Origin of the sequence: Brevundimonas sp. ZS04, from assembly GCF_001956865.1 — a bacterium.
Lineage (GTDB): Bacteria > Pseudomonadota > Alphaproteobacteria > Caulobacterales > Caulobacteraceae > Brevundimonas > Brevundimonas diminuta.
Genome location: NZ_MTHE01000002.1, coordinates 109,487 through 219,663 on the forward strand (window position 1 = coordinate 109,487; position 110,177 = coordinate 219,663).

The 110,177-nt window shown below is 68.9% G+C and carries 112 protein-coding genes, 1 tRNA gene and 2 pseudogenes (2 of these 115 running past the window's edge); 51 read left to right on the plus strand and 64 right to left on the minus strand.

From position 1 onward, the window contains the following. From BJP32_RS03595 to BJP32_RS17040, 10 genes are all read right to left on the minus strand, one after another. Positions 1-162 carry the start of a terminase gpA endonuclease subunit gene (locus BJP32_RS03595; RefSeq protein WP_076222937.1) on the minus strand. 1,950 nt of this gene lie to the left of the window's left edge, so 162 of the gene's 2,112 nt are visible here — the first part of the coding sequence; it begins with the start codon at positions 160-162; its stop codon lies off the left edge, out of view. A 1-nt stretch (position 163) separates the two neighbouring features. After that, positions 164-739: a hypothetical protein gene (locus tag BJP32_RS03600; RefSeq protein ID WP_076222939.1), complete on the minus strand. Its 576-nt coding sequence runs from the start codon at positions 737-739 to the stop codon at positions 164-166. A 231-nt stretch (positions 740-970) separates the two neighbouring features. Then, a complete protein-coding gene (locus BJP32_RS03605) occupies positions 971-1,543 on the minus strand; it encodes a transcription termination/antitermination NusG family protein (RefSeq protein WP_076222941.1) in 573 nt (190 codons plus the stop codon). Between the two features lie 216 nt (positions 1,544-1,759). Beyond that, entirely contained in the window at positions 1,760-3,619 is a 1,860-nt protein-coding gene (locus BJP32_RS03610; RefSeq protein ID WP_076222942.1) for a hypothetical protein, read from the minus strand. After that, positions 3,616-4,923 carry a CHC2 zinc finger domain-containing protein gene (locus BJP32_RS03615; protein WP_076222944.1) on the minus strand — a complete coding sequence of 436 codons (1,308 nt, stop codon included), beginning with the start codon at positions 4,921-4,923 and terminating at the stop codon, positions 3,616-3,618. The genes BJP32_RS03610 and BJP32_RS03615 overlap by 4 nt, the downstream gene beginning before the upstream one ends. Continuing rightward, a complete protein-coding gene (locus BJP32_RS03620) occupies positions 4,920-5,621 on the minus strand; it encodes a DNA methyltransferase (RefSeq protein WP_076222946.1) in 702 nt (233 codons plus the stop codon). The genes BJP32_RS03615 and BJP32_RS03620 overlap by 4 nt, the downstream gene beginning before the upstream one ends. Continuing rightward, a complete protein-coding gene (locus tag BJP32_RS03625) occupies positions 5,618-6,019 on the minus strand; it encodes a winged helix-turn-helix domain-containing protein (RefSeq protein WP_198935256.1) in 402 nt (133 codons plus the stop codon). Before BJP32_RS03625 ends, BJP32_RS03620 begins: the two co-directional genes overlap by 4 nt. Beyond that, complete coding sequence (locus BJP32_RS03630) at positions 6,000-6,842, minus strand: DUF6551 family protein (RefSeq protein WP_083673863.1); 843 nt, start codon at positions 6,840-6,842, stop codon at positions 6,000-6,002. The genes BJP32_RS03625 and BJP32_RS03630 overlap by 20 nt, the downstream gene beginning before the upstream one ends. 145 nt (positions 6,843-6,987) lie before the next feature. Further along, positions 6,988-7,350 carry a hypothetical protein gene (locus BJP32_RS03635; protein ID WP_076222948.1) on the minus strand — a complete coding sequence of 121 codons (363 nt, stop codon included), beginning with the start codon at positions 7,348-7,350 and terminating at the stop codon, positions 6,988-6,990. Next, positions 7,347-7,883 (minus strand): hypothetical protein, encoded by a 537-nt coding sequence (locus BJP32_RS17040; RefSeq protein ID WP_143255409.1) that lies wholly within the window; start codon positions 7,881-7,883, stop codon positions 7,347-7,349. The genes BJP32_RS03635 and BJP32_RS17040 overlap by 4 nt, the downstream gene beginning before the upstream one ends. A 422-nt stretch (positions 7,884-8,305) precedes the next feature. Here BJP32_RS17040 and BJP32_RS03645 point away from each other — a divergent pair, with 422 nt between their 5' ends. Then, positions 8,306-9,064: a helix-turn-helix domain-containing protein gene (locus BJP32_RS03645; protein ID WP_232623986.1), complete on the plus strand. Its 759-nt coding sequence runs from the start codon at positions 8,306-8,308 to the stop codon at positions 9,062-9,064. Here the strand turns inward: BJP32_RS03645 and BJP32_RS03650 are convergent. Beyond that, positions 9,061-9,426 (minus strand): hypothetical protein, encoded by a 366-nt coding sequence (locus BJP32_RS03650; RefSeq protein WP_128718997.1) that lies wholly within the window; start codon positions 9,424-9,426, stop codon positions 9,061-9,063. The genes BJP32_RS03645 and BJP32_RS03650 overlap by 4 nt on opposite strands. Before the next feature lie 332 nt (positions 9,427-9,758). Here BJP32_RS03650 and BJP32_RS03655 point away from each other — a divergent pair, with 332 nt between their 5' ends. Continuing rightward, the gene (locus BJP32_RS03655; protein ID WP_143255411.1) at positions 9,759-10,202 is read left to right on the plus strand and encodes a hypothetical protein; all 444 of its coding nucleotides are present in this window, start codon (positions 9,759-9,761) and stop codon (positions 10,200-10,202) included. A gap of 155 nt (positions 10,203-10,357) precedes the next feature. Here BJP32_RS03655 and BJP32_RS17050 read toward each other — a convergent pair whose 3' ends face one another. Further along, positions 10,358-10,567, minus strand: coding sequence for a hypothetical protein (locus tag BJP32_RS17050; RefSeq protein ID WP_143255412.1), 210 nt, complete (start codon positions 10,565-10,567; stop codon positions 10,358-10,360). Between the two features lie 95 nt (positions 10,568-10,662). Between BJP32_RS17050 and BJP32_RS03665 the strand changes: the two genes are divergently transcribed. The 15 genes and pseudogenes from BJP32_RS03665 (at position 10,663) to BJP32_RS03730 (ending at position 17,941) form a co-directional block, all read left to right on the plus strand. Further along, positions 10,663-11,064 carry a hypothetical protein gene (locus tag BJP32_RS03665; protein ID WP_143255413.1) on the plus strand — a complete coding sequence of 134 codons (402 nt, stop codon included), beginning with the start codon at positions 10,663-10,665 and terminating at the stop codon, positions 11,062-11,064. After that, entirely contained in the window at positions 11,061-11,273 is a 213-nt protein-coding gene (locus BJP32_RS03670) for a hypothetical protein (RefSeq protein WP_076222961.1), read from the plus strand. The genes BJP32_RS03665 and BJP32_RS03670 overlap by 4 nt, the downstream gene beginning before the upstream one ends. Beyond that, the gene (locus BJP32_RS17305) at positions 11,273-11,434 is read left to right on the plus strand and encodes a hypothetical protein (protein WP_158043291.1); all 162 of its coding nucleotides are present in this window, start codon (positions 11,273-11,275) and stop codon (positions 11,432-11,434) included. The genes BJP32_RS03670 and BJP32_RS17305 overlap by 1 nt, the downstream gene beginning before the upstream one ends. A gap of 1,807 nt (positions 11,435-13,241) precedes the next feature. Further along, positions 13,242-13,481 (plus strand): annotated as a pseudogene (locus tag BJP32_RS17590) (MucR family transcriptional regulator); the annotation flags it as partial. Positions 13,482-13,540: 59 nt separating this feature from the next. Next, positions 13,541-13,771 (plus strand): hypothetical protein, encoded by a 231-nt coding sequence (locus BJP32_RS03685; protein WP_143255415.1) that lies wholly within the window; start codon positions 13,541-13,543, stop codon positions 13,769-13,771. Further along, entirely contained in the window at positions 13,768-14,187 is a 420-nt protein-coding gene (locus BJP32_RS03690) for a hypothetical protein (RefSeq protein ID WP_083673864.1), read from the plus strand. Before BJP32_RS03685 ends, BJP32_RS03690 begins: the two co-directional genes overlap by 4 nt. Then, the gene (locus tag BJP32_RS16885) at positions 14,184-14,624 is read left to right on the plus strand and encodes a TetR/AcrR family transcriptional regulator (protein WP_233126694.1); all 441 of its coding nucleotides are present in this window, start codon (positions 14,184-14,186) and stop codon (positions 14,622-14,624) included. The genes BJP32_RS03690 and BJP32_RS16885 overlap by 4 nt, the downstream gene beginning before the upstream one ends. After that, complete coding sequence (locus BJP32_RS03700) at positions 14,617-14,943, plus strand: hypothetical protein (RefSeq protein ID WP_076222964.1); 327 nt, start codon at positions 14,617-14,619, stop codon at positions 14,941-14,943. The genes BJP32_RS16885 and BJP32_RS03700 overlap by 8 nt, the downstream gene beginning before the upstream one ends. Continuing rightward, positions 14,940-15,092, plus strand: a complete 153-nt coding sequence (locus BJP32_RS17475) for a hypothetical protein (protein WP_198935257.1) — start codon at positions 14,940-14,942, stop codon at positions 15,090-15,092. Before BJP32_RS03700 ends, BJP32_RS17475 begins: the two co-directional genes overlap by 4 nt. Further along, a complete protein-coding gene (locus tag BJP32_RS03705; RefSeq protein WP_076222966.1) occupies positions 15,089-15,841 on the plus strand; it encodes a hypothetical protein in 753 nt (250 codons plus the stop codon). The genes BJP32_RS17475 and BJP32_RS03705 overlap by 4 nt, the downstream gene beginning before the upstream one ends. Next, the gene (locus BJP32_RS03710; protein ID WP_076222968.1) at positions 15,834-16,688 is read left to right on the plus strand and encodes a hypothetical protein; all 855 of its coding nucleotides are present in this window, start codon (positions 15,834-15,836) and stop codon (positions 16,686-16,688) included. The genes BJP32_RS03705 and BJP32_RS03710 overlap by 8 nt, the downstream gene beginning before the upstream one ends. Beyond that, a complete protein-coding gene (locus BJP32_RS03715; protein ID WP_076222970.1) occupies positions 16,688-16,969 on the plus strand; it encodes a hypothetical protein in 282 nt (93 codons plus the stop codon). The genes BJP32_RS03710 and BJP32_RS03715 overlap by 1 nt, the downstream gene beginning before the upstream one ends. Beyond that, positions 16,966-17,184 (plus strand): hypothetical protein, encoded by a 219-nt coding sequence (locus BJP32_RS03720; protein WP_076222972.1) that lies wholly within the window; start codon positions 16,966-16,968, stop codon positions 17,182-17,184. Before BJP32_RS03715 ends, BJP32_RS03720 begins: the two co-directional genes overlap by 4 nt. After that, a complete protein-coding gene (locus tag BJP32_RS03725; protein ID WP_076222974.1) occupies positions 17,181-17,618 on the plus strand; it encodes a hypothetical protein in 438 nt (145 codons plus the stop codon). The genes BJP32_RS03720 and BJP32_RS03725 overlap by 4 nt, the downstream gene beginning before the upstream one ends. Beyond that, the gene (locus tag BJP32_RS03730) at positions 17,615-17,941 is read left to right on the plus strand and encodes a hypothetical protein (protein ID WP_143255416.1); all 327 of its coding nucleotides are present in this window, start codon (positions 17,615-17,617) and stop codon (positions 17,939-17,941) included. Before BJP32_RS03725 ends, BJP32_RS03730 begins: the two co-directional genes overlap by 4 nt. On the opposite strand, the gene BJP32_RS03735 is transcribed toward BJP32_RS03730, so the two are convergent. Then, positions 17,938-18,213, minus strand: a complete 276-nt coding sequence (locus BJP32_RS03735; RefSeq protein ID WP_046652501.1) for a hypothetical protein — start codon at positions 18,211-18,213, stop codon at positions 17,938-17,940. The two genes, BJP32_RS03730 and BJP32_RS03735, sit on opposite strands and share 4 nt — an antisense overlap. A gap of 305 nt (positions 18,214-18,518) precedes the next feature. Between BJP32_RS03735 and BJP32_RS17880 the strand changes: the two genes are divergently transcribed. After that, positions 18,519-20,147, plus strand: coding sequence for a recombinase family protein (locus tag BJP32_RS17880; RefSeq protein ID WP_369822379.1), 1,629 nt, complete (start codon positions 18,519-18,521; stop codon positions 20,145-20,147). On the opposite strand, the gene BJP32_RS03755 is transcribed toward BJP32_RS17880, so the two are convergent. Then, positions 20,104-20,180 (minus strand) — tRNA-Met (locus BJP32_RS03755). The two genes, BJP32_RS17880 and BJP32_RS03755, sit on opposite strands and share 44 nt — an antisense overlap. 199 nt (positions 20,181-20,379) lie before the next feature. On the opposite strand from BJP32_RS03755, the gene BJP32_RS03760 reads away from it, so the two are divergent. The 3 genes from BJP32_RS03760 (at position 20,380) to BJP32_RS03770 (ending at position 25,321) form a co-directional block, all read left to right on the plus strand. Further along, positions 20,380-21,612 (plus strand): PQQ-dependent sugar dehydrogenase, encoded by a 1,233-nt coding sequence (locus BJP32_RS03760; protein WP_083673878.1) that lies wholly within the window; start codon positions 20,380-20,382, stop codon positions 21,610-21,612. 293 nt (positions 21,613-21,905) lie between these two features. Next, positions 21,906-23,111, plus strand: a complete 1,206-nt coding sequence (locus tag BJP32_RS03765; protein WP_003166334.1) for an acetyl-CoA C-acetyltransferase — start codon at positions 21,906-21,908, stop codon at positions 23,109-23,111. Between the two features lie 17 nt (positions 23,112-23,128). Continuing rightward, on the plus strand, positions 23,129-25,321 hold the full coding sequence (locus BJP32_RS03770) for a 3-hydroxyacyl-CoA dehydrogenase NAD-binding domain-containing protein (RefSeq protein WP_076222978.1): 2,193 nt from the start codon (positions 23,129-23,131) through the stop codon (positions 25,319-25,321). A gap of 148 nt (positions 25,322-25,469) precedes the next feature. Here BJP32_RS03770 and BJP32_RS03775 read toward each other — a convergent pair whose 3' ends face one another. The 3 genes from BJP32_RS03775 to BJP32_RS03785 form a co-directional block, all read right to left on the minus strand. Then, a complete protein-coding gene (locus BJP32_RS03775) occupies positions 25,470-26,288 on the minus strand; it encodes a TIGR02186 family protein (RefSeq protein WP_076222980.1) in 819 nt (272 codons plus the stop codon). Beyond that, a complete protein-coding gene (locus tag BJP32_RS03780; RefSeq protein ID WP_040346327.1) occupies positions 26,288-27,211 on the minus strand; it encodes a sulfite exporter TauE/SafE family protein in 924 nt (307 codons plus the stop codon). Before BJP32_RS03780 ends, BJP32_RS03775 begins: the two co-directional genes overlap by 1 nt. A 116-nt stretch (positions 27,212-27,327) precedes the next feature. Continuing rightward, positions 27,328-30,120: a tetratricopeptide repeat protein gene (locus tag BJP32_RS03785; protein ID WP_233126700.1), complete on the minus strand. Its 2,793-nt coding sequence runs from the start codon at positions 30,118-30,120 to the stop codon at positions 27,328-27,330. A gap of 244 nt (positions 30,121-30,364) precedes the next feature. Between BJP32_RS03785 and BJP32_RS03790 the strand changes: the two genes are divergently transcribed. Continuing rightward, the gene (locus BJP32_RS03790; protein WP_003166340.1) at positions 30,365-30,583 is read left to right on the plus strand and encodes a hypothetical protein; all 219 of its coding nucleotides are present in this window, start codon (positions 30,365-30,367) and stop codon (positions 30,581-30,583) included. A 64-nt stretch (positions 30,584-30,647) separates the two neighbouring features. Beyond that, positions 30,648-31,154, plus strand: a complete 507-nt coding sequence (locus BJP32_RS03795) for a pyridoxamine 5'-phosphate oxidase family protein (protein WP_076222984.1) — start codon at positions 30,648-30,650, stop codon at positions 31,152-31,154. A gap of 42 nt (positions 31,155-31,196) precedes the next feature. Here the strand turns inward: BJP32_RS03795 and argF are convergent, their stop codons facing one another. The 4 genes from argF to BJP32_RS03815 all read right to left on the minus strand — a co-directional run bounded on the left by argF (position 31,197) and on the right by BJP32_RS03815 (position 35,419). Further along, the gene (argF, locus tag BJP32_RS03800) at positions 31,197-32,120 is read right to left on the minus strand and encodes an ornithine carbamoyltransferase (protein ID WP_233126702.1); all 924 of its coding nucleotides are present in this window, start codon (positions 32,118-32,120) and stop codon (positions 31,197-31,199) included. A 148-nt stretch (positions 32,121-32,268) separates the two neighbouring features. After that, entirely contained in the window at positions 32,269-33,444 is a 1,176-nt protein-coding gene (locus BJP32_RS03805; RefSeq protein WP_046652833.1) for an aspartate aminotransferase family protein, read from the minus strand. A gap of 134 nt (positions 33,445-33,578) precedes the next feature. Then, entirely contained in the window at positions 33,579-34,493 is a 915-nt protein-coding gene (locus BJP32_RS03810) for a M20/M25/M40 family metallo-hydrolase (protein ID WP_076222988.1), read from the minus strand. Positions 34,494-34,579: 86 nt separating this feature from the next. Next, entirely contained in the window at positions 34,580-35,419 is an 840-nt protein-coding gene (locus BJP32_RS03815) for an ABC transporter permease (RefSeq protein ID WP_076222990.1), read from the minus strand. Positions 35,420-35,654: 235 nt separating this feature from the next. On the opposite strand from BJP32_RS03815, the gene BJP32_RS03820 reads away from it, so the two are divergent. The 3 genes from BJP32_RS03820 to BJP32_RS03830 all read left to right on the plus strand — a co-directional run bounded on the left by BJP32_RS03820 (position 35,655) and on the right by BJP32_RS03830 (position 38,524). Further along, positions 35,655-36,197 carry a GcrA family cell cycle regulator gene (locus BJP32_RS03820; RefSeq protein WP_076222992.1) on the plus strand — a complete coding sequence of 181 codons (543 nt, stop codon included), beginning with the start codon at positions 35,655-35,657 and terminating at the stop codon, positions 36,195-36,197. Positions 36,198-36,561: 364 nt separating this feature from the next. After that, the gene (gene soxR / locus BJP32_RS03825; protein ID WP_003166347.1) at positions 36,562-37,011 is read left to right on the plus strand and encodes a redox-sensitive transcriptional activator SoxR; all 450 of its coding nucleotides are present in this window, start codon (positions 36,562-36,564) and stop codon (positions 37,009-37,011) included. Positions 37,012-37,096: 85 nt separating this feature from the next. Continuing rightward, positions 37,097-38,524, plus strand: a complete 1,428-nt coding sequence (locus BJP32_RS03830) for an MFS transporter (protein ID WP_046652511.1) — start codon at positions 37,097-37,099, stop codon at positions 38,522-38,524. Here the strand turns inward: BJP32_RS03830 and apaG are convergent. Beyond that, entirely contained in the window at positions 38,521-38,928 is a 408-nt protein-coding gene (gene apaG / locus BJP32_RS03835; RefSeq protein WP_046652513.1) for a Co2+/Mg2+ efflux protein ApaG, read from the minus strand. The two genes, BJP32_RS03830 and apaG, sit on opposite strands and share 4 nt — an antisense overlap. 93 nt (positions 38,929-39,021) lie before the next feature. Between apaG and BJP32_RS03840 the strand changes: the two genes are divergently transcribed. Beyond that, positions 39,022-40,059 (plus strand): 2'-deoxycytidine 5'-triphosphate deaminase, encoded by a 1,038-nt coding sequence (locus BJP32_RS03840; RefSeq protein WP_003166349.1) that lies wholly within the window; start codon positions 39,022-39,024, stop codon positions 40,057-40,059. 192 nt (positions 40,060-40,251) lie between these two features. On the opposite strand, the gene BJP32_RS03845 is transcribed toward BJP32_RS03840, so the two are convergent. Both BJP32_RS03845 and BJP32_RS03850 read right to left on the minus strand, forming a co-directional pair. Further along, positions 40,252-41,520: an MFS transporter gene (locus tag BJP32_RS03845; protein WP_046652514.1), complete on the minus strand. Its 1,269-nt coding sequence runs from the start codon at positions 41,518-41,520 to the stop codon at positions 40,252-40,254. Next, positions 41,517-42,005, minus strand: a complete 489-nt coding sequence (locus tag BJP32_RS03850; RefSeq protein ID WP_046652515.1) for a cupin domain-containing protein — start codon at positions 42,003-42,005, stop codon at positions 41,517-41,519. Before BJP32_RS03850 ends, BJP32_RS03845 begins: the two co-directional genes overlap by 4 nt. Before the next feature lie 50 nt (positions 42,006-42,055). On the opposite strand from BJP32_RS03850, the gene dapE reads away from it, so the two are divergent. The 3 genes from dapE (at position 42,056) to BJP32_RS03865 (ending at position 44,681) form a co-directional block, all read left to right on the plus strand. Beyond that, positions 42,056-43,249, plus strand: coding sequence for a succinyl-diaminopimelate desuccinylase (gene dapE, locus BJP32_RS03855; RefSeq protein WP_046652516.1), 1,194 nt, complete (start codon positions 42,056-42,058; stop codon positions 43,247-43,249). 78 nt (positions 43,250-43,327) lie between these two features. Further along, positions 43,328-43,774: a carboxymuconolactone decarboxylase family protein gene (locus BJP32_RS03860; protein WP_046652517.1), complete on the plus strand. Its 447-nt coding sequence runs from the start codon at positions 43,328-43,330 to the stop codon at positions 43,772-43,774. A 4-nt stretch (positions 43,775-43,778) separates the two neighbouring features. Further along, positions 43,779-44,681, plus strand: coding sequence for a sigma-70 family RNA polymerase sigma factor (locus BJP32_RS03865; RefSeq protein ID WP_076222994.1), 903 nt, complete (start codon positions 43,779-43,781; stop codon positions 44,679-44,681). Here BJP32_RS03865 and BJP32_RS03870 read toward each other — a convergent pair. From BJP32_RS03870 to BJP32_RS03880, 3 genes are read right to left on the minus strand one after another with little or no spacing between them, the layout of a single operon-like run. Further along, a complete protein-coding gene (locus BJP32_RS03870; RefSeq protein ID WP_046652521.1) occupies positions 44,678-45,136 on the minus strand; it encodes a YbaK/EbsC family protein in 459 nt (152 codons plus the stop codon). The two genes, BJP32_RS03865 and BJP32_RS03870, sit on opposite strands and share 4 nt — an antisense overlap. Further along, complete coding sequence (locus tag BJP32_RS03875; protein ID WP_046652522.1) at positions 45,133-45,348, minus strand: hypothetical protein; 216 nt, start codon at positions 45,346-45,348, stop codon at positions 45,133-45,135. Before BJP32_RS03875 ends, BJP32_RS03870 begins: the two co-directional genes overlap by 4 nt. Position 45,349: 1 nt before the next feature. Then, entirely contained in the window at positions 45,350-45,691 is a 342-nt protein-coding gene (locus tag BJP32_RS03880) for a RidA family protein (protein WP_003166358.1), read from the minus strand. A gap of 115 nt (positions 45,692-45,806) precedes the next feature. Here BJP32_RS03880 and BJP32_RS03885 point away from each other — a divergent pair, with 115 nt between their 5' ends. Next, positions 45,807-46,241 (plus strand): SRPBCC domain-containing protein, encoded by a 435-nt coding sequence (locus BJP32_RS03885; protein WP_046652523.1) that lies wholly within the window; start codon positions 45,807-45,809, stop codon positions 46,239-46,241. 14 nt (positions 46,242-46,255) lie between these two features. Here BJP32_RS03885 and BJP32_RS03890 read toward each other — a convergent pair whose 3' ends face one another. The 9 genes from BJP32_RS03890 to BJP32_RS03930 form a co-directional block, all read right to left on the minus strand. After that, on the minus strand, positions 46,256-47,248 hold the full coding sequence (locus BJP32_RS03890) for a type II secretion system F family protein (RefSeq protein ID WP_003166360.1): 993 nt from the start codon (positions 47,246-47,248) through the stop codon (positions 46,256-46,258). A gap of 16 nt (positions 47,249-47,264) precedes the next feature. Next, positions 47,265-48,248, minus strand: coding sequence for a type II secretion system F family protein (locus BJP32_RS03895; protein WP_143255417.1), 984 nt, complete (start codon positions 48,246-48,248; stop codon positions 47,265-47,267). Between the two features lie 5 nt (positions 48,249-48,253). After that, positions 48,254-49,840, minus strand: coding sequence for a CpaF family protein (locus tag BJP32_RS03900; RefSeq protein WP_076222996.1), 1,587 nt, complete (start codon positions 49,838-49,840; stop codon positions 48,254-48,256). A 4-nt stretch (positions 49,841-49,844) separates the two neighbouring features. Beyond that, complete coding sequence (locus BJP32_RS03905; protein WP_076222997.1) at positions 49,845-51,368, minus strand: AAA family ATPase; 1,524 nt, start codon at positions 51,366-51,368, stop codon at positions 49,845-49,847. Further along, entirely contained in the window at positions 51,365-52,045 is a 681-nt protein-coding gene (locus tag BJP32_RS03910) for a CpaD family pilus assembly protein (RefSeq protein ID WP_076222998.1), read from the minus strand. Before BJP32_RS03910 ends, BJP32_RS03905 begins: the two co-directional genes overlap by 4 nt. A 5-nt stretch (positions 52,046-52,050) precedes the next feature. After that, a complete protein-coding gene (locus BJP32_RS03915) occupies positions 52,051-53,598 on the minus strand; it encodes a type II and III secretion system protein family protein (RefSeq protein WP_233126704.1) in 1,548 nt (515 codons plus the stop codon). A gap of 17 nt (positions 53,599-53,615) precedes the next feature. Continuing rightward, entirely contained in the window at positions 53,616-54,548 is a 933-nt protein-coding gene (gene cpaB / locus BJP32_RS03920; RefSeq protein ID WP_076223000.1) for a Flp pilus assembly protein CpaB, read from the minus strand. A gap of 121 nt (positions 54,549-54,669) precedes the next feature. Then, positions 54,670-55,182, minus strand: a complete 513-nt coding sequence (locus BJP32_RS03925) for a prepilin peptidase (RefSeq protein ID WP_046652528.1) — start codon at positions 55,180-55,182, stop codon at positions 54,670-54,672. Between the two features lie 118 nt (positions 55,183-55,300). Next, the gene (locus BJP32_RS03930) at positions 55,301-55,483 is read right to left on the minus strand and encodes a Flp family type IVb pilin (protein ID WP_046652529.1); all 183 of its coding nucleotides are present in this window, start codon (positions 55,481-55,483) and stop codon (positions 55,301-55,303) included. A gap of 282 nt (positions 55,484-55,765) precedes the next feature. On the opposite strand from BJP32_RS03930, the gene BJP32_RS03935 reads away from it, so the two are divergent. Genes BJP32_RS03935 through BJP32_RS03945 form a run of 3 tightly spaced genes read left to right on the plus strand, consistent with a single transcriptional unit; the run spans position 55,766 to position 57,262 of the window. Continuing rightward, positions 55,766-56,155: a pilus assembly protein N-terminal domain-containing protein gene (locus tag BJP32_RS03935; protein ID WP_046652530.1), complete on the plus strand. Its 390-nt coding sequence runs from the start codon at positions 55,766-55,768 to the stop codon at positions 56,153-56,155. Positions 56,156-56,159: 4 nt separating this feature from the next. Next, positions 56,160-56,687 carry a TadE/TadG family type IV pilus assembly protein gene (locus BJP32_RS03940; protein ID WP_046652531.1) on the plus strand — a complete coding sequence of 176 codons (528 nt, stop codon included), beginning with the start codon at positions 56,160-56,162 and terminating at the stop codon, positions 56,685-56,687. Further along, entirely contained in the window at positions 56,684-57,262 is a 579-nt protein-coding gene (locus tag BJP32_RS03945; protein WP_046652532.1) for a TadE/TadG family type IV pilus assembly protein, read from the plus strand. Before BJP32_RS03940 ends, BJP32_RS03945 begins: the two co-directional genes overlap by 4 nt. On the opposite strand, the gene BJP32_RS03950 is transcribed toward BJP32_RS03945, so the two are convergent. From BJP32_RS03950 to BJP32_RS17850, 8 genes are all read right to left on the minus strand, one after another. Beyond that, on the minus strand, positions 57,259-58,335 hold the full coding sequence (locus BJP32_RS03950; protein ID WP_083673880.1) for an anthranilate synthase component I family protein: 1,077 nt from the start codon (positions 58,333-58,335) through the stop codon (positions 57,259-57,261). The genes BJP32_RS03945 and BJP32_RS03950 overlap by 4 nt on opposite strands. A 248-nt stretch (positions 58,336-58,583) precedes the next feature. Next, a complete protein-coding gene (locus tag BJP32_RS03955) occupies positions 58,584-59,360 on the minus strand; it encodes a tyrosine-protein phosphatase (RefSeq protein ID WP_076223004.1) in 777 nt (258 codons plus the stop codon). 43 nt (positions 59,361-59,403) lie between these two features. Beyond that, a complete protein-coding gene (locus tag BJP32_RS03960; RefSeq protein WP_076223006.1) occupies positions 59,404-59,733 on the minus strand; it encodes a transcriptional regulator in 330 nt (109 codons plus the stop codon). Position 59,734: 1 nt separating this feature from the next. Further along, on the minus strand, positions 59,735-60,361 hold the full coding sequence (locus tag BJP32_RS03965) for a hypothetical protein (protein WP_076223008.1): 627 nt from the start codon (positions 60,359-60,361) through the stop codon (positions 59,735-59,737). A gap of 157 nt (positions 60,362-60,518) precedes the next feature. Continuing rightward, the gene (locus BJP32_RS03970) at positions 60,519-61,964 is read right to left on the minus strand and encodes an AMP nucleosidase (RefSeq protein WP_076223010.1); all 1,446 of its coding nucleotides are present in this window, start codon (positions 61,962-61,964) and stop codon (positions 60,519-60,521) included. Positions 61,965-62,039: 75 nt separating this feature from the next. Next, positions 62,040-62,690, minus strand: coding sequence for an alpha/beta hydrolase fold domain-containing protein (locus BJP32_RS03975; protein ID WP_076223012.1), 651 nt, complete (start codon positions 62,688-62,690; stop codon positions 62,040-62,042). Positions 62,691-62,754: 64 nt separating this feature from the next. Further along, positions 62,755-64,875, minus strand: a complete 2,121-nt coding sequence (locus BJP32_RS03980) for a S9 family peptidase (protein WP_076223014.1) — start codon at positions 64,873-64,875, stop codon at positions 62,755-62,757. Between the two features lie 88 nt (positions 64,876-64,963). Beyond that, positions 64,964-67,060: a S9 family peptidase gene (locus tag BJP32_RS17850; RefSeq protein WP_076223016.1), complete on the minus strand. Its 2,097-nt coding sequence runs from the start codon at positions 67,058-67,060 to the stop codon at positions 64,964-64,966. 69 nt (positions 67,061-67,129) lie between these two features. On the opposite strand from BJP32_RS17850, the gene BJP32_RS03990 reads away from it, so the two are divergent. From BJP32_RS03990 to trxA, 7 genes are all read left to right on the plus strand, one after another. Beyond that, positions 67,130-68,008, plus strand: a complete 879-nt coding sequence (locus BJP32_RS03990) for a GNAT family N-acetyltransferase (protein WP_076223018.1) — start codon at positions 67,130-67,132, stop codon at positions 68,006-68,008. Positions 68,009-68,018: 10 nt separating this feature from the next. Further along, entirely contained in the window at positions 68,019-68,522 is a 504-nt protein-coding gene (tsaE, locus tag BJP32_RS03995; protein ID WP_003166381.1) for a tRNA (adenosine(37)-N6)-threonylcarbamoyltransferase complex ATPase subunit type 1 TsaE, read from the plus strand. Beyond that, on the plus strand, positions 68,515-69,603 hold the full coding sequence (amgK, locus tag BJP32_RS04000) for an N-acetylmuramate/N-acetylglucosamine kinase AmgK (RefSeq protein WP_076223020.1): 1,089 nt from the start codon (positions 68,515-68,517) through the stop codon (positions 69,601-69,603). The genes tsaE and amgK overlap by 8 nt, the downstream gene beginning before the upstream one ends. Then, positions 69,600-70,313: an N-acetylmuramate alpha-1-phosphate uridylyltransferase MurU gene (gene murU, locus BJP32_RS04005; protein WP_076223022.1), complete on the plus strand. Its 714-nt coding sequence runs from the start codon at positions 69,600-69,602 to the stop codon at positions 70,311-70,313. The genes amgK and murU overlap by 4 nt, the downstream gene beginning before the upstream one ends. Before the next feature lie 2 nt (positions 70,314-70,315). Further along, positions 70,316-73,390: a double-strand break repair protein AddB gene (gene addB, locus BJP32_RS04010; protein ID WP_076223024.1), complete on the plus strand. Its 3,075-nt coding sequence runs from the start codon at positions 70,316-70,318 to the stop codon at positions 73,388-73,390. Next, positions 73,387-76,815, plus strand: a complete 3,429-nt coding sequence (gene addA, locus BJP32_RS04015; RefSeq protein WP_046652548.1) for a double-strand break repair helicase AddA — start codon at positions 73,387-73,389, stop codon at positions 76,813-76,815. The genes addB and addA overlap by 4 nt, the downstream gene beginning before the upstream one ends. A 123-nt stretch (positions 76,816-76,938) precedes the next feature. Then, positions 76,939-77,271, plus strand: coding sequence for a thioredoxin (gene trxA / locus BJP32_RS04020; protein ID WP_003166386.1), 333 nt, complete (start codon positions 76,939-76,941; stop codon positions 77,269-77,271). A gap of 157 nt (positions 77,272-77,428) precedes the next feature. Here trxA and BJP32_RS04025 read toward each other — a convergent pair whose 3' ends face one another. From BJP32_RS04025 to BJP32_RS04060, 8 genes are all read right to left on the minus strand, one after another. Further along, complete coding sequence (locus BJP32_RS04025; protein ID WP_046652549.1) at positions 77,429-78,715, minus strand: folylpolyglutamate synthase/dihydrofolate synthase family protein; 1,287 nt, start codon at positions 78,713-78,715, stop codon at positions 77,429-77,431. Between the two features lie 11 nt (positions 78,716-78,726). Next, positions 78,727-79,626, minus strand: coding sequence for an acetyl-CoA carboxylase carboxyltransferase subunit beta (locus BJP32_RS04030; protein ID WP_046652550.1), 900 nt, complete (start codon positions 79,624-79,626; stop codon positions 78,727-78,729). Between the two features lie 11 nt (positions 79,627-79,637). Then, positions 79,638-80,480, minus strand: a complete 843-nt coding sequence (trpA, locus tag BJP32_RS04035; RefSeq protein WP_003166389.1) for a tryptophan synthase subunit alpha — start codon at positions 80,478-80,480, stop codon at positions 79,638-79,640. Next, positions 80,477-80,986, minus strand: coding sequence for a hypothetical protein (locus BJP32_RS04040; RefSeq protein WP_040346344.1), 510 nt, complete (start codon positions 80,984-80,986; stop codon positions 80,477-80,479). The genes trpA and BJP32_RS04040 overlap by 4 nt, the downstream gene beginning before the upstream one ends. Next, entirely contained in the window at positions 80,986-82,200 is a 1,215-nt protein-coding gene (gene trpB, locus BJP32_RS04045) for a tryptophan synthase subunit beta (RefSeq protein WP_198935258.1), read from the minus strand. The genes BJP32_RS04040 and trpB overlap by 1 nt, the downstream gene beginning before the upstream one ends. A 43-nt stretch (positions 82,201-82,243) precedes the next feature. Next, the gene (locus BJP32_RS04050) at positions 82,244-82,882 is read right to left on the minus strand and encodes a phosphoribosylanthranilate isomerase (protein WP_076223028.1); all 639 of its coding nucleotides are present in this window, start codon (positions 82,880-82,882) and stop codon (positions 82,244-82,246) included. Positions 82,883-83,027: 145 nt separating this feature from the next. After that, positions 83,028-83,768: a pseudouridine synthase gene (locus tag BJP32_RS04055; RefSeq protein WP_076223030.1), complete on the minus strand. Its 741-nt coding sequence runs from the start codon at positions 83,766-83,768 to the stop codon at positions 83,028-83,030. A 46-nt stretch (positions 83,769-83,814) separates the two neighbouring features. Next, the gene (locus BJP32_RS04060; protein WP_076223032.1) at positions 83,815-84,714 is read right to left on the minus strand and encodes a class I SAM-dependent methyltransferase; all 900 of its coding nucleotides are present in this window, start codon (positions 84,712-84,714) and stop codon (positions 83,815-83,817) included. Positions 84,715-84,796: 82 nt separating this feature from the next. Here BJP32_RS04060 and recQ point away from each other — a divergent pair, with 82 nt between their 5' ends. After that, complete coding sequence (recQ, locus tag BJP32_RS04065; protein ID WP_076223035.1) at positions 84,797-86,665, plus strand: DNA helicase RecQ; 1,869 nt, start codon at positions 84,797-84,799, stop codon at positions 86,663-86,665. 83 nt (positions 86,666-86,748) lie between these two features. Continuing rightward, positions 86,749-88,251: a S41 family peptidase gene (locus BJP32_RS04070; protein ID WP_083673882.1), complete on the plus strand. Its 1,503-nt coding sequence runs from the start codon at positions 86,749-86,751 to the stop codon at positions 88,249-88,251. 4 nt (positions 88,252-88,255) lie between these two features. Here the strand turns inward: BJP32_RS04070 and BJP32_RS04075 are convergent, their stop codons facing one another. After that, positions 88,256-89,182 (minus strand): alpha/beta fold hydrolase, encoded by a 927-nt coding sequence (locus BJP32_RS04075; RefSeq protein ID WP_076223126.1) that lies wholly within the window; start codon positions 89,180-89,182, stop codon positions 88,256-88,258. A 115-nt stretch (positions 89,183-89,297) separates the two neighbouring features. Between BJP32_RS04075 and BJP32_RS04080 the strand changes: the two genes are divergently transcribed. Together BJP32_RS04080 and BJP32_RS04085 are read left to right on the plus strand one after the other, a co-directional pair. Further along, positions 89,298-89,732: a hypothetical protein gene (locus BJP32_RS04080; RefSeq protein WP_076223037.1), complete on the plus strand. Its 435-nt coding sequence runs from the start codon at positions 89,298-89,300 to the stop codon at positions 89,730-89,732. A gap of 164 nt (positions 89,733-89,896) precedes the next feature. Then, positions 89,897-91,261: a diguanylate cyclase gene (locus BJP32_RS04085; RefSeq protein ID WP_076223039.1), complete on the plus strand. Its 1,365-nt coding sequence runs from the start codon at positions 89,897-89,899 to the stop codon at positions 91,259-91,261. A 24-nt stretch (positions 91,262-91,285) separates the two neighbouring features. On the opposite strand, the gene gyrB is transcribed toward BJP32_RS04085, so the two are convergent. The 8 genes from gyrB to mutM form a co-directional block, all read right to left on the minus strand. Then, positions 91,286-93,715: a DNA topoisomerase (ATP-hydrolyzing) subunit B gene (gyrB, locus tag BJP32_RS04090; protein WP_076223041.1), complete on the minus strand. Its 2,430-nt coding sequence runs from the start codon at positions 93,713-93,715 to the stop codon at positions 91,286-91,288. Positions 93,716-93,851: 136 nt separating this feature from the next. After that, complete coding sequence (gene recF, locus BJP32_RS04095) at positions 93,852-94,982, minus strand: DNA replication/repair protein RecF (RefSeq protein WP_076223043.1); 1,131 nt, start codon at positions 94,980-94,982, stop codon at positions 93,852-93,854. A 59-nt stretch (positions 94,983-95,041) separates the two neighbouring features. Further along, positions 95,042-95,323 carry a GIY-YIG nuclease family protein gene (locus BJP32_RS04100; protein ID WP_076223045.1) on the minus strand — a complete coding sequence of 94 codons (282 nt, stop codon included), beginning with the start codon at positions 95,321-95,323 and terminating at the stop codon, positions 95,042-95,044. A gap of 77 nt (positions 95,324-95,400) precedes the next feature. After that, entirely contained in the window at positions 95,401-96,519 is a 1,119-nt protein-coding gene (gene dnaN, locus BJP32_RS04105) for a DNA polymerase III subunit beta (RefSeq protein ID WP_003166402.1), read from the minus strand. Between the two features lie 208 nt (positions 96,520-96,727). Further along, on the minus strand, positions 96,728-98,146 hold the full coding sequence (dnaA, locus tag BJP32_RS04110; protein WP_223850629.1) for a chromosomal replication initiator protein DnaA: 1,419 nt from the start codon (positions 98,144-98,146) through the stop codon (positions 96,728-96,730). A gap of 514 nt (positions 98,147-98,660) precedes the next feature. Then, positions 98,661-98,930 (minus strand): 30S ribosomal protein S20, encoded by a 270-nt coding sequence (gene rpsT, locus BJP32_RS04115; protein WP_040346357.1) that lies wholly within the window; start codon positions 98,928-98,930, stop codon positions 98,661-98,663. Positions 98,931-99,096: 166 nt separating this feature from the next. Continuing rightward, on the minus strand, positions 99,097-99,882 hold the full coding sequence (locus BJP32_RS04120; protein ID WP_076223047.1) for an enoyl-CoA hydratase: 786 nt from the start codon (positions 99,880-99,882) through the stop codon (positions 99,097-99,099). A 64-nt stretch (positions 99,883-99,946) separates the two neighbouring features. Further along, on the minus strand, positions 99,947-100,810 hold the full coding sequence (gene mutM, locus BJP32_RS04125) for a bifunctional DNA-formamidopyrimidine glycosylase/DNA-(apurinic or apyrimidinic site) lyase (protein ID WP_046652563.1): 864 nt from the start codon (positions 100,808-100,810) through the stop codon (positions 99,947-99,949). 104 nt (positions 100,811-100,914) lie between these two features. Between mutM and BJP32_RS04130 the strand changes: the two genes are divergently transcribed. After that, positions 100,915-102,963 (plus strand): OPT family oligopeptide transporter, encoded by a 2,049-nt coding sequence (locus BJP32_RS04130; RefSeq protein WP_076223049.1) that lies wholly within the window; start codon positions 100,915-100,917, stop codon positions 102,961-102,963. Between the two features lie 6 nt (positions 102,964-102,969). Here the strand turns inward: BJP32_RS04130 and BJP32_RS04135 are convergent, their stop codons facing one another. Further along, positions 102,970-103,851, minus strand: a complete 882-nt coding sequence (locus tag BJP32_RS04135; protein WP_046652565.1) for a LysR substrate-binding domain-containing protein — start codon at positions 103,849-103,851, stop codon at positions 102,970-102,972. 81 nt (positions 103,852-103,932) lie between these two features. Between BJP32_RS04135 and BJP32_RS04140 the strand changes: the two genes are divergently transcribed. Both BJP32_RS04140 and typA read left to right on the plus strand, forming a co-directional pair. Continuing rightward, positions 103,933-104,979: a YeiH family protein gene (locus BJP32_RS04140; protein ID WP_046652566.1), complete on the plus strand. Its 1,047-nt coding sequence runs from the start codon at positions 103,933-103,935 to the stop codon at positions 104,977-104,979. A gap of 154 nt (positions 104,980-105,133) precedes the next feature. Next, positions 105,134-106,966 carry a translational GTPase TypA gene (gene typA / locus BJP32_RS04145; protein WP_003166411.1) on the plus strand — a complete coding sequence of 611 codons (1,833 nt, stop codon included), beginning with the start codon at positions 105,134-105,136 and terminating at the stop codon, positions 106,964-106,966. A 62-nt stretch (positions 106,967-107,028) separates the two neighbouring features. On the opposite strand, the gene BJP32_RS04150 is transcribed toward typA, so the two are convergent. Continuing rightward, positions 107,029-108,693 carry a GNAT family N-acetyltransferase gene (locus BJP32_RS04150; protein WP_083673868.1) on the minus strand — a complete coding sequence of 555 codons (1,665 nt, stop codon included), beginning with the start codon at positions 108,691-108,693 and terminating at the stop codon, positions 107,029-107,031. Between the two features lie 130 nt (positions 108,694-108,823). On the opposite strand from BJP32_RS04150, the gene BJP32_RS04155 reads away from it, so the two are divergent. Further along, on the plus strand, positions 108,824-109,285 hold the full coding sequence (locus tag BJP32_RS04155) for a hypothetical protein (RefSeq protein ID WP_003166413.1): 462 nt from the start codon (positions 108,824-108,826) through the stop codon (positions 109,283-109,285). Between the two features lie 70 nt (positions 109,286-109,355). On the opposite strand, the gene BJP32_RS04160 is transcribed toward BJP32_RS04155, so the two are convergent. Next, positions 109,356-109,613: a GlsB/YeaQ/YmgE family stress response membrane protein gene (locus BJP32_RS04160; RefSeq protein ID WP_040346361.1), complete on the minus strand. Its 258-nt coding sequence runs from the start codon at positions 109,611-109,613 to the stop codon at positions 109,356-109,358. A gap of 157 nt (positions 109,614-109,770) precedes the next feature. Between BJP32_RS04160 and BJP32_RS04165 the strand changes: the two are divergent. Next, positions 109,771-109,992 (plus strand): annotated as a pseudogene (locus BJP32_RS04165) (helix-turn-helix domain-containing protein); the annotation flags it as partial. Between the two features lie 127 nt (positions 109,993-110,119). Further along, positions 110,120-110,177 carry the start of a histidinol-phosphatase gene (gene hisN / locus BJP32_RS04170; protein ID WP_076223051.1) on the plus strand. 725 nt of this gene lie beyond the right edge of the window, so only the first 58 of its 783 coding nucleotides appear in the window; the start codon lies at positions 110,120-110,122; its stop codon lies off the right edge, out of view.

A 110,177-nucleotide genomic window follows, 5' to 3' on the forward strand; every position in this document is an offset into this window, starting at 1 on the left:
CAACTCGCCTTCGCGCGTCGTTCCCGTTTCGCCGGGGATGTTGACCCGCCCTTCGGCCCAGGCGCTGATCATCTGATCGGGGGCAGGCGTCACAGCCGTCGCCATGGCCATGACCAGCGACGCCGCCTGCCGCGCCAGCTCGGCGCTGCTGAATAGGCTCATGTCAGGCCGCCGCCAGCTCGTCTTCCGTGAAGCCGCCCGCCAGCTTGGTCAGCTCGGTCACAAGGTTGTTCAGCAGCTTCTGGTCTGCCTGTTTCAACACATGCTCGGCCTGGCGGACGTCGTTCATGCCGGCCACCTCAGTGGCCAGGGTGCGCCGACGGCGCTCCAGCGCCTGGGTGAAGGCGACGCCCATGGCCTCGATCGCCATCGTCACCGCCGCCTTCGACAGAAGCTCGCCCTTCCGCTCAGCCAGGTCGAGTTCGAGCTTTTCCTCTTCCAGCGCGCGCTTCCGAGATCCCGCCGGGCCCGCAGGCGCCGCCGACGGCGCTTCCGCCACCTGACGGCTGTCCTGGACCGAGAGGGATTCGCCGCGCGCGCGGATCAGGGCGTCGTAGTCGACCTCTTTGACGCGCCCTTGAGGATCGCGCCGGACAGGCAGGTCCTCATTCCGCGCGATGAAGCGGGAGATCGAGGATTTGTTGATCGGTCGCCCGGCTTTGGCTTCCAGCGCCGCCGCCTCGCTGACGCTGACCCAGCGCCGTGACGATCCACCATCGAGCAGGAAGGGCTCTGTCATGCCGTTGCGCTCCCTGTTGCGTCAGCAACGCCCGTTGCACCCCTCGAAACATCGCTCACTAGGGAACGAAAACGCTCTGCCCCACCGCATAGGGTCAGAAATGGGGGGAAGGACCCAAGGCCCGCCTAGCCGCGACACAAGTCATTGAAAGGCAATGAAAAACCCGCCCGGGCGGAGCCTTGGGCGGGTGGGTCGGAACGGGCTGAGGCTGGACGGCTACCGCACTGCGCGTCATTCGTCTGACGGCAGTGCAATGATCTGGCGCGAATCACGCCCTAGCAGGGTGAATACGACTGCCGCTCTGTCGCCGTCAACCATCTCTTCGAAGACGAGATCGTAGTCAGCTGTCGGCCCAGCCAGGCGCAGTTTGTCGCCGCGCTTGTATCGGCAGGCCTTTGGAGCGCCCTTTTCGTTGTCATTACGAGGACGCTGCAACACCACCAGCCCATTGACCTCGCGGGCCTTCATCTCGGTGATGAAGCGGCTGGGGATGGGACAGGGCCGAGCCGTCTCACCGACGCCGCGCGTGATCACCTCCGTCACGCCCATGGTCGAGTAGACCGCACGCCAACGGTCCTGGTCGAGATCCATCTCGATGAACAGGTAGCGCGGGATCATCGGTCGAGGCGACGGCGCCACGCCGTTCCGAACGCGGGCCCGGGCGGGAGGCGGCACCAGCGGCAGATAGACGTTGAAGCCCTGCTGCTCCAGCTGATACCGGGCGTGTCGTTCCTGATGGGCGTGGGTCACCACGACATACCAGGCCTTGCCGGTTTGGGCGGATAGAGCGGTCGACGCGGTCACTTCTGCAGCCCCTTTGCTTTGGTTTCGGGCGTCCCACGGCGTACCGGCTGAACGTCCCACTTATCTTTTTGAGAACAATCGATAAAAACAGAGATGGGACGCGCGGGACGCATGGGACGCACCTGTGGCGTCGTGCGCTCCCGCATGTGCGCCCCCGCATGGGGCCGGGGTCGCGTCCCATGCGTCCCGGTGTCCCATGCCCGGCTCAAAGCCCGATCAGTCATGGCTTTCACCGTGGGACGCAGGGCGGGACGCGCGGTCGCTTGGGGCGTCCCAAACAGGCGCTTCGAACGGCGTCACCTCCGCCGGATCAGCCCCCAATCCGACCGGCCTCTCTAGCCAGGGGGTCAGGGGGACGGCCAAGGCGCGGCTCTGGTGCATCCCGAACCTCACAGGTGTCGGCAGCGGTCGCGGCGCATAGGCCTCGCCCAGGTCCGCCAGGTGCTCCAGAACCCCGCGCCAGTTGGCGTAATGCGTCCCCGCCAGCGCCCGCGCGAGGGCCGGATGGTTGGTCGAGATCAGCAACCATGGGCCCGGCCGCTCATGGGCGCCGTGCCCATTCTCGATCTTCAGACCGAAGGTCTTCAGGACCTTCTCGTGGAAGCCCGGGCTTTCCAGCTGCTCCTGGATCATCTCGCCGATGGTCAGGTGGCGGTCCTTGGAATGCTGGCCCGAGTTGATGGCCCATATCCGCGACAGACACGCCTGCCCCGGGTTCTGCGCCGCCGAAGTCTCTTCCCGGTTTCGGATCAGGGCCGACCATCTGGCGACCTCCTCCCGCGCCGTCTCGATCGTGAGAGCCTCATCGTGCAGCAGCAGCCGTCGCCCGGCGGCCAGCGCCGCCACCAGATCGGCCGCCCGGGGCGTCTGCCCGCTCTCCCCCAGCGCAGCCTTCAGCAGGCTGACGTCCGCCCGGTATCGCTTGGCCTCGCGCACGGCGCGCGCCAGCAGGCGCGGCGAGATCTCCCGCGCCCAATCAATCGCCTCCTTCAACTTTTCGTCGGCCCCGCCCTTGGCCTTGCCCAAAAGCCTCAACCGCACCTCGACCACCCGAGTGGCCATGGCGTCGCCCAGCTGCACCGGCAGAATGCTGGCCAGATAGGCCGACCCCACGGCGGTCTGTCCCGCCGTGCGCCCGCCCGTGTCGCCCTGTCGACGGGTCGATCCCTCGCCGGTCGACATGCGGCGCAGCACCTCCAGCGCCTTCTCAACCGGTCCCTGCCCGTCGACGCTGGGCTCCGCCTCGTCCAGGTAGAGCGCCCGCGCCTCCCCCGATAGGCCGTTGCGCAGGCCCGCTTCCGAGAAGCTATCCAACAGGTCGCCGGCGTTCGCGCTGCCCGCCGCCTGCAGCAGGCGCGACAGCGTCGTCTTGCCGGCCCCGGCTCCGCCGCTGACGCTGGCGTGCGGCCTGAACGGCGGGATGGCGCCCAGAAGCGCCGTGCCCTGCCACCCGAACAGGGCGTCCGCTTCGCTAAGACCCTCGGGATCGCGAGGATCCAGCGGCGCGAAGTTCCACAGATTCATCAACTCGCGCAGCTTCTCGCCCTCGGCGATCGTCGCGGGCTTTCCCGGCCTGGGGGCCGGGGGGCGCAGCAGCCACAGCGGCCCTCGAGCCTGGGCCCCGGTCCTCAGGGCCTCCGCCACCGATTCCCAATCGCTCTCGCCGAAGGGCCATCGGCCGACCGCGTCGCCGGCGTGGACGACGGGCCCGTCGACGGTAGACCACACCCCGTACCCGCGCTGCGGTCGATCGCTGTCCCACCGGCCGGCTTTCCGACATCGATCGACAAACCACTGCGCCGCCATGTCGCGCTGAAGCTTGCCGTCGTTATCGCGCCATTGGGCCAGGAACACCCGCCCTTCCAGGCTGACGAAAAGGTCCGTCTTCAGCATTCCCGCGATCTTGGACGCCGGCTCTCGCCGCAACTCGCCTTCCGGCAGGGCGAAATGCACATAGCCGCCCTCGAAGCCCAACGGGATCACCGGGCAGTCCTCGACCTTCGGCTCGATCCAGACGGCGCCGGACTTGGATTCGCTGTCCGGTTCGGCGTCTTCCAGCACATAGGAATCGTTCATGCGGCTACGCCCCCAGATACGCTCGCAGCGGCTTCGGCCGCCTTGATCACTTGATTGAAGTCCATGCCGATCGGCGGGCGCGACACGCGCACCTGCGTCGGGCTTTCGTCGCTCAGGCGGCGGCTCCAGTTGGCGCGGGCCAGGGCGCCGCTGACGCGCGCCCGCTCGGCGCTGTCGCGGACCGCCTCGACCATCCGCTTCTGCTGGCGGCCGCTGCGGCCCTTGACCGTCACCGGGCTCATGTCGCCGTCGACGGCGATGTCGATCAGGCCCCACGGGTTCGCCGGATCTTCCGGCCAGGTGAACCCGGGCCTCAGAGGATCGGCCCGGATGCGCCAGATATCCCGCGCCCCGTCCTTGTCGATCGCCTCAAACCCGCTCAGCCGGTCCAGCGACCCCGCCGCCACGGCGCGCACCGACCGGCTCAGCGGCCCGGCCAGCATCATGGCCCGCGACGCGGCGTTCTCGACGCCCTCCGCCACGACCAGGGGGCCCGGGGCGTCCGGTCGCGTCAGCCACAGCCCGCCGGGCAGCACATAGCCCTCGATGTCGCCATGCCTGTCCGGCCGAGGCGGCCCCGCCAGTCCGTCGCGGCGCGCCAGCACGAAATGTCCCTGCGGGCCCAGCATCCGCTTCGACGGCGTCCGATGGGTCTTTCCGCGCCCGTTGGGGGCCAGATAGGTGCAATGCACGCCGCCGGTCGGGCCCAGCTCGGTCATGACCAGGATCACCATCGCCGGCAGGAAGACGCCCCGCTCTGGGTGACCGCTATGCCAGGTCCGGGGATTGAACCCGACCAGCGCCAGCATCCGCGCCGCGACCGGCCCTCGGATGCCCCGCGCCTCTTCCAGATAGACCTGCACCAGCGATCCGGCGGCGGGTTCGCGCTCGCGCCAGATCTTGCGCGCCATCTCCAACCGCCATGCGGCGTCGGCCAGGGCCTCGGCCTCCGCCTCCTTCGCCGCCTGCGCACGGCGTGCGCGCGACGCCTCGCTCTCGGGCTTCAGCTCCCCGCCCAGCAGGCGACGCGCCGCGTCGGCCATGGTATCATCGCCGCCCGAGAACAGCCGATGCTCCAGATCGATCACATCGCCGCCGCGCGGGTCGCAGGAATAGCACTTCCAGCGCCGCCCATCGGCCGACACGCGGAACGGCGCCAACTTGCTCTTGGCCCCGCATTCATTCAGCGGACAGACGCCCCGATAGCCCTTGCCGGTCTTGCGCAGCTTGCACTTGGGCGCCCGGATCGCGATCTCCTCGCACCGGACCGCCGCTCGCGCCCTGTCGAACAGCTCGTCGCTCATGCCCGCACCTCTGACAGGCCCTCTGCGGCTCTGACCGCCGTCTCGATCCGGGCGCAGGCGGTATCGAAATGCTTCGGATCGATCTCGACCCCGGTGAACCTCAGGCCGCGCTTGATCGCCGCCACTCCGGTCGAGCCGCTGCCCATGAACGGGTCGCACACGGCCTCGGCGTTGATGGTGGCCAGCACCTTGTCCATGACCGGCTCGGGCTTGACCGTCGGATGATCGACGCCGGTGAAGCGACCGCTTTCGCTCAGGATCCAGCGCGCCTTGTCGGCCAGCGACCCGATCGGATGCGCGCCCGCCAGCCAGGCGTGAACCCAGAACTCCGTGTCCGGCCGATAGTGCTTGTTCGCCACCGGCATGGGGTTCGTCTTGTGCCAGGCGCAGACCACGGTCCGATGGAACCGCGCCGCCAGACGCGGCAGCAGCTGCGGCAGCTGATCGTTGTGACAGAACACCGCCACCGACCGAAAATTTGCTGGCGAACAGATCCGATCGTCAAATCCCTGATCCAGCCCCGCCGCCGCGATCCGGTCCATGTTCGGCCGGGCCTTGCGGAACCTGCCCGCCCCTCGCGTGTCGAACGCATACGGCGGATCGAAAACCCCCGCGTCCTGGGGTCCTAGGGACCGCACCACCTCATACCCGTCGCCCAGGTACAGCGTCGCCGGGCCGATGACCTCGACCCGGCTCATGCCGCCGCCCCGCGCGAGGCCTCGATCTGTCGTCGCGCCTCGGCCTTGTTCGCCGGCGTCATGAAATAGCCGACGCCCCAGCGGGTGCCGATCTCGATCCCGAACGGTTTCAGCTTCCGCCGGATGTGGCAGACGAAGACGTCCACGATCTTCATTTCGGGCTCGTCATCGCCCCGGTCGCGGTACAGCGCCGCCATCGCGGCGTCTTTCGTCAGCACCTCCCGCTCCAGCAGCGCGCCGAACAGCCGCGCCTGCTGAACGGTCAGCCCCCATTCAAGCGGCGGCAGGACGCACAGCCCCATCGCCTCTTCCAGTTCCTGAATGCGGTCTTCCAGGCGCACGATCGTCGCCTGCAGCGCGGCCTCCCGCGCGGAGAACTCAGCCGGCTCTACGACCACGCCGCTTCCCCTTCCGGTAAAGAACGATCGCCAGCGCCTTCCACACCGGCGTCTTGTGCGTGGCCGCGAACACGGCCGCCTCCTGCTCCGCCGCCTCGCCCAGCGCCAGCATGGCGTTCGCCACCCCGTCCGCGTCGATGTCCTCGCGGTACTCCTCGTCGTGCAGCAGCGTCTCGACGGCCTTGATCTGCCCCGCCGTCAACGGCCGCGCCCGCCCTTTCACCAGGGCCTCCAGCACGATCCGCGCCCGCATGGCGCCGCGCCGGTTGATCAGGGCACCGACCGCCCGCACCGCCACCGTGTCCCCGATGGCCCAGACCCCGTTGCCCGGCGTGGAGCGCAGCATCTTCACGCCCGCTCGCGCACAGACCTGATCGATCGTCAGGGCTTCCTCGTCGCCGGCGGCCGCCGCCGCGAAATGCATCTGCATCGGCGTGATGTTCAGCCGGTCGCGGTTGTGGCCGATGAAGCTGTGGGCCCGCTCCGTCCGGCTGGCCGCCTCGACCACCATCACCGGAATGGTCGTCACCGCTGGATGGCTGCACGCCGCGATCGCCGTATGCTGGCCGTCGATCACCTCCAGCCCGCGCTCCGTCCGGGCGCAGACCGGCGGCTTGAACCGCCGCCAGTCCCAGCGGGCGCAGATCTTGCGCACCAGCTTGATGGACCGCTCCGACAGGTTGCGCTGATACCCCTCGTCGATCAGCAGCGTTCCCGGATCCGCCCATTCGAAAACGGGCGCCGCCGTCTCCGCCATGCCGGCCTCGACGCCCGACAGATTGATCGCCTTCACGCCCCTCAACGGGCTTGACCCGCCTGTCATCGCGCCCTCTCCCTCGGCTCGGCTCGGCTCGGCTCGGCTCGGCTCGGCTCGGCTCGGCTCGGCTCGGCTCGGCTCATCAGTTCGGCCCGGCACAGGGCCACATAGCGATCATCGGCGCGGCGAAACGCCTGGCTGCCCGGTTCCATCATCCGTCGATGTCCTTCCGTTCGCGGCGTCCGGCCGCGCCTCGATGTCCGGCCAGCGCCTCGCGCGCGGCCTCGGCCGCCGCCTTCAGCGGCCCCTGCAGATCCCGACGGCCGGCCGTGGTCTCGGCGCAGTACCGGCGCGACAGACGCGACAGCTGCACGCATGGGTTCGATTTGGTGACCACGCCCGGCGCGCAGGCGTTCTTGGCTTCATTCGCCACGCGGGCCAGCGCCGTCGTCGGCTTGCTGGGAGCCGCCGCCGCTGCGGCCTCGGCCTGGGCGATCAGCTCGTTCCAGCAGGCCTCGTCATTGGCCGTCATCCGGCCGTCGGGCCCGCCACGCAGATTGCCGAAGCGGCTCATGGACGCCTCCGCCGCTTCGTCGCCGCCGGAGCGCTGGTCTCCGACGGCGACTCGGCCTTCTCTCGCAAGCGCCAACCTGGAGAGAGAAGACGATGACGCCCGACGCCGTTCTGACGATCGAAAAGGCGCTTGAGACCCACGGCCGCCTGATCACCGCGCAAGGCGAGCGCCTGAACCAACTCGCGCGCATGGTGATGGATGACGCACGCGAACGGCATGCGCTTGAGCGCGTACTTCAAGCCCTTGCCGCTCAGGTCGCAGCAGACGCCCAGGACCCGCTGAAGTTTCTGGATGAAGTCCGAACCAAGGCCTTGGCGCCCATGGCCGGCGTAGATCTGACCGACGCCCGCGAAGCGATCGAACGCGTCTTGGCCAAGGTCGAGGGCAGCTTGACCGGCCCCCAGCTCTAGGGCTTCAAACGCTGCGATTTCCCGCCGTCGACGCTGGTCGATGCGCCGCCATTCGCGTTCATGCGCCTCCGCCTCCGCTTCCAGCTGAACGGTCCGGGCCTTGATCCTGCGGGGGGCGCTCATGGGCGGGCCTCCGGCTCGAGATCCCCAACAGAGGCGGGCAGAGGTCGGCCAGACAGTTCTGGTGGATACCAATCGGCTGCGACCACCTCCCCCCGTGTCCAGGAGATCGCATCGGCGATCTGATCTTCCTTCGGAATGATCCGCTTCGGATGGCCGAATGGAAGCAGATAGCGGCTCGCGGCTTGACGTGAGATCCCCCAACGCTCGCCCAAAGCCATCGCGCCTAGCCCTCGGTCTCGAAGCCAGCGATCCATTTTGGGGCGAGTTTTAAGGGGCAGATGGGCGGCCATTGGCGACCTCGTGATTCGGTTCGCCAAGGAGAAAGAAACTTATTCGGTGATTTTTGCAACCGTTTGGTTTAGTCGTTTTCAGCTATGCCGTCGCTCGCGCTCATCCAGCCGGTACATCATCCTCGTAGGACTATGTCCAAGGTGGTTGATAATTCCGGGAACAATGACGCCGCTGCCCTTCTGGGACGCGCGCTGGCCGTTTTGCGCCGTCGGGCCGGCCTAAGTCAGGCTGCTGCTGGGCAAAGAGCCAATATGTCCGGCCAAGGCTGGGCGAAGTATGAAAACGGCCAAGCCCCGAGCATCTTTTACCCAGAGAACCAGCGCCGCCTGACGGCCGCCGTCGACGCGACGCCAGCCGACTTGGAGAAAGAGCGCCTCGGGCTTTCAGGAAGCCCGCAGACCAGCAACGTAGTCGACTTCCGCAAGTGGGTTGATAACGAGCGCGCTCAAACCCTGCCGATCCGCGATCGCGTCCAGGCCGGCGCATGGCTTATGGCGGATGACACCTCACAGGCGGAACCGAAGCAGTATCCCTTTGCCCGAGACCCCCGGTTCCCTTACGCCGATCAGTGGCTATCCGAGGTAATAGGCGACTCTGTCGATCGCCTCGGAATATTCGAAGGCGATCTCGTTCACTGCGTCGACTTCGAAGGTGCAGGCATTGGCCTTCAGAGCGGGCAAATCGTTGAGATTGAACGGCTGCGCTTTGGCGGATCCGAACGCGAACTCAGCATCAAACAGGTTGAACTGACCGCCAATGGCCCGCTGCTGTGGCCGCGCTCTTCCAATCCTCGCTGGCAAGCCCCTCTTGGCATGACAGATGGAGCCGAAGACGACGAGGTCCTCGTTCGCATCCGAGGCCTCATCGTCCAGTCCATTCGGCGTTTCTAGCGCCCTTGAGCGGCGTCAAGCACCATCCGCTCTAACGTCCCGTTGCTGTTGCAAGTGACGGTCACGAGCGGATCGTTTGCGAACTGCCGCATCTCAGTGATGCGGGTATTAACAGTCACCTGCGTCCCAGATCCCTGAGGCTTGACGAAGACGTTCAGATCTACCGCCTGCCGAACAGGCACCTCCAGGGGCGCAGCACCGCAGCTCGCCCATGCAGCCACGGTGCTATCCCCCCTAGGCGAGGTAATCATGCGCTCCGCGGCAACGATGCCGCTGTCCTTCTCGATGGTCTTGATGGACAGATTGTTCGCAGCGAAGAACTCCACCACGCGCTCCCAGACAGCGTCTTTCCCTTCCGGCACGACGCGACTCTTCGGGAAGTCGTAAACCTCGGGCGCTGTAGCGCACGAGGCGAGAGCCGCCCCTAGCGTTGCCAGCAAAATAATTGACCGCCCCACCCGCATGCTCCTTGCGTTGAAATAACGACGTACACCTAAACACTTAGCTACACCAACTCGCAACCCTTTGGTCTGCGCTCGCGCCACCACAACGTTGCGGTTTAAACGACGCGGTTGACATCCCAACTGTTTGGTTGAACTGTTGAGTTGTCCCGCGCCGTTCGGTTGGGTTTCCCCCAGCTCCCTCCCGGCGCTCTTCCGTTCAGGCGCGGGGCGTCCCTTTGGAGGAGCGCCCCATGGCTCACGGAATATTCCAACCGTCCACCGCCCCGACGACAACTTCGGACGCGCACGCCGTGCGCGCCTCGACCGCCCACGATTTCTCGGGCGCCGTGCCCGTCGTCAGCATCGATGACGAACTGCTGGACATCATCGCCCTGCTGCACACGGCGCCGATCCGGTCCTTCGACCTGTCGACGGCGGCGGTCATCACCGGCCCCTTCATTGAGGGCCGCGTCTGCATCCGCATGGACGGCCGGTCCTGGTCCCTGCCCACCGTGTCCTGTTCCGTTCTCGCCCTGCTGGTTCGTCTGGAGCGGTCCCTGCGCGCCTGCGACCTCTTCGCGGACGCCTTCAACGCCGCCGTCGTCCAGGCCGAGGCCAAGGTCGACGCCGTCAACGCCTGGTCCGCCCGGGTGCGTCCCGGCGCGCCTGCGTCGGATCAGGAGGCGTTGGCATGAACAGCCTCCGCTACAGCGTCCCCCGCCTGCTGACCCAGAGCGCCCTCGAGTCCGATATCCGCAAGGCCGATCTCTACCGCTTCCTGAACCGCGAGGGGGGCAAACGCCTGCCCGGCATTGAGGGATACAAGCGATGCGAGGTTTTCAGGACCGGCTCATACGCCGTCTTCGGCCTGATCGAAGAGATAGCCCTCGGCAGCGCCGCGTATGCGGTGCGGCACGGTGTCTGGCCAGTCGGGAAAATGCGTGAGCGCCCGGTCGCGGAAATCCGGTGCGAGGGTTTCACCTGCGGCGATCAGGGCGGCGATCGCCCGTTCGGCGGCCTGGAGCTGCTCGCCCGGCCTGAGGGTGAAGACGTCGTCCATCCGCTTCTCTCCTGTGCGTGGAACCGCAGAGAGAAAAGCGAGTCGGAGGCGGGGCAAACCTCGGCCCCGACCCGCCCGCAAGGCGGAGCATGCTGATGACGTCCGCCCTTTCTTTTGCCGACGCCTCCGCCATGCGCGCCGCGCTGGCGGGAAACGACGAAGGCCCTCTGGTCGTCATCGAACTGCGCCCGCCATGCCCTTCCGAACGGATCGAGATCTCGGGCGGCTTCGACGGTCCCGACCCGATCCACGTCGTAAAATCCCTGTGCCGGGCCCTCGAATGCGGGCCCGGGGCTCTCCTCGCCGTCGAGGATCCGAACGCCCGCGGCCTGCGCGGCGACGCCGCCCGCTGCTACGTCCTGAACGCCGCTGAACAACGCGTCGCCCGCATCTGCGGCCTCAGCTTCGCCTATGTGAACGTCGCCGCCTCGGCCCTGGTCAACCGCAACTGGCGGCCCGGCCAAAATCGGGAAATGGGCGTGAGGGCGGACGCATGATTCCGGCAGCCCTCTGCTTCGCCGGCCTCGGAGCCCTGGCCTGCGCCCTGACCAAGGAGGGGCTGAAAGCCTCAGCCCTGGCCGGGATGAACTTCGACATCCTGCGGCGCGCCCGCCACGCCGGTCGCCTCTTGGTCCGCGCCTTCATCCTGCATGGGGTCGCGCTCGCCGCCGCCGCCATGGCGGGCTTCATCCTGGGACGCGCCTGATGCCTACCCGGCCACGCCGCACCGGCCCCGTCCTGACCGACGCCGCGCGCGAAGCCTTCGCCGCCGCCCTGGTCATCCTTCTGGCTCTCGCCTTCGCCGGCGCCGCCCTCGAGCGGACCGGACCGGCCCAACCTCTTCCCGATCATTACCGGATCCGCTGACATGGCTTCTTCCGCCCCACGCGAAATGCGCAAGCCCGACTTCCCGGGCATTGTCTACAGCTACACTGACGTCCTGCGTCTGCTGCGCGACCAACCGCACGGCGACGCCGGACACCTGGCCGGCCTGACCGGCCGCGTGCCGTCGAACGTCCGTCGCGACATGCGCAAACTGATCGATGCCCAGGTGGTCGAGCACGACGGCGCCTGCTGGCTTCTGACTGACAGGGGCCGCCAATGGGTCGCAGGCCAGGACGTGGCCGAGGGCCTGACCTCGGCCGAGGACGCGATCGACCGCTGGCCCATCGACAAGTGCGTGCCGAACCCCGCGAACCGCACCGTCAATCCGTCCTCCATTCCCGATATGGCGGATCAGATCGAGGGCGCAGGCGACATCCTCCAGCGGCTTACGCTAACGCCGGTTCGCGCTGACGGCACCCGAATGATCCTTATCGGAGAGCGACGCTGGCGAGGGGCGAGCTTGCTTCGGGACGAAGGCCGCTTGCCGACCGCCTTGGTCGAGGGACTGCCTTTCGACGAGCGGGAGGCAACCGAAGGCGAGGCCGCTCTTATCGCGGTTATTGAGAACAGCGGCCGCGAGGACATGACCCCTTGGGACGACGCGCTCATGCTGGCGCGGGCGGCGAAAGGCCTCGGCATCACCAACGGCTCCGAGCTGGCGCGTCGTGCCGGTCGGGTGCGTGAGGGCTCGCGTGGTGGGATGCGAGACGTCCAGGACAAGCTACGCTTGGTTCGGGAGGCGACGCCCGAACAAATCGCCGCCTATCAGGCCAACGGGTCTTGGGACGACTTCCGCGACAAGGTTTTCAAACGCGGCGCCTATGCGCCTCATCGCGAACCCAGCAAGCCGACGCCGCTCGAGCAGGCCATCGAGGACGCGCCGGAGACGGACCAGAGCCTCGCCTGGTTGGCCGATCAGAAGCGACGCCTCTGGCCCTTCCTCGACGCGCTCACGCCGAAGCAGCTGCTGGTTCTCGTTGAGGTCGGAGATCTGATCGCCCGCACCAATCTCAAGACCTCGAGATACGAAGCGGCCTGCGGCGACAGCTATCCCGATGCGACGAAATGCGCCCGGCATCTGGTCGAGAACGCCGGGCTGGGATTCACCCATTTCCAAGGCAACCACACCGTGACCTTGGCCGACGCCACCTGGGACTGGCTGATCGAAAAGGGCCTGATCCGCGAGCTGGCAGGCGCTGACGATCATCGCCTCGGCCTTCTGCGCCAAGAGGCGCTCGGCATCGGCGCTGAAGCCAAGCTGCGTCAATCCGGTCGCTATTGGGCCGAATGGCTGAACCTTGATCCGGCCACGCAAGAAACGGCAAAGCCCGTCCCCACTGGCCCCCACGTCGTCAACGGCATCGACTACGGCAACGCCACCCGGGCCCAGGAAGCCCGCTACGCCGCCGGCATCCTCCAGCGCCCGGCCGCCAACTACGGCGCGTCTTCGCGCAGCAAGACGCCGGCGCTGTCGGCCGAGCCCGGCTCCGAAGAGACGCTGCCGGCGACGACGATCGAACTGCTCCCGGCAACGGCCCGCGAAGAACTGGCGGAACAGCGCCTCGAGCGTCTCGGCGCGGCCCTGCAGGTCCTGAGCGACCGGCTGGAGCCTTTGCTCGCCGTCCTCCGGGGCGATCGCACTGAGGACGGCCTGATCACCATCGAGACCGACGACGCCGACTACTACGACCGGGAGATCTCAGAGGCCTGCGCCTGGGCCGAAGACGCCCTGGCCGAGAGCACCACGGTCTTCGAGGGCCAGGGCGAAGAGATCGCGCGCCCCGACATCGGTGCCCCGGCCGTACCGATCCGCAAGTCGATCACGCCCGACTTCATCGTCTGCCTCGAAGACGGCCGAAAGTTCAAGTCGCTGAAGCGCCACCTGCGCACCCGCTACAACCTCTCGCCGGAGGAGTATCGCCGGCGCTGGGGTCTCCCGGCCGACTACCCCATGGTCGCGCCCAACTACGCCAAGGCCCGCGAAGATCTCGCCCGCCAGATGGGCGTGAGCCGGGCGGGGGCGCGCTGATGTCCGCCGTTCTGGAAACCTGCCTCGCCCGCGCTCACCGCGCGCTGAAGCGCCCCTTGATGATGATCGCCGTCGCTCCTCGTCAAGACGGGTCATACACGCTTCAGTTCGCCCACGCCGATCTTCAGCGAGCCCATGTCGCGGCCATGGCCCTCGACCTGATGCGATCGCTGGCGGACGACATCAACGCTTCCGCCTGCTCGGACTGCGCGTCCTGTCGGGCCCGCCAGCACCAGCTGCAGATCGCGATCGCCGCTCTCGAGGCGACCGAAGCCGGGCTGTCGCAATGACGCGCCGCCCCTGGATCGAAGGCGCGGCCCTGCTGGCCGCCCATCACCGCTCCGCCCCGGCGCCCAGACCTCTCAACCGCAGGAGCTATCCCGTGTCCCCCGACGTCCGCTTCGCCCTGCTCAGGGCAAACCCTCAGGCCAAGCCCCTGGCCTTCCCCGACATCGGCGCCCTGGCGCGTCACGTCCAGCGCGAACGCGCCGGCCGATCGATCGAGATGGTCGACATCGAAGACCTGCGCTTCGACGGCGACGCCAACATGCGCGAGGGCGTCTCCGTCTACCTCCTCGACCTCGGCGGCGACCGCGACGGTCTGATCGGCCATTGCTGGCTGGACGGCCAGGGTCAGGACGCCCTGCGCCATGCTCTGGCCCGCAATCAGCTGCCCGCCCATGACGCCGCCGGGAGGGCCGCATGATGGACGGCGCAACCTTCTCCCCCAGCCCCGAGGCGGCGTTCGCCGCCCCGGCCGATCCCGTCAGCACCGAAGAGCCCAAGCGCCTCAACCGCCGTCAGGCCGCCAAGGTGCAGACCCGCCAGCGCGTCTTCGATTCCGCCGAAACCCTTTTCAAGGACGTCGGTTTCGAGCGCGCCACCATCCGCGCGATCGCCAAGGGCGCCGGCATGTCGACCGGCGCCGTCTTCGCCAACTTCGAAGACAAGACGGCTCTTTACGTCGCCGTCTTCGGCCACCCGCCTCTGACGCCTGAACAGGGCCGCGCCCTGGTCGTCGCCCTGCGCAAGTCGCACGACATGCTCGAGGCCTTCGCGGATGAGGAAGGCGTCCCCGAACTGCTGGCGAGCATCCAGGCCGCCCTGCCGCCCGTTCCGGCCAAGGCTGCCGCCGATGCTTGACCGTCGCTCACACCCGTCCGCGCATCCGCTTCCGCCACTGCGGCTGGCCCAGACGCCCGTCTACGTCGATCGCGGCTACTGCCCCGGCGGCCGCTGGGAGCGGATCCTGCGCACCATCCACGATCAGCCCCTGACCGAGACCGAGATCCTGCGCGCCGTCCACGACGGCCGCTACCCGCGCCGGATCGAGCGCCGCAAGATTCACGCCGCCCTGATCGCCATGACCCGTCAGGGCCTGACGGCGCGCCTGCCGGGCAGCCCGGCGCCCTTCACGGCCACCGCGCACGGCGTGCGCATCCTGCATGGAGAGGCCGCGTGACGCCGCACCTCGATCCCATCCCCGACCGTCATCCGCGCCTGATCGTCTGGTGCGGATGGTTCAGCCGCGCCGGATGGTCCGTCCGCGACATCGCCAAGCTCTTCAACATCTCGATCGGCGAACTGATCGAAGCCGGAGTCGAACCATGACCAAGGTCACCCCCAACGGACCCGACGCCCGCCCGCTCGCTCAGCTCAAGCGTTTCCGCGCGCTGGAAGACATCCTGATAAGCTTCTCGGACGGCATCGACGGCGACCGCCTTCAGGCCGGGCTCACATGGGCCAAGACGGGCCGCGCCGATTGGCAGCGTCAGGATCTGATCAGCCTCTTCGCCGCCCCATGGGTCGCAGCCCAGGAAGAGGCGGGCTGGGAAGGCAACCCCACCCTCCAGGGCGAAATGGAGCTGGACGAGATCACGGCCGCCGCCCTGCAATCGGATCCCGTCGAGGACTTCCTCGACCAGGTCCGCGCAGAGCTGGCCCGCGCTCGCTCCAAATTCCCCGGCGACCGGATCATGACCCTGGCCATGGCCGAAGAGTTCGGCGAGCTGGTGAAGGCTGTCCTGGACGAACCCTCCAGCGACGTCCGCAAGGAGGCCGTCCAGACCGCCGCCATGGCCGCCCGCGTCGTCCTCGATGGCGACGCCTCCGTCAACGACTGGCGCGCCGCCAAGGGCCTGGACCCGCTGACGGGAAGCGCCGCCGCCGCCCTGACGCCCGGAACCACGCTCCGCCACCGTGACGGACGAACCGGAACCTTCGTCAGCGTGGAAGAGGACGGACGATATTGCGTTCGCTCTCTCAAGGGCCCGGGCTTCTGGGTCTTCCACCCCGCCGACTGCTCGCCTGGCCGCTGGGAACCGGCGCCGCCGAAAGGAAGCGAGGCCGCTAATGGCTGACCGCGATCAGCACCCCTCACGCGAGGACGAGATCCGTCGCGCCGTCTTCGGCCAGGTCGACCTGCAGACCGCCGAGCTGGAGATCGTCAGCTCCATCTATGACGGCTTTGCCGCCGCCATCACGGTGAAGGGGCAACCCAGAACCATCGCCCTCACTCGCGAGTACGGGGACGCCGTTCAGCTCATGGCCATGATTGAGCGCAGCCGCTCCGCACAGCCTGCGGCTTCAGAGGCGGGCGCGGCGGCAGGCGAAGGCCCGCAGCCGGTTCGCGGCGAAATCCGCGTAATCGACGGCAATCGCTGTCGATTCATCGAACGTGAGTTGGAAGGCGACAAGTGGGAGGTCATCGGGCCTGCTGCTGCCTCAGACTCTGAGACGAACGAGATGGCAGCCCTTCGCGCCCTGCCGCAAGCCCGCGAGGATGCGCAGCCGGTGGGGTGGCGCGAGGTATTCATCGTTAATGAGGAAGACGGACCGGTTTCCGGCATTTGCATTGACATGGCGGACGGCTCCCAAATCTGGACGGGAGAATGTTCGAACGCGCTGCTAGACGGCATGGGAGATGAGCGGCCTGACGAAAGCGGGCAGTTCGTCATGGTCGCGACGAAGGGGAATCCCACCAGGGTTGTGGCGTCGGTCTCCAATGTGGATGACGGGATTGAGATTGCTCGCTCCCTCGCCAGCCGCATCGCCCACCCCGCCCCCGACGCGCTGCGGGTCGCCGTGGAGAAGATCCGCGCCGAGATCAACGCGCCTCTCAGCGGACCAACGCATGGCGCATGGGACCGAGGCCGCATCGCCGGGCTGAAAGAAGCTCTCACCGCCCTGCAGAAAGGCGGTGTGTGATGATGATCAAAACGGAAATCCAGCTTGAGGGCGGGCCCGGTTGTGATGACCTGCCGCTCAAGTCCCTGTGGCTCAAGACAGCCCCTGCTAAAGGCGACTTCATCTGGTTCACCAGCCGCGACTGGAATGACCTGCGCGAACAAGGTCTGCCGTCCAGCTTCGAAGTTGTCGCCGTCGCCCACTGGGTGACCTCTTCCTGGTCACCATCCACTCATACTGGCGACCCGATCCATTCTCTCTGCGTAGTGGTGCGCCCGACGACGGCGGAGGTTCCGCAATGAGGATCCTCGAGAAGAAGCGCGGCTATTTTCGCGGCACGCACAAGGGCTGCACGATCGAGATCGAGCGCGACCGCACGTCAGGCGATGACCGGTGTAAGTTCTACATCACCGTTCAGGGCGCCGACGGCTGCTACCGTTACGACGGCTGGAGCCCTGAAGGCGTCGAGACCATGGCCCAGGCCAAGCGGGAAGCGATCCGGGGGGCGTGCCTGTGATCCAGACCGACCGCCTTGACGCCGACATCGAGCCCCTCTGGAACCTCTACGAGGTCACCGTCACCGCAGGCGACTACGTGGCGACCTCGACCCTCTCGGCCGCCACCCGATCGCGCGCCGTCTACCAGGCCTTCCTCGACTACAGCGACGTCTGGACCATCAGCTTCCGCGACTTCCTGTCCATGGTCCGGGTGCGGCGGGTCAGCAGCTGCGCCTATGACGGCTATGCCTATGTCCGCTGCGCCTATGGCGTCGATCCGCGCATCGGCGCCGAGGTCGAGCTGATCAACGAAGGCGACTGGACGGGCAAGCGCGGCCAGGTCGTTCACCCCGGCAAGTCGTCCACGGCCTACGTCTACGTCGCCTTCGCCGGCATCGCGCACGCCGTGCCCTGCCACCCGCGCAGCATCCGCATGATCGAGGTCGGGCAATGACGTCCGCGCCTCCCAGATCGCCCGGCCTTGAAGGAATCTCCCTTCAGCACGACGGCGTCGTCGTCGGCATGGTGCCCGTGCGAGGCGTCGGTTTCCGCGTCGGCCTGCAGGGCGGCGGTCAGGCGCTGATTATGAGTCCGGCTAAGGCCCGTCGCATGGCCCCTGCGTGGCGCAGTCATGAAGCCAAGGCGGCCGGGCTGGACTGGATCGCTGACGCCCTGGAGGAGGCCGCGCGCGACATCGACGCCATGCCGGTGGCCGAACAGATTCAGAAGGCCAACGACATGTGGGCCACGATCTCAGCAACGGGGTCTCAGCACTAGTCATGGCCCCCGCTCCTCGCCGCGTCAGCGAAGCGATCGAGCCCCCTTCCGGCGGGCTCGATCCCGCCCTGCTGCGCATCATTCAGGCCATGGCCCGTGCTGATGCGCGCCGCGACTTCCAGGCCGCCAGCGCCGCCCCCTTGCCGACCGACAGGCTCGCGAGTCACGATTAGCGCCACGGCCACGGCGCCGATCGCCGCCGCCACAATGGCCAGGGCGAACAACCCGACGCCGTTCGAGACTTCAAGATCGAGGGTGTGATGCAGTTTCACGACGACAGTTCCTCAGCGATGACGCCGCCAGTCTCGACCCGTTCGAGAACCGGCAACGCGCTGATCGTCACTCCGCCCTCGAGGGGGGTGGACGCTCAACGCACGCTCAGCCTGTCGTCACGACATGGATTCCAACAATGCACCGTCTTTGTGGGGGCCGCACCGCACAAAAGGCCAAGCGACCAGACTATGACCCCGCTCCATAAAGCCAGGGTAAAAGCCCTTAGGGTCAGGCCCGTCTCGCACCCTAAGATACGAGCAGGGGCTCACATCGCCGATCGCGTCCATCGGGAGGGCAGACGGCCATGACCCGCGTCGCCCTTTACGCTCGCTACAGCTCGGACCGCCAGAACGAGCGCTCGATCTCCGATCAGGTGAACGTCCTGATCCAGCACGCCGCCGCCAAGGGCTGGGCCGTCGTCGGCACCTACACGGACGCCGCCATTTCCGGCTCAGCCATGGCGAATCGCCCAGGGCTTCTCGCGGCGCTCGCTGCGGCCGACCGGGGCGAGTTCGACCTGCTCCTGGCGGAAGACGAAGACCGTCTCGCCCGCAACCTTGAGCACCTGGCGCACGTGGCCAACCGCCTGGCCGACATCGGCGCCGGCATCGCCACCCTGTCGACCGACCAGGTCCAGGACATGCACGTCGCCTTCAAGGGGCTCATCGCCCAGGACTTCATCCGCAACCTCAGCATGAAGACCAAGCGCGGGATGGCCTCCAATGCGGAGAAGGGTCTCGCGACCGGCTCGCGCCTTTACGGCTATCGCTCCCAGCCCGGAGGCGCGGTCGAGATCGTGCCCGACCAGGCCGAGGTGATTCGGCGCATCTTCTCCATGTACGTCAACGACCGCATGTCCTCGCGCGAGATCGCTGAACGCCTCAACCGCGACAGGATCCCCTCTCCGGCCGGCCGCCAATGGAACGCTTCGTCCATCCAGGGCTCGCGCCAACGCGCGAACGGCGTCCTGCACAGCGAGATCTACGCCGGCGTCAAAGTCTACAACCGCGTCGAGATGCGAAAGGACCGCCAGACCGGCCGCAAGATCACCATCTGCAAGCCTCCCAGCGAGCATAAGCGCATCGACGTCCCGCACCTGGCCATCATCGATCAGGACCTTTGGAGGGCCGCCCAGCAGCGCCTCGACAGCCGCCAGACGACTGACCCGTCTCAGAGGGCGAGCTTGCGCCGGCGGCCGGGGCTGCTGTCAGGCCTGACGAAGTGCGGGTGCTGCGGGGCCTCCTATACCTCGCTCAGCCAGGGGCGGCTGGTCTGCGCGGCCTATCGCGAGAAGGGGGCGTCCGCCTGCGACAACAACCGCCACGTCAACCGGGCCGAGATCGAGCAACGCGTGCTGGACGGCCTGCGCACGCGACTGGTCGCTCCCGACGCCGTCGCGGCCTACGTCAGGGCCTACCACGCCGCCTGGGCTGAACAGGCTGCCCAGGTCGAGGTTCGCCGTCGACCGCTGACGCGTCGGATCGCCGAGGTCGAGCGCGCCATCGAGCGCGGGGCTGACGCCCTGCTCTCCGGCGCGACGGCGGCCGCCGTCATCGGCAAGAAGCTCGAAGCTCTCGAAATCGAACAGGCCCAGCTCAAGGCGACCCTTGAACAGCTCGACGCTGAAGGCGCGCCGCCCGTGCAGCTGCACCCGCGCGCGGCCGAGAACTACGCCAGCAAGATCGAGCAGCTCCAGGCCCGCCTGGCCGAGGCGGCCGGCAGCACCGACGACGCGGACAGAGACCTGATCGGCAGCGTCAGAGGCCTGATCCAGAAGGTGGACATCGAGCCGATCAACAAATCGAGAGGATCGCCGGTGCGGGTCACCTTGCACGGCGACCTCGCCCGGTTCGTTCTCCCGCAACACCCACCAGCTAGTGGGTGTGCGTTGGTGGTTGGAGGCGGGATCGAACCGCCGACCTGTGGGTTATGAATCCACCGCTCTAACCATCTGAGCTACCCAACCCCTTACGGAGCATCGCGCCGGATCGAGAACGACCCCTGAGCGCGAGAGGGGTGCGTATATCGCCGCCTTCTCTCCGGTTCAAGCCGCTTCGATGCGGATTTCGTGCGGGACTATCGGTCGCGGCGCGTTTCGGCTCGCGCAAAGCGCGTCGAGGCGGCATCCTGACCGTTCAAAGCCACGCTGTTCAGGAGCCGCCATGCTGCGCCCCGCCCTCTTCGCCGCTTCCGCCGCCGCCCTGGTTCTCGCCGCCTGCGGGGCCAATGGACAGGATGAGGCGCCGTCCTCCGCCGCCACGGGCGCGCCGGTCGAGACCCGCCCGCCCAACAACCCGGATCAGAAGCCGGCGCTCGAAGGCCAGACCCGCGCCCCGTCGGTCAGCACCACGATCGCCATGCAGCACGCCGTCGTGGCCGAAGGGCTGGAGCATCCGTGGGGCCTGGCCCTGCTGCCGGACGGCCAGTGGCTGGTGACGGAAAAGCCGGGCCGGATGCGCGTCGTCAGCGCCCAGGGCCGGATCGGCGCGCCGATCAGCGGCCTGCCCGCCGTGGCGGCGCGCGGCCAGGGCGGCCTGCTGGACGTGATCCTGAGCCCGACCTTCGCCCAGGACCGGATGATCTACTGGTCCTACGCCCAGCCGCGAGACGGCGGCAACGGCACGGCCGTGGCCCGCGGGCGCCTGTCGGACGACCTGAGCCGCGTCGAGAACGTGCAGGTCGTCTTCCAGGTCAAGGACACCTATGACGGGGACAAGCATTTCGGCTCCTCCCTGGTCTTCGGCCCGGATGGCAAGCTGTACATCACCATCGGCGAACGCTCGGACAAGCCGATGCGGCCGACGGCCCAGAGTCTGGCCTCGCACCACGGCAAGGTCATCCGCATCAACGCCGACGGCTCGGTCCCGTCCGACAACCCCTTCGTCGGCCGCGAAGGCGCCCTGGCCGAGATCTGGTCCTACGGCCACCGCAACCCGCAGGGCATCGCCGTCCAGCCGGGAACCGGCGCGGTCTGGAGCATCGAGCACGGCACGCGCGGCGGCGACGAACTGAACCTGGAGAAGGCTGGCGCCAACTACGGCTGGCCGGGCGCGGCCTACGGCATCGAGTACAGCGGCGACGCCATCCCCGGCGCGACGACGACGCAGGAAGGCACCGTCCAGCCAGTCTACTACTGGGATCCGGTGATCGCGCCGGGCGGCATGGCCTTCTACGACGGCGCCATGTTCCCCGACTGGAAAGGCAACGCCCTGATCGGCGGCCTGGGCGGCAAGCATCTGGTTCGTCTGGTGCTGCAGGACGGCCGCGTGGTCGGCGAAGAGCGGCTGCTGACCGGCCTGGGCGAACGCATCCGCGACGTGGCGGTCGGGCCTGACGGCGCCGTCTGGGTCGTCACCGACGAGGAGAACGGCAAGCTGGTGCGGCTGGCGCGCCGCTGAGGCTAAGAACACAGGGCGGGCCGCGCACGACGGCCCGCCCTTTTCACATCCGGCGACCTCACGCGCCTTGTTACTTGACGTTGACGTAAACGTCGGCTTTCTAACGACCTGAGTTTCAATTCCAGACGCGATGATCGGATCCGTCCGCCCACCGCCTCCCAACCAAGACGCCACCCCGTCCCTTATGCAGCGAGGCGCCGCGCGCCGAGCGATAGGGACACCAAGAACCCGTCCCTCATGCAGTTCGCTGCCGCGCAGCAAACGGTAGGGGCACAACAAGAGAGAGACGCTCCATGGCCGACGCCTACATCTACGACGCCGTGCGCACCCCGCGCGGCAAGGGCAAGAAGGACGGCAGCCTGCACGAGATCACGGCCCTGAGCTTGGCGACCCAGGTTCTGGAAGCCCTGCGCGACCGCAACGGCCTGGACACCGCCAAGGTCGACGACGTGATTCTGGGCGTGGTGTCGCCGGTGGGCGAGCAGGGCTCGGACATCGCCCGCACCGCCGTGCTGTCGGCCGGCTGGGGCCAGGAGACGGCGGGCGTGCAGATCAACCGCTTCTGCGCCTCGGGCCTGGAAGCCGTGAACATGGCCGCCGCCAAGGTGAAGTCCGGCGAGGCCGACATGGCCGTCGGCGGCGGCGTCGAGGCCATGAGCCGCGTGCCCATGGGCTCCGACGGCGGCGCCTGGCCGACCGATCCCTCGGCGGCCTTCCCGACCTATTTCGTGCCGCAGGGCGTCTCGGCCGACATGATCGCCACCAAATACGGCTTCAGCCGCGACGACGTGGACGCCTATTCCGTCGAAAGCCACAAGCGCGCCGCACAGTCCTGGGCCGAGCGCCGCTTCGATCGATCGGTGATCGCGGTCAAGAACCAGCTCGGCCTGACCCAGCTGGACCGTGACGAGACCATTCGTCCGAAGACGGACATGCAGACCCTGGGCGGGCTGAACCCCTCCTTCGTCATGATGGGCGGCATGGGCTTCGACGCCGTGATCAACCAGCGCTACCCCGAGGCGGCGGGCGTCAACCACGTCCACACGCCGGGCAACTCGTCCGGCATCGTCGACGGCGCGGCGGGCATTCTGGTCGGCTCCAAGGAGATGGGCGAGGCCCTGGGCCTGAAGCCCCGCGCGAAGATTCTGGGCGGCGCCTCGATCGGCTCCGAGCCGTCGATCATGCTGACCGGCCCCGAGCCCGTCACCCGCAAGCTGCTGGGCAAGCTGGGCATGCAGCCGGGCGACATCGATCTGTATGAACTGAACGAGGCCTTCGCGGCTGTGGTGCTGCGCTACATGCAGGCGCTCGACATCCCGCACGATAAGATCAACGTCTGCGGCGGCGCCATCGCCATGGGCCACCCGCTGGGCGCCACCGGCGCCATGATCCTGGGCACGGTGCTGGACGAGTTGGAACGCTCGAACAAGTCGACGGCCCTGGCCACCCTGTGCATCGGCGGCGGCATGGGCACCGCCACCGTCATCGAACGCGTCTGATCCGGGAGCGAATGACTATGGAAAACTTCAAGATCGACATCGACGCCGACGGCGTCGCGCTCGTGACCTTCGACGTGCCGGGCCGTTCGATGAACACCCTGACCTCGGCCGTGATCGCCGAGATCCCGGCCCTGGTCGAAAAGATCAAGACCGACGACGCCATCAAGGGCGTGGTCCTGACCTCGGGCAAGACGACCGGCTTCTGCGCCGGGGCGGACCTGGGCGACATGGCCTCGGGCATGCTGGCCGGCGGCGGCGACCTGCAGAAGGCGTTCGACACCGGCTGGGCGCTGAACGGCGCCTTCCGCGCGCTGGAAACCTCGGGCAAGCCGGTGGCGGCGGCCATCAACGGCCTGGCGCTAGGCGGCGGGCTGGAGTTCACCCTGGCCTGCCACTATCGCGTCGTCGAGAACGACCCGAAGATCCAGCTGGGCCTGCCCGAGATCAAGGTCGGCCTCTTCCCCGGCGGCGGCGGCACCCAGCGCCTGACGCGCCTGATCGGGGTGCAGACCGCCCTGATGCAGATGGCCGAGGGCAAGTCCTGGCGTCCGAACGACGCCAAGGGCGCCGGCGTCGTCCATGAGGTCGTCGAGAAGGGCCAGTCGGTCGCGGCCGCCAAGGCCTGGATCAAGAACGGCGGCAAGGCCGTCCAGCCGTGGGACGATCCCAAGTTCAAGATCCCCGGCGGCGGCCCCTACCACCCGGCGGGCGCCCAAGTCTTCATCATGGGCAACGCCATCCTGCGCAAGCAGTCCTACGGCAACTATCCGGCCGTGCTGAACATGATGAAGGCCGTCTATGAAGGCGTGCAGGTGCCGATCGAGGCGGGCCTGCGCATCGAGACGCGCTACTTCATCAAGACCCTGATGACGCCCCAGGCCCAGGCCATGATCCGCAGCCTGTTCCTGTCCAAGCAGGAACTGGACAAGGGCGCCGTGCGCCCGGCGGGCGTACCCAAGTCCGACCCCAAGAAAGTCAGCGTCCTGGGCGCCGGCATGATGGGCGCGGGCGTGGCCTATGTGCAGGTCATGGCCGGCATCGAGACCGTGCTGATCGACCAGACCCAGGAAGCCGCCGACAAGGGCAAGGCCCACGTCGAGGAGTTGCTGAAGAAGCGCCTGTCGCGCGGTCAGATGACCCAGGAGAAGTTCGACGCCACCCTGGCCCTGGTCACGGCGACGACGGACTATGACCTGATCAAGGGCTCGGACCTGGTCATCGAGGCCGTGTTCGAGAACCGCGAGATCAAGGCCGACGTCACCAAGCGCGCCGAGGCTCAACTGGCTGAGGGCGCCGTGTTCGGCTCCAACACCTCGACCCTGCCGATCACCGGCCTGGCCGAGGCCAGCGTCCGGCCCGAGGACTTCATCGGCATCCACTTCTTCTCGCCCGTCGACAAGATGATGCTGGTCGAGATCATCATGGGCGAGAAGACCGGCGACGCGGCCCTGGCCAAGGCGCTGGACTATGTCCTGAAGATCAAGAAGACGCCGATCGTCGTCAATGACAGCCGCGGCTTCTACACCTCGCGCTGCTTCTCGACCTTCCTGATGGAAGGCATGGCCATGCTGGAAGAGGGCTATTCGCCCGTGCTGATCGACAACGTCGGCCGCATGACCGGCATGCCGCGCGGCCCGCTGGAGATGCACGACGACGTGGCCCTGGACCTGTCGTACAAGATCGCCAAACAGACCCGCGAGGATCTGGGCGACAAATACGTCCCGACCGAGGGCGAGCAGATCGTCGCCACCATGGTCGAACAGGGCCGCTACGGCCGCAAGAACGGCAAGGGCTTCTACGACTACGACCAGAAGCCCAAGGTCATCTGGCCGGGTCTGGCCGAACTGGCCCCGACCACCAAGGGCGACGCCTTCGGCGAAAGCCCCGAGGCGCTGGCCGCCATCGACGAACTGAAGACCCGCCTGCTGTATCGCCAGGCGGTGGAAGTGGCCCGTTGCTGGGAAGAGGGCGTCATCGACGACCCGCGCGAGGGCGACCTGGGCGCCATCCTGGGCTGGGGCTTCGCGCCCTGGACCGGCGGCCCCATCACCTTCATGGACCAGACCGGACTGAAGGCCTTCGTGGCCAAGGCCGACGAACTGGCCGTCAAATACGGCGACCGCTTCAAGGTTCCGCAGCTTCTGCGCGACATGGCCGCCAAGGACGATACCTTCTACGGCCGCTTCGCGCCGCAGACCAAGGCGGCCTGAGGCTCAGGCACAGACTGAAACGGAAAGGGCGGCCTTCGCGGGCCGCCCTTTTTGTTGGCGCTATCGCTCGCAACGCGGTCGCTCGCTGCTTGAGCGCAACCCCAACCTCCGCTCGTCCCGGCGTCCGCCGGGATGAGCGGGTGAGAAGTCACCGGCTCCGGAACACCCGCGACGCCGCATAGCCCGTCATCGCCGCCAGCAGTACGCACAGCACGCCGTAGCTCCACGGCCGGCGGTGGGCGAACTCATAAATGTCGCGCTCCAGCCCCACCTTCTCGACCGTCAGGGTCAGGTTGGACACCGACACCGGCGTCCCTTCCTGGAACAGCCAGACCTCGGCGTAGTATTTGCCGGTCGGGGCCACGGCGGGCAGCTTGACCTCGGCGCGGAACAGGCCTCGATCGACGAACTCCACCCCCTTGGGATCGGTGTCGTAGAGGGCCGCCGCCTCCTTCAGCCGGATCACGGCGCGGCGCCAATCCAGATAGTCCTCGCCCAAGCGGCTGATGACCACGTCGCGCACGCCGTAGCGGGTGACGGTGCGGGCCTCTTCCGGCGCGTCGATGCGCAGGTGGTCCACCCCCACGCCCAGACGGCGCAACTGGCCGAAGTCGGCGATGTCGCTCAGCGGCCGCGTAGAAGCGGTCATGTAGAAGCCGGGCGCTCCCTCGAACAGCACCGGGCGGCTGTTCAGCCAGACCCCCATGTTGCGCGTCTTCTTGACCAGGCGAACCGGCGCGTCGGGGCCGCGCACCACCACCACCACGTCGGCGGGCGTGTCGGTCGGGTTGAACACGGCGCCGTAGAGGACGATCGACGCCCCCTTGAACCCCGAGTCCACGTCCACCCGCGCGTCCGTGAGGGCGGCGGCGATCCGCACATCCTCGGTCGTGGCGGCCGAGCGTTCGATGATGATCTCGGGCGCGGCGGCGACGGGCGGCGGCTCGGGCGGCAGAACCTGGAACATCAGTCCGCCACTCCCGGCGCCAGCAGGAACAGGTCGCCAGGCCGCACGAATAGCTCCAGCCCCATCTGGATGCCGACCAGCAGGACGATCAGCCCCAGGGCCGCGCGCATTTCCTCGGCGCGGAACCGGCCCGACAGCTTGGCGCCGTACTGGGCCCCCACCACCCCGCCCAGCAGCAGGATGGTCGACAGGACGATGTCCACCGTCTGGTTGCGCCCGGCTTGCAGCACCGTCGTGATGGCCGTGGTGATGATGATCTGGAACAGGCTGGTGCCGACGACCACGCTGGCCTTCATCCGCAGCACATAGAGCATGGCCGGCACCAGGATGAAGCCGCCGCCCACCCCCATGATGGCCGACAGAATCCCTGCGAACACGCCCAGGCCGAGCGGCGGAATGGCGCTGATGTAGAGGCCCGAGCGCGGGAAACGCATCTTGAACGGCAGGCCGTACAGCCACATGGGGCGGCGGCGCTCCTTGCGCGGCGGCGTCTCGCCCCGGACGCGGTGCAGGATCTGCGTCAGGCTTTCGTACAGCATCATGCTGCCGATCGAGCCGAGGAACAGCAGATAGGACAGGGCCACCACCAGGTCGGCCTGACCCAGCAGGCGCAGGTAGCGGAACAGCTCGACGCCCAGCACGGCGCCCAGCGCCCCGCCGACAGCCATGATGCCGCCGATGCGGTAGTCGACCGCCTTCATGCCGGAATAGCGGATGACGCCCGAGGTCGAGGAGGCGACGACGTGGCTGGCCTGGCTGGCCACCGCCACCGTCGGCGGGATGCCCAGAAAGACCAGAACCGGCGCCATCAGGAAGCCGCCGCCGATGCCGAACAGACCGGACACGAATCCGACCAGCGCCCCCAGCAGAACCAGGAGCGGCCAGTTCACCGAGACTTCGGCGATCGGCAGGTAAATATCCACGGCACGCGCCTTCGGCTGGAAGGACAGGCAATCGGCGCCGGAAAGGCGACTAGGCCTTCGGTCTTAGCGGCCCCTGCGGCGAACCGCCACCCCCGGTTGAACGCGTCGTGCGCCGATCAGGCGGCCGGGGCGGTGAAGGCGTCGGCCGCCTCGCGCGCCGTGCGGCGGTCGGCCGCCGACAGGCCAGAGGTCAGGCGCTGCACCGAGGCCAGGGCCTGCTGGTCGCCGCGCCGGGCCGCGATCATGTACCACTTGAACGCCTCGACCCGATTGGGAGCCACGCCCTGGTCGCCCTTCTCCAGCAGTTGTGCGACGTTGTACTGGCTGTCGACCCGTCCGGCGGTCGCCGCCTTGGTCAGCCAGGCCAGGGCCTCGGCGCGGTTCTGCGCGCCGCCGACGCCGTCATACAGTTGCATGGCGTAGAAATGCATGGCCTTGGCGTCGCCCGCCTCGGCGGCCCGGCGGGCCCAGGCGCGCGCCTCGGCCTCATCCGCCGTCAGCCCGGCGGCGCCGTCCTGATACAGGCTGGCCAGGCGCAGCTGCGCCGGGGCGTAGCCCAGGTTGGCGGCGCGGGTCAGGGGCTCCAGCCCGCCGTCGTCGCCGTTGTCCAGCATCTGCACCGCGCGTGCGAACAGGCCCGCGCCCTCGGTCGCCGCCGCATCGGGCGACGGCACGGCGTCCGTCGGCGCGGCGTCCAGCGCCAGGGCCGCGATCGGCGCCGTCGTCTCAGCGGGCGCCGCATCGTCGCTCGACGTCGGCGCCAGGGTGAAGCCGCCGGGCAGGGTCAGGCCCGAACCGCCCGCCACCTGCAAGGTGGCGTAGCCGCCGACGACGCCCAGGGCCGCCACGGCCATGGCGCCCAGCGCCGTGCGCATGGTCGAGCTCTGACGGCCGGCCTGCTTGTCCAGACGCTCCTGCAGCTTGGACTTGCCGCCGCGCTTAGCCAGGCCGAAGGCCTGACGCGGCGCGGCCTCGTCTTCGGGCGCCATGGCCGCGCGAGCGGCCTCCAACACGTCGCGGGTCGAGGCCGCAGCAGGCTCCTGCGCCGGCTCTTGCGGCGTAACGAAATCCAGCTCGGCCGAGAAGTCGTCGACGTCCGCCGCCTCGCCGAGGTCGAACGGCTGACGGTCGGCGTCCTGATCGGCCGCAGCGTTCAGAATGTCGCTGACGTCCGCGCCGCCGAACAGGTCTTCATCCTCCAGAGACGCAGCCTGCGGCCAGGCGTCGGCCGCGACCCGGCCGAACGGCGCAGCCGTCTTCGGTTCGGTCTCCAGAAGGTCAGTCTCCAGCGGATCGCCGAAGATGTTCTCAGCGCCCGATGCGAAATCCGACACGGTCGTCGGGGCGTCGCCCATCACAGGCTCGACGGACCAATCCTCGACCGGATCGGCGAAGGCCGTCGCGCGCCAGTCGCCGCTGGCGGTTTCCGCCGGGGTCCAGGGCGCGGGGTCGGGGCTTTCCAGCGGCGGGGCGCGACGCGGGGCGCGATCGGCGCGCTGCTCCATGCTGTCGCGGGCGTCGGCCAGCAGGCGCGCCGTGCGCTCCTCGCTCTGACGCATCCGTTCGGCCAGATCGCCCGAGGCGCTCTCGTGGCGCTGATGCATCTTGTCGGCGCTCTCCGACAGACGGCGGCCGATATCGTCGATAGCCTGGGCCGAGCGGCGCTCGGACTGGGCGATGCGTTCGCTCAGGCGATCCGAGATGCGGGCGATCTCGCCGCCCAGACGCTCCAGCGCCAGGGCGTGCTGATCGTCGGCCTGGGTCAGACGCTGGTCCACCGTCTCAGCATGGCGGGCCAGGTCGCGCTGCAGCTTCTGCTCCAGCGCCGTGATGCGGGCGTCCGACGGTCCCACGCCGCCGGCTTCGACCTTCTCGACCCGGCCGTTGAGGTTGCGGGCGATCCGCATGATCTCGCGGCCCATGCCCTCGACCGCGGCGGCCGAGCGCTGCTCGGCGGCGCGGGCCTGATCGCCGATGGCGGCCAGGGCGCGTTCGATCCGTTCGACGCGTCCCTCGGTCTCGACGGCGTCGAGACGGCGGATCATCTCGGTGCGGCTGGACTCGACCTGGCGCGTCAGGCTCTCGGCCAGCTTCTCGAAACGCGAGGCCTCGCGCGCGTGGTCCGGCTCGATGCGGCGCTCGGCGTCGCGCATCCGCAGATCCAGGGCGGCGAACGACCGCTCCAATCCCTTCAGCGCATCAGAGGTGCGCGACTGGGCGTCGTCCAGACGCACGCCGACCTGCGACAGCAGGGAGGTTCCGGCGCCCGGCCCAGCCGCCTTCTCGACCGCCTCGATGCGGTCGCGCAGCTCGCTGACGCCCGCGCGCTGGCGCTCGTCCATCTCATAGAGACGGGTGGAGACGGCGGTCAGGGCCGCGTCCAGCTTGTCCAGGCCTTCGCGCGCCTCGGTCCCGGCGTCCTGCTCCAGACGACGCAGGCGACGATGGCCCTCGCGCAGCTCTTCGGCGATATCGTCGATGCGGCGGGCCTTGGCGGCTTCGGCTTCGTCCTGCGTCTCAAGACGGCGCACCAGACCGGCCACGGCCTGGTCGATGCCCTGGATCGCGAGTGTCGAGCGGCGCTCGGCCGCCTCAAGACGCTCGGCGATCACCTCCAGCGAAGCGCCCATGCGGCCCAGGTTCTCATGGCGGCCCAGGCCTTCATGCCTGTGCGCATCCTCGCCATAGACGTCGTCCAGGCGGCGCGAGCGGCTGCGGCGGTCATAGGGGTCCGGAATGGGCGACCGGCGCGGCAGGGTGGCGACGCCGTCGTCGTCGTCCGGCTCGTCCATGATCATGGAGTTCAGCCACTCGCCCAGGGTCATGCCCGAACGTCGCGCCAGATCCTTGGCGATCTCGCGCGCCTTGGGATCGATGCCCTTCACGCTCCACGGCGCCGCTGCGGTCACTGATTCGCCTCCCGACCCATGGCGCGAACGGTATCCTTCCAGATAAAGCGTGTAAACGTGTCGTTAACCGCTAGATGTGGCGCCTCGTCGCGAGTCGCCGACGGCAGCCGACAGGCCGCTGATGCGCCCGACATGGTTAATGCCGCGTTTAGATTAACCGCGCATCAAGAAATACGGCCACGCTGGCGATCCTGCGCGCCCGAGCGCTTGCATCGCCGCCTCGGGCGCCCCAACTGGCGGCGTCATGGACGCCACGCTCACCCTGATCCTGCTGATCGTCTCGATCGCCGTCGTCGTCTTCGCGGGGTGGCGAGGGTCGCGGCCGACAGACATCATGCGCGGCCCGCGCATGATGCCGTGGCGCTTCATCATGTTGCTGGCGGCCGCCCTGGTCTTCTTCCTGCTGATCCACCTGCTGGCGGAGCTGAGCGGGCGGCCTCTGCCGTCCGCGGCGCCGTTCTAGACGGGAACGCTCCGGCGCCGGGTTGGTTGTCCTGTCTCCCCGAACGACGAGACAGGAGACGATCTTGACCGACAAGCACCTGACGCCCGCCGAGGCCGAAGAGGCCTTCTGGAAAAGCCTGAAGTCCAGCAACACCGGGATGCTGGGACTGGATCGCCCCGGCTATCACAGCCAGCCGATGACCGCCTTTCGCGAGGCCGAGACCGGAACCATCTGGTTCTTCACCCGCGACGACACCGACCTGGCGCGCGACGCGGCGACGCCGGGACAGACGGCCATGTTCAGCTATGGCTCCAAGGACCAGAAGGTCTGGGCCTGCATCCACGGCGCCCTGTCGGTGCATGGCCACGACCGGGACGTCATCGAACGCTACTGGAACCCGATGCTGTCGGCCTGGTATCCGGACGGCAAGGACGATCCCCGCCTGACCCTGTTGCGCTTCGACGGCGACGACGGCCGGGTCTGGGTCAGCGACGGCGGCTTGATGAAGTTCGCCTTCGAGATCGCCCGCGCCAACCTGACCGGCAAGGAGCCGGACGCCGGCGACGTGGTCGACGTCAACCTGCGCTAGGCCTAATTCGCCCTCAAGCAGCGCGAAGCGCGTTAGGGCGACCTAGAAAGCTCCGAAGCACCAGGCCAGGACCGCCTTCTGAGCGTGCAGGCGGTTCTCGGCCTCGTCCCAGATCAGCGACTGCGGGCCGTCGATGACGGCGTCGGTCACCTCTTCGCCGCGGTGGGCGGGCAGGCAGTGCAGGAAGACCGCGTCGTCGGCCGCCTCGGCCATCAGGGCCTCGTCGACGCCGTAAGGCTCGAAGGCGGCCAAGCGGGCCTCATAGTCCTGATCGCCCATCGACACCCAGGTGTCGGTGACGACGACGTCGGCGCCCTTGACCGCCTCGCGCGGGTCGCTGGTCAGGTGGACGTGGACGCCGCCCTTCTCCAGGTCGCGCAGGTCGGGGTGGTATTCCGCCGGGCAGGCGACGTGCAGGTGGAAGCCGAACTTGGGCGCGGCGTGCATGAAGCTGTGGCAGACGTTGTTGCCGTCGCCGATCCAGGCGATCATCTTGCCCTTGATCGGGCCGCGATGCTCTTCGATGGTCATCAGGTCGGCCAGGATCTGGCACGGGTGGCTGCGGTCGGTTAGGCCGTTGACCACCGGCACGGTCGAGACGCGAGCGAAGCGCTCGACGTCCTCATGGTCGTTGGCGCGGATCATCACGGCGTCGACCATGCGCGACAGGACGCGAGCCGTGTCCTCGACCGGCTCGCCCCGGCCCAGCTGCATGTCCGCGGCGGTAGCGATGATAGAGTCGCCGCCCAGCTGACGGATGGCCGCGTCGAAGCTGAAGCGGGTGCGCGTCGAGTTCTTCTCGAAGATCATGGCCAGGACGCGGTCCTTGCCCGGCGCATCGGCGTCGGCGCGGCCCTGGAGCCAGCCTTTTCGGGCGCGTTTTCGGGCGTGGGCGTCGTCCAGAATGGCGCGCAGATCAGCTGCGTCCAGGCGGTGGATGTCGAGGAAGTGACGAACCATGACCAAGCCTTCTCCCTCCCCTTCATGGGGAGGGTGGTCCCGCAGGGACCGGGTGGGGGCGGCCCTGCGAAAGTCTGGAGGTAGAAGAAAGCGTCCCCACCCGGCCTCGCCTCGCGGCTCGGCCCCTCCCCATGAAGGGGAGGGAGAAACAGCGTCAGCCCGCGACCTTGGTGCGGGCGAACTCGCAGGCCTTCTCGAACTTCTCGATGGCCTCGCGGGCCTCGTCGAGGGTGATGTTCAGCGGCGGCAGGACACGGACCAGGTTGTCGCCGCCGCCGGCGACCAGCAGCCTGGCCTCGTCACGAGCCCAGCCCATGAACTCGCGGTTGTTCGGAACCAGCTTGACGCCCAGCAGCAGACCCTTGCCGCGCACCTCGACGATCACGTCAGGGAAGCGCTCCTTGAGGCCGTGCAGTTGCTGGGTCAGATAGCCGGCGACCTCATTGACGTTGTCCAGGATGGCGTCCGACGACACTTCGTCGAAGGCCGCCTGGCCGACGGCCATGGCCAGCGGGTTGCCGCCGAAGGTCGAGCCGTGCACGCCGACCGTCATGCCCTTGGCCGCCTCGGCGGTGGCCAGGCAGGCGCCGATGGGGAAGCCGCCGCCCAGGGCCTTGGCGATGGCCATGATGTCCGGCGTCATGCCAGCCCATTCGTGGGCCCACAGCTTGCCGGTCCGGCCCATGCCGCACTGGACTTCGTCGAAGATGATCAGGACGCCGTACTTGTCGGCCATCTCGCGCATCCAGCGCAGATCGGCGTCCGGCGTGGCGCGGCAGCCGCCCTCGCCCTGAACCGGCTCCAGGATGATCGCGGCCGTGTTCGGGTTCTCGAAGGCGGCGGTCAGGGCGGCCTTGTCGCCCCACTTCAGCTGATGGAAGCCTTCCATCTTGGGCCCGAAGCCCTCGGTGTAGCTGGGGTTGGCGGCGGCGTTGATGGCGCCGTAGGTGCGGCCGTGGAACGAGCCGTCGAAGCCGTAGATGTCGATGCGCTCAGGCTGGCCGTTGGCGACGTGGAATTTGCGCGCCGTCTTCAGGGCGCACTCGATCGCCTCGGTGCCCGAGTTGGTGAAGAAGACGACGTCGGCGAACGACTTCTCGCACAGGGAGTCGGCCAGGGCGTCCTGCCCCGGAATCTTGAAGATGTTGGAGACGTGCCACAGCTTCTCGGCCTGATCCTTGACCGCCTGCACCAGCTTGGGGTGGGCGTGGCCCAGGGCGTTGGTCGAGATGCCCGAGACGCAGTCCAGGTATTCCGTGCCGTCGGTGGACCAGAGGCGGACGCCCTGGCCGCGCTCCACTTCCAGCGGCGCGCGATTGTAGACACCCATCAGATGACCGGACACTTGGCAGACTCCATAAAGCGAGACGGTCCCGACGCGCCTGCGACGGGACCGCTTTGGAAAAGGGCGACGAACTTGTCGGGCGCTATTTCCGCTTAGTCAACACCGCGAGGGGCGCGAATTCAGCGCAGTTGCGCATCCAGCTTCTGGATCAGGGCCGCATAGGTCCGGCCCGCCAGGTCGATGGTATGGCCTTCGACCGCTGCGATGGCGTCGTCCTTGGAGTGGATGACGCGGAAGACCTGAGGGACGAAGCCCTCGGCCAGGCCGTTGGCCTCGCCGCCGTTGAAGGCCAGCCACATCTGGTGGGCGCCGACCTCATCCTGGAAACCGAGCGAGACCACCGGCGCGCCCGCCGCCGAGAAGGCTCGGTCGTCGGACGGCGGATATTCGGGGAAGCCGACGCACTGCTGGGCGCGCTCGGCGCACAGCTCCTGCACGGCGCGGGTGACGAAGGCCGACTGCGCCCCATTGTTCTGGCCGTACATCATGGTGTCGCCGTAGGCGGCGACGTCCGAGTTCACCACGGCCGCGATATTGGCGATCCCATGCGCCTCGATCCACTTCTTGGCGCCGATCAGGCCCAGCTCCTCCTGGTCGAAGAAGATGATGCGGATGCGGTGCGACAGCGGCGCCTCGCGCAGGATCTTGGCCGCCTCGATCAGGGCGACCACCGAGCCGGCGTTATCGACCAGACCGTCGGCCATCGTCCCGTCGCGCAGCTTCACCGCGTCGTAGTGGGCGGTCAGCAGGATCTCCTTCTCGCCCTCGCCGATGACGACGACGACGTTGGAGCCCTGCATCGGACCGGCGCGGCCGCCGCCTTCGAAGGTCTCGACCGTGGGCGCAAAGCCCTCGGCTCGCAGCTGGTTCAACAGCACCTCCAGACGCTCGGCGTTGGAGGGCTTGGCGTAGGCGCCGACCTGTGCACGCAGATCGGCGGCGCGATCCTGGGCGAAAGAGGGCGCGGCCGTCAGGCAGACGACGGCCAGGCAGGCGCCGCTCACAGCGGCTTTCAGGCGAAGGTGAAACGACATGGCGAGGCCCCTTTCGCGAGACCCCTCGCCTCGCGCTCGACGCCTTGCTTAAAGCGAAATCGGTTCAGATGCGACCGCATCTGGACTCAGCTCTTCAGCCGCCAGCCCGAACGGAACACCAGCCAGCAGGCTGCGCCCATGACCACGGTCAGCACGGCGCTCATGACCACGCCGACCATCAGGCTGCCCTCGGCATGACCGATGAAGCCCGCCCGGAAGCCGTCGATCAGGTAGAAGAAGGGATTGAACTTGCTGATGCTGGCGAAAGGCTCCGGCAGGCTGTCGACCAGGTAGAAGGTGCCCGACAGGAAGGTCATCGGCATGACCACGAAGTTCTGCACCGCCGACAGATGGTCGAACTTCTCGGACCACAGGCCCGCCAGCACGCCTACCATGCCCATCAGCAGGGAGGCGATCAGGCCGAACCAGACGATCAGGGCGATGTTGGCCAGCCCCAGCTTCGCAAACGGCATGACGCAGATCGCCGTCACCAGCCCCACCGCCACGCCGCGCGTCGCCGCGCCCAGGGTGAAGCCGACCGTCAGCTCCAGCGGGCTGAGCGGCGGAGTCAGAAAGTCGGTGGCCGTGCCCATGATCTTGGCCTGGATCAGGCTGGACGAAGCGTTGGCGAAGGCGTTCTGCAGGATCGCCATCATGATCAGGCCCGGCGCGACGAACTCGGCGAAAGGCGTGCCGTGCAGCGGCGGCCGCGCTCCCTTCAGCGCCACCACGAAGACCATCATGTAGAGCAAGGTCGTCACCACCGGCGCCGCTACCGTCTGGGCGCCCACCTTCCAGAAACGACGAACCTCCTTCAGGTAGAGAGTGCGCAGCCCCACCCAGTTGATCCCGTCATAGCGACGAGGCTGGGGCAGGCCGTGAGGTGCGGCGGAAGAGGCGTCGGAACCGGCGATCAGGTGCGTCATGCCGCCTCAGATGCGACAGCCAAGCCGGTTTCGCAAGGCGCAGCCCCTGTGGATGACGCCCAAGAAATTGAGTCAAATCGGGACATTAACCATACTAGATGTAGTTTCTGTGGACAGGTGAATTCCCACATATTGCGTGTTTTAAGGGGTGATTTACGATTAGAGGCGTGATGAGGGGCCGAAATTCAGACTCCGGCACAAGATATTGAATCCGACTTCTCCGCAGGAGGGCGACATGAACCCAGGCTGGACCGAAGACCGCGTCGGCGCGCTCAAGAAGCTGTGGCTGGAAGGCCAGTCAGCGAGCCAGATCGCCAAGGCTCTGGGCGGCGGCGTGACCCGCAACGCCGTGATCGGCAAGGTGCACCGCCTCGGCCTGTCGGGTCGGGCCGCCCCGTCGCAGCCCGCCCGCACCACCTTCCGCCCGGCCCGTCCGCGCGCCGCCGCCCCGGCCGCGCCGGTGCAGGCCCCGTCGGCCCCGCGCCGCATCGAGGCCGTGGCTCCGCGCCCCATGGTCGCCGCCGCGCCGCAAGCTTCGGTCCCGGCCCCCGCGCCGGAACTGGCGGGCACCGCCACCGTGCTGACGCTGGGCGCCCACATGTGCAAATGGCCGATCGGCGACCCCTCGACCAGCGACTTCAGCTTCTGCGGCCGTCGCGCGTCGGAAGGCGTCTACTGCGTCGAGCACGCCCGCGTCGCCTACCAGCCCCAGGTCCGCAAGAGCGCCGGCAAGGACGCCTCGTCCGACCTGGCCCGCAGCCTGCGCCGGTACATTTAAGCCTGCTATCGCTCGCCGCGCGGCGGCTCCCTGCTTGAGCAGCGGAGCCGCCGCGTCGTCGAGTTTCGGCCCTATGGCCGACACGAACGCCTCCTAAAGGGGCCGCCGTCCGCCCCGTCAGCTTCCGACGGGCTCCGGGGCGGGACTGCGGTTCATCCGGGTTGACGCAGTCCCCTCCAGGCCCTCGCCTTCGGCGGGGGTTTTTTGTTTGGCCTCACGCCGCCCTACCGCGCCTCGCGCTGCTTGAGACTTTTCGCAGCCCTACCGCGCCTCGCGCTGCTTGAGGGCTGGATTGACCGCACAGCCGACCGGTTGCGCGCCGCCGTCGCCCCCGCCATACCTCAGCCATGCTCGAGGTTTGCTCATGTCCGCGCTGAAATCGGCCCTGTCGGTCGGCGAAACGGCGCGACGCAGCGGCGTGGCCGTCTCCACCATCCACTTCTACGACGCCGAAGGCCTGATCGCGGGCTGGCGCACCGAGGGGAACCAGCGCCGCTATCCCCGCGCCGTCCTGCGCCGCATCGCCATCATCCGCATCGCCCAGCGTGCGGGCATTCCCCTGGCGACGGTGCGCGAAGCCCTGGCCGACCTGCCGCATGAGCACGCGCCCAGCGCCGCCGACTGGCGTCGTTTCTCCGAGACCTGGCGCGCCATGCTGCAGGATCGGATCACCGCCCTGACTCAGCTGCGGGACCAGATCACCAGCTGCATCGGCTGCGGCTGCCTGTCGCTGGACGAATGCCCGCTGCGCAACCCCGACGACGTGTTGAGCCTGGAGGGGCCGGGCCCGCGACATCTGATCCCGCCGGTCTGACCGAAGCGCGCTTGACCTCAAGTCTACTTGAGGTTCTACAGGCTCATCGGCTTGCGGCAGCCCCGCCGCCTCCTTGAGAGCCGATATGACCGACATACCCAACGACGCCCCGCCGGGCTGGAGTACGCTTCTGAGCGGACGCAACGGCGTCTACGCCCTGGTCCTCGCGGGCGGCGTCGTCCTGCATTCCGTCAACATCTACATCGCCACCACCGTCATGCCCTCGGCGGTGCAGGATATCGGCGGACTGGACTTCTACGCCTGGACCACGACCCTGTTCGTCTTGGCCTCCATTCTGGCGGCGGCTGTGACCGCCCCCTTTCTGCGCGCCACAGGCCCGCGCGCAGCCTATGCGGCGGCGGCCCTGATCTTCGCGGGCGGCTCGCTGATCTGCGCCCTCGCGCCCTCCATGCCGGTGATGCTGGGCGGCCGCTTCATTCAGGGGTTCGGCGGTGGCCTGCTCTACGCCCTGGCCTACGCCGTGACCCGCATCGTTTTCCTCGAGGCTCTGTGGGGCCGGGTCATCAGCGTCATTTCGGCCATGTTCGGCGTCGCCACCCTGATCGGCCCGGCTATCGGCGGTCTGTTCGCCGAGATGGACGCCTGGCGGCTGGCCTTCGGTTCCCTGATCCCGGTGGCGGGGCTGTTCATCCTGCTGGCTCTGACCGCACTGCCGGGCCGCGACGGAGCGCGAGAGGGCGGCGGCCGCCTGCCCCTGTTCCAGTTGCTCCTGCTGTCCGGCGCCGTGCTCAGCGTCTCGGCCGGAAGCCTGTCGCCGCTGCTGGCGTGGAACTTGGCCGGATTGGGCGCGGCGGTCGCCCTGGTGGTCCTGATCGCGGTGGTCGACGGACGTTCGCAGGCGCGCCTTCTGCCGCGCCGGTCCTTCAGCCTGAAGACGCCGCTGGGCGTGCTCTACCTGACCATCGCCCTGCTGATGGCGGGAATGCAGGCCGAGACATTCGTACCCTATCTGCTGCAGACCCTGCACGCCCAGTCGCCGCTGTGGGCCGGGTATCTGGCCGCCCTGATGGCCTTCGGCTGGACCTTCGCCACCCTGGCCAGCAGTCGCTGGCAGGGCGGATCGGGCACGCGCCTGCTGCTCGCCGGCCCCCTGCTGATGCTGGGCGGGCTGATCCTGATGTCGGTCTTCCTGCCGATCGAGACGGCCGGAGGCGCAGGCGTGCTGGCGGGCGTGTGTCTGGGTCTGTTCCTCGTCGGTTTCGGCATCGGCCTGGTCTGGCCGGCCCTGGTGACGCGGGTGTTCCAAAACGCCCCCGACGACGAGCGCGGCTTGACCAGCGGCGCCATGACTACGGTTCAGCTGTTCGCCATCGCCATGGGCGCGGCGGGCGCAGGCATGATCGCCAACGTCGCCGGGATCGCGACGCCCGGCGGGGTAGAAGGCGCAGCCTCGGCCGCCTTCTGGCTGTCCGCCCTCTTCGCCGCGGCTCCGATCCTGGTGCTGTTGCTGACGCCGCAGTTGTTGCGGCTGACGGCGGTGCGGCGCAGCTAGTTCAGAACGCGCCGGGGATCCGGCACGTCCAGACTGAAGGCCGGAATGGCGGCTTCGAACATCCGGCCTTCGGCGTCCTGCATGAAATAGGCGCCGACCATGGAGCCCGAGGGCGTCGTCAGCGGACAGCCCGAGGCGTAGGCGTAGCTGTCGCCCGGCTCGATCACCGGCTGTTCGCCGACCACGCCGGGGCCGCGCACCTCCTCGACCCGGCCCAGGGCGTCGGTGATGGTCCAGCGCCGGGCCACCAGCTGCACCGGGCCGCCGCTCAGATTGACGATCTCGACCTGATAGGCCCAGACCCAGCGGCTCTCAGCCGGGTCCGACTGGCCCGCCAGATAGGAGGGGCGGACGCGAACGACGACGCCTTCGGTCTCGGCGGTATAGGCAGGAGCGGAGTGCATGCGCTATATGCGTCCCGCCGTACGCGGGGTTCAAGCGTCTGTCGTCGCCGACAAGCTACACAGACGAGAAAATCCGTGTGAGAACAGGACGGCATGACCCGCTTTTCCATTCCCGACCAGCCCGGCATCCTTCCCTTCCAGGGCATTGAGACCCTGATCGCGATCGGCGCCATCGCCTCCGACACCCCGTTCGACGTCGATCAGGTCCAGCCGGCCAGCCTGGACCTGCGCCTGTCCGACCGGGCCTGGCGCGTGCGCGCCTCCTTCCTGCCCGGCCAGCGCCGCGTCGAGGAACGCATCGCCGACGTCGCCATGCACGCCATCGACCTGCCCGACAGCGGCTATGTGATGGAAAAGGGCTGCGTCTACATCGCCCGCCTGCAAGAGCGCCTCAGCCTGCCCAAGGGGCTGAACGCCCGCGCCAATCCGAAGAGCTCGACCGGCCGCGTCGACGTCTTCGTGCGCCTGCTGACCGATCAGGGCGGCAGCTTCGACGATGTGGACGAGGGCTATGACGGCCCCCTCTATCTCGAGATCGCGCCCCAGACCTTCTCCATCCTGGTCAAGCCGGGCACCCGCCTGAACCAGCTGCGTCTCAAGGCGGGGGAGCCGCCCAAGCTGGAGACCCGCAGCGTCGGCGTCGACCTGCGCGCGGGCGACAACGGCGTCGTCGGCTATCGCGGTCGCCGCCATGCGGGCGTGGTCAACATGGATCACATCGACGGCCACGACCCGCGCGACTTCTGGGAGCCGCTGACCCTGCGCCGGGGCGAACTACTGCTGGATCCGGGCGAGTTCTACATCCTGGCCTCGTCGGACGATGTGGAGATCCCGGTCGATCAGGCCGCCGAGATGACCCCGATCGACCCATCGGTCGGCGAGTTCCGCGTCCACTACGCCGGCTTCTTCGACCCCGGCTTCGGCACGGACGAGGCCCACGGCGCCGGCTCCAAGGGCGTGCTGGAAGTCCGCACCCACGACACCCCTTTCCTGCTGGAGCACGGCCAGATCGTCGCCCGACTGGTCTATGAGCCGCTGACGGAACGGCCCTCGCGCCTCTATGGCGAAGGCGGCAGCCACTACCAGAGCCAGGGTCTCAAGCTGTCGAAACACTTCCGCCCCTGGGGCTGATCTGCCCTTCTCCCCTTGAGGGAGAAGGCAGCATGCGAAGCATGACGGATGAGGGGTGACGTCGCCGCCGTTCGTCATGTCTCGCATGGAAGGCGGCGCCGCAATCGGCTGACCGCAGCGCTCACCCCCCTCATCCAAGCGCCTTGGGCGCCCACCTTCGCCCACAAGGGGAGAAGGATCATTTTGAGCGCATCAGGTCAGCCTGTTCGCCTTCCTCAGGCTGGGGAAGGTCTTGGCCCAGACCCCCGTCGCGGCCAGGGCGCCGATCCCGCCGAACACCGCCGCGCCGATCGGGCCCAGCAGGCGCACCATGACGCCCGAATAGGCCTCGCCCAGTTCGTTCGAGGCGCCGATGAACAGCATGGACACCGACGACACCCGCCCGCGCATATGATCGGGCGTGGCCAGCTGGATCAGGGTCTGGCGGATGTTGACGCTGATCATGTCCGCCGCCCCGCCCAGGAACAGCACCGCCCCTGACAGCCAGACGCTCTTGGACAAGCCGAAAATCAGGGTGCAGACGCCGAACACGGCCACCGCCCCGAACATCCACCGTCCGCCGTGGCGCACGATGGGGAAGCGGCTGAGATACAGGGCCATGATCAGCGCCCCCACCCCGAACGAGGCCCGCAGCAGGCCGAAGCCGACAGCCCCGACATGCAGGATGTCGCGCGCGAAGATCGGGGTCAGCAGGGCCACGCCCGCCAGCAGGACGACGACCAGATCCAGCGAGATCGCGCCCAGCACGATCTTGGTCTTCCACACATAGGCCAGGCCTTCCCTGACCTGCTGCACCGGACCCAGCTTAGACGGATCGACCTGCGGCTTGCCCTTGGTGCGGATCAAGATGAAGCAGGCCATCGCCGCCAGGAACAGCGCCATGGCCGAGGCGTAGGCCATCGGCACGGACACGGCGACGATGACCCCGCCCAGGGCCGGACCGGCGATGGCCCCGGTCTGGAAGGCGATGGACTGGGCGGCGATGGCGGGCGGAAGGGCCCTGCGCCCCACCACCATCGGCAGGAAGGCCTGGCTGGCCGGAGCCAGGAAGGCGCGCGCCGCGCCGAAGACGGCGGCCACCGCCAGCAGACCCCACAGCGGCGGCGAACCGTGCAGCGCCATCAGCAGGAAGGCGCCCGCGCACATGCCCTCGACGATGATCGACAGGGTGACGGTGTGCTTGCGGTCGCGCCGGTCGGCCATGGCCCCGGCGGGCAGGGTGAAGGCGAGCAACGGCAGGAACTGGCACAGCCCCACCAGCCCCAGATAGAGGCTGGCCTCCTCGATCGGACGGTCGCGCCGGGCGATCTCATAGACCTGCCACAACAGGGCCGAGGACTGGATCTGGATGCCCAGAACCGCCGCCACGCGCCCCAGCCACAACAGGCGGAAGTCGGGAATGCTCCAGGGACTGGACGGGCCGTCGTCAGGGCGAGAAGCGGAGGTATTGTCGGTCGTCACGTTCGTCTGGGCGTCTTCGGATAGGGGGTTCCGTCGCGGTGGAAATAGCGATCGGCGCCCAGAGGAGGGGCATGGGGGAGGATCATGTCGATGTCGGGATAGTCGCAGGCGTCGTCGGCCGGGCGGCGCGAGCCGACTTCCAGCAAGACCGCCTCGCGATCGCTGCGGTTCTCGATCTTGTGGCCGTTGGGGACGCCCGCCTTGAAGCCCGCACAGTCGCCGGCGCGCAGGATCGTCTCGCCCTCGTCCTCGACCAACACCACCTCACCGTCCAGCACCCAGACGAACTCGTCTTCAGCGGCGTGCCAGTGGCGCTGGCTGGACCAGGCCCCGGCGGGCAGGCGCAGCAGATTGACTCCGAACTGGTCCAGCCCGACCGCATCGCCCAGTCGCTGGCGACGGCGCGGCTTGCACGGCGCGGCGAATTCGTCCGGGTATCCGGTTCCGTTGAGGGTCGGGGCGGCGTCGATGTCGATCTTCGGCACGGTTTTCGGGCCTTCTCGCGAGTGCGGGATATGCCTAAAGCAATAGCCTCATGAACGCCGCATCACATTCCGTCATCGATCCTGTCGAACTGACCCGCGACCTGATCCGCATCCCCTCCGTCACCCCCGCCGACGAAGGGGCCATGGACGTGCTGGAGCGCGCCCTGACCGGCCTGGGCTTCGCCTGCCGCCGCATGGTGTTCGAAGGACCGAGCGGCGTCGGCCACGACGCGCGCATCGAGAACCTCTACGCCCGGCGCGGCACCGCCTCGCCCAACCTCTGCTTCGCCGGCCACACCGACGTGGTGCCGATCGGCGACCTGAAGGCCTGGAGCGCCGGCCCCTTCGAGGGCGAGACCCGCGACGGCGTCCTGTACGGCCGCGGCGCCGTGGACATGAAGGGCGGCATCGCCGCCTGGGTCGCCGCCGTCTCGCGCGTGCTGGCCCGAGACGAGATCGAAGGATCCCTGTCCTTCCTGATCACCGGCGACGAGGAAGGCCCGGCCCTGCACGGCACCAAGAGGGTGGTCCAGACTCTGGCCGCCGAGGGCGAGGTCATCGACGCCTGCGTGGTCGGAGAGCCGTCCTCGGCCCACCACCTGGGCGACATGATCAAGGTCGGGCGGCGCGGCTCGCTGAACACCTGGATCACCGTCTTCGGCAAGCAGGGCCACGTCGCCTATCCCGACCGCGCCGCCAATCCGGCCCCGGTCATCGCCCGCTTGCTGGCCCGTCTCGACGCCCACGTGCTGGATGAGGGCTACCCCGAGTTCCCGCCGTCGAACCTGGAGATCACCACCATCGACGTGGGCAATCCGGCGAGCAACATCATTCCAGCGGAGGCCAAGGCGCGGCTAAACATCCGCTTCAACCCGACCCACACCGGCGACGGCCTGATCGACTGGCTGAACCGCGAGGCGGGCGCGCTTCAGGCCGAGACGGGCTTGCGGATCGAGCTGGAGCACATGTGCTCGGGCGAGGCCTTCCTGACCGAGCCCGGCGTCTTCGTCAGCGCCGTGCAGGACGCGGTGGAAGCCGTGCTGGGCCGCCGTCCGGAAGCCTCGACCACCGGCGGCACCTCCGACGCCCGCTTCATTCGTTCACTGTGCCCGGTGCTGGAGCTGGGTCTGGTCGGCCAGACCATGCACCAGGTCGACGAGCGCGTGCCTGAGGCCGAACTGCGCGCCCTGACCGACGCCTATGAGCGCGTCATCACCACGGTGCTGGAGCGTCTGCAGCCCTGATCCGCGTGGTCATGTCACACTCCGCCGCCCTGTCTCGTCATGGAGGCGACGCGCACTCACGCTCGTAGGAGACATGACATGACCCCACGCCTCGCCAGCCCCGCCAAGGCCGCTCCCGAAGCCTATCAGGCGATGGTGCGGTTGGAACAGGCCGTCGCCGCCGGCGGCCTTGAGCACAACCTGCTGGAACTGGTGAAGATCCGCGTGTCCCAGATCAACGGCTGCGCCTATTGCCTGCACATGCACGCCGCCGACGCCCGCAAGGCGGGCGAGAGCGAGGTGCGCCTGCATCTGCTGGCGGCGTGGCGGGAATCCTCGCTGTTCAGCCCGCGCGAACGCGCCGCCCTGACCTGGGCCGAAAGCCTGACCCGCATCGAACAGACCCAGGCGTCCGATGCGGACTACGCCGTGCTCAAGGCCCAGTTCACTGAAACCGAACAGGTGAACCTGACCTTCGCCATCGGAGCGATCAACGTCTGGAACCGGCTCGCCGTCGGCTTCCGCTCGGCCCATCCGGCAGGCTAGCCGCATGTCGCGGCCTGATCCCGTCACCGAGACCTTCGAGACGCATCGGCCGCGACTGACGCGCCTGGCCTATCGCATGCTCGGCTCCCTGGCCGAGGCCGAGGACGTGGCGCAGGACGCCTGGCTGCGGTGGAGCCGCATCGACCCGGCCGAAATCCGCGAACCCGGCGCCTGGCTGACGCGCACCGCGACCCGCCTGGCGCTGGACCGGCTGAAGTCCGCCCGGATGCAGCGCGAGACCTATGTCGGCGCCTGGCTGCCCGAGCCCCTGATCACCGAGCCTGCGTCAGGCGTCGAGGAATTCGCCGATGACCTGACCCTGTCGCTGATGACGGCGATGGAGCGTCTGTCGCCGCTGGAGCGCGCGGCCTTTCTGCTGCACGACGTCTTCGATGTCGGCTTTGACGAGGTGGCGACGACCCTTGAGCGCGACCCTGTTTCCGTCCGGCAGCTGGCCAGCCGCGCACGTCGCCATATCCAGGCCGCCCGCCCCCGCTACGCCGTCGAACCCGAGGAGGGCGAGCGTCTCGCCCGCGCCTTCTTCGAGGCGGCGAAAACCGGCGACACCGCCGCTCTCGGCGCCCTTCTGGCGGACGAGGCGACGCTGAGATCGGACGGCGGCGGCAAGGTCATCGCCTTCCACAACGCCATCCACGGCGCGCCGAAACTGCTGCGCCTCTATGCCGGGCTACATCGCAAATACGGTCACGAGGGCTCTGAAATGGTCCGGCCGCTCTGGATCGACGGCCTGCCCGGCTATGTCAGCCTGGAACGCGGGCGGATTCTACAAACCACGGCGCTGAACATCGCTCAGGGGCGGATCGTCGAAGTCTTCATCACCCGCAACCCGGACAAGCTGGCGCGCATCGCCGCCCTGTTGGACGCGTCGCCGCTCGCCTCGACCTAGCGGCAGGCGTCGACCCACGCGGCGCCCGTCAGTTCGAGCATCCGGTCGGGGCTGATGCGGACGGCCGCGTGGATGTCTCCCGCCGCCGGGATCACCACGTCCCAGGCCTTCAGCGAGACATCGCAATAGACCGGCAAGGACGTCGCCAGGCCGAAGGGGCAGACGCCGCCGACCGGATGGCCGGTCACGCCTTCGACCTCGGCGAGGTCCAGCATTTTCACCTTGCCGCCGAAGGCCGCCTTGGCCTTGGCGTTGTCCAGCCGCGCATCGCCCGCCGTGACCAGAAGGACGGTGCGGTCGCCCGCCTGCAGCGACAGGGTCTTGGCGATCTGGCCGGGTTCGACGCCGTGGGCCGCGGCGGCTTCGGCCACGGTGGCCGTGCTGACGTCCAGTTCGATGACCGCGATGTCCGGCGCCCGCTCCGCGAAGAAGGCCCGGACGCTGGCCAGGCTCACGCCTCGCCCGCCGCTTCCAGCCGCGCGATGCGGCGGTCCATGTCGGCGACCTGATCCTTCAGCCGCTGCGCCTCGGACGCCATGTCGACCGGAGCGCCGTCGTCATAGGTCAGCTGCGCCCCCTTCTCGATCAGGTCGAGGCGGTAAAGGGCGGTGACGCGGGTCGCCTTGAACCGCTCCAGCTCGCTCTGGTTCGAGATGACGCGCGCCATGTCAGCGCGCCGCCACGACGATGACCTCGACCAGGTAGTCGGGCGTCGCCAGCTTGGCCTCGCAGGTGGCGCGGGCGGGCGGGTTCGCCGGATCGACCCAGGCGTCCCAAACGCCGTTCATCGCCTCGAAATCGGCGATGTCGGCCAGCCAGACCTGGGCCGACAGGATCTTCGACTTGTCGCTGCCGCACTCGGCCAAGATCGCCTCGACCTCGGCCAGGGCGGTGCGCGTCTGGGCGGCGACGTCCTCGCCCGGCTCGCCGACCTGTCCGGCCAGGTAGATGGTCTGGCCGTGGATCACGGCCTGGCTCATGCGGCTGTCGGGCTGGATGCGGGTGATCATGACGGCTCCTTGCGCTGAGGCTCGGACTTAACGCGGCGGGACGAAGGCTCCAAGGACAAACGCCGGGCGCCTCTGCGTCTTCCTAAACGCAAAAAGCCGTGTCACAGGAAGCGCCATGGAAACGATCCGCATCGAGAACCGCATCGGCGTGCGCGCCACGGCCGAACGCCTCTGGGAGGTGCTGACGGACTTCGGCGGCTGGAACCGCTGGAACCCGCACGAGGTCGAGGTCGAAGGCGCCCTGGGCTTCGGCGCGCCGATCAGCCTGACGGAACGCCTGCCCGACCTGGGCGAGCGTCAGGTTCAGGCGCAGCTGGGCGAATGGGAGCCCAACGCCCAGTTGGTCTGGATCGAGCGCCGCGGCTTCTTGTTCCGCACCCTGCGCTACTATGAGATCGAGGAGCTGGAGCGCGGGGCCTGCATCGTGTCGCACGGCACGGTCTTCACGGGCCTGCGCGCCGAGCTGTTCCACGACAAGCATCGCGCCCGCATCCGCCCCGCCTATCAGGCCATCAGCGAGGCCCTGAAGCGGACCGCCGAAGAGGGCTGAGACGTCCCAGCCCCTCAGCCGCCCTTCATCATGTCCTGGATGTTGATGATGGCCGGGCCCAGGATGACGACGAACAGCACCGGCAGGAAGAACAGGATCATCGGCACGGTCAGCTTGGCCGGAAGGGCCGCGGCCTTCTTCTCGGCGGCGGACAGGCGCAGCTCGCGGTTCTCCTTGGCCATGACGCGCAAGGCGGAGCCCAGCGGCGTGCCGTAGGTCTCGGCCTGGGTCATGGCCGTAGCCACGGCCTTGATGCCCGGATGCTGCGTCCGCTTGGCCATCCCCTCATAGGCCATGCGCCGGTCCGGCAAATAGCTCAGCTCGGCCGACAGCAGCGACAGCTCCTCGGCCAGTTCGATCGACTGGCCGCCGACCTCCTGGCTGACCTTCTGGATCGCCGCCTCGATCGACATGCCGGACTCCACGCAGATCAACAGCAGATCGAGCGAATCCGGGAAGGCCGCCATGATCGAGGCCCGCCGCTTGTCGATCATGTTCTTCAGATAGATGTTCGGCGCATAGAAGCCGACGCCCGCCGCCATCACCACCATGGCGACCTGAGTCATCATCGGCAGGTCCGGCTTGACCACGACGAACAGATAGAAGGCCGTCAGCGCCATCAGGATGAAGGGCGTGGCGAAGCGGAAGAAGTAGAAGGTGTTCAGCGGACCGGGCCCCCGGAAACCCGCCTGGATCATGTTGTCGGCGACCTTGGGGTCTTCCAGCAGCTTCATCAGGTTCAGGCGCGCGACCACGCGACTGCGGAAACTGTCGTCGGTCCGGCGCAGGCTGGAGGCTTCGTTCCCCGCGCCGCCGCGCATGGCCTGGCGCGAGCGGCGACGCAGCTCCTCGCGGCGTTCGGCCACGGCCTTCATCCGCTTGTCCAGCCGCGCGCCGCCGCCGACGAAGGACGACAGCAGGGTCAGGACGCTGGCGAAGACCGCCACGCCGACCCCGATGCTCAGCAGGTTCTGCGGGTCGGTGATGAAGCGCATGAAACCGTTCACGATCGTCGCCTCCGCCTCAGAACTTGAAGGAGATCATGCGCTTCATCACGAAGACGCCGGTCGCCATCCACAGGGCCGCCCCCATCAGCATGACCTGGCCGCGGATGTCGGTGAACATCAGCATCATGTAGCTGGGGTTGGACAGCATCACGAGGATCATCACCGCCGGCGGCAGGGAGGCGATGATGCCCGCCGAGGCGATGGCCTCGGACGACAGGGCCTTGATCTTCTCGACCATCATCCGCCGGGCGCGCAGCACCGTAGTCAGATTGCCCAACGCCTCGGCCAGGTTGCCGCCCGACTTCTGCTGAATGGCGATGACGATGGCGAAGAATTTCAGCTCCGGCGTCGGCATGCGCTCATACATCTTGTCCAGGGCCTGAGCGAGCGTCAGCCCCACCCCCATGCCCTCGACCAGGGTGCGGAACTCGCCGGCCAGCGGCTCGGGGCTCTCGCGAGCGATGATCTTGAAACAGTCATGGACCGGCAGGCCGGTCTTGATGCCGCGCACCAGGATGTCGATCGCATCGGCGAAGGCGAGAGAGAATTTCTTCATCCGCGCCTTGGCCTTCATGCCGATGATCCAGCGCGGAAGACCCAGACCCGCCGCCACGCCGACGCCCAGGACGATGATGATGTTCGCCCCCAGGACGAAGGCCAGCAGCGCCCCGACCAGGCCTGCGGCCACGCTTATGATGACGAAAGTCCGCACCGACAGGCTCAGTCCAGCCTGTTTCAGCTTGGCCCCCATGGTCATGCGCGCCTTGCGCTCGCGTCGATCGACCTCCTGAAGCTGCAGCAGGATCTGCTTGCGGCGCGCCTCGGGCGTATTGGCCGCAGCCGCGCGCTTGGCGCTGGCCGCCGCCTCGGCCCGCACCCCGCCCATGGTCTTGGCCCGCTTGACCGCCTGGCTCGAGGAATCGTCGCCGCCGACCAGCACCCAGCCGACGCCGCCGATGGTGATGAAGGCCAGGACCGCCGCCAGGATGGAAAGCAGCATCGTCCCTACTCCGCCGCGTCCAGGGCTTCGGCCAGTTCCCGCTCCAGCCCATAATAGCGGGCGCGATCCCAGAAGCGCGGGCGCGCGATGCCGGTCGAACGGTGGCGGCCGGTGATCTTGCCGTTCGCGTCCTCGCCGGTGATGTCGTAAACGAACAGATCCTGGGTGACGATGACGTCGCCCTCCAGCCCCACCACCTCGGTGATGTGGGTGATGCGGCGCGAGCCGTCGCGCAGGCGCGCGGCCTGGACGATGACGTCGATCGAGCCGACGATCATCTCGCGGATCGTCTTGGACGGCAGGCCGTAGCCGCCCATGGTGATCATCGATTCCATCCGGCTGATGGCTTCGCGCGGGGAGTTGGCGTGCAGCGTCCCCATCGAGCCATCGTGGCCGGTGTTCATAGCCTGCAGCAGGTCGAAGGCCTCGGGTCCGCGGACCTCGCCGACGATGATGCGTTCGGGGCGCATGCGCAGACAGTTCTTCACCAGGTCGCGCATGGTGATCTGGCCCTGGCCCTCCAGGTTCGGCGGCCGGGTCTCCAGACGCACGACGTGCGGCTGCTGCAGCTGCAGTTCGGCGGCGTCCTCGCAGGTGATGACGCGCTCGGTCGGGTCGATGAAGGCCGTCAGGGTGTTGAGCAGGGTCGTCTTGCCCGAGCCCGTACCGCCCGAGATGACCAGATTGCATCGCGATGCGCCGATGACGCCCAGGACGCGCGCGCCCTCGGGACTGATGGAGGCGTACTCCACCAGATTGCGCATTGTCAGCTTGTCCTTCTTGAACTTGCGGATCGTCAGCGTCGGGCCGTCGATGGCCAGGGGCGGGGCGATGACGTTGACCCGGCTGCCGTCGGGCAGGCGGGCGTCGCAGATGGGGCTGGCCTCGTCGACGCGGCGGCCGACCTGGGACACGATCCGCTGACAGATGTTCATCAGCTGGCCGTTGTCGCGGAAGCGGACATTGGTCAGCTGAACCTTGCCGCCGACCTCGATGAAGACCCGACCGGCGCCGTTGACCATGATGTCGGCGATGTCGTCGCGCGCCAGCAGCGGCTCCAGCGGCCCATAGCCCAGCACGTCGTTCAGGATGTCCTGAACCAGGTGCTCCTGCTCGGCCACCGACATGGAGACGTTCTTGATCGCCACCAGTTCGGCGACGATGTCGCGGATCTCCTCGGACGCCGCCTTCTGATCCAGCTGCGCCAGCTGGGCCAGGTCGATGGTGTTCATTAGGGCGTTGAAGATGGTGGTCTTCGTCGCGTGATAATAGTCGCTCTGCTCGCGCACGATCTCGGCGACGGCCTGGGCCTTTTTCAGCTGCTCCAGGCCCGGCGTGGCGCGAGGCCCCGCACTCGAAGGGGCGCTCGACGCAGGCTCGGGCTTGCGGCCGAGCAATCCGTCCAGGGCGTCCAGCCGATCGCTGCGCGGCGCGGCGGCGACGGGCGGCGGCGTCAGAGGATCAAGGTCTTCGGCCGAGAAACCGTCCACCGGCTCGGGCGCGCGGCGCGCCGGCGCCTCCGGCGCGGGGGCCGGCGCGGGGCGGGGCGCGGCGGGAGCCAGACCCGGCTGTGCTGTCCGCTTGCCGAACACGGCCTCAGGACTTCTTGCTGAACAGGGAGCCGAGCAGCGAGCCGCCGCCCTTGGCGGCCGGCTTGGCGCGGCCCGGCGCGCGCGTCGTCGCGGCCGGCAGCTCTCGGCGCGAGACGATCTGGGCCAGGGTCTCGAAGGCCTCGGCCGCCTTGGTCTTGGCGGCGGCGTCGACGATCATCTGGCCGTTGTTGGCGGCCGCGCCGAACACCTTGGCGTCGAAGGGAATGCTGAGGCTGGGATGGACGCCCAGGGCCGCGCCGAAATCCTTGGCCGGAATCTCGGGCCGCCCCGGTATGCCCACCTGGTTCAGCACCAGGCGCGGCGGGGCGTCGTTGGGGCGCCCCTGCTTGATCAGGTCGATCATGTTCTTGGCGTTGCGCAGCGAGGCCAGGTCCGGCGTCGCCACCACCACCACCTCGTCGGCCGCGATCAGCGCCCGGCGCATCCAGCCCGACCACAGGTGCGGCAGGTCCAGCACCACGAAGGGCGCGGTCGCCCGGATGCGGGTGGTGACTTCCTCAAAGGCCTCGGCGCCGATGTCCCAGTCGGTCTCCAGCGTCGCGGGCGCGGCGAACAGGCTCAGCTTGTCGGTGCAGCGGACCATCATCCGGTCCAGCAGGGTGGGGTCCAGGCGATCCGGCTGGTTCAGGGCGTCGGCCACCCCGTTCAGGGGATCCTGGTTGAAGTCCAGCCCCGCCGTGCCGAACGGCAGATCATAGTCGACGATGACGGTGTTGACGCCGATCCGTTCGCTCATCGCATAGGCGGTGTTGTGCGCCACGGCCGAGGCGCCCGCCCCGCCGCGCGCGCCGACGAACGCGATGGTCCGGCCGACGAAGGGCTGGGCCGGATCGGCGAACAGGCCCCCGATGGCCGCGATCAACTGCAGCGGCTGCACCGGCGCCACCAGATATTCGCTGACGCCCCGCCGCATCAGCTCGCGGAACAGCAGGATGTCGTTGGTCGCGCCGATGATGACGACCTTGGTGCCCGCGTCGCAGACCTGGGCCAACTGATCGATCTCGACCAGCAGATCCTGCGGCGCCTTCAGGCTCTCGACGATGATCAGGGGCGGCGTCGGCTCGGCCTGATAGGCCTCGATCGCCGCCTGGACGCCGCCGAGGCGGATCTGGGTTGTGGCGCGGGCCATGCGGCGGTCCTGGCCCGCGCGCTCGGCGGCGGCGGCCGTGTCCTGGCGCTCGGCGAAGATGTGCACCCCGATGCGCGGGATCGACACCTCGACCGAGGCCGGCCCGCCCATCGTCAGCGCCGTCGACGTCTCGACCGCGGGCATGGCGGCCATCACGGGCGGCGCGACGGCGGCGGAAGGCGTCGACCTATTCATCGCCGCCTCGGTTTCGGTCCGCATCCGCCCGACCGGATCGAAGGCGTCCGCCGCCTGTCCCGAGGCCGAAGGCGCGGGCGTCCCGGCGCCGGTCGGATGCAGATCCATGAACTCGTCATCGAGATCGAAGCCGTCCAGGGCGTCGAAATCCTGAGAAGGAAAGGGCTTGGGCGCCGTCGTCATTGCACAGCCTGTGAAATCTTGGTCTGCGACAACAGGGTCTCGCGCTGGGCGGAGGTCTGTTCGCCCTTACGATAGGCGTCGAACACCACCGAGCGACGACCGGAATCGGCCGGGATCATGGCGCGCGGGGCGACGATGTCGCGCGGATCGGCGATCTGGGCGGCCAGATTGGCGGTGACGGCGCAGCCGAAGTTGGAAGCCGACTGATTGTCGCCGGTGCGGCCCAGATTGCCCCACTGGGTTCCGCACTGAGGCACCACCGCGCGCACCGTTTCGAAGCCGACCAGCACCGGCGCCCTGGGGTCCGGTGCGGCGTAGCCGACCAGTTGAATGCGCTCGCCGGGCACGCCCGCCGCCTCGAACGCCGCCTTGACGTTCCAGGCCGCCTGGGCCGCCACGGGATCCCCGCCCGCCGGGGCCTCGATCACCAGGACCGGCGCGCCTTCCATGGCGAAGCGCCCGACCAGGGCGTCCAGCGCCGCGCTCTGATTGGCCGACAGGCCCGTCTCGTGCACGGCCAGGGCGATGCGGTCCAGGCCTGGCTCGACCTGCAGGCTGAAGCGCGAGGTGGGGGTCAGCGGCGGCTCCCCGCCCAGGCCGGCCGGGCCGCCGACGCAGGCCGACAACGCCAGGCTCAGGCTCAGAACGGCGGCGGAGATGGAGGCGGTGCGGATCATGGCGCTCACTCGATCACATAGCCGACAGGGCCGCGCCATCCGGCGCCCGGCTGCGCCGCCGGAGCGGGCGAGCCGTAGACCTGGTTCAACTGGCCGAAGAAGATGGTCTGGGCGTCCTGGGCGATGCGCAGGCCGTCAGCGGGCGTCTGCATCCGATCCGGCGAGGTCGGGTTGACGATGTAGGGTTCGACGATGACCACCAGTTCGGTCTCGCCCATCACATAGTCGCGCGAGCGGAACAGCTGGCCCAGCACCGGCAGATTGGTCATGCCCGGCAGGGCGTCGATCGCCTGACGCGTCGATTCCTGCAGCAAGCCGGCGATCATCATCGACCCGCCCGAGGGCAGTTCAATGGTGTTCTCGCTGCGCCGCACCGTCAGGCCCGGCAGGGTGATCGAGGACGGCGTGCCCGCGCCGATGGTCAGACCGCCGTTAGGCGTCAGCTCCGACACCTCGACCTTGACCTGCAGGCTGATGCGCCCTTCCGACAGAACCACCGGCCGGAACGACAGGCCCACGCCGTAGGGCTTGTACTCGACTGTAATCTGGCCTTCGCGGTCGCGCCCGGCGGGCACGGGGAACTCGCCCCCGGCCAGGAAGCTGGCCGCCTCGCCATTGACCGACGTCAGATTGGGCTCGGCCAGCGTCCGCACCAGACCGACGCGCTCGAAGGCCTTGAGCATGGCCTCGCCCTTGTTCAGCCCATCCGAGCCGGGGCCGGTGCCGGGCTTGGCGGTGTCCCAGTTGGAGGGGTCGCCGGTGCTGCCGTCAACCGTGACCGGACACATGGCGCCCTCGGGCCAGCCGGGGCCGACACAGGGCACCTGCATCTGGAAATTCTTGGTGGTGTCGCGCGCGATCCCGCCGGCCAGACCGCCCAGGAATGAGCCGTTCACGCCCCAGGTGGCGCTGTTGCCCAACAGCCATTGAGTGTCGCCGACACGGCCGATCACCGCCTGGGTGTCGAATCCGAGCTGCTTGATGGCGTTGCGCTGCACCTCGACCACGCGCACCTTCAGCGTCACCTGATCCGATCCGGCGACGGCGATCATGTTCATGACCTTTTCTGGCGCGCTGACGAAGGCGCGGGCCACCTGGGCGGCGCGTTCGGCCTCCAGCGGGCTGGCCGCCACGCCGGTCAGAATGATGCTGTCGTTGACCGCCTCGGCGCGCACGTTCGAGCCCGGCGCCACACGCGCCAGGGTGTCCTGAAGCGCGCTGACGCCCGCGTCCACGCGCACTCGCAGCGCCAGGATGGTGCGTCCGCTCGCATCCAGGAAGACGGCGTCCGTCTCGCCGCCCGCCAGGCCGATCATGGTGATCCGGCGCGGCGAATGCAGCATGGCTTCGGCCACGGTCGGGTTGGAGATGATGACGTCGCGCGCATCGGCCGGCAGGTCGACGGCGAAGGAGGTTCCGCGCGGCAGGTTGACCATCTGCGGGGCCGAGCCTGCGGTGATGGCGGCGCGCGTCTGGGCGCGAGCGCCGTCCGACGCCGCAGAGCCGCCCAGCGCGATCAGGGCGGCGCAGGCGGCGAAAGCGAAACGATTCATGCCCGATAGTCCCGTCTTCATGGCACCGCCACCGTCTCGGCCTGGCCTTCGCGATAGACGCGCACGACCGAGCCTCCGCCGCTCGTCGCGCGGCCGCGCACCGCCCCCGGCACATGGCCCGACGGTCCGGCCGTATCGGCATAGGAGCGCAACACCAGCGACAGTTCGCCCTCGGACTTGGCCAGGGCCAGGACTTCGGCGTCGCGGCCCGTCAGCTCCAGCGTCGCGGTGGCGCCGACGACCGCCTGCTCGTCCTCGGCGGCGCGGGTGCTCTGGTCGATGGCCAGAACCTTGACGTTGCGCATCACCGTGGCGGCTGAATATTTGGTCCCGCCGTCGTCGCCCGAGCCCTTGACCTCGCGCGTCAGCAGGACGTCCACACGGTCGCCAGGCAGGATGAAGCCGCCCGCCGCCGTCTCGACCGTCACGCGGATCGCCATGGCCCGCATGCCCGGCTCCAGATAGGCGGCCATGTAGCCGCTGTCCCCGGCGCGCACGATCTTGCGCGCCACCAGAGGCTCTCCGGCCAGAATAGGTTCGCGCACCACGGCGCCGATGTAGTCGGACTTGGCCCCCGGCGTGTTCAGTTCGGCGACGGCCTTCATGGCCTTGTCCACCGTTGTGCTTTTGGCGTCGCCCGCGCCCTCGACGGCCGCGTTCTCGGCGGCGGCGCCCTCGGCCTTGGACGGCGGCGGCGGACCGTCGGTGATGAAAAGGGGATTGAGTTCGTCGGCCGGCCAGTCTTTCCAGCTCAGATCCGCATCGACCAGACGACGGCCCGGCTCCAGGTCGCGCGCCGCGACCAGCACCTTGGCCATGGGCCCCGTCTCGACGGCGGCGGTGGCGGTCGCCGTCGGCTGTCCCGACGAGCCCATGGCGCGCACGACCAGCGCCAGACCGATGGCCGCGAGGGCTGCAATACAGATGACGGCGATCTTGGCGGGTTTCATCCAGTGTCTCCGGCAGACGCGATCGCGCGAACCCGGATGATCCGCCCCCTGCCTGTCAGGGATAATGGCTCGTCATGGTTAACGCGCCCCTAAGCTGGGCCGCCCTTGACGAACGACGTCATCAGCCGGCGATGTAAGCCGTAATCAGCGGGCTGGACGGATAGGCCAACAGGGCGCCGATGGCGATGGCGACCCCATAGGGAATGTCGCCCTTGGGCTGCATCAAGCGCATGACCCAGCCTGGGCCGGTCTGGGCGAAAAAGGGCAGATGGCTGCGCGCCGTCATCAGCAGCAGACAGAAGCCGCCGCCGACCAACGCTGTATAAAGAACAAACGGCACGCCGCCCGAGACGCCCATCCACAGCATGGAGGCGGCCAACAGCTTGGCGTCGCCGCCGCCGATCCAGTTCGCCGCGAACATGCCCATGCCGACGACGAGCATAGCGATCGCCAGACCGACCGAAGCGCCCACCACGCCGAGCGGCAACCCCAGGGCGAACGCCGCTGGGAAAAAGGCGACGATCAACACCGCCGAGATCCAGTTCGGGATCTTCATGGTGGTCAGATCATGGAGGGCCGCAATGACCGCCAGAACGGGCAAGATCACCACAACAGCAGAGAATATGACGCTCATGCCCAAACGATACACCCGAGAACTTAAGACGTAGTTTCTTGATCGGCAGCAAACTTCAGCCAAAAGTAAAAACGGCCGGAGCGATCCGCTCCGGCCGTCTTCATCGTTCTTGAGCGTATCAGCCGCCCGTCGGCGGGCTCGCCATGTCGTCCTTCACCTTCTCAAAGGTGCCTTTGAGCTGAGTGCCCAGGGCGGCGACGGCGCCGATGATGACAACCGCGATCAGAGCAGCGATCAGGCCGTATTCGATGGCCGTGGCGCCGGATTCGTCTTTGGCGAAGCGCGTGATGAAGTTACGCATATTGTGTCTTCCTTCTTTCAGTAACGAGCAGATGACCCACTATCAGGGTCGTCGGTTTTGCCCGCTTGACCCCCGTTTGCATGGAGACAATGCGCCGCCGCCCCTTAAGAGCGAGTAAAATCTCGGCGCCGCTGCGCAATATTGATGGTTACTTTCTCGTTTACTAGATTTCATGGCTGAGTTCGGCCCAAGCGGAGAATTTCAGGGTTTCTTGACCTTTGCCGGTCAGGTTCGCGTACGGCGCTCGCGCGCGCCTGTTCTGATCCTCACGGAGGCCCCGCCATGCGCCCAGCTTCTCTTCTCGCCGGCCTGACCGCGACGCTCGCGCTCGCCATGCCCGCCCTCGCGCAAGAGCGCCCGCTCGACGTCAAGCTGGACCAGGCGACGCAAGTGCGGCTTCGCGCTCCAGCTGGGTCGGTGATCGTGGCCAATCCGCGCATCGCCGACGTCGCCGTGACCGACGCCCGCACCCTGTTCATCACCGGCAAGAGCTACGGCCTGACCGAGATCATCGCCGTCGACGCCCTGGGCCGCCCCCTGTTCCAACGCCAGGTGGCCGTCAGCCCCGGCGAAACCGGCTCGGTGCGCGTCTGGCGCGGCGGCGAAGCGGTGGAAGTCGCTTGCGGAGCCCGCTGCGCGCCCGTCGCCGCCCGCCCGTCCACGGCCCCCTGATCCCATGCGCCGAGGGCTGGGCCTGATGCATCGTCGGCGTCGTCGCGAGGGCTCCACCGCCGTGGAGTTCGCCCTCGTGGCCTTCCCTTTCTTCATCCTGCTGTTCGGCATATTGGAGATCGGTCTGATGCTGCTGGTCGACGCCCTGGTCGAAACGGCCGTCTCCGACGCTGGACGCCAGATCCGCACCGGTCTGGCTCAGGAACAGCAATTGGAGATTGGAGACATCAAAGAGCGCCTGTGCGCCAAGATGAGCGTCTTCGCCGCCGACTGCCCCAGCCGCGCCTTCATCGACATCCGCGTAGTCGACGGTTTCTCGACCCCGCCGGACGCCGACCCGCTGAAAACAGGCGTCTTCGATCCCAGCGTCCTGACCTATATGCCGGGTGATCCCGGCGATCGGGTGCTGGTGCGCGTCTGGTACGAACAGCCCATCGTCACACCCTTTATCGCCCAGGCCGTGTCGCGCACCACCGATCATCGCGTGATGCTGACCACCACCCTGGCCTTCCGCAATGAGCCCTACCAATGAGGCGCGCCGCGAACATCCGGCCGCTGCGCCGCCTGTTGCGGGACCGGCGCGGGGTCTCGGCGGTCGAGTTCGCCCTGATCGCGCCCGTGATGATCACCATCTACTTCGGCCTGATCGAATTCTCCCAGGGCTATATGGCTGAGCGCCGCGCCAGCCACGTCGCCTCCATGGTCGCGGATCTGGTGGCCCAGTCCGGCGGCACCAATGTCGAGGATCTGAAAGGCGTCTTCGCGATCGGCGACATGATCATGCGGCCCTTCTCCGCCGAGACCCTGTCGATCCGCGTCTCAAGCGTCACCGTGGATACGCGCGGCGTCGCCACGGTCGAATGGAGCCGCGCCAAGAGCGCCAAGGACGCCAAGGGTGCCGACATCCTACCGGCCCGCGGCCGGGGATCCCCCGTCGCCGACCTCCCGCCGGACCTGATCACCGACGGCCAGACTGTGATTCTGGGCGAGACGAACTACGGCTATGCGTCCGCCTTCGGCCAGATGATTCCGGGCGGCATCGCCTTTCAGCGGAACTACTATCTGCGGCCGCGGACGACGGATCGGATCGCCTGCACCGACTGCTAATCGACGCCGACCAGGGCCTCCTTCAAGGCGCGGAACTTGGCCTCGGTCTCCAGCCGTTCGGCGCGGGGATCACTGTCGGCGACGATCCCCGCCCCGGCCAGGGCGCGCCAGCGCCAGCCGTCCGCACGACGCTCGAACGCCGCCGTGCGGATCAGGACCGAGGCCGTCAGCCGCGCCTCGTCGCCTAGCCCCCAGCCAAACAGAGAGCCGCACCACGGCCCGCGCGGCGGCTCGTGGCCCGCGATCACCTTCATGGCCTGATGCTTGGGCGCGCCGGTGATGGAGCCGGGCGGGAAGGCGGCCTCCATGACCTCGGCGGGGCCGACGCCCTGCGCCGCCTGGGCGCTCACCGTCGAGACCAGATGATGCACCGTCGGATGGCTCTCCAGCGCGAACAGGCGCTCGACCTGAACCGAACCGGGCCGCGCCGCCCGCGCCACGTCGTTGCGCATCAGATCGACGATCATCAGGTTCTCGGCCCGGTCCTTGGCGCTGGCGACCAGCTCCGCCGCCAGGGCCGCGTCGCGCGCCGGGTCGGGGTGGCGCGCGCGGGTGCCCTTGATCGGCCGGGTCTCGATACGACCGCTGTCGCCGTCGAAGGTCAGGAACAGTTCCGGCGAGTTGGACACCAACGCCCGCTCGCCCAGCCGCCAGAAGGCGCCATAGGCCGCGCCCCGCCCCGCCGACAGCCGCAGGAACACCTCGAACGGATCGCGCTCCGGCTGCAGCCGCCCGGTCCAGGCGCGCGCGATATTGGCCTGGAACAGCTCCCCGGCGCCGATGCGGGCGACCACGTCGGCCACCGCCGCCTCATAGGCCGCGCCCGAACCTTCCTCGATCACGCCGTCACTCGGCGGCGCGGGCGTGTCCGTCGAGGCCGCCGTCTCTAGCCAGGCCGCCGCGCGCTGCGCCTCAAGGCGCGCCGCATCGATGTCCACCCCGCGCCCGATCGCCCGCACCTGTCGGTCTTGGTGGTCGAAGGCCAGCAGGGCCGGATAGCGCGCCAGCATCAGGTCCGGCCAGTCGCCCCCACGCTCGCCGGTTGCAGGCCGCGCCCCGGCGTCATAGCTCATCAGCCCGACGACCCCGCCGTCTGCATAGGCGGGCTCACGCAGGCGCTGGAACAGCGCCCCATCGTCCGCACGACCGACAAACGTCTGATCCGGTTCACAGGCCACGAAGGACCAGCGTCCGCCGTGCGCCCGCGCGTCGCCCGCCCCGGCCAGCAGGGCGAGGGCGCCCGCGCGACGATTCACCCCCGCCGCCGCCGCCAGGGGATCGCGCCACGGGCGCGTCTCGACATGGCGAACAGATAAGCCGCTCACGGCGTCAACCGCGCCTGGATGCGGTCGGCCAGCGACGCATCCACGCCCAGAACGCGCTCCAGATAGGCGTCGACCGAGCCGCTGTGCGCGCGCATGGCGCCGAAGGCCTCGTCCAGATAGGCCGCCTCGACGCCCAGAAAGGCGACCACCGCCCCGTGCGACGCCGTGCGGCCGGTCATGGCGGTCAGCTTGCGCGCGACCTCATCGGCCCGACCGTCCATATCCACGGCCTGATTGGTCGCCAGATAGTCCGCCATCAGGTCGTCGTGGGCCACGCCCAGCAGTCTGTGGGTCAGGGCCGCCAGAAGGCCGGTTCGGTCCTTGCCCGCCGCGCAGTGGATCAGCACCGGCCCCTCGACCTCGGCCAGCAGGCGGAAGTAGCGCCCGAACAGGTCGACATGGGCCGCCTCGAACGGCAGGCGGCGATAGGTTTCGGTCATGAAGGCGCGGCCTGACGTCTCGGTCAGGTCGGCGGTCTTCAGAAAGGTCAGGTGCGGCGCCTCGCCGCCGTCGTCATGGTCGCTTTCGATCAGTCTCCCGGCCCAGCCGACCGGACGACGCGAGGGCTGGGCTCGCCGCTCGCTGGGCCGACGCAGATCGACCACGGCCGCCAGCCCCAGCGCCTCCAACCGCGCTACGTCCGCCTGCGTCGCCCGCGCCTGATGCGCCGCGCGGTAGAGGCGCCCGCGCGCCAGCAGGCGATCGTCCACGGCGTAGCCGCCATAGTCGCGGAAGTTGTCGATGGCCTCGAACGGCGAAAGGCGGTCGCTCATGACCGCCTTTCTTAGACTGTTCGACGGGAGGCGCCAGTCTGGGCTAACGCCCCGCCACCAGGGCCGACATGGCGTCCAGATAGGCGAGGAAGGCGTCACGCCCCGTCTCCGTCATGCTGGCCCGCGTCAGGGGCTTGCGGCCCTGGAAACTCTTGGACACGGCGACGAAGCCCGCCTCCTCCAGCTTGCGCAAATGCACCGACAGATTGCCGTCCGTCGTCTGCAGCCGCGCCTTCAGCTCGCCGAAGTCGGCGCTCTCCACCCCGGACAGATAGGCCATGATCCCCAGGCGCACCCGGCCGTGGATCACCTCGTCGATGCGGCCGATGTCGAAGTCGTCGCCTGTATCGGTCACGGGTTCCGTGGCGGTCATGTCAAACCACTCCCGTCGGTTCTTGGCGCACCAGGATCAAACCGGGGATCAGCGCGAACAGGAACAATCCGGCCGCATAACCCAGCCACATCAGCGGACTGCCGATCAGGAAGGCGATCAGCGGCGTCGCGATCCAGCAGCCCACCGCCAGCCACCACTGCCACTTCTGCCCGCTCATCGTCGCCGACACCGCCCAGGCGGAGCCATAAAGGGCGAAGATCAGCGACGGGAAAACCATGGCGGCGGTGTCGCTCTGCGTCTTCCACCCGATCACCCCCATGGCCAGGGACATGACGAAAATGCCCAGACCGGCGCCCATCCAACCCGCGCCGGAGGCGCGATTGCTCGCCGATTGCGCGCCCGGTTTGCGGTCCGCCTGCCTGATCCCCACGATCAGGGCGCCGAAAAAGATCAGCATGGCCGTCCCCCAGACAACCGGGTAGGCGACGGGCGAAACGTCTATCAGGCCGCTGTCGACGCCGTAGTGAACGATAGCCGCCACGCCGAACACCAGACCTGCGGTGATCAGAATGCGGCCGCCCACCAGCGGCGCCTGACGCCCTTCCTGGGCGAGGGCCTTCATATAGGCGATGTCGTCGTGAACGGATTGAACCTGGTCGCGGGTCATGGCGTCTCTCCCTGCTTGTAGCAAAAAAGATGAGCCAAGAACTTTCTTTTGTAAAGTTCTTTTGTTGTCGTCGACGCGCGGGTGCGGTTACCCCCTCCACCCAAGCAAAAAAGGCGCCGGGGAAAACCCGACGCCCTCGCTAGGTCAGCGTTTCGGCTTACCTAAACGGCGGCTCATCGAAGGCGCGCAGTTTGCGCGAGTGCAGACGAGCGCCCTCGGCCCTGAGCAGGTCCACCGCCTGAATGCCGATCTGCAAATGCTCGGAGATCGAACCTTCGTAGAAGCGGTTGGCCTGGCCCGGCAGCTTGATCTCGCCGTGCAGCGGCTTGTCCGAGACGCACAGCAGCGTCCCGTAAGGCACGCGGAAGCGATAGCCCTGCGCGGCGATGGTGGCGCTTTCCATGTCGATGGCGACGGCGCGGCTCTGGTTGAAGCGCAGGGCCGACTTGGAATAGCGCAGCTCCCAGTTGCGGTCGTCGGTGGTGACCACGGTGCCGGTGCGCAGCCGCTTCTTCACCTCTTCGCCCGGCGCGCCCGAGACCAGCTTGGTGGCATCGTAGAGGGCGCGCTGCACCTCGGCGATGTTGGGGATCGGAATGTCGGCGGGCAGGACGGCGTCCAGCACATGATCGTCGCGCAAGTAAGCGTGGGCCAGCACATAGTCGCCGATGGTCTGGCTGCCGCGCAGGCCGCCGCAATGGCCGATCATCATCCAGGCGTGCGGCCGCATGACCGCCAGGTGGTCGCAGATGGTCTTGGCGTTGGATGGCCCGACGCCGATGTTGACCAGGGTGATGCCCTGACCGTCCGGCCGCGTCAGGTGATAGGCCGGCATCTGATGCTTGCGCCAGGCGGCGTCCATGATGGCCGCCTCGGGGTTGTCGGTGGCGCTGGTCACCACCACGCCCCCGGCGCAGGACAGGCTTTCATAGGGGCTGTCGGGGTCGGCGATCTCGGCCGTAGCCCAGCGCACGAACTCGTCGACGTAGCGGTTGTAGTTGGTGAACAGGATGAAGCTCTGCACGTCCTCGACCGGCGTGCCGGTGTAGTGACGCAGGCGAGCCAGCGAGAAGTCGGTGCGCAGGCCGTCGAACTGGGCCAGGGGGAAGTCCTCGCCCGGCTCGAACAGGCCGTCCGAGATTTCATCGCCGATGTGGGCCAGATCCGTGGTCGGGAACCAGCGGGCGATGGCCGCCGTCATGGAGCTGTCCAGCACCACGCCGGAACCGTCCAGCACATAGGGGAAGGGGATTTCCTGTTCCGACGGCTCGACCGTGATCCGGGCGCCGTATTCATCGGACAGCAGCGTCAGTTGCTCCAGCAGATAGGCGCGGTACAGGTCGGGGCGGGTGACGGTGGTCGTATAGACGCCGGGGCGCGACAGGCGGCCGAAGGCGCGGGTCTCGAGATCCTGCGGGCGGTCGCCGAACCAGCTGATGGTCAGTCGGGGATAGGCGAACAGGCCGGCGGCCCGAGCTTCGGGATCGGCGCGCTCGCCGGTCTCGAGAAAACGCTTCACTGCGGTGCGCAGGTTGGCGACCGATTGATTGTAGAGGGTTTCGAGGCGGTCCAGCGCCGCCTGGGGGGTCATCTTGTCTGTCATGGCTTCCTCTAGCGGAAAACCGTGACCTTGGCGAGACGGGGGAAACACGCTGACACGACAGTTGACCGCCGAGACCTAGCCCAGCGCCCCGCGCAGGAAGGCGAGTGCGCCCGCCCTATCGCCCGCCGCTCCGCGCCAGACCGGCGCTGCGTCGGGGGCGCCGCCATAGGCGGACGGGTCGGTGAAGGTCGCGTCCGGCCGCTGCGGCGCGCCCAAGGCCGCCGCCGCGCGCACCGCGCCGGGCGCGCCCGCCGCCGCCAGATAGCGCCGGTCCAGCGCCAGCATCAGAGCCGCGCGGCCGCTCTCGCCCTGGCCCAGCACGCCGATCCGCCTCGCGTCGCCGCCCAGATCAGCCGCCCGCCGCGCCGCCCAGGCGAGGGCCGCCGCCGCATCGGCGATATAGGCCGGGTAGATGCTGCTCGGCGCTGCGCGTCGGTCGGCCACGACCACGACGAAGCCGCGCTCGGCCAGATCGCGCGCCGCCCGTTCATCCGCCGCGTCGGGCGCGCCGTCGGGCAGCAGGACCAGGATCGGCAAGCCTCCCGCCCGCGCCGGGCGATAGAGGCGCACCGTCTGACGCGGATCGGCGCCATAGGCCGCGCGCGCCATCCGCCAGCCGGGCGGCCCCAGCGGGGTCGGCAGCGTCGGGCCTTCGCCGACCAACGGCGCGCAGGCCGCCGTCGCCACAGTCGCCAGAAGCGGCGCCAGAAGCCCTCGTCTCGTCATTCCGCCTCCCCGAAAGCCGAAGGGCGCGGCCCTGTCGAACCGCGCCCCGAAGTCAGGCCGAGCCCTACTTGGCCAGATGCTTTTCCAGCCAGCCGAACACCTCATTGTGCCATTGCAGGCTGTTGGCCGGCTTCAGCACCCAGTGGTTCTCGTCCGGGAAGAAGACGAAGCGGCTCTCGACCCCGCGCCGTTGCAGGGCGGTGAAGGTCGACAGGGCCTGAGACGTCGGGATGCGGAAATCGAGGTCGCCCTGGATCACCAGCATCGGGTCGCGCCAGTTCTGCACGTGGTTGGCCGGGTTGAACTTCTGATAGCCTTCCGGATTCTCCCACGGCGTGCCGCCGTATTCCCACTCGGTGAACCACAGCTCCTCGGTGCCGTAGCCCATGCCGAAGGTGTCGAAGACGCCGTCGTGGTTGACCAGGCATTTGAACTCGCCCGGCCAGTTGCCGGCGATCCAGTTGATCATATAGCCGCCGTAGGAGGCGCCCAGGGCGCAGGCGTTGTTCCCGTCCAGGAAGTCATACTTCGACTGGGCGAAGGCCCAGCCCTTCTGCAGGTCTTCCAGCGGGCGGTCGCCCCAGTGCTGGCTGATGGCGTCGGTGAATTCCTGGCCGTAACCGGTCGAGCCGTGGAAATCGATCATCACCACCGCATAGCCCGCGCCCGCATAGGTCTCGGGGTTCCAGCGATAGGACCAGCTGTTGCCGAACGAGCCCTGCGGCCCGCCATGGATCAGGAAGGCGACCGGATACTTCTGTCCTTCGACGTAATTCGCCGGCTTGATGACATAGCCGTGGACCGTCTCATTGTTCCAGCCGGGGAAGCTGAACTGCTCGGCCTCGCCGAAGGCCTTGGTCGCCAGCTGCGGGTTCACGTTGGTCAGGCGGCGCGGCATTTCGCGGCCGCGATAGGTCTTGAAGAACAGGTCGCTGGGCGAGGTCAGGGTGTCGACCGCCATGACGAAGCCCGAGGGCGTCTGCTGAAAGGCGCCGACGTGGCCTTCGCCTGTCAGCGGCGTCACCACCCCGTTGCGCGCGTCGATGGCGAACAGGCGGGTCTGACCGACGTCGCCCGCCGTCGTATAGAGGGTGTTCCCGTCCTTCGACCATTGCAGCGTATCGGCCGAGCGATCCCAGTTGGCCGCGATCTGGCGCGTCTGGCCGGTGGCGACGTCGCGCAGGAAGATCGAATATTTGTCGGCCTCGAAGCCCGGACGAGCCATGGCGCGGTAGGCCAGGGTCTGACCGTCGGGCGAGAAGACCGGGCCGGTGTCCCAGGCCGGGTTGGCCTCGGTCAGATTGGTCAGTTGGCCGGGCGCCGAGACGGCGACGCTGTAGAGGTCGAAGTTGGTGCTCCACGGCTCGCTGTTCCCGGCCTTGCGCGCCGAGAAGACCAGCGACCGCCCGTCAGGGGCGAAGGTGAACTCGCTCTCGTCGCCGAACGGCTTGGAGGGGGTGTCGCCGTCGAAGCCCTTCGTGACCCAGACCGGCTCGCCGCCCGCCTTGCCGTCGGCGCCGATCGACTGGACGAAGAGGTGGTTCTGGGTGTGGTCGTTCCACGTATCCCAGTGACGCACGAACATGCGATCATAGACCTGGCCGGTCGACTTGCGCTCGGCCTCGGTCTTGCCGCGCGCGACCGAGGCGTTCAGGTCCGCCGCATCCGGGTAGACAGCCAGAGACACGGCCACGGCGTCGCCCGCGCCATTGATGCGATAGGCGTTGACGTCGGTCGGCAGGGCCGTGACCTGCGTCGCCGTCGCGCCCTTGTCGGCCGAGACCCAGACCTGGCTGGAGCCCGAACGGCCCGACAGGAAATACAGCTTGCCGTCGGCGCCCCAGCGGGCGGTGTTGGCGCCGCCTTCGGAGATGGCCAGCTTCTGCGGCTGCGCCTCGCCCTTCAGGCCCAGGAGGTAGAGGGCGCTGGAGCGCTTGTTGGCCGCCACATCCGTCTGGGTCAGCGAATAGACCACCCACTCGCCGTCCGGCGACACCTGAGGATCGCCCAGCCGGTTGGCCGAGATCATGTCCTGATAGGTGAAGGCGGCGCGGGCCTGGGCCGTCGCTGGGGCCGTCGCCGCGGCCGGAGCGGCGAGCGTCCCCTCGGCCAGGGCCGGAAGGGCCGTGGCGGTCAGCAGGGCGGCGGCGCTGAGGCCGGACAGGAGATGGGGCAGGCGGCGCATTCAGGCGCTCCTCATGCGGATGTGAAGTCTGGCCGAAGGCCTAACACCGCCGCGCGCCGCCCGCAAAGTCTCCTGTTCAGCTCGCGGTTTACTGACCTTCCTTCGTCCAGTCGGCCGTCCAGTCCAGGATCTCCTGCTGCCACTCGACCCAGGTCTGGGGCTTCAGCACCCAGTGGTTCTCGTCCGGCACATGGACGAAGCGGCTGGGGATGTTCAGGCGCTGCAGCGCTGAGAAGGTCGCCAGCCCCTGCTCCATCGGCACGCGGAAATCCTTGGAGCCGTGCAGCACCAGCATCGGTTTCTTCCAGTCGCCGGCGTAGGTCTCGGGGTTGTGGGCGTCATAGACCGCCTTGCGGTCCCAGGTCGCGCCGCCGAACTCATGGATGAAGGTCGAGATGTCCATGGCGTTCATCAGCTGCGGCACGTCGAACACCCCGGCGTGGTTGACCAGGCAGCGCCACGGCTCGTTCCACTGGCCCGCGATCATATTGACCATATAGCCGCCGTAGGAGGCGCCCAGCGCGCAGGCGCGTTCGCCGTCGATCCACGGATTGGCCGACAGCGCCGCCTGCCAGCCCTTTTGCAGGTCTTCCAGCGGACGATCGCCCCAGTGGTCGTTGATGGCGTCGGTGAAGGCCTGGCCGTAGCCCGGCGAGCCGTGGAAGTTGACCATCACCACCGCATAGCCCGCCGCCGTATAGACCTGCGGATTCCAGCGGTAGGACCAGCTCTCGGTCCAGGGCGACTTGGGCCCGCCGTGGATCAGATAGACGGCCGGATATTTGCGGCCCTCGACGAAGCCCGCGGGCTTGAACACCCAGCCGTGCGCCGTCTCGTCGTTCCAGCCGGGGAAGCGGATTTCCTCGGGACGGGGCAGATCGATGCGGGCCAGCAGTTCGGCGTTGTGCTGGGTGGCCTGACGCGCGGCCTGGCCGTTCCGGGCGATGAAGACCTGCGTCGGGGCCGTGAAGCTCTCATGGGCGTAGGCCAGGACGCCGCCGACCTCGTCGAAATCGCCGACCGAGCCGATGTCGGTCAGGGCCTTCACCGCGCCGGTGCGGGCGTCGATCTCGAACAGGCGGTTCTGGCCTTCGTCGGCGGCCGTCACATAGAGCGCACGGCCGTCCGAACGCCAGGTCAGGCCGCTGGGGCCGCGATCCCAATTGGTCAGGGCGCGGGCGTTCGCGCCGTTCGCATCGGCCACCATGACCACCGGCTGATCGCCGCCGACGTTCTCGCGCGGAGCGGCCAGCCAGGCCAGACGCCGTCCGTCGGGCGACAGGGCGGGCGCGCCGTCCGGCCCCGAGTGATCCGGGGTCAGGTTGACGGCGGGGCCGCCGTCCAGGCTCAGGCGATACAGGTCGCTGTTGTTGGTGAAGGCGGCGCGGTCCGCCTGCTTGCGCGCCGCATAGATGAAGGCGCGCCCGTCACGCGCGATCGTCAGCCCGCCCTCGCCGACGCTGACGTCGGCGTCCAGTCCGGCGGTCAGGTCGCGCGGCTGACCCTCGGCGAAGCCCGAGCCGTTCAGCGGCTGCAGGAAGATGTGGCTCTGGCGTCCGTCGGCCCAGCGGTCGAACACCCGCAGCGGCATCCGGTCATAGACCTGCTGGTTCGACTTGGCCCGTTCGGCCAGGCGGTCCTTGGTGCAGTCCAGGGTCTCGCAGTCCGTATAGACCGACACGCCCAGCACCAGGGCCTTGCCGTCCGGCGTGAAGCGGAAGCCCGACAGGGACACCGGCAAGGTCGTCACCTGGGCCGCCGCCATGCCCTCGCGGTCCGTCCGCCACACCTGGTTCGACCCGCCGCGCGGCGACAGGAAATAGATCGACTGCCCGTCCGGCGCCCAGCGCGCGCCCGAGACGCCGCCCTCTGAGATCGGCAGGCGACGCGGCGCCGTCGCGCCGTCGACGTCGACCATCCACAGGCCGGTCAGGTTGCGGTTGCCCTCCCAGTCCGTCCGGGTGACGGCGTAGATGACGCGACGGCCGTCGGGCGAGACGCGCGGATCGCCGACCCGCTCCATCATCGCCAGATCCTTCAGCCCGAGGCGGTCCGAGGCCTCAGCCTGAGCCGGCGCAACCGCTGCGGCCGGCGCTTCCTGGGCCAAAACCGGCGTCGCGGCCAAGCCGCCCGCCAGCAACAGCATCTGGACGGCCGCCGCCGTCATCCAGTGTGATTGGGTCATTACGCTACACTCCCCCAAAGAATGGTCAGGCTTCCTGCATAGGCGGCGATCCGGTCCTAGCCAAGCTGGATGGCGCTTGCCCGCCGCCGCCGCCTCGGCGACAAGCAGGCGATGAGTCCGGCTCCGCACATTGTCGACGTCCTGATCGCCGAGCGCGCGCCCCGGCTGACGGGATCGGCCGCCTGGCCTTTGGCGCGGCCCGCCCTCTACGGCCTGCTCGACTACGCCAAGGCGCGGCGCATGGCCGACGCCATCGGCCCCATGGCCGGACGACAGGCGCTGGATTACGTCTCCGACCTGCTGGAGTTGACGGTGCGGACGGCGCATCTGGACCGCCTGCCTGCGTCTGGCCGCTGCCTGGTGGTGTGCAACCACCCGACCGGCATCGCCGACGGCCTGGCCGTGCACGACGCCCTGCGCACGGTGCGCAACGACCTGATCTATTTCGCCAACGCCGACGCCCTGCGCGTCTCGCCCCGCCTGTCGGAGACCGTCGTCCCCGTCGAATGGGTCACGGCCAAGCGCACGCGCGAAAAGACCCGCGCCACCCTCCAGGCCGCCAAGGAAGCGTTCGAGGCCGAACGCTGCGTCGTCATGTTCCCGGCCGGGCGTCTGGCCCGCGTCGGCCGGGACGGCTTGCTGACCGACCCCGACTGGGCCGCCACCGCCGCTTCGCTCGCCCGCAAGTACGAGGCGCCGGTGATCCCGATCCACGTCGCCGGTCCGACCAGCCGCCTGTTCCACCTGTTCGACAAGGTGTCGCAAGAGTTGCGCGACATCACCCTCTTCCACGAACTGCTGAACAAGAAGGGCCGCGCCTTCGACCTGATCGTCGGCCGCCCCATCCCGCCGCTGGCCCTGGACGTCGACGCCCAGGCCGCCACCCTGAAACTGAAAACCTTCGTCGAGCGGACCCTGGCCGCCGATCCTGACGCGACCTTCGCCTGATGCCCTCCGCATGACGACTTTCGACCTTCCCGACGCCGACGCCACCACCCGCCTCGGCGAAGCCATCGCCCCCCTGCTGGAACCGGGCGAGGCCGTCCTGCTCTACGGCCCGCTGGGCATGGGCAAGTCGACGCTGGCGCGGGGCCTGATCCGCGCCCTGACGCGCCCCGACGAGGACGTGCCGTCGCCGACCTTCACCCTGGTCCAGTTCTATGAGAGCGATCCGCCCATCGCCCATTTCGACCTCTATCGCCTGACCCGGCCCGAGGAGGCCTTCGAGGTCGGACTGGACGAGGCGCTGGACGAAGGCTGCGCCCTGATCGAATGGCCCGAACGCCTGGGCGACGATCCCGGCCGGATGCTGGGCCCCGACCGGTTGATCATCGAAATCTCGGAACCCGCCCCTCAAGCAGCCGCCCTCCGCGAGGGCGGCGATAGGGGCCTCTCTGGAAGAGTTGCGACCGTTTCCGGCGCAGGCTCGTGGGAAGCGAAACTGAAGGAACTCCATGTCTGACCGCGAAGCCCTCCGTCTCGATTTTCTGCGCTCGGCCGGGCTGGCCGGGGCCGTCCGCGCGCCCCTGCCCGGCGACGCCTCGACACGCCGATACGAGCGGCTGACCACGCCGTCCGGCGCCTTCCTGATGCTGATGGATCAGGCCCCCGCCGCCGAGAGCCGCCCCTGCGATCCGTCATGGACGCCGGACCAGCGCCACGCGCACGGCTGGAACGCCGTCGCCCGCCTGTCGGCCGGACGCATCGAGGCCTTCGCCGCCGTCGCCGCCCACCTGAAGTCGCTCGGCCTGTCGGCGCCCGAGATCGTCGCCGTCGACGCCCCCAACGGCCTGGCCGTGATCGAGGATTTCGGCGACGCCCTGTTCGCCCGCGTCATTGAGGACGGCGCCGACCCCGCCCCCCTCTATCGCGCCGCCGTCGAGGCGCTCGCCGTCCTGCACGCCGCCCCGACGCCCGAGACGCTGACGGGCGCAGCGGGCGACTGGCCCCTGCTGACCTATGACCAGACGGCGCTGCAAGGCGGGGCCGACCTCTTCGTCGAATGGCTGCCCAAGCTGATCCCCTCGCTCAGCTTCGACGACGCCGCCGTCGCCGAATGGCGCGCCGCTTGGGCGCCGATCACGACGGCGGGCGAGGCGGGCGCCTCCATCATGGCCCACCGCGACTATCACGCCGAGAACCTGATCCGGCTGGACGGCAGGACCGGCGCCGCCTCGGTCGGGATGATCGACTTCCAGGATGCGGTGAAGGCCCACCCGTCATGGGATCTGCACTCCCTGCTGCAGGATGCCCGCCGCGACGTGGCGCCCGAACTGGAGGCTCTGGCGCTCGAGCATTATTTCGCCCTGCGCCCCGAGACCGACCGCGAGGCCTTCATGGCGTCCTACGCCGGTCTGGCCGCCCTGAACGAGGCGCGCATTCTCGGGATCTTCGCCCGCCTGATCGCCCGCGACGGCAAGCCCCGCTACGCCGCCTTTATGCCGCGCATGTGGGCGCACCTGAACGCCAATCTGACGGCGCCCGGTCTCGAAGCCGTCGCCGCCTGGATGGACCGCCACGCGCCGAAGGAAGTGCGTCGATGACCGCCCCCCCCACCGCCATGGTCCTGGCCGCCGGGCTCGGCACGCGGATGCGCCCGCTCACCAACGACCGGCCCAAGGCTCTGGTCGAGGTCGGCGGCAAGGCGCTGATCGACCATGTGCTCGACCGGCTGGCCGAGGCGGGCGTGACCGACGTCGTGGTCAACGTCCACTGGTTCGCCGACCGGCTGGAAAGCCATCTGGCCGCCCGCACGCGGCCGAGCATCCGCATCTCTGACGAGCGCGCCGAACTGCTGGAGACCGGCGGCGGGCTGAAGAAGGCCCGCCCCCTGCTGGGCGACGGTCCGGTGTTCGTGGCCAATATCGACAGCGTGTGGATCGACCGGGGCGACGCTCTGGGCGACCTGATCCGCCTATGGAATCCCGCGCGCATGGACGCCGCCCTGCTGCTGGCCCGGCGCGAAGGCTCCATCGGCTTCGAGGGCGGCGGCGACTTCTTCCTCGGCGACAACGGCGCCCTGACCTTCCGGGGCGAGGCCGCCAGCGCGCCCTACGCCTATATGGGCGTCCACATCACCCGGCCGGACTACGCCGACCAGGGCCCCGACGGCCCCTTCTCGCTCAGCCCCCTGTGGCGCGCCTCGGCCGCCGAGGGTCGCCTGTTCGGCTGCGTGCTCGACGGCGACTGGATGCACGTCGGCGACCCGCAGGCGCGCGATGAAGCCGAGGCGCGGCTGAAGGCGGAGATCTGACCATGACGGGGGGGCGCTTCGATCCTTTCTCGGGTGACGGCCCGCGATGGCGCGCCGTGCCCGCCTGGCGGCCCTTCCTCGAAGACCTGGCGGCGGGGGTGCTGGACTGGTTGGGCGACGCCCCGCCCGAGACCCTGACCGACGCCACCATCCTGCTGCCCAACCGCCGCGCCGCCCGCGCCTTCTCCTTCGCCCTGGGCAAGCTGGCGGGCGAGCGCCCCGTTCTGCTGCCTCAGGTCCGCCCGCTCGGCGATCTGGAAGAAGACGAGCCGCCCTTCGCCCCCGGCGAACTGGGTCTGGACCTGCCGCCCGCCATCGCCCCTCTGACGCGCCGCTTCGAGATGGCGCGCATGATCGCCGAGGATTTCGAGCCGGGGATGAAGCCCCTGCGCGCCCTCGAAATGGCCGATGCGCTGGGCGCCTTCCTTGATTCCTGCCAACTCGAGGAAGTCTCAGATCTGTCGCGCGTCGCGACGCTGGCGGAACAGGATCTGGCCGAGCACTGGCGCGAGAGCGCGCGCTTCCTCGGCCTCGCCGTCGACGCCTGGCCGAAACGGCTGGAGGCGCTGGGCCTGGTCGACCCCGCCTGGCGCCGCGCGACCCTGCTGCGTCGTCTGGCCGAGGCGTGGGATGCCCGCCCGCCTCAGGCCCCGGTCATCGCCGCCGGGTCCACTGGCACCGTCCCCGCCGCCGCCGACGTGCTGAGGGCCGTGGCCAAGGCGCCGCAGGGCGTGGTCGTCCTGCCCGGCCTCGACCTCGATCTGGCCGCCGACGCCTGGGACCGCATCGACGACCAGCATCCGCAGGCGGCGCTGAAGGCTCTGCTGGCCCGCGCCGAAGTCGCACGCGAAGCCGTCCAGCCGTGGCACCAGCCGCCGCTCGATCCCGCCATCGAGGCGCGAGGCCTGGCCCGCCAGCGCCTGATCAACGAAGCCCTGCGCCCGGCCGAGGCCACCGACGACTGGCGCCGCGAGATCAAACGCCTGCGCGCCCGCTCGGCCGAGGCGGGCCGCGCCGCCGACCCCATCGCCGAGGGCCTGTCGGGCCTGACCGTCCTGTCTGTCCGCGCCGAGGAGGAGGCGGCGACCGCCGTCGCCCTGATGATGCGCGAGAGCCTTGAGCACCGCACGCCCGACGGCCGCCCCATCACCTGCGCCCTGGTGACGCCGGACCTGCAGCTGTCGCGTCGGGTCGAGGCGCGGCTGGCGCGTTGGGGCATCGTGGCGGACTCCTCGACCGGCCAGCCGCTGTCGCGAATGACGGCGGGCGTGCTGGTCGACCTTTGCGCCCGCTTCCTGGCCGAACCGCTGAAGCCGCAGACCCTTCTGGCCCTGCTGAAGCACCCGCTGGTCCGCCTCGATCTGGGCGAGACGTCGCTGCACGACGCCGCCGAGGCGCTGGAGGAACACGCCCTGCGCGGCCCGCGCCCGCGCCGCTGGTCCCAGCTTCACGAACGCCTGCTGAAGGCGGCCGAGCCTCGGCGCGGCGGCCTGCCGCTGGCCGACTGGAAGCTGGCCCGGTTGAAAAGCGCGCAGACCCTCGCGGACCGGCTGGAGGCGCTGGCGACCGCGCGCCCCTGTCCGCCGGACGAGGCCGCCCGGACCCTGACCGCTCTGATCGAGGCCTTGGCCGGTCAGAACGCCTGGGCCGGGCCAGACGGCGAGGCGGCGGCCTCCCTGCTGTCGGCGCTGATCGAAGGCGGCGGTCCGCTGGGCCCCACTACCCCCGCTGAGTTCGCCGATCTGATCGCCGCCTTGCTGGCCGAGACGACGGTGCGCACCGGCGGCGCCACCCATCCGTCCCTTCGCATTCTCGGCGCCATCGAGGCGCGGCTGGCGCGGGCCGACCGCATGATCCTGGCCGGGCTGGAGGAGGGCGTCTGGCCCAACGCCGCCCCGGTCGATCCCTTCCTGTCGCGACCGATGCGCGCCGCCCTGCCCCTGCCCGCGCCCGAGCGGCGTCTGGGCCAGACGGCGCAGGACTTCGTCCAGGCCGCCTGCGCCGATGAAGCGATCATGGTCCACTGCGAGCGGCGCGGCGGCCAGCCCGCCGTGCGCTCGCGCTGGCTGTGGCGACTGGAGATGCTGACGCGCGGCGCCCATGCCGATGACACGCCGGTCAGGCTCAGCGCCCCTGAGGGCGTCGCCGACTGGACCCGCGCTCTGGACGCCCCGCCGCCCGGCCCGGCCCGGCTGGCCCCGCGCCCCGCGCCCACGCCCCCGGTCGAGCGCCGTCCGCGCAGCCTCTATGTCACCGGGGTCGAGCGTTGGGTCCGCGACCCTTACGCCCTCTACGCCCGCCGCATCCTCAACCTCGAACCGATGGAGCGCCCCGGCGCCTCGGCCGAGGCCCTGGCCCGCGGCAACGCCGTGCACAAGGCCATCGAGCGCCTGACCGAGGACTGGCCCGACCTGCTGCCCGACGATCTCGACGCAGTGCTCGAGCGCCTGCTGCTGGAGGAGCTGGGAGCCCACGGCTTCGAGGACGCCGCCATGGCCCGCGAGGCGCCGCTGGCGAAGAACGCCGCCCGCTGGCTGGCCGGGTTCGAGACCGAGCGTCGTGCGCGCGGCGTGGCCCTGCTGATCGAGCAGCAGGGAGCCCTGACCTTCAACGCGCCGGGCGGCCCCTTCACCGTCAAGGCCTACGCCGACCGCATCGAGGTCGGCGCCCTGTCGGCCTCCGTCATGGACTTCAAGACCGGCCAGGTGCCGACCGCCAAACAGATCAAGGCGGGCTTTGCGCCCCAACTGACCCTGACGGGCGCCATCCTGGCCGCCGGCGGCTTCAAGAAGACGAACGGTCCCGTCCCGCCAGAGGAGCTGACCTACGTCCGCGTCGTCGGCCGCAAGAAGGCGGGCGAGGTCGCCGTGCGCGCGGCCGGGCCGGAAGCGCAAATCCTGTCCGACGCCGCTCTGCAAGGCCTGATGGCGCGCGTCGCCGAGTTCGACCGGCCGGAGACGCCCTACCTCTCGTGGGCCGCGCCTCATCTGATGGGCAGCTACAGCCCCTACAACCTGCTGGCCCGCGTCTGGGAGTGGCACGTCATCGGCGGCGGCGAAGAAGGAGAGGCGGAATGAACCTCCACGTCCGCGACGGCCTCACCCCCCAGACCCGCGCCGCCGACCCGGCCCGCTCGGTCTTCGTCACCGCCAACGCCGGATCCGGCAAGACCACCACCCTGGTCAGCCGGGTGGCGCGCCTGCTGCTGGGCGGCGCCGCGCCCTCGGCCATCTTGTGCGTGACCTATACCAAGGCCGCCGCCGCCGAGATGCAGGCCCGCCTGTTCGAGACGCTCGGCAAATGGGCCGTCATGGACGACGGCGAACTGTCAGCGGAACTGGCCCGTCTGGACGACAGCGACCCCGCCGCCCTCAACCCCGCCCGCCTGTCCGAGGCGCGTCGCCTGTTCGCCCGCGCCCTGGAGACGCCCGGCGGGCTGAAGATCCAGACCATCCACGCCTTCTGCGAAAAGCTGCTGCGCCGCTTCCCCATCGAGGCGGGCGTCTCGCCGCGTTTCACCGTGCTGGAGAATGAGGGGGCGATCGCCCTCAGCCACGCCGCGCGCGAAGACCTGGCCCGCGCCGCCCTCGCCGACGCCGAGGGGCCGGTGGGCGAGGCCTACAGCCATTTCGCCGTCGAACTGGACTGGGGCCGCTTCCAGGATCTGCTGGCCCTGATCGAGGCCAAGCGCGCCGAACTGACCGACTATGTCGCCCGCGTCGCCGACGGCCGCGCGCCCGGCCCCTACGTCCTGACCGGCGCAGACCCGCAGAAGACGCCCGAAGACATCGAGGCCGACTTCCTGCGCTGGCTGGACCGGGGCGAGGTCCGCCGCATGGCCGAGCTGATAGCCACCGGCTCCAAGACCGACAAGGACCGGGCCGCCGAACTGATCCACGCCCTCGACCACGACTGGAGCTTCCATGGTCTGGGCGTCGTCTTCCTGACCGGCTCCGGCTCGCCCCGCAAGTCGATGGCGACGAAGCAGGCTCCCCCCGACGCCGCAGGCTGGCTGACAGACCTGCAGGACAAGTTCCTGGCCGCGCGCGACCAGTTGCGCGCCGCCAGGGTCGCCGACGACACCATCAGGCTGCTGACCCTCGCCAACGCCCACGCCGCCCTCTACGAGGCGGCCAAGACGGCCCACGGCGCGCTCGACTTCTCGGACCTGGTGGCGCGCACGGTCGAACTGCTGACCGTCCGCTCGACCGCCGCCTGGGTGCTGTACAAGCTGGACGGCGGCGTCGATCACGTCCTGATCGACGAGGCCCAGGACACCGCGCCCGAACAGTGGGCCATCATGCGCGCCCTGACCGGCGAGTTCTTCACCGTCCCTGATACCGACCGCACTGTCTTCGCCGTCGGCGACGAAAAGCAGTCGATCTACTCCTTCCAGGGCGCCCGGCCCGAGCGGCTGCGGCAGGAAGCGCAGGTCTACGACAGCCTGATCACCGGCGCGGGCGGCGCCTTCGAGGGCGTGCCGCTGGAGACTTCCTACCGCTCGACCGAGGCGGTGCTGAAGTTCGTGGACGAAGTCTTCGCCACGCCCGAACGCGCCCGCGCCCTGGTCGGGGAAACGGGCGAGATTCCGCACCACACCGCCGCCCGTCAGGGCCAGCCCGGCGCGGTCGAACTGTGGCCCCTGTTCTTGGACGAGGCCCCGCCCGAGCGCGACGCCTGGACCGATCCCGTCGATCAGGAAGGAACCGCCAGCGCCCGCAAGCGCATGGCCCAGACCCTGGCGCTCGAGATCAAACGTCAGGTCGAGACCGGCGCCGTCGTGTTCGACAAGGGCGGCGCCGCGCGCCCGTGCGGCTACGGCGACTTCCTGATCCTGGTCCGCCGCCGCGACGCGACCTTCGAGGAGATCATCCGCGCCCTGAAGGCGGCCGGCGCGCCCGTGGCGGGCGCCGACCGGCTGAAGCTGTCCCAGCACATCGTCTTCGACGACCTGAAGGCGCTGGCCCGCTTCGCCCTCTTTCCCGGGGACGACCTGACCGTGGCCGAGGTGCTGCGCGGCCCCTTCTGCGACGTGGATGAGAACAGCCTGTTTGAGCTCGCCGGCCTTAAGGACCGCAAGGGCCTGTGGCGCGAGCTGAAGCGCCGGGCGGGCGAGCGGCCCGAGTGGGGTCAGGCGCTGGACCTGCTGCGCGCCGCGCGCGGCGCCCGCGACCTCGATCCGTTCGGCTTCTTCTCACGCCTGCTGAACCGGGTGGACGCGACCGGCCGATCAGGCCGCGCCCGCATCCTGACCCGACTGGGGCGCGAAGCCGAGGAAGCCGTCGACGAGACCCTCAATCAGGTGCTGGCCGCCGAGGGACGCGGCGGGATCGATCTGGAGACCTGCCTCGCCCTGCTGGAAGCCGCCGACGTCGAGGTGAAGCGCGAACTGGAAGGGCCGCGCGGCGAAGTCCGCGTCATGACCGTCCACGGCGCCAAGGGGCTGGAGGCGCCGGTCGTCATCCTGCCCGACACGACGATGAAGGCGAAGGCGCAGGGGCCTTCCTTGATGCCGGTCGCCACCGAGAGCGGCGAAGCCTGGCTGATGTGTCCCGGCTCGTCGAAGGAGGACTGCCCCGCCTCGGTCGACGCCCGCGCGGCGCGCGAGGCGCGGGTCGGCGATGAATCCCTGCGCCTGCTCTACGTCGCCCTGACCCGCGCGCGCGACCGGGTGATCGTCATGGGACGCGGCTCCAAACGCGCGCCCGAGGCCGGGGACTGGTGGTCGGTGATCGAAGAGACGTTCGACCGGCTAGGCGATCAGGTGCGCGAGCTCGACGGCGGCGTCCGCCGCTACGGCGCCGATCCCGACAGCCTGCCCGCCGCCGTCGCCACGGCGGCAGCCCAACCCGAGGCTCCCGCCTGGGCGCGGACTGAGCCGCCGCGCGACGCCGCCGCCCGCTTCGCCTCGCCCTCGCAGATGCAGGAGCAGAAACGCATCCCGGCGCCGTCGCCCTTGGCGCGCGGCGAAGGGCCGGGCGCCGGGCTGGGCCGCTTCCGACGCGGCGACCTGATCCACCGCCTGCTGGAGCGCCTGCCCGACCTGCCCGCCTCCGACCGTCCCGACGCCGCTCGCCGGATGTTGGCCCGCGAGCGCGACCTGACCGAGGACCAGCGCGCCGAGATGATCGCCGCCGCCTTCGGGGTGCTGGACGACGCCCGGTTCGCCCCCGTCTTCGGCCCCGGCAGCCGCGCCGAGGTCGCCCTGACCGGGACCGCGCCCGACCTGCCGTCCGGCGTGTCCATCTCGGGCCGCATCGACCGGCTGGTGGTCACGCCCGAGCGGGTGTTGGTGGTCGACTTCAAGTCCAACCGTCCCGCTCCCGATCTCGTCGAAGACGCCGATCCGGCCTATGTGCTGCAGATGGCGATCTACGCCGCCGTCCTGCGCCGCCTCTATCCAGACCGCACGGTCGAAGCGGCCCTGGTCTGGACCGATGGGCCGAAGCTGATGGCCGTGCCGCGGGGCCTGATGGACGCCGCTCTCGAAAATGCGCGTTGATTTGTCGGGGATTCGCACCCACATCTGCGCCTGAACGCCGGAAATTCAATTCGGCGCGCCACTAAACGCGCTCAAGCAGCGAGCGACCGCGTCGCGAGCGTAGCGCATAAAGGAGAGCCATTCATGGCGACTGTGAAAGTCACCGACGACAGCTTCGACGCCGACGTCCTCAAGTCCTCGACCCCCGTACTGGTGGATTTCTGGGCCGAGTGGTGCGGCCCCTGCAAGCAGATCGGCCCGGCGCTGGAGCAGATCGCCGACGAACTGGCCGGCAAGGTCACGGTCGCCAAGGTCAACATCGACGACAGCCCCATGGTCCCGTCCAAGATGGGCGTGAAGGGCATTCCGACCCTGATGCTGTTCAAGGACGGCCAGATGACCTCGATGAAGGTCGGCGCCATGCCCAAGGGCAAGATCGTCGAATGGCTGGCCGAAGCCGGCGTGACGGCGGACTGACACGACATTCTCCCTCCCCTTCATGGGGAGGGCGGCTGAGCCCATAGGGCGAAGTCGGGTGGGGCGGCGTTTCGAAAGAGGCGCCGCCTTTTTCTTTGTTCGCTTTGCTACGCGACCACCCTCCCCAAGCCGGGGAGGGAGAGGCCTGGCGTTTGCTTCAGATCGGCCAGGTCTCGCGGCTGGCGCCCAGCACCTCGCCCGCCAGATACAGCGAGCCGCAAATGACCACCCGTCCGGCGCCCAGGGCCAGGGCGCGGTCCAGCGCAGCGTCCACCGATCCCGCCGCCAGAGCGCCGAAGCCGCGTCCCTGCGCGACGGCGGCCAGGGCCTCCGGCTCGGCGGCCGTTCCGTCGAAAGCGACGGTGAAGACCTGGGCGTCGATCCCCTTCAGCGCCTCGAAGAAGCCGCCGGCGTCTTTGTTGCCCAACATACCGACGATCAAGGCGGTCGGGCGCGGCGCGCGCGTCTGGCGGTCGGCCAGGGCGCGGGCCAGGGCGCGGGCGGCGTGAGGATTGTGCCCGCCGTCCAGCCACAGTTCGGCGTCGGCTTTCTGGGCCTTCTCGGCATAGGGACCAGCCGTCAGCCGCTGCATCCGCGCGGGCCAGCGCACGGTCTTCAGCCCTTCGGCGATGGCGGCCTCAGGCAGGTCCAGCTCCAGCGCGGCGGCGATCGCCACGCCCGCATTGTCGAACTGGTGCGCGCCGGACAGGGCGGGTGCGGGCAGGTCGAGGAACCGCTCCTGATCCTGATAGACGAGGCCCCCGCGCTCGGACCAGGCGTCGAAATCCACGCCCATGACGGTCAGGGGCGAGCCGACCTCGGCCGCGCGGCGCTCGATCACCGCCATGGCCGCCTCGGACTGACGCGCCACGACGCCGCGCGCGCCCGCCTTGAGGATGCCCGCCTTCTCGCCCGCCACGCCCTCGATGGTCGCGCCCAGAAACTCGGCGTGGTCCAGATCGACCGGCGTGATGACGCTGAGCAGGGGCCGGGCGATGACGTTGGTGGCGTCCAGCGATCCGCCGAGGCCGACCTCGATGATGGCCAGGTCGGCGGGCGCCTCGCTCATGGCCAGAAGGCCCGCCGCCGTGGTGCTTTCGAACACCGTGGCTTCGCCGCCGGTCTGGGCCATCGCCGCCTCGACCCGGTCGAGGATGGCGTTCAGGGCGTCATCGGTGATCAGCGTCCCGGCCAACCGGATACGCTCGTTGAAACGCACCAGATGCGGCGAGGTATAGGCGTGGACGCGCAGGCCCGCGGATTCTGCGATGGCCCGGATCAGGGCGACCGTCGAGCCCTTGCCGTTGGTGCCCGCGACATGGACCACCGGCGGCAGCTTGTTCTGCGGATTCCCGAGCGCGGCGCACAGGGCCCGCATCCGATCCAGCGACAGGTCGATGCGCTGGGGATGCCGGGCGCGCAGGCGTTCCGAGATCGGGTCCATAAGGGCTGGGCTTACGCCGCCTTCTGCTTCTGGGCCGAACCGCCCATCAGCATGGACAGGATCAGGCCCAGCGTCGTCGGCAGGTCGCCGCGCGACACCACCTTGTCGACCATGCCCTTGTCCTTGAGGTATTCGGCGCGCTGGAAGCCCGGCGGCAGTTTCTCGCGGATGGTGGTCTCGATCACGCGCGGACCGGCGAAGCCGATCAGGGCGCCCGGCTCGGCCAGGTGAACGTCGCCCAGCATGGCGTAGGAGGCCGTGACGCCCCCCGTGGTCGGGTCGGTCAGCACCACGACGTAGGGCAGCTTGGCGGCCTTCACTTCCTGCACCGCCAGGGTGGTGCGGGCCATCTGCATCAGGCTGAGAGCGCCTTCCTGCATCCGCGCCCCGCCGGCGGCGGTGTAGCAGACCAGGGGAACGTTGCGCTTCACCGCTTCACGCGCGGCGGCGATGAAGGCCTCGCCCGCCGCCATGCCCAGCGACCCGCCCATGAAGGTGAAGTCCTGCACGATGACCACGGCGGGGGCGCCGCCGATGCGGCCGTAGCCGATGGCCATGGTGTCCTTGCGGCCCGCCGCCTTGCGCGCCGCCGACAGGCGGTCGCGATAGGGCTTGCCGTCCGAGAACTTCAGCGGGTCTTCCGGCACGTCGGGTGTGTCGATGCTCTCGAACAGGCCGTCGTCGAAGGTGGCCTTCAGGCGCGTCGGCGCATTGATCCGCATGTGACGGCCCGACGGCGTGACCCACAGGGCCGCCTCCAGGTCCGAGCGGAACAGCATCTCGCCTGTGTCGGGGTCCTTGACCCACAGATTGTCCGGGGTGTCGCGCGGGCTGACGATCTTGCGCACGCCGGGCGCGAAACGCGACAGCCAGCCGCCGCGAGCCTTGTTCTCGGGATTTTTATCGACCATGGGCGGGGCCTTTAAACGGTTTCCGTCACGGAAGCACTAGTTCTCGCCGTCTTCACAGCATCGGCCAGGGCCTTCACCTTGGCCAGAACGCGAGGAACGGCGGGTTCGTTCGCCTCAAGAGCGGCGGCCACCTCGTCAACGAAGACCGAGCCGGCGACCACGGCGTCGGCGACGCGGGCGATCTCGGCGGCGCGTTCCGGCGTCTTCACGCCGAAGCCGACAGCGACAGGCAGGCCGGCCGCGCGGCGCACGCGTTCGACGGCGGGCGCCACATCGGCGGCCACAGCCTCCTTCACCCCCGTCACCCCGGCGACCGAGACGTAGTAGACGAAGCCCGAGGTGCCCTCGGCGATGACCTTCAACCGCTCGTCGTCGGACGTCGGCGTGGCCAGGCGGATCAGCGACAGATCGGCGGCCTTCAGCGCGGCCAGCAGGGGGGCCGCCTCTTCCGGCGGGCAGTCGACGACGATGATTCCATCCACCCCGGCCTCGGCCGCATCGCGGGCGAAGACCTCATAGCCGTAGGATTCCACCGGGTTCAGATAGCCCATCAGGATCAACGGCGTGTCCTGATCGCCCTTGCGGAAGTCCGCGACCAGATCGAGCGTGCCGCGCAGGGTCATCCCCGCCTTCAGCCCGCGCAGGGCGGCGCGCTGGATCGGCGGCCCCTCGGCCATGGGGTCGGAAAAGGCCAGACCCAGTTCGATCAGATCGGCGCCTGCGGCGGGCAGGCCTTTCAGAATTTCCAGCGCCTCGTCCCGGCTGGGATCGCCGGTCATGACATAGGGAACGAAGCCGGCCCGGCCCTCGGCCTTCAGCTTGGCGAAGCGGGCGTCGATGCGTGCGGTCGTCACTGCGCCGAACCTCCCGAAGGCGTTGTCGGAGCGGCGGGCGTCGCCGTGCAGACGTCGCCCGGAATGACGGCGAAGCCCAGATAGCCCGGCGCGGTCGCCTCAGCGGGCTTGGTCTCGTCGTAGAAGGCGACCATCTGCAGGCCGTCGCAGCCGCCGCCGTCGCGGCGACGCACGAAGATGACGCGGTTGTCGTCGCCGTCGGCCGCCAGCCAGTTCAGCGTGGCCAGATGCTCCGTATAGGCGTCGGCCAGGGCGCCGATCTGATCCAGTTGGGCCGTCACGCAGAAGGCCGGACTACGCAGCAGGCCGCCGCAATCGGCCGCCTCCGTCGCTGGCGGAAGAACCGGCATTCCCGTGGCCGCCGGGCCGGGCGGAATGGTCGGCGCGGTCTGCACGGGCGCCTGGCCAGAAGTCGTCTGGGGCGCCGGCGCCGCCGTGTTCTGCGCCAGGGTCAGGGTCGGTGAAACAGCCGCCGCGAGGGCGGCGATCAGCAGGGTCTTCATCATCACAGCTCCACGCCCAGGTGTTGGGCCACGGTGTTGATATCCTTGTCGCCCCGGCCCGACAGGACGATCACCAGATCGCCGTCCTTGCCGATCTGCTTGGCGACCTCGCCCGCGCGCGCCAGGGCGTGCGAGGCTTCCAGCGCCGGGATGATGCCTTCCAGCTTGCAGAGCTGCTGGAAGGCCTCCAGCGCCTCGTCGTCGGTGCTGGACAGATACTCCGCCCGGCCCAGATCGTGCAGCCAGGCGTGCTCCGGCCCGATGCCCGGATAGTCCAGACCAGCCGAGATGGAGTGACCTTCCAGAATCTGGCCGTCGGCGTCCTGCAGCAGATAGGTGCGGTTGCCGTGCAGCACGCCCGAGCGCCCGCCCTTCAGGCTGGCGGCGTGGGCGGGGGTGTCCAGGCCGTGGCCCGCCGCTTCCACCCCGATCAGGCGCACGCCCTCATCGGCGATGAAGGGGTGCATGGCGCCGATGGCGTTCGATCCGCCGCCGATGCAGGCCATGACGGCGTCGGGCAGGCGGCCGATCTGGCGCTGGCTCTGAGCCTTGATCTCCTTGCCGATCACCGACTGGAAGTCGCGCACCATGGCCGGATAGGGGGCCGGGCCCGCCGCCGTGCCGATGATGTAGTAGGTGTCGGCGACATTGGTGACCCAGTCGCGCATCGCCTCGTTCATGGCGTCCTTCAGCGTCGCCGCACCGGCCGTCACCGGGTTCAGTTCGGCGCCCAGCAGCTTCATGCGGAAGACGTTCGGCTGCTGCCGCGCCACGTCGACGGCGCCCATGTAGACCGTGCAGTGCAGGCCGAAGCGAGCGCAGACGGTGGCCGAGGCGACCCCGTGCTGACCGGCGCCGGTCTCAGCGATGATGCGCGTCTTGCCCATGCGGCGGGCCAACAGGATCTGGCCCATGCAGTTGTTGATCTTGTGCGCGCCCGTGTGGTTCAGGTCTTCGCGCTTCAGCCAGATTTTGGCGCCGCCGAAATGCTCGGTCAGCCGCTCCGCGAAATAGAGCGGGCTGGCGCGGCCGACGTAATGCTCCAGATAGCCGTCGAGTTCGGCCTGGAAGCTGGGATCCGCCTTGGCCGCCGCATAGGCCGCCTCCAGCTCATGGATCAGCGGCATCAGGGTTTCGGGCACGAAACGACCGCCATAGGGGCCGAAACGGCCCTCGGCGTCAGGCCAGGCGTAGGAGTTCGACAGGGGGGCGTTCACGATATCCGGCACACGAAAATCTTCAGGGAGGAAGGCGACGAAATCAGGACCGCGATGCGGCGTCCAGAAAAGCTTTGATCAGGGTGCGGTCCTTAACACCCGGCGCGCTTTCGACGCCAGAGGACACATCGACCATCGGCGCCCCTGAAATCCGCACAGCCTCGGAAACATTTTGCGAGTCCAGCCCGCCCGCGAGGAACCAGTTTGCCGGAAGCGCCCGGTTCTGCATCAGCCTCCAGTCGAACGAGGCTCCCACCCCGCCGGGCAGATCGGCGCCCTTGGGCGGCCTGGCGTCGAACAGCAGATGATCAGCGACGCCGGTCCAGTCGGCGACGCTCGCGAAGTCCGCCTCGTCCTGGATCGGCAGGGCCTTGATGATCCCCGCTCCCGTCAGCCTTCGCGCCTCGGCCGCGCGCTGCGGCGTCTCATAGCCGTGCAACTGGATGAAGTCGGGCCGCAGGATCAGGGCGACCTCGCTCAGCAGGGCGTCGTCGGGATCGACCAGGACGGCCACGATCTTAGCTTTTCCGCGCGCCCGATCGAACAGGGTGGCGGCGTGCAGCGGCGGGATGTGGCGCGGGCTCTTGGGAAACACCACCGCTCCGACAAAGGCCGCCCCGCCCTCCAGCGCCGCATCCAGCGTATCCGGCGTCGTCAGGCCGCAGATCTTGGTGAGTGTCATGGCGGTGAGGTGCGCGACTGCGGAGGACAGGTCAAGCGCCAGCCCTCTACCTCCCGCTCGCCCCGGCGGACGTCGGGGCCCAGTTCTTTGGCTGCAAGCGCAGCGTATGAGGTTCTCACGGGATCCCGGCCTCCGCCGGGATGAGCTAAGAGACGAAGATCGAAGCGATCTCGTCCTCGGTCAGCAGCCGCCATTCGCCCGGCGCCAATTCATCCGGCAGCACCAGCCCGCCCAGCCGCTCGCGGTGCAGGGCCTCGACGTGGTTGCCCGCCGCCGCGAACATCCGACGCACCTGATGATAGCGCCCTTCCGTCACCGTCAGCAGGGCCTCGGTCGGCGACACGACCTCCAGCCCGGCGGGCGCCAGCGGCTTGTCCTCGCCCTCCAGCACCAGTTCGCCCGAGGCGAACAGCGCCCCTTCCGTCCCGTTCAGAGGCCGCGCCAGCGTCGCGCGATAGACCTTGGCCACATGACGCTTGGGGCTGATCACCCGGTGCAGCAAATCGCCGTCGTCGGTCAGCAGCAACAGGCCGCTCGTCTGCTTGTCCAGCCTTCCGATGGTCGAGATCGCCGGATCGCGCCGCCGCCAGCGGTCGGGCAGGACGTCATAGACCAGCGCCCCGTCCTCCTTGTGCGAACAGGTCATGCCCAGCGGCTTGTTCAAAAGGACGACCAGACCGGGCACAGGGTCCAGCGGCTCGCCGTCGATCTCCATCCGGCTCGGCAGGTCGGGCGTCACCGGAATGCGCTTCGACACATCGGTCAGATCGGCGCCGTCCAGCACGATGCCGCCAGCCTTGCCCAGCCGCGCCATCTCGGCCCGCGAGCCGTAGCCCATGGAGCCCAGCAGCTTGTCCACGCGGGACGTCGGAATCTTCTTGCTCATGCCCTGTCTCATGCCCTGTCGCCCTTCGGGCTGCTTGAGGGCGAGATCACTTCACCGCCTCGAAAACCTTGTAGCCGCCCTGATCGACCATCATCCGCACCCGCTTGAAGGCGGCGTCCAGTTCGGCCTCATAGGGCAGGTGGCGGTTGGCGACGATCCAGGCCGTTCCGCCCTTCTTCAGCATCTCGGCCGCCTTGCGGATGAAGGCCTGGCCCAGCCGCCGGTCCTCGTCTCCGCCGTCATGGAAGGGCGGGTTGCTGACGATGAAGTTCAGATCGCCTGTCCCCTCCAGCGTCCGCACGTCGGCCCAGTCGAAGCCGGCCCGCGCGTCGTCGACGTTGCGTTTCGCCGCCTCGACCGCGCGCCGGTCGACATCAATCAGCCGCAGGGCCGTCACGGCGGACGACCGCAACACCACCGTCGACAGCGCTCCGAAGCCGCAGCCCAGATCGGCGCCCATCCCCTTCAGCGGCGGCAGCACCTGCGCCAGCAACGCCGTGCCCGGATCGATGCGGTCCCAGGCGAAGACGCCCGGTTGCGACCAGGCCTCCAGCCCCGGAACCACGCGCGGCGCGCCCGCCTCGATCGCCGCGTCCAGCCCCTCGGCCGCCTCGGGCCGAGTGACGATGCAGCGGCGATGGTGGGCCTTGGCCGTCTCTGCGACCTCAAGGCCGAAGGCCTTCAGCTCCTTGCCCAGCCGCGAGCCGCCCTTGTCCTTGGGCGCCATGACGTCCAACCGACCGCCGGGCTTCAGCGCCTTCAGCGCCAGCGCCAGCGTATAGCGCCGCTCGACCGCGCCGGGCGGGGCGTACAGCATCACCCCGTCAGCCGATCCGGGCGCAACCGTCTCCAACGCCGTCGAGCCGGGGATCAGGGGCGAGGTCTGCGTCGCCGTCGAGGGCGGATCGAACACCGCGGGCGGGCGGCCGTAGAGAAGCATGGTCATGCGCTGCCTATAGTCCTTTCTCCCACAAACGGTGAAGGGTTCGCGGGTGACACCCCCGGCCGAATACGGCACAACGGCCGCCATGTTGGACTTCCCCCCGCCCGCTGACTTCTCGCCCACCCTGGACGAGGCGCGGACCCTGCTGGAGCGCGTGTGGGGCCATGCCGATTTTCGAGGGCTTCAGGCCTCGGTGATCGAGGAAGTCCTGGCCGGACGCGACGTGCTGGCCGTGCTGCCGACCGGCGGGGGCAAGAGCGTCTGCTATCAGGTGCCCGCCATCCTGCGCGAGGGCGTGGGTCTGGTCGTCTCGCCGCTGATCGCCCTGATGACCGATCAGGTCGAGGCGCTGAAGCAACAGGGCGTGGCCGCCGCCCGGCTGGATTCCGGCCTGACCATGGACGAGCGTTCGGCCGTCTGGCGCGCGGCGCGGTCGGGCGAGCTGGATCTGCTCTATGTTTCGCCCGAAGGGCTGGCGTCGGGGTCCATGCTGGAGCGTCTGGCCGAACTGCCGATCAGCCTGATCGCCATCGACGAGGCGCACTGCGTCAGTCAGTGGGGCCACGATTTCCGCCCTGACTATCGCACCCTGGGCCGTCTGGCCGAGATCTTCCCGCGCACGCCCCGCATCGCGGTTACGGCCACCGCCGACGCCCGCACGCGCGACGACATCCTGGCCTCGCTGAAGCTGGGCGAGGCCCGCGTCTTCGTCGACAGTTTCGCCCGACCGAACCTTCAACTGACCGCCGAGCGGAAGGTCAACGGCTCACGCGCCCGCACCGACGCGCGCGTGGTCGAACTGGTGCGCGAGCGGCGCGGCCGTTCGGGCGTGGTCTATTGCGGCAGCCGCGACGGCTGCGAGCGGGTGGCCGACGCCCTGCGCGACGCCGGGACCAACGCCATCGCCTATCACGCCGGGTTCGACGCCCGCGAGCGCGACCGGCGGCTGGAGCGCTTTCTGGCCGAGGACGGGACCGTGATGGTGGCCACCATCGCCTTCGGCATGGGGGTGGACAAGCCGGACGTGCGCTTCGTCATCCACGCCGATCCGCCCGGGAGCCTTGAGGCCTACTGGCAGGAGATCGGCCGCGCCGGGCGCGACGGCGAGCCGGCCGAAGGGATCACCCTTTACGGCCCGTCGGACATCGCCTGGTCCCTGCGCCGCCTCGACAGCCGCCCGATGGCCGATGAGGTCAAGCAGGTCCAGACCCGCAAGGTGCGCCAGCTGTTCGCCATGCTGGACGGCGCGACCTGCCGTCCGCAATCCGTGCGTCGCTATTTCGGCGAGCAGGACGCCGAGCCGTGCGGCGTCTGCGACGTCTGCGGCGATCCCCCCGCCACCTTCGACGCCCTGGTCCCGGCGCAGAAGGCCCTGGCGGCGGTGCAGCGGCTGGGCGAACGCTTCGGCCGCACGCGCGTCATCGACCACCTGACCGGCCGGACCAAGGACGTTCAGCCGTGGGAGGCGGGACTGTCCACCTGGGGCGTCGGGGCCGATCTGTCGCTGATCGGCTGGCGCGACGTCATCGACCATCTGATGTTCGAGGGCCTGCTGGTCGAGGATCCCAACGACGGCAAGCCCCTGATCCGCCTGGGCGACCCGCAGGCCGTGCGCGCCGTCTATCGCGGCGAGCGGGTGGTGCGGGTCAAGGAGCCGCCGACGCGCGCCGTCGCCGAGGACCGGCCGCGCCGCAACGCCGGGCGCAACCTGGCGGTCGAGGGTCTGGACGCCGACGTGCGCGCCCGCTTCGAGGCCCTGCGCGCCTGGCGCCGCGAGCGCGCCGTCGAACAGCGCGTGCCGCCCTACGTCATCTTCCAGGACAAGACCCTGGTCGAGATCGCCCTGCAGGAGCCGCGCGGGCTGGATCAGTTGGCCGTCATTCCCGGCGTCGGCGCGGGCAAGCTGGACCGCTACGGCCCGGCTGTGCTGGAGGCGTTGGAAGCCGTCGCCTGACGGTTTCCATGACCAAAGCGTAACTGGCGCATCGCCGTCTCGCCTGTCACCCCTTTCGCCGAGAGCGAGGAGAGGGGATGCTCATGAAGCGGATGTTGGCGGCGGGCGTCGCCTGCCTGGCGATGGCGGGCGCGGTTCAGGCGCAGGAGACCCCGAACGCGGCGCCCGGCCCGATGGACCAGCCGCGCGACTGGTCCGCGACCCTGATTCAGGACGCCACCGGCCTGCACGCCGTCATGATCGACAGCCATCCGGGCGTGCATGATCCGCTCAATCCCGGTTTCCGCGCCCGCCTGGATCAGGGACTGGCGACCGCGCTGGAGCGGGCGAAGACCACTACGGACCGGGGCGGCTGGTGGTGGGCGATGCGCGCCTATGTCGCCAGCTTCGAGGACGGCCACGTCCAGATCGGCCTGACCCAGAGGGACTTCGGCTTCCCGACCCGCTGGCCCGGCTTCCTGACCGTCTATCGCGGCGCCGATCAGGTGGTGGCCGACCGCGATGAGAGCGACGCCGTCGCCCCGCCGCTGGGCGCCCGGCTGATCGACTGCGACGGGGTGGACGCCGCGACCCTGGCCGAACAGCGCATCGGCCAGTTCCGGGGTCGCTGGTTCCTGGAGGCGATCAAGACCCGCTTCGGCGACTGGATGTTCCTGAGCGCGGAAAATCCGTGGCAGACCGAGATGAAGACCTGCCGGTTCGAGACCGGCGGCGCGCCCCGGACCTACGCCCTCGACTGGCGCGCGACGCCCGATGATCTGAGCGATCGCCGCGCCCGGCTGTCGTCAGGCGCCCGGCCCGACTTCGCCCTGAAGCATTTCGACGACGGCGGCTTCTGGATCTCGACCCCCACCTTCAACGGCGATCCCGCCAGCGAGGCCCACGCTGAACTGACCGCCCTGATCGCCGACATGAAGGCCAAGCAGGACGCCCTGCGCGCCGCCCCCTATGTGGTGCTGGACCTGCGCGGCAACGGCGGCGGCTCCTCGCACTGGAGCCAGCTGATGGCCCAGGTTCTGTGGGGCGACGACTGGATGGCCGCCCATCCCGAACCGGCGATCGAGGGCGTCGACTGGCGCGCCTCGGACGGCAACATCGCCGAAATCTCCGCCTTCCTCGACAAGCTGCGCGCCACGAACGGCCAGGCCGAGCTGATCGCCTGGGCCGAGGACGCCATCACCGGCATGACGGCGGCGAAGGCCGCCGGTCAGGTCTATTGGCGTAGCGCCGATGACGACGCGCCGAAGGACGCCGCCCCGCCGCCGCCCGCGCCGCAACTGATGAAGGGCCGTGTCTATGTCCTGACCGATTCCAGCTGCGGTTCCGCCTGTCTGGACGCCGTCGATCTGTGGAAGACCGTCGGCGCCGTTCAGGTCGGGCGCGAGACCTCGGCCGACACCGTCTACATGGAGATCCGCGAGCCGACCCTGCCCAGCGGCCTGGCCGAGATCGCCGTGCCGATGAAGGTCTATCGCGGCCGCGCGCGGGGCAACAACGAGCCGCAGCGCCCTCAGTACGTCATCGAGGGCGACATGGGCGACGACGCGGCCCTGCTGACGGCGATCCGTCGGCTTCAGCCGGACTGAAGTCTCAGCGCAGGAAGCGTTCGACCGCCTGCTGGAACTGACGGGGGCGGTCGATCATGACCATGTGCTCCGCCCCCTCGATCCGCTCGAAGGCGGCCGGACGCGGCAAGGAGCGGTAGCCGGCGCGGAACAGGCCGTCGACATGGCTGCGCGGGCTGCGGTCGTCGGGGCTCCAGCCGTAGACGACGGTGACGGGCGCCTCGATCAGCGGCAGGCGCGCGCGCAGGTCGGTGGTCATCACCTCATACAGGCCCTGTGCCAGAACCCGGCGGTCCCCGCCCTGCCAGCCCAGACCGCCCAGAACATTGTCGGCCGCGCCGCCCAGCTCCAGCCCCATGGAAGACGCCTGCGTCCGCAGGGCCTGATCCCCCAGCAGCATCAGCCCCTGATAGGCGATGCGGGCCAGCGGCTCGACGTCGGCGGCGGTCGAGCCGGGGCTGATCAGCGACGGAAAGAAGGGCGAGGCGTCCACCACCATGACCTTGCCGATGCGGTCGCCCGCGTCGGCCGCGACCCGCAGCGCCACCTGGCCGCCCATGGAGTGGCCGATCAGAGCCGGTCGTCGCAGCCCCTGTTCCTCGATGTAGCGGCGGATCTCGGCGGACGTGGGCGCGCCGACCAGCCCCTCGGCGTTGCCGCCGGGCGCCGTCTCGCCGAAGCCGCGCACGGTCACCAGATGCACGCGGTAACGCCCTTCCAGCGCCGCCGCCGTGCGCGCCCAGACCGCCGAGGTCGAGGCCAGGCCGGGGATCAGCACCACGTCCGGCCCGTGCCCCTTCGTCTCGACCAGGATGCGCGACGACTGGAACGGCGCCGCGGCGGGCGCAGCCGCCGGGCTCGCGGCCTGTACGGAGGCGGCCCCGACCGAGACGCTCATCAGGGCGCCGGCCAAAAGGGCGGAAGCAAGGGCGAAACGGAGCGGATGGCGCATCACGTCAGCCTGCCCCGCGATAACGGCGAAACCTCGACCATGGCGGGCGCACGGCTGGGCCATTGTGTTTTTTCTCCAACAGGAGTGAACTCGGTTCCTTCCTGGGGAGGATGCTATGAAACCAATCGTCATCGCCATAGCCGCCGTCGCCGCTCTGGCCGCTTCACCCGCCCTGGCCGAAAGCTGGCACGTCGTCTCGCGCAGTTCGGCCACGGTCTTCATGCTGGACGTGGATTCCATCACCGAAGGGGACGGCGCACGCACGGCCCTGCTGGCGCGCGTGCCGGCGTCGGGCGCGACCGACGACCTGTCCTATTCCGCCGGCCAGATCAGCATCCGCTGCAGCGCCAACCAGTCCAAGCCGGGCGTGGAGGTTCTCTACGGCCCCGACGGCGCGGAGCAGGAGCGCATCGACGACGGCTACGACTTCGACGCCATCGCCAAGAACTCGCTGGATTCCTACATCAAGGACATGCTCTGCGACGGCCAGCGCAGCACGACCATCTACCCGTCCATCCGCGCCTTCATCGGGGCGGGACGGCCGCGCTAAAGCGGCGACGCAAGGCGCCCCGCCCCTTGCCGGAGCGGGGTGCGGCGTCTATCGGCTCGCCTAGGGGCGCACGCCCCTGGTTCGGGCGGCTCTTGTTCACCCTCAGCGCCTGAGGCGACGCCCAGGCGGCCGAACCTGTAGTGTAAACAGTCAGAGTCGCCGCCTTGCCTAACCCGACGTCCGCCGTCGCCGCCCCGTCCTGCGTTCCCGACCCCTCACTCGACCCGCAGAGCCTGGAGCGTCTGCGCGCGCTGTTGAACGCCAACGCCGACGCCATGGTGGCCGCCTTCTATCAGGTGCTGCTCAACGACCCGGACGCCCAGACCTTCCTGCATCACTCCATCGTCCAGGAACGCCTCAGCCCGTCCCTGCGTCGATGGCTGATCGACCTGTTCGCCCCGGATCTGGACACGCGCGACGCCGCCTTCATCGCCCGCCAGACCAAGATCGGCGAGGTCCACGCCCGCATCAAAATTCCGATGCATCTGGTCATGGCCGGCGCCGCCGTGCTGAAGGCCCGGCTGGCGGACGACCTGGCCGGCGACGCGGCGGCCTTCGACCTGCTGCGGCTGGCCGGCCAGCGCATCGACCACGCCCTGCGCCTGATGAGCCAGTCCTATGAGAAGGGCGCCAGCAACCGCGCGCGTCTGGACGAAGCCTACCGTCTCTTCTCCCTGGATCAGGACATCCATTTCGAGCGCGAAAGCCAACGCGCGAGCCTGATGGAGTGGAGCCAGAAGACCCTGTTCCGCATCCTGGCTTCGGGCGGCGTCGACGGGGCGGGCGCCCTGGGCGCCTCGCCGTTCGGCCTGTGGATTCGGCACCGGGCCGACTTCCTGTTCGACGGCTCGCCCCATCTGACGCGGCTGAACGCGACCATGGAGCGGATCGACACGGAGCTGTTGCCGCGCTTCACCCCCGACGCGATCCCGGCCGACCTGGCCGCGCCGCTGAAGGCGCTGGAGGCCGCCGTCGAGGAAGTCGCCTTCCTGCTGAACGAGATGTTCCAGGGCCTGGCGGGCATGGAGGGCGGCCGCGACCCGCTGACCCGCGCCCTGAACCGGCGCTTCCTGTCGTCGATCCTGAGCCGCGAGATCGGCTTCGCCAACGCCAACCACACCCCCCTGTCGGTGCTGCTGCTGGACGTGGACCACTTCAAGCGGATCAACGACACGCACGGCCATCCGGTCGGCGACGAGGTGCTGCGCCAGGTGGCCGAGGCCGTGACCGAGAACGTGCGGCCCAGCGACTTCGTCTTCCGCTACGGCGGCGAGGAGTTCCTGGTGGTCCTGGTCGAAACCAGCCTGCACCAGGCCGCGACCATCGCCGAACGGATGCGCCTGGCCCTGGCGGCCAAGCCGATCGCGGCGGCGGGCCTGCCCCCCTTCAGCATCACGGCCTCGATCGGCGTCGCCGCCCACCGGGGCCATCCGGACGAGAACTATCTGATCAAGGCGGCCGACGACGCCCTCTACCGCGCCAAGCAGAACGGCCGAAACCGGGTCGAACAGGACCGCCGCGGCGCCTGACGGCGCCACGCGCAGTCCCCGCGATCAGGCGTCGACGGCGGCGTCCAGGGCGTTGTCCTGGATGAACTCGCGGCGCGGCTCGACCACGTCGCCCATCAGCTTGGCGAACAGGTCGTCGGCGTCGTCGCCATGCTCCACCTTCACCTGCAGCAGGGTGCGGGCGTTGGCGTCCAGGGTGGTCTCCCACAGCTGTTCCGGGTTCATCTCGCCCAGGCCCTTGTAGCGCTGGATGGCGATGCCCTTCTTGCCTGCGTCCAGCACCGCCGCCAGCAGGTCCAGCGGACCGCGGATGGTCGTGGTCTTGTCCTTACGGCGATAGACGGCCGGGGCCGAGAACAGGCCGTCGAAGGCGGCGGCGCGTTCGGCCAGACGGCGGGCGTCCAGCGAGCGGCCCAGCACCTCGTCCAGCACGATGGTCTCGCTGACGGCGCGGCGCACGCGGTTGAAGGCCACCCCGCCCTGGGCCGCCAGTTCGCCGCTCCACGGACCGTCGCCTTCCTCGGCGTAGAGGTTCAGCCGTTCGGCCGCACGCGCGGCGCGGTCGGCCAGCTCGCCGGCGTTCTCGCTGAACAGGCCGGCCAGGGCGCCCTGTTCGATGGCGAAGGCCGGAGCCCGCGTCGCCAGACGATCGACCAGCGCCTTGAAGCCCTTGGCCTCGCGCACCAGCTCCTGCAGGTCTCGTCCGGCGCGCACCTCGCCCGAGGCCAGCTCCAGCGCGGCCTCGGCGCTGCCTTCCTCGATCAGATAGGCGTCCATCTCCGCCTGGTCCTTGACGTAGCGGTGCTGCTTGCCCTTGGAGACCTTATAGAGCGGCGGCTGGGCGATGTAGACGTGGCCGCGCTCGATCAGCTCCGGCATCTGACGATAGAAGAAGGTCAGCAGCAGGGTGCGGATGTGGGCGCCGTCGACGTCGGCGTCGGCCATCAGAATGATCTTGTGATAGCGCAGCTTGTCGGCGTTGAAGTCGTCGCGGCCGATGCCGGTGCCCAGCGCCAGGATCAGGGTGCCGATCAGGTCCGACGACAGCATCCGGTCAAAGCGCGCGCGCTCGACGTTCAGGATCTTGCCGCGCAGGGGCAGGACGGCCTGATTCTCGCGGTTGCGCGCCTGCTTGGCCGAGCCGCCGGCGGAATCGCCCTCGACGATGAACAGTTCGGACTTGGCCGGATCGCGTTCCTGACAGTCGGCCAGCTTGCCGGGCAGGCTGGAGATTTCCAGCGCCGACTTACGCCGCGTCAGGTCGCGCGCCTTGCGGGCGGCTTCGCGCGCCGAGGCCGCCTCGATGATTTTGGACACGATCATCTTGGCTTCGACCGGGTGTTCCTCGAACCAGGTCGCCAGACCTTCCGAGCACAGGCTTTCGACCGCCGGGCGCACCTCGGACGAGACCAGCTTGTCCTTGGTCTGCGAGCTGAACTTGGGGTCCGGCACCTTGACCGACAGGACGCAGGTCAGGCCTTCGCGAGCGTCCTCGCCGGTCGGCGCGACCTTCTCCTTCTTGGCCAGGCCCGAGCTCTCGATATAGCTGCCCATGACGCGGGTCAGCGAGGCGCGGAAGGCCGACAGGTGGGTGCCCCCATCCCGCTGCGGGATGTTGTTGGTGAAGCACAGCATGGTCTCGTGGTAGCTGTCGTTCCACCACAGGGCCAGGTCCAGCTCGATGCCGTCCTTCTGGCCGCGAATGACGATGACGTCCTTCAGGATCGGGGTCTTGGACTTGTCGAGGTGGCGCACGAAGGCTTCGACGCCGCCCTCATAGTGCAGCATGATCTCGATCGGCTCGGCGCCGCGATGATCCGACAGCTTGATGACCACGCCCGAGTTCAGGAAGGCCAGCTCGCGCAGGCGGTGCTCCAGCGTCTTCAGGTCGAAATCGATGTGGCTGAAGGTCGTGACCGAGGGGAAGAAGGTGACCTCGGTGCCGGTCAGCAGACGGCCCTTGTCCTCGCGCATCGGCGCGTCGCCGACGACGGCCAGCGAGCGCACGGTCTCGCCGCGCTCGAAGCGGACGCTGTGCTTCTTGCCGTCGCGATAGATGACCAGCTCCAGCCAGTCCGACAGGGCGTTGACCACGGACACGCCCACGCCGTGCAGGCCGCCGGACACCTTGTAGGAGTTCTGATCGAACTTACCGCCGGCGTGCAGCTGGGTCATGATGACCTCGGCGGCGGAAATGCCTTCCTCGGCGTGAATGGCGGTCGGGATGCCCCGCCCGTTGTCGGTCACGGTGACCGAGCCGTCCTCGTTCAGGGTGACCGTCACCAGATCAGCGTGGCCGGCCAGGGCCTCGTCGATGGCGTTATCCACCACCTCATAGACCATGTGGTGCAGGCCCGAGCCGTCGTCCGTGTCGCCGATATACATGCCGGGGCGCTTGCGCACCGCGTCCAGGCCTTTGAGAACCTTGATGGAATCGGCGCCGTACTCAGGCGAGGGAGCAGTCTGTTCGGTCATGAAAACGTCGGCTCAGGGTCCGTGGACGGACAGGGAAGAGGCGGCCCTTCGACCGCCCGTCTCAGGGGCGCAAATCAGCGCGCCCCGAAGTCCTCGATATATAGGAAATTCGACGGGAAAAGCGAGCCTTTAAGCCCTAGACGGACAGGCCGCCGCCTTCCACCGCCACGAACTGCGCGCGTCCCTCCAGCGCCGCGAACAGCGGGCGCTCGGTGCCCGTCATGAAGGCCTGCAGCTTCAGCGCCTCGATCTCGTCGAACAGGGCGGCGCGGCGGGCTTCGTCCAGATGGGCGGGCGCCTCGTCCAGCAGCAGAACGGGCTGCGCGGGCTGATCCGCCAGACGCGCCACCTGGGCCAGGATCAGGTTCAGCACCAGGGCCTTCTGCTCGCCTGACGACCCCTCGGCGGCGGGCCGGTTCTTCTCGCGGTGCAGGGCCGTCAGGTCCGAGCGGTGCGGCCCGAACAGGCTGCGTCCCGCCGCCGCGTCTCGGGCACGGGCGCGCATCAGGCCCTCGCCCAGCGCCTCGACGATGTCGGCCTCGTCCGCGCCCGCCGCCGCCATCTCCTCGGCCGGACCGGCCAGCCCCAGATCGGCCTGCGGGAAGGGGCGGTCGGCGCGAGCGTCGATCCCGGCCTGAAGCGCCTTCAGCGCGCCGGCGCGCGCCATAGCCGCCCGCGCCCCGCTCTCGGCCAGTCGGGCCTCCAGCGCGTCCAGCCACAGAGGATCGGCCGGGCGCGTCTCATCGGTCAGCAGCCGCAACCGCTCGCGCAGGGCTTTTTCATAGGTGGAGACGACAGCCGCATGGTCGGGATGGGCGGCGAAAACCAACCGGTCGAAGAACCGCAGCCGCTCGGCCCGCGCGTCCGAGAACAGCCGGTCCTGCTCGGGCGTGGCCCAGACCGGGCCCAGATGGTCCAGCAGCCGCCCCGGCGGCGCCGTCTCGCCGTCGATGCGCACGATGCGCCGCGCCGACGGCCCCATGGTCTGGACGCCGGTGCCCAGGCGAACTTCGTCGCCGTCCGCGCCCCGCAGCGTCGCCGCCACGGCCCAGGGCCGCCCTACCGCCTCGCCCGGCTCGCGCCGCCCCATCTCGGCCGCCGTCGCCCCGCGCAGCCCCTTGCCGGGGGTCAACAGGCTGACGGCTTCCAGAAGGTTAGTCTTGCCCGCCCCGTTCGGCCCATGCAGCACCACAGTCCCGCCGGAAACCGGCAGGGTCGCGCTCGCATAGGAGCGGAAGTCGGTGAGGGCGAGGGAGGTAAGGCTCAATCTATCCGCTCATCCCGGCGGACGCCGGGACCCAGTGCTTTGGCCGCAAGCGGCGCGGTTCAAAGGAGCGTCTCGAACAGATCGGCCCATGCAGGGTTCATACGCTCGATCAGGTCCAGCTTCCACTCACGTCGCCACTCCTTGATGCAGCGTTCGCGAACAAAGGCGGCCTCTCGAGAGTCGTGGACTTCGTACCAGACCAAGCGGGAAACGGCGTATTTCGCAGTAAACCCGCCGCTCAGCTTCTCGCGATGCTCGACAACCCGTTTCAGCAGGTCGTCGGTTGAGCCCGTGTAAAGCGTGCCGTTGGGGCGGCTGGCCAGAATGTAGACGTAGAACATCCGACCGACCGCTCCCGGCTCTCACTGGGTCCCGGCGTCCGCCGGGATGAGCGGAAGAAGGAGCTGCGCCAGCTCGATCAAACCCGCAGCGGCATCAGCACGTACTGGACGCCCACGTCCGCCGGGTCGAGCACCAGCGTCGGGCTGGCCGGGTCGGCGAACTTGAAGTGGGCCGTCTCGCCGGTGATCTGGCCGGCGACGTCCAGCAGGTAGCGGGCGTTGAAGCCGATCTCGAACGGCTCGTCGGAATAGCCGATCTCGACCTCTTCCTCGGCCTGCCCGGCTTCCATGTTGCGCACCGTCAGCTTCACCCGGTCGTTGTCGAAGGCCAGCTTCACCGAGCGGCTCTTCTCGGCCGAGATGGTGGCCACCCGGTCGACGGCCTTGGCGAACAGGCTGTTATCGATGTCGGCCTGCTTGTCGTTGCCCTTGGGAATGACGCGCAGATAGTCGGGGAAGGCGCCGTCGATGACCTTGGAAGTCAGGCTGGCCTCGCCGAACTCAAAGCGGATCTTCTGGGCCGAGACCTGAACCTCGACCGGGCCGGCGCCGTCGTCCAGCAGGCGGCGGACCTGATCCACCGTCTTGCGCGGCACGATGACGCCAGGGCCGCCCGCCGCGCCTTCCGGCGCCGGGGTCTCGGCCAGGGCCAGGCGGTGGCCGTCGGTGGCCACGGCGCGCAGCAGCGGAATGCCGCCGTCGGCCACGGTGTGCAGATACAGGCCGTTCAGATAGTAGCGCGTCTCTTCGGTCGAGACGGCGAAGCGCGTCTTGTCGATCAGGCGGGCCAGGTCTTCCTTAGGCAGGGTGTAGCGCGCGCCCGAAGCCTCGGTCGACATGACCGGGAAGTCGCCCGCCGGCAGCACCGGCAGGTTGAAGCGCGACCGCCCCGCCGCCACCACCAGACGCGGATCATCGCCCGAATAGGTCAGCGACACCTCGGCGCCGTCCGGCAGCTTGCGCACGATTTCATACAGGGTGTGGGCCGGGGCCGTGATCTGGCCCTCGACGTTCACCTGGGCCTCGGCCTCGTCGACCATTTCCATGTCCAGGTCGGTGGCGGCGAACGACAGGCGGTCGCGCCCGGCGCTCAGCAGCACATTGGACAGGATCGGAATGGTGTTGCGACGCTCGACCACGCTCTGGACGTGCCCCAGGGCCCGAAGAAGCGCGGATCGTTCGATGGTCAGCTGCATTTGGTCTCGCCCGGTCGCGACCCCGCCGAAGCAGCGTCGCCGTAAATATGGGCAGGAACACTAGCGCATTGAGCGCGGGGGGCAACGGGCAGAGGCGCTTGCCCCCGATTTCCACAGGCTGGACGCCCCGGAAATCCGCTCATCGAAGTCTTCGCCAGGATGAGCGGAGGGGAGAGCTTACCCGCGCAGTTTGCGCGCCGCGTTCCTTTTACCCGCGCAGTTTGCGCGTCAGTGCCTCGACGTCGCGGGCGATCTGGTCGTCCTTGGGCATCAGCTCCTCGATCTTGCGGACCCCGTGCAGGACGGTGGTGTGGTCGCGCCCGCCGAAGCGGCGGCCGATGTCGGGATAGGAGCGTGTCGTGTGCTGCTTGCACAGATACATGGCGACCTGACGCGGGCGGGCGATGGCGCGGGTGCGGCGCTCGCTCAGCAGGTCGGCCTGCTTGAGGTTGAAGTGCTCGGCCACAGTCTTCTGGATCTCGTCCACGGTGATGCGGCGCTCGGGGCCCGTGCGCAGGGCGGCGCCCAGCAGGGACTGGACCTCGTCCACCGTCAGAGCCGACAGGCGGCTTCCGGCGACGGCGGCCAGGGTGTTCACGGCGCCTTCCAGCTCGCGCATCGAGCCGGGGGTGCGGTCGATCAGATGCTCCAGCACGTCGGCGCGGGCCTCGCCCGTGACGACGCCCAGCTGGGCCAGGGCGTTCAGGCGCGACTGGGCCACAGCGACCTTCAGGTCGCGGTCCGCCGCCTCGACCGGGCAGGTCAGGCCCGCCGCCAGGTGGCTGCGCAGGCGCGGCTCGACGTCGGTCAGGGCCATGGGCGCGCGGTCGGCCGACAGGACGATGCGCTTGCCGTCCTCGATCAGGGCCGTGAGGGTGTTCAGCAGCTCTTCCTGGGTCGAAGTCTTGCCGCCGACGAACTGGACGTCGTCCAGCAGCAGCATGTCGGCCGAACGCAGGCTTTCCTTGAAGGCGGCGGTCGAGCGGTCCTGCATGGCGCGCACGAAGGTCGACAGGAAGCGTTCGGCGGTCAGATAGACCACCTTGGCGTCCGGGCGCAGGCGCTGGGCCTCCCAGGCGATGGCGTTCAGCAGGTGCGTCTTGCCGTAGCCGTAGGGGCCGCAGAAGAAGACGGGGTTGAAGTGGCCGTCGGCCCAGGTCGCCACCTGCTTGGCGATGGCCAGGGCGAAGGCGTTGCCGTGGCCCTCGACGAAGCTGTCGAAGGTCAGACGCTCCTGCAGGCCCGCGGCGCGCACGGCGCGAGCGCCGTCGGTCGCGGCGGCGAAGGCGGGCGCGGGGGCGGCGGGAGCGGCCGGGGCGGGGCTGATCGAGGCCAGGCGCGGGGCGTCGCGCAGGCCCGACGGCGGCGCCGAACCCATCTCGGCGCGGCAGCGCACCTCCAGACGACGCGACAGGCCGTCCAGGCCCAGCCACAGCTCGTTCATGCGACGCAGGGCGTTCTTGCGCACCCAGTCCCGCGCATAGGCGGTCGGCGTCACCAAGATCAGATTGCCCTGGGAGTCCACGCGCACCGCGGAGGGCGCGATATAGCTGCTGAAGGGTCCGTCCCCGATCTCAGCCTTCAGGCGGTCCGCCGCCTCGGTCCAGATACGGTTGGGATCCGTCATTCCCGCCATCACCGCGCCCCCGATCATTCAGAACACCCGCCACAAGAGTTATCACCGACGAACGCCCTTCGAGACGCCACGTCCGGGGACGACTTCTCTCGCCTCGCGAAGCGGGGCTTCGCAAGCGGGGTCGTACTCACAGACAGACATCTCGCGCCAAGGGAAACCATTGATTTCCCTCGTCTTCATCCCAACAGGACGGAAGCGCGTTACCCCTTCAACTTACCCCCGGCGCGGCGGAGATCAACGCTGATTCGAGTCGAGATTCGCACTTAAATTGATTGACTCCGGCAAACCTCGGCAGGGCTTGGGAAAATGGCGATTTCGCCTCAATCGAGAACCCGAATCCGTAAGCGCGACTTAGGAGCAGACAGCAAGACGGCGAGGGAGCTTGCGCTTCCTCGCCGTTGAAATTCTTACATTCTTTTACGAAATGCCTGTTACAGGCCCTCCGTAGCCGTCACATTGCGCCGTTTGACGAAGCCGTGAAGACCCGTCCGAGCGCCCTGTGAAATCAGGCGGCCGACAGCTTCTTCAGCTGGGCGGCCAGACGGCTGACCTTGCGCGAGCCGGTGTTCTTGTGAACCACGCCCTTCGACACGGCGCGCATCAGTTCCGACTGGGCGGTGATGAAGGCGGCCTTGGCGGCTTCGACGTCGCCGCCCGTCAGGGCTTCCTGGAACTTGCGCAGGTAGGTGCGCACGCGGGTGCGGCGGGCCTTGTTCACTTCGGTCCGCGCTTCGATCTTGCGGATCGCCTTGCGGGCGCCTGCATTGTTGGCCATCGGGTAAAAACCTTCGAACGAAAACGCCGTAAACCACACGTCCACGGCGAGAAAATCTCAAGAGCGGGCGGCTATAGCGGAAAGCCCCCGAACGGTCAACGCGATCCGGCGGGAATTGAGTCGGGGCCGGGGTTTGCGCCCCGCAGCGTCCGGCCCCGATGCGGATTCAGCGACCCGTGAAAGCCGGTTTGCGCTTCTCGACGAAGGCGGCCATGCCTTCCTTCTGATCGTCGAAGGCGAACAGGGAGTGGAACAGGCGGCGCTCGAACACCACACCTTGCGCCAGGGTCGTCTCGAAGGCGGCGTTGACCAGCTCCTTATTGGCCATGACGGCCAGAATGGACTGACCGGCGATCTTGGCGGCGGCGGCGCGCGCCTCGTCCAGCAGGGCGTCGGCGGCCACGACGCGCGAGACCAGGCCCGAACGCTCGGCCTCGGCCGCGTCCATCATCCGGCCGGTCAGGCACATGTCCATCGCCTTGGCCTTGCCCACAGCGCGGGTCAGGCGCTGCGAGCCGCCGATGCCGGGGGCCACGCCCAGGTTGATCTCGGGCTGGCCGAACTTGGCCGTGTCCGAGGCGATGATGAAGTCGCACAGCATGGCCAGCTCGCAGCCGCCGCCCAGGGCATAGCCCGACACCGCCGCGATGATCGGCTTGCGGAAGCTCGCCACCCGGTCGTGGGCGCGGGCGAAGAAGTTGCCGCGATACATGTCGGCATAAGCCTGATCCGCCATCTCCTTGATGTCGGCGCCCGCCGCGAAGGCCTTGGCCGAGCCGGTCAGGACCACGCAACGCACGCAGTCGTCGTCGGCCACGCTCTCCAGGAAGTCGCCCAGTTCGCCGGTCAGGGTGGTGTTCAGCGCGTTCAGCGCTTCGGGCCGGTTCAGGGTGACGACCGCATAGCCGTCGGCGTGGCGTTCGATCAGCAGGGTGGAATAGGCGTCGGCCATCAGGCGCTCCTCTCAACTCGTTCGGGGCAGGTCTAGCGCCTCGGGCGGCTCACAGGAACACCCCTCATCCCTTCTGACAGAGCGGGCAGAAGAAGGTCGAGCGGCCGCCCTGCACGATGCGCTTCACCACGCCGCGACAGCCCTCGGTGCGGCACGGCTCATGCTCGCGGCCGTAGACGTCGAAGCGGTGCTGGAAATAGCCCTGGCCGCCCTCGACGTTGGCGAAGTCCTTCAGGGTCGAGCCGCCCGCCGCGATGGCGTCGCCCAGCACATTGCGGACCTCCGCCGCCAGACGCTCCAGCCGGGGGCGGCTGATCTCGCCCGCCGCAGTCAGGGGCGAAATGCGCGCCCGGTACAGGGCCTCGCATACATAGATGTTGCCCAGACCGGCCACGATGCTCTGGTCCAGCAGGCTGACCTTGATGTTCTGCGCCTTACCCGCGAAAGCCTCGGCCAGATGCGCGCCCGAGAAGGCGTTGCCCAGCGGCTCCGGCCCCAGCTTGGCGAACCAGGCGTGACCTTCGACCGCCTCGGTCGGGATCAGGCCCATGAAGCCGAAGCGCCGCGCATCGGCGTAGCCCAGCCGCGTCAGCGCCCCGCCCCGGTCGGCCGTCAGGCTCATATGTTCATGCTTGCCGACGACGGGGGCGTCCGTCTCGAACACGCCGGGGGCGACGCCCTCCAGGGTGAACCGTCCCGTCATGCCCAGATGCGTCACCCAGGTCTCGCCGGTCGACAGGGGGAACAGCAGATACTTCGCGCGCCGCTCCAGCCGCAGCACCGTCGCCCCCTCCAGCCGCTCGATGAAGCGCTCAGGGAAAGGAAAGCGCAGGTCCGGCCGGTTCTGGCGCGGCGCGGTCAGGCGCGCGCCCTCCAGCACGGGCTCCAGGCCGCGACGGACGGTTTCGACTTCAGGCAATTCGGGCATGGATGCAGAGGTAGCGGCTGAAAGGATGTCAGAGAAGAGGCGCGCCCCGTTGTCACGGCCTGGCTTTCAGGCTTAGCCTCCCGGCAAATTCACGAGGCTCCCGCATGACGGACAAACCCGCCGGAACCGGCAAACGCATCGAACTGACGATCCGCGCCCTGATCCTGGGCTGCGTGCTGGCGGCGGTCTTCACGGCGGCCAACACCTATCTGGGGCTGAAGGTCGGCCTGACCTTCGCCTCGGCCATTCCGGCGGCGGTCATCTCCATGGCCCTGCTGCGGGCGTTCCGCGGCTCGACCATCTGGGAGAATATGACCGTCCAGACCGTCGCCTCGGTCGGCGGCGCCATGAGTTCGATCATCTTCGTCCTGCCCGGTCTGGTCATGATCGGCTGGTGGATGAACTTCCCCTTCTGGGAATCGGTGATGATCTGCATCCTGGGCGGCGTCCTGGGCGTGACCTTCTCCATTCCCCTGCGCCGCACCCTGGTCGTCCAGGGCGGCCTGCCCTACCCCGAGGGCGTCGCCGCCGCCGAGGTGCTGAAGGTCGGCTCGCCCGGCGCGGAGCAGACCGAAGAGGCCGTGCGCGAGAACAAGTCCGGCCTGTTCGTGGTCATCGGCGGGGCCATCGCCTCGGCCTTCTTCGGCTTCCTGGCCTCGGCCCGCGTCTTCGCCCATGAGACCACCGCCTTCCTGCGCCTTCCGGCCGCCATGGGCGGCGGAGCGACCGGCGTCGGCTTCTCCATGCAGTTCGCCCTGCTGGGCGCGGGCCACCTGATCGGTCTGGCGGTCGGTCTGACCCAGCTGTTCGGCCTGGTCCTGGCCTGGCTGATCTTCGTGCCCATCCTGACCTCGCCGGAATTCGTCGCCTGGGCGACCGCAAACGGCGTGCCGTCCATCGCCGCGACCGTGCCGGCCGACGGCGGGGCCGAGGGCCTGGCCATGACTGTGTGGGCGCGCGAAGTCCGCTTCATCGGCGCCGGCGTCATCGGCGTGGCCGCCCTGTGGACCCTGGCCAAGCTGGCCAAACCGCTGATCGCCGGCCTGGCCTCGGCCGTCTCGGCCCAGTCGCGCCGCGCCCACGGCGAGGCGCTGGAACTGACCGAACAAGACATCCCCATCAAGATCGTCGGCCTGCTGTCGGTCGCCGCCCTGGTCGGCATCGCCGTGCTTCTGGCTGTCGTCGCCCAGGGCACCGCCCTGGCCGGTTCGGCCCCGCTGCTGGTGATCGGCGGCCTGGTCTATGTGGTGGTCATCGGCTTCGCGGTGGCGGCCATCTGCGGCTATATGGCGGGTCTGATCGGCTCGTCGAACAGCCCGGTGTCAGGCGTCGGCATCCTGGCCATCATCATCGCCTCCCTGCTGATGCTGGGCGTATTGGCCATAGCGGGCGTGCCGGCCGATCCGTCGGTGATCGCCTTCGCCCTGATCGTCACCGCCATCGTCTTCGCCGTGGCCGTCATCTCGAACGACAACCTGCAGGATCTGAAGACCGGCCAACTGGTCGAGGCCACCCCCTGGCGTCAGCAGACGGCCCTGCTGGTCGGCGTCGTCGCCGGCGCCCTGGTCATCCCCTTCGTGCTGGACATGATGAACCAGGCCTTCGGCTTCGAGGGCGGCCCGCCCGCCATCGTCCAGGGCTCTCAGACCCTGGCCGCGCCCCAGGCGACCCTGATCTCGGCCCTGGCCAAGGGCGTCATCAGCGGCGACCTGCGTTGGGATCTGATCGGCATCGGCGCGGTGGTCGGCGTTCTGGTCATCATCCTCGACGTGATCCTGCGCCGCGCCACCAAGGACCGGATCAAGCTGCCGCCGCTGGCTGCGGGCATCGGCGTCTATCTGCCCGCCGCCGTCACCACCATGCTGGTCATCGGCGCGGTCTGCGGCTGGCTGTACGACCGGGCGGTCAAGTCGACCCGCTACGCCGATGTGGCCCGCCGCATGGGCGTGCTGCTGGCGTCCGGCCTTATCGTGGGCGAGAGCCTGTTCGGCGTCTTCACCGCCGCCGTCATCGTCGGCACCAAGAAGGAGGCGCCCTTCGCCCTGCTGCCCGCCGACAGCGGCTGGCCCGCCATGTGGGCCGGGCTGATCGCCTTCGCTGTCCTGACCTACGCCCTCTACGCCTGGGTGCGCCGCCGTTCGGCTCAGGTCTAAGTCCGGCTAGAGGGCGGCGGCGAAGGCCTCCGCCGCCCGGCTGGCGCTGCGCTCGCGGTGTCGCAGCCGATAGAAGGGCCGCTCGGGCAGTTCGAGCGGCAGACGAACCAGCCGCCCCGCCTCGATCAGGGGCCGGGCGGCCAGTTCCGAGATCGCCGTGACCAGGCCGCCGCCTGCGCTGGCCGCCACCGCCGTAAGGATGGCCTCATTGGACGGCAGCACCAGCGCCGTCTTCAGGTCAGAAGCGTCCATGCCGCGCGGCAGGGCCGCCTCGAACTCGCTGCGGGTGCCCGATCCCGCCTCGCGCAGGGCCCAGTCCAGCGCCTTCAGCTCCGTCGCCCCCAACATCCGCTCCCGATCCGCCAGCGGATGTCCCAGCGCCGCCACCACGATCAGCCGGTCGGCGGCGATGCGCGTCCGCTCCAGTCGGGGCGCGTCCTCGGCGCCCTCGATCAGACCCAACTCCGCCTCCCCCGCCAGGACCGCCTCGACCACCTGATGGGTGTTGCCGATCGATAGGCGCAGCTCGATGCCCGGATGGCTCTGGGCGAAGGCCGCCATGCGCGGCGGCAGCCAGTAGGCGGCGATGGTCTGACTGGCGAACAGCCGCACCGAGCCGCGCTTCAGCCCCGCCAGTTCGTCCAGCAGCCGTTCGGCCGCCTCGGCCCGCGCCAGCACCGCCCTGGCCTCCGGCAGAAAGGCCGTTCCCGCCGCGTTCAGGGCCAGGCCGCGCCCGACCCGGTCGAACAGCCGCGCCCCGTGCCGCGTCTCCAGCGCATTGACCGCCGCGCTGACCGCCGACTGGGTCAGATGCAGCGCCTCGGCCGCCCGCGTCATGTGCAGGCGCTCGGCCACGGCGACGAAGATGCGAAGCTGTTCCAGCGTCATACGCCATTGATCGATTATATTGATCGTTAAGTCCATAACTACGCGTTGGATCGATCAGAGAGCGGAGCGGATAAGAGCCGCATGACCGTCGCCCTCGATCCTGCCGCTCCCTCTCGTCGCCTGACGGGCTTGGCGCGCCTGCTGCCCGGCGTGGCGCTGTCGGCGGCCATCGGCGCCGTCGCCTATGGATTGCAGATCGTCGAAACCCGGCTGTTCGAGCATCCTTGGATCGAGGGGCTGGTCCTGGCCATCCTGATCGGCGCCGGCCTGCGTCTGGCGTGGACGCCCTCGTCGTTGTGGACGCCGGGGATCAGCTTCAGCGCCAAGACCCTACTGGAGGTCGCCGTGGCCCTGCTGGGCGCGACCGTTTCAGGCGCGGCGGTGGCGGCGCTGGGGCCGTGGCTGCTTCTAGCCATCGTCGGCGTGGTCGCCGCAGCCATTGTCGGCGGCTATGCGCTGGGGCGGGCGTTCGGCCTGCCGCACGCCATGGCCCTGCTGGTCGCCTGCGGCAACGCCATCTGCGGCAACTCGGCCATCGCCGCCGTGGCCCCCGTCATCGAAGCGGAGGGAGAAGACGTGGCCGCCGCCATCGGCTTCACCGCCGTTCTGGGCGTCGCCGTGGTGCTGCTGGTTCCCGTGGTCGGGGCCATGATGGGCTATGACGCCACGCGCGTCGGGGTGCTGGCGGGGCTGACCGTCTACGCCGTGCCTCAGGTGCTGGCCGCCGCCGCCCCCGCCGGCCTGGCCGCCGTCCAGACGGGCGCCGTGGTCAAGCTGGTGCGCGTGTTGATGCTGGGGCCGGTCTGCCTGGTGCTGGGCCTGATGCGCTCGAAACAGAGCGAAGCCGGGCGCGGACCCAGGCTGCACCAGATGGCCCCCTGGTTCATCCTGGTCTTCCTGGCCCTGATGGCCGTCCGGTCGCTGGGCTGGCTGCCGGAGGCGATCCTGCCGCCGCTGCAGGCATCGGTCTCGGCTCTGACGCTGATCGCCATGGCGGCGCTGGGGCTGATGGTCGATCCGCGCGCCGTAGTTCGCGCCGGGCCGCGCGTCGCCGCCGTCGCCGCCCTGTCGGCCCTGCTGATCGGGCTTCTGGCGCTGGGCGTCATCGCCCTGCTGCCCCTGGGTTGATCGCGAGACGACGGGCGCTCAGCCTCGATCACGCACTGGACTGGCGTTTTGGCCCGCATCCCTGTAAGAGGCGCGCCGAACCCTTCCCTTCTCTGCAATCTTCTTGCAGCGGCGCGGCCCTTCCGTGACCGAACACAGTCCGCCCGAGCCCGAAATGAACCTGCGCAACATCGCCATCATCGCCCACGTTGACCACGGCAAGACGACCATGGTCGACGCCCTGCTCGCCCAGTCGGGCCTGTTCCGCGCCAATGAGGCGACCACAGAACGCGCCATGGACTCCAACGATCAGGAGCGCGAACGCGGCATCACCATCCTGGCCAAGTGCACCTCGATCCTGTGGAACGGCAAGGCCGGCGAGACCCGCATCAACATCATCGACACGCCGGGCCACGCCGACTTCGGCGGCGAGGTCGAGCGCATCCTGGGCATGGTGGACGGCTGCGTCCTGCTGGTCGACGCCGAAGAGGGCGTCATGCCCCAGACCAAGTTCGTGCTGACCAAGGCGCTGAAGATGGGCCTGCGTCCCATCCTCTGCATCAACAAGGTCGACCGCGCCCACGCCGACCCGGACCGCGTGCTGAACGAGACCTTCGACCTGTTCGCCGCCCTGGGCGCCACGGACGAGCAACTGGACTTCCCGGTCATCTACGCCTCGGGCCGTTCGGGCTGGGCGACGCTGGACCTGGCCCAGCCGAACGACAACCTGCACCCGCTGTACGATCTGATCGTCGACCACGTCCCGGCCCCGGCCGCCCAGGATCGCGTCAACGAACCGTTCCAGATCCTGAACGTGCTGATCGAAAGCGATCCCTTCCTGGGCCGCCTGCTGACCGGCCGCATCCACTCGGGCAAGGCGGTTCCGGGCATGGCCATCAAGGCCATGTCGCGCGACGGCAAGACCATCGAGCAGGGCCGCATCACCAAGGTGCTGGCCTTCCGCGGCCTGAAGCGCCAGCCGGTCGACGAGGGCGCCGAGGCGGGCGACATCGTCGCCATCGCCGGCATGTCCAAGGCCACTGTGGCGGACACCCTGTGCGCCCTGGAAGTGACCGACGCCCTGGACGCCCTGCCGATCGACCCGCCGACCATCTCGATGACCGTGGGCGTGAACGACAGCCCGCTGGCCGGTCGCGAAGGCGACAAGGTGCAGTCGCGCGTCATCCGCGACCGCCTGCTGAAGGAAGCCGAGGCCAACGTCGCCATCCGCATCACCGAGACGCCGGGCTCGGACGCCTATGAAGTCGCCGGTCGCGGCGAACTGCAACTGGGCGTGCTGATCGAAAACATGCGCCGCGAGGGCTTCGAACTGTCGATCAGCCGTCCGCGCGTGGTCTATCAGACCGGCGAGAACGGCGAACGCATGGAGCCGATCGAAGACGTGGTCATCGACGTCGACGACGAATTCTCGGGCGTGGTCATCGAGAAGCTGTCGGCCCGCAAGGCCGAGCTGACCGACATGGGCCCCTCGGGCGCCGGCAAGACCCGCATCCAGCTGAAGTGCCCGTCGCGCTCGCTGATCGGCTATCAGGGCGAGTTCCTGACCGACACGCGCGGCTCGGGCGTGCTGAACCGCGTCTTCAGCCACTATGAAGGCCACAAGGGCGCCATCGAGGGCCGCCTGAAGGGCGTGCTGGTGTCGAACTCGGACGGCGACACGGCGGCCTACGCCCTGTGGAACCTGGAAGAGCGCGGCGTCATGTTCGTCGGCGCCGGCGAGAAGACCTATCAGGGCATGATCATCGGCGAGAACAGCCGCTCCGACGACCTGGACGTCAACCCGATCAAGGGCAAGCAGCTGACCAACGTCCGCGCCTCGGGCAAGGACGAGGCCGTGCGCCTGACCCCGCCGCGCAAGATGAGCCTGGAACAGGCCATCGCCTATATCGAGGAAGACGAACTGGTCGAGGTCACGCCCAAGTCGATCCGCCTGCGCAAGGAAGTCCTGAACCCCTCCTTCCGCAAGAAGCGCGTCCGCGCCGACTGATCCCGGCGACCAGCCGAAACGAAGAAGGCGGCCCCTGCGGGCCGCCTTTTTTTGCGCGGTCGCTACTTCTTCAGCCCCAGCAGACCCAGCCAGCCGCCGCTGGTCAGCAGGGCCACGTCCAGCAGGGCCAGCGCCAAGGGCGTGGTCGTGGGAGCGGCGATGAACTTCGGCCGCCAGACGGGGCCGAACTTAGCCTTGTAGGCGCGCAGGCCCTGGAAGCCGTAGACGGCGCCCCCCTCCTCGAACACCAGGGCGCCTACGCGGGCGAAGACCGGGGCCATGCGGCGGTCCTCCAGACCCGACAGGGGCGCCATGCCCAGATCCAGCCGCTCCATGCCCTGCTCGCGCGCCCACTGGGCCGTGCGGGTGAACAGATAATCCATGATCCCGTGCGGCCCCTCGGGGTCATGCCGCATCAGGTCGATCATCGCTTCGCGCCCGCCCGCCCCGACCAGAAGATTGGCGAAGGCGACGATGCGGCCGTTCTCACGCGCCACGGCGATCGGCGAACGGTCCAGATAGTCGATGTCGAACCGGCCCAGGGAGAAGGCCTTCTCCGAGCCGTTGTGGTGGTTCAGCCAGGCGTCGGACACGGCGCGCAACTCGGCCTCGAGCGCCCGCGCCGCGCCCGGCGGGGCCACCTCGAAGCTGGCGCCCTCGCGCTCGGCCCGGTTCACGGCGGTGCGCAGGTTCTGCTTGCCCTTGCCCTCGGTCGTGAAATGGGCGGCGTCGATCACGGCGGCCTCGCCCACCTTGCGCATGGCCAGTCCCAGGGTGGCCAGGTCGGCCAGCAGCCCCTCGCTCACCGAATAGAAGACCGCCGCCCCGCCGTAGCTGTCGGCCATCTCGGCGAAGGCCCACAACAACTCCAGCCGCTCTTCCTTCAGCCCGGCCGGTTCGCTCATGGCGATCCAGCGGCGGCCGCGCACGCGATAGGCGATGAAGCTGCGCCCCGACGGGCTGAACAACAGGGCCTTGTCGCCCAGCAGGGCCAGGCTGGCTTCGGGCGTGGCGATCTCGGCCGTCTCCAGCGCCTGACGGGCGCGTTCGACATCAGCGGGTGAGGCGGGGCCGTGGCTGCGGGCGCCCGGCGCCGTCAGCAGGGAGCGCACCCCGACCGCCAGGGTCAGCAGGGCCAGCACCGCCCCGGCGCGCAGGAAGCCCGAAGCCTGCTTGTCGACCAGGAAGGTCCACCACAGCTCGTCGGTATAGGCGGTGTCGCGATAGGCGAAGAAGCCCAGCCACAGCATGGCCGCCACCGCCGCCGCCAGCATCAGCAGCCAGCCCGGCCGCAGCGGCTCGCCCAGGCGCGAGCGGCGATTGAAGGCCGAACGGCACGGCGTCAACAGGGCCGCCGCCAGGGTCAGCTCGATCGCCTCCTCCCAGTCCAGCCCCTTCATCAGCGAGAAGACCGCCCCCACCAACAGGACCGCCAGCGCCGCGTAATAAGCGCCTCGCCGACGCCGCCACAGCCCCGCAGAGATCAGCAGCAGGACAAAGCCCGTCACGCTGGCCGCAAAGTGGGACAGGTCGATCAGCAACGGCGGATAGAAGCGTCCGAGCGCGCTGAGCCGGTCGCTGAAGGCGGGCGTCACCGCCGACAGCAACATCACCCCGCCCAGCAGGAAGGTGGCGACCGCGAACATCTGCGGCGTCAGCTCATAGGCCAGCCCCGCCAGGCGACGCGTGATCCGCCAAGGGTCGTGTTTTGCGCTCGGTTTGGTCAATCAACCTCCGAAGAGCAAGAATCGGTCGTTTGGGGCGAGTAAAAGGTCATTTCAGGGCAGAGGAAACCATCAGAGATCACGGGGGTTCATTTTTTCGCGAGCGCCGGGCTCGCCCTTTCAGGAGTTTCTCATGATCCGCAAGACCGCCCTGCTGACCGGCATCGCCGGCGCCTTCCTCATCGCCGCCCCGGCTTTCGCCCAGGACGCCACGACGCCGCAGACGCCCGAACCGGCTCCCGCTGAGGCGGCCGCGGCCCCCCAGAGCCTGACCCTCACGCCGGGCTCGACCGTCAAGGGCAGCGACGGCGCCGAGATCGGCAAGCTGGTCGGCGTCCAGAACGGCGCCAACGGCCAGGAACTGACCGTCCGCACCGCCGATGGCCAGGTCCGCCCGGTGCCGCTGGCCGGCATCCGTCAGGACGGCGCCGACATCGTCGTCGACGCCAGCGCCTCGGACATTCAGTCGGCCGCTCCGATCGCCTCGGACACGGCTGAACCCACCCCGGACGCAGCGGCTGACGCCCCTCCGGCCGACACGCCGCCGGCCGATGAGCCGACCAGCGACGAACCGCACGGCGACGAACCTCACTAAATCGTCTGGTTCGACGGCAAAAGGGGCGGCCCGACGGGCCGCCCCTTTTTTCTTGTTTGATAAACGGCGATCAGGTGCGCCGCTTCACCAGACCGAGCAGGAACAGCAGAACCACCGCGCCGATGGTGGCCACGATGACCCCCACGATCCAGTTGCCCGCCGCGTCCACGCCCAGCAGATTATTGGCCAAAAACCCGCCGATCAGGGCGCCGACGACGCCGACGATCAGGTTGGTGAGCAGGCCGTGATCCCGTTTCATGATCTTTTCCGCCAGCCAGCCGGCGACGATGCCGATGATGATCCAGGCGATAAATCCAAATCCACCCATGCTTCTTCCTTCCTGCAAGGCTCACTGCCTTCGCCGTTAATGCGCGGGCGGGTGTCGGGTTGCGCCGCGGGTCAAGGGCGACAACGGCACGACGCTTGCGGCGAAACGCCTCGTCCGTGCCGATTCGGCACAGGCCGAGGGAGACAGGAGAGTCGTCATGCCCGCCGAGATCGACCTTCACCTGGGTCGTCGCCTGCGCCGCCGTCGCCGCCTGCTGGGCCTGACCCAGCAGCAACTGGGCGACCGTGTCGGCATACGGTTCCAGCAGATCCAGAAGTACGAGTGCGGCGCCAACCGCATCTCGGCCGCCCGTCTGTGGGAGTTGGCCGAAGCGCTGCAGACGCCGGTCAGCTACTTCTACGACGGCGCGGGCGAAAGCCCCGACAACAGCCAGCCCCGGCCCGACGCGCCCCTGGCCGCCGCCGCTTGATCGCCGCCCCAGATCAATGACCCCTTGATTCAATGAATTTTGAGCCATCACGCTCCGGGCGGTGTATGGCCGGGGCATGACCGAGCTGGAATCCTTCGCCGTCGCCCTGTCGCATGAAGCGGCCCGCGTCGCCC

What these genes read in the sequence shown, in the direction of transcription:
- BJP32_RS03620 (WP_076222946.1), bottom strand. Translation starts at nt 5,621, where the DNA reads ATGAGCCGGGTCGAGGTCATCGGCCCGGCGACGCTGTACCTGGGCGAC.
- BJP32_RS03710 (WP_076222968.1), top strand. Translation starts at nt 15,834, where the DNA reads ATGGCTGACCGCGATCAGCACCCCTCACGCGAGGACGAGATCCGTCGC.
- BJP32_RS03925 (WP_046652528.1), bottom strand. Translation starts at nt 55,182, where the DNA reads ATGAGCGTCATATTCTCTGCTGTTGTGGTGATCTTGCCCGTTCTGGCG.
- BJP32_RS03670 (WP_076222961.1), top strand. Translation starts at nt 11,061, where the DNA reads ATGATTCCGGCAGCCCTCTGCTTCGCCGGCCTCGGAGCCCTGGCCTGC.
- dnaN (WP_003166402.1), bottom strand. Translation starts at nt 96,519, where the DNA reads ATGCAGCTGACCATCGAACGATCCGCGCTTCTTCGGGCCCTGGGGCAC.
- BJP32_RS04120 (WP_076223047.1), bottom strand. Translation starts at nt 99,882, where the DNA reads ATGGCCGACGCCTATTCCACCCTGCTGATCGAACGCCACGCCGACGGC.
- BJP32_RS03645 (WP_232623986.1), top strand. Translation starts at nt 8,306, where the DNA reads ATGTCCAAGGTGGTTGATAATTCCGGGAACAATGACGCCGCTGCCCTT.
- BJP32_RS04155 (WP_003166413.1), top strand. Translation starts at nt 108,824, where the DNA reads ATGATCCGCAAGACCGCCCTGCTGACCGGCATCGCCGGCGCCTTCCTC.
- BJP32_RS04075 (WP_076223126.1), bottom strand. Translation starts at nt 89,182, where the DNA reads ATGCGCCATCCGCTCCGTTTCGCCCTTGCTTCCGCCCTTTTGGCCGGC.
- BJP32_RS04040 (WP_040346344.1), bottom strand. Translation starts at nt 80,986, where the DNA reads ATGATGAAGACCCTGCTGATCGCCGCCCTCGCGGCGGCTGTTTCACCG.
- BJP32_RS04030 (WP_046652550.1), bottom strand. Translation starts at nt 79,626, where the DNA reads ATGGTCGATAAAAATCCCGAGAACAAGGCTCGCGGCGGCTGGCTGTCG.
- trxA (WP_003166386.1), top strand. Translation starts at nt 76,939, where the DNA reads ATGGCGACTGTGAAAGTCACCGACGACAGCTTCGACGCCGACGTCCTC.
- BJP32_RS03775 (WP_076222980.1), bottom strand. Translation starts at nt 26,288, where the DNA reads ATGTTCCAGGTTCTGCCGCCCGAGCCGCCGCCCGTCGCCGCCGCGCCC.
- BJP32_RS04100 (WP_076223045.1), bottom strand. Translation starts at nt 95,323, where the DNA reads ATGTTCTACGTCTACATTCTGGCCAGCCGCCCCAACGGCACGCTTTAC.
- BJP32_RS04080 (WP_076223037.1), top strand. Translation starts at nt 89,298, where the DNA reads ATGAAACCAATCGTCATCGCCATAGCCGCCGTCGCCGCTCTGGCCGCT.
- BJP32_RS03875 (WP_046652522.1), bottom strand. Translation starts at nt 45,348, where the DNA reads ATGGCGCGCGTCATCTCGAACCAGAGCGAGCTGGAGCGGTTCAAGGCG.
- BJP32_RS17305 (WP_158043291.1), top strand. Translation starts at nt 11,273, where the DNA reads ATGCCTACCCGGCCACGCCGCACCGGCCCCGTCCTGACCGACGCCGCG.
- BJP32_RS16885 (WP_233126694.1), top strand. Translation starts at nt 14,184, where the DNA reads ATGATGGACGGCGCAACCTTCTCCCCCAGCCCCGAGGCGGCGTTCGCC.
- cpaB (WP_076223000.1), bottom strand. Translation starts at nt 54,548, where the DNA reads ATGAAACCCGCCAAGATCGCCGTCATCTGTATTGCAGCCCTCGCGGCC.
- amgK (WP_076223020.1), top strand. Translation starts at nt 68,515, where the DNA reads ATGTCTGACCGCGAAGCCCTCCGTCTCGATTTTCTGCGCTCGGCCGGG.
- BJP32_RS03915 (WP_233126704.1), bottom strand. Translation starts at nt 53,598, where the DNA reads ATGAATCGTTTCGCTTTCGCCGCCTGCGCCGCCCTGATCGCGCTGGGC.
- BJP32_RS03615 (WP_076222944.1), bottom strand. Translation starts at nt 4,923, where the DNA reads ATGAGCGACGAGCTGTTCGACAGGGCGCGAGCGGCGGTCCGGTGCGAG.
- BJP32_RS03805 (WP_046652833.1), bottom strand. Translation starts at nt 33,444, where the DNA reads ATGGGTGTCTACAATCGCGCGCCGCTGGAAGTGGAGCGCGGCCAGGGC.
- BJP32_RS03885 (WP_046652523.1), top strand. Translation starts at nt 45,807, where the DNA reads ATGGAAACGATCCGCATCGAGAACCGCATCGGCGTGCGCGCCACGGCC.
- BJP32_RS17880 (WP_369822379.1), top strand. Translation starts at nt 18,519, where the DNA reads ATGACCCGCGTCGCCCTTTACGCTCGCTACAGCTCGGACCGCCAGAAC.
- typA (WP_003166411.1), top strand. Translation starts at nt 105,134, where the DNA reads ATGAACCTGCGCAACATCGCCATCATCGCCCACGTTGACCACGGCAAG.
- BJP32_RS03665 (WP_143255413.1), top strand. Translation starts at nt 10,663, where the DNA reads ATGACGTCCGCCCTTTCTTTTGCCGACGCCTCCGCCATGCGCGCCGCG.
- dnaA (WP_223850629.1), bottom strand. Translation starts at nt 98,146, where the DNA reads ATGACGGATCCCAACCGTATCTGGACCGAGGCGGCGGACCGCCTGAAG.
- gyrB (WP_076223041.1), bottom strand. Translation starts at nt 93,715, where the DNA reads ATGACCGAACAGACTGCTCCCTCGCCTGAGTACGGCGCCGATTCCATC.
- BJP32_RS03935 (WP_046652530.1), top strand. Translation starts at nt 55,766, where the DNA reads ATGCGCCCAGCTTCTCTTCTCGCCGGCCTGACCGCGACGCTCGCGCTC.
- BJP32_RS03700 (WP_076222964.1), top strand. Translation starts at nt 14,617, where the DNA reads ATGCTTGACCGTCGCTCACACCCGTCCGCGCATCCGCTTCCGCCACTG.
- BJP32_RS03950 (WP_083673880.1), bottom strand. Translation starts at nt 58,335, where the DNA reads ATGAGCTATGACGCCGGGGCGCGGCCTGCAACCGGCGAGCGTGGGGGC.
- mutM (WP_046652563.1), bottom strand. Translation starts at nt 100,810, where the DNA reads ATGCCCGAATTGCCTGAAGTCGAAACCGTCCGTCGCGGCCTGGAGCCC.
- BJP32_RS04050 (WP_076223028.1), bottom strand. Translation starts at nt 82,882, where the DNA reads ATGACACTCACCAAGATCTGCGGCCTGACGACGCCGGATACGCTGGAT.
- BJP32_RS03970 (WP_076223010.1), bottom strand. Translation starts at nt 61,964, where the DNA reads ATGACAGACAAGATGACCCCCCAGGCGGCGCTGGACCGCCTCGAAACC.
- BJP32_RS03610 (WP_076222942.1), bottom strand. Translation starts at nt 3,619, where the DNA reads ATGAACGATTCCTATGTGCTGGAAGACGCCGAACCGGACAGCGAATCC.
- BJP32_RS04070 (WP_083673882.1), top strand. Translation starts at nt 86,749, where the DNA reads ATGAAGCGGATGTTGGCGGCGGGCGTCGCCTGCCTGGCGATGGCGGGC.
- BJP32_RS03765 (WP_003166334.1), top strand. Translation starts at nt 21,906, where the DNA reads ATGGCCGACGCCTACATCTACGACGCCGTGCGCACCCCGCGCGGCAAG.
- BJP32_RS03905 (WP_076222997.1), bottom strand. Translation starts at nt 51,368, where the DNA reads ATGACGACGGCGCCCAAGCCCTTTCCTTCTCAGGATTTCGACGCCCTG.
- BJP32_RS03720 (WP_076222972.1), top strand. Translation starts at nt 16,966, where the DNA reads ATGAGGATCCTCGAGAAGAAGCGCGGCTATTTTCGCGGCACGCACAAG.
- tsaE (WP_003166381.1), top strand. Translation starts at nt 68,019, where the DNA reads ATGACGACTTTCGACCTTCCCGACGCCGACGCCACCACCCGCCTCGGC.
- addB (WP_076223024.1), top strand. Translation starts at nt 70,316, where the DNA reads ATGACGGGGGGGCGCTTCGATCCTTTCTCGGGTGACGGCCCGCGATGG.
- BJP32_RS03865 (WP_076222994.1), top strand. Translation starts at nt 43,779, where the DNA reads ATGTCGCGGCCTGATCCCGTCACCGAGACCTTCGAGACGCATCGGCCG.
- BJP32_RS03790 (WP_003166340.1), top strand. Translation starts at nt 30,365, where the DNA reads ATGGACGCCACGCTCACCCTGATCCTGCTGATCGTCTCGATCGCCGTC.
- BJP32_RS04130 (WP_076223049.1), top strand. Translation starts at nt 100,915, where the DNA reads ATGACGGACAAACCCGCCGGAACCGGCAAACGCATCGAACTGACGATC.
- BJP32_RS03955 (WP_076223004.1), bottom strand. Translation starts at nt 59,360, where the DNA reads ATGAGCGACCGCCTTTCGCCGTTCGAGGCCATCGACAACTTCCGCGAC.
- BJP32_RS03895 (WP_143255417.1), bottom strand. Translation starts at nt 48,248, where the DNA reads ATGCTGCTTTCCATCCTGGCGGCGGTCCTGGCCTTCATCACCATCGGC.
- BJP32_RS03975 (WP_076223012.1), bottom strand. Translation starts at nt 62,690, where the DNA reads ATGACGAGACGAGGGCTTCTGGCGCCGCTTCTGGCGACTGTGGCGACG.
- BJP32_RS03945 (WP_046652532.1), top strand. Translation starts at nt 56,684, where the DNA reads ATGAGGCGCGCCGCGAACATCCGGCCGCTGCGCCGCCTGTTGCGGGAC.
- BJP32_RS04055 (WP_076223030.1), bottom strand. Translation starts at nt 83,768, where the DNA reads ATGAGCAAGAAGATTCCGACGTCCCGCGTGGACAAGCTGCTGGGCTCC.
- BJP32_RS03715 (WP_076222970.1), top strand. Translation starts at nt 16,688, where the DNA reads ATGATGATCAAAACGGAAATCCAGCTTGAGGGCGGGCCCGGTTGTGAT.
- BJP32_RS03990 (WP_076223018.1), top strand. Translation starts at nt 67,130, where the DNA reads ATGGCGCTTGCCCGCCGCCGCCGCCTCGGCGACAAGCAGGCGATGAGT.
- BJP32_RS03820 (WP_076222992.1), top strand. Translation starts at nt 35,655, where the DNA reads ATGAACCCAGGCTGGACCGAAGACCGCGTCGGCGCGCTCAAGAAGCTG.
- BJP32_RS04060 (WP_076223032.1), bottom strand. Translation starts at nt 84,714, where the DNA reads ATGACCATGCTTCTCTACGGCCGCCCGCCCGCGGTGTTCGATCCGCCC.
- BJP32_RS04140 (WP_046652566.1), top strand. Translation starts at nt 103,933, where the DNA reads ATGACCGTCGCCCTCGATCCTGCCGCTCCCTCTCGTCGCCTGACGGGC.
- BJP32_RS17850 (WP_076223016.1), bottom strand. Translation starts at nt 67,060, where the DNA reads ATGACCCAATCACACTGGATGACGGCGGCGGCCGTCCAGATGCTGTTG.
- soxR (WP_003166347.1), top strand. Translation starts at nt 36,562, where the DNA reads ATGTCCGCGCTGAAATCGGCCCTGTCGGTCGGCGAAACGGCGCGACGC.
- BJP32_RS17040 (WP_143255409.1), bottom strand. Translation starts at nt 7,883, where the DNA reads ATGAGCGCCCCCCGCAGGATCAAGGCCCGGACCGTTCAGCTGGAAGCG.
- BJP32_RS03940 (WP_046652531.1), top strand. Translation starts at nt 56,160, where the DNA reads ATGCGCCGAGGGCTGGGCCTGATGCATCGTCGGCGTCGTCGCGAGGGC.
- BJP32_RS03635 (WP_076222948.1), bottom strand. Translation starts at nt 7,350, where the DNA reads ATGAGCCGCTTCGGCAATCTGCGTGGCGGGCCCGACGGCCGGATGACG.
- BJP32_RS04135 (WP_046652565.1), bottom strand. Translation starts at nt 103,851, where the DNA reads ATGACGCTGGAACAGCTTCGCATCTTCGTCGCCGTGGCCGAGCGCCTG.
- BJP32_RS03860 (WP_046652517.1), top strand. Translation starts at nt 43,328, where the DNA reads ATGACCCCACGCCTCGCCAGCCCCGCCAAGGCCGCTCCCGAAGCCTAT.
- BJP32_RS03730 (WP_143255416.1), top strand. Translation starts at nt 17,615, where the DNA reads ATGACGTCCGCGCCTCCCAGATCGCCCGGCCTTGAAGGAATCTCCCTT.
- BJP32_RS03690 (WP_083673864.1), top strand. Translation starts at nt 13,768, where the DNA reads ATGACGCGCCGCCCCTGGATCGAAGGCGCGGCCCTGCTGGCCGCCCAT.
- BJP32_RS03685 (WP_143255415.1), top strand. Translation starts at nt 13,541, where the DNA reads ATGATGATCGCCGTCGCTCCTCGTCAAGACGGGTCATACACGCTTCAG.
- BJP32_RS03930 (WP_046652529.1), bottom strand. Translation starts at nt 55,483, where the DNA reads ATGCGTAACTTCATCACGCGCTTCGCCAAAGACGAATCCGGCGCCACG.
- BJP32_RS03630 (WP_083673863.1), bottom strand. Translation starts at nt 6,842, where the DNA reads ATGACAGGCGGGTCAAGCCCGTTGAGGGGCGTGAAGGCGATCAATCTG.
- murU (WP_076223022.1), top strand. Translation starts at nt 69,600, where the DNA reads ATGACCGCCCCCCCCACCGCCATGGTCCTGGCCGCCGGGCTCGGCACG.
- BJP32_RS03840 (WP_003166349.1), top strand. Translation starts at nt 39,022, where the DNA reads ATGACCCGCTTTTCCATTCCCGACCAGCCCGGCATCCTTCCCTTCCAG.
- BJP32_RS03880 (WP_003166358.1), bottom strand. Translation starts at nt 45,691, where the DNA reads ATGATCACCCGCATCCAGCCCGACAGCCGCATGAGCCAGGCCGTGATC.
- BJP32_RS03965 (WP_076223008.1), bottom strand. Translation starts at nt 60,361, where the DNA reads ATGACCCGCGACCAGGTTCAATCCGTTCACGACGACATCGCCTATATG.
- BJP32_RS03910 (WP_076222998.1), bottom strand. Translation starts at nt 52,045, where the DNA reads ATGATCCGCACCGCCTCCATCTCCGCCGCCGTTCTGAGCCTGAGCCTG.
- BJP32_RS03830 (WP_046652511.1), top strand. Translation starts at nt 37,097, where the DNA reads ATGACCGACATACCCAACGACGCCCCGCCGGGCTGGAGTACGCTTCTG.
- addA (WP_046652548.1), top strand. Translation starts at nt 73,387, where the DNA reads ATGAACCTCCACGTCCGCGACGGCCTCACCCCCCAGACCCGCGCCGCC.
- BJP32_RS03600 (WP_076222939.1), bottom strand. Translation starts at nt 739, where the DNA reads ATGACAGAGCCCTTCCTGCTCGATGGTGGATCGTCACGGCGCTGGGTC.
- apaG (WP_046652513.1), bottom strand. Translation starts at nt 38,928, where the DNA reads ATGCACTCCGCTCCTGCCTATACCGCCGAGACCGAAGGCGTCGTCGTT.
- BJP32_RS03705 (WP_076222966.1), top strand. Translation starts at nt 15,089, where the DNA reads ATGACCAAGGTCACCCCCAACGGACCCGACGCCCGCCCGCTCGCTCAG.
- BJP32_RS17050 (WP_143255412.1), bottom strand. Translation starts at nt 10,567, where the DNA reads ATGGACGACGTCTTCACCCTCAGGCCGGGCGAGCAGCTCCAGGCCGCC.
- BJP32_RS03960 (WP_076223006.1), bottom strand. Translation starts at nt 59,733, where the DNA reads ATGACCGCCACGGAACCCGTGACCGATACAGGCGACGACTTCGACATC.
- rpsT (WP_040346357.1), bottom strand. Translation starts at nt 98,930, where the DNA reads ATGGCCAACAATGCAGGCGCCCGCAAGGCGATCCGCAAGATCGAAGCG.
- BJP32_RS04025 (WP_046652549.1), bottom strand. Translation starts at nt 78,715, where the DNA reads ATGGACCCGATCTCGGAACGCCTGCGCGCCCGGCATCCCCAGCGCATC.
- BJP32_RS03810 (WP_076222988.1), bottom strand. Translation starts at nt 34,493, where the DNA reads ATGTCGTTTCACCTTCGCCTGAAAGCCGCTGTGAGCGGCGCCTGCCTG.
- dapE (WP_046652516.1), top strand. Translation starts at nt 42,056, where the DNA reads ATGAACGCCGCATCACATTCCGTCATCGATCCTGTCGAACTGACCCGC.
- BJP32_RS03770 (WP_076222978.1), top strand. Translation starts at nt 23,129, where the DNA reads ATGGAAAACTTCAAGATCGACATCGACGCCGACGGCGTCGCGCTCGTG.
- BJP32_RS03980 (WP_076223014.1), bottom strand. Translation starts at nt 64,875, where the DNA reads ATGCGCCGCCTGCCCCATCTCCTGTCCGGCCTCAGCGCCGCCGCCCTG.
- BJP32_RS03655 (WP_143255411.1), top strand. Translation starts at nt 9,759, where the DNA reads ATGGCTCACGGAATATTCCAACCGTCCACCGCCCCGACGACAACTTCG.
- BJP32_RS04160 (WP_040346361.1), bottom strand. Translation starts at nt 109,613, where the DNA reads ATGGGTGGATTTGGATTTATCGCCTGGATCATCATCGGCATCGTCGCC.
- BJP32_RS03815 (WP_076222990.1), bottom strand. Translation starts at nt 35,419, where the DNA reads ATGACGCACCTGATCGCCGGTTCCGACGCCTCTTCCGCCGCACCTCAC.
- recQ (WP_076223035.1), top strand. Translation starts at nt 84,797, where the DNA reads ATGTTGGACTTCCCCCCGCCCGCTGACTTCTCGCCCACCCTGGACGAG.